Source organism: Pseudomonas fluorescens, assembly GCF_902497895.1.
Taxonomy (GTDB): domain Bacteria; phylum Pseudomonadota; class Gammaproteobacteria; order Pseudomonadales; family Pseudomonadaceae; genus Aquipseudomonas; species Aquipseudomonas fluorescens_BP.
On the sequence record NZ_CABVHQ010000003.1, the window covers coordinates 1 to 115,343 of the forward strand.

Consider the following 115,343-nt stretch of genomic DNA (forward strand, 5'->3'; position numbering starts at 1 on the left):
CTCGCCACAGGCAAGCGCCCTCACCACAAGTCTGGTAAAGAACTTCGGCGACTATCAACTCTGGGATGCTTGTTGGCTGTGACAGGCCCCGCACATTCTGGAGCCAAGACTCAAACCCTGTGGCGAGGGGGCTTGCCCCCGCTGGGGCGCGCAGCGGCCCTAAAACCTGCCAACGCATTGTGTCAGGTTCACCGCGTGAGCCGATTTTACGACTGCTTCGCAGCCGAACGGGGGCAAGCCCCCTCGCCACAGGCAAGCCCCCTCGCCACAGGCAATCCCCCTCACCACAGGCAATCCGCCTCGCCACAGGCAAGCCCCCCTCGCCACAAAATTACCCTCGTTCCTTGAATTCGTGCCAACCTGCAGGCCCTGGTCGAAAGACTACAGGCATCCTTCACAAATTTTTCACCGACACCAACCACGGTCTAAGCTTCAAACAAGTCCGATCAATCTGCGTGAATGGATCAATCGACTATGGGCGCTTTGCGGCAAACCGATTCGAGTAATACTGCAGTGCCAACCGACAATGTGGATGAAGTGCCTTTACCAAAAAAACCTCGACTTCGCCGGTATGGGTGGCGGATGTTCTGGTTGCTGTTGTTGATTACCTTGATCGCCCTGGGTTTCGCTGCCACCAAGGAGATGCGCACCTCGAAATTGCAGGCCCGCGAGTTCAGCAAATTCGCCGCGTCCTTGAGTTACTCGATGCAGCCGGGCCCCAGCGACTCGATTTTCTATCCGGGTGCCGGTCCGTTCGATCAACGCCTGGGCTACAGCTCCCTGGGTGAGTTCCTGCCACGGTTGGTCAAACGTGATTACCTGATTCAGTCACAAACGCGCTTCTCCGAGGACTTGCTCGACTACAGCGAAAAAGGTTTTTTCGTACCCTATGCGGAAAAAATCCAGGCCGGATTGTCGATTACCGACTGCCGCGCCGCGCCGTTGTACCAATATCACTACCCACAACAGCTCTATTCGAGTTTTGCCGATATCCCGCCGCTGGTGGTGCACAGCCTGTTGTTTATCGAAAACCGTGAACTGCTCGATCCGCAACAGCCTCTGGCCAACCCCGCGGTGGACTGGCCGCGTTTTGGCATGGCGGCATGGTCGCAAGTGGCAAAAATGCTTCATCTGCCCGGCCAGACGGCGGGTGGCAGCACTCTGGCCACCCAGCTTGAAAAGTATCGTCACTCACCCGATGGCCTGACGGTTTCCGGCGGCGAGAAGATCCGCCAGATGATTTCCGCCAGCGTGCGCGCCTATCAGGATGGCCCGCAAACCCTGGAAGCGCGGCAGAACATCGTCCGCGATTACCTCAACAGCGTGCCGCTGTCAGCGGTGCCTGGCCATGGTGAAGTGCATGGCATGGCCGAGGGTCTGCGAGTCTGGTATGGCGCGGATTTCAATCAGGTCAACGAACGCCTGGCCAGTACCGCCAGTGATCCGCAAAGCCTGGCCCAACGCGGCCTGGCCTTGCGTGAGGTGTTGTCGCTGATGATCGCTCAGCGTCGGCCTTCGTTTTATCTGACACGGGGCCACAACGAACTGGCGCAACTCACCGACAGCCACATTCGTTTGCTGGCGCAGAACAACGTGATCGATCCAGCATTGTCCGCCGCGGCCCTGGCCAGCAAAGTGACGTACCGCGACTGGCAGCAACAGCCGACCATCCAGCCGATCGAAACCAACAAAGGCATCAGCGTGGCCCGCAGTCGACTGGCCGGGCTGCTCAATCGCCCGCTCTATGATCTGGACCGCCTCGACCTGTCGGCCACCAGTACCCTGCAAGGCGAATTGCAAACCCAGGCCACCCAATACCTCAAGCGTCTGGCCGATCCGGCCTACGCCGCCGAAATCGGTCTGATCGGCGAACGCCTGCTGACGCCCACCAGCACCACGCAAGTGCGTTACAGCTTCACCCTGTTCGAACTGACTCCCGACGGTTCGAGGGTGCGGGTACAGACCGACAGCACCGACCAGCCGTTCGATATCAACGAAGGCAGCAAGCTTGAGCTGGGCTCCACCGCCAAGCTGCGGGTGCTGACCACCTACCTGCAAATCATCGCGGAACTGCACGACCGCTACGCGGCGCAGCCCGCGGCGGTACTGAAGAAAACCGAGGTCGCCGACCAGGACCGAATCACCCGCTGGGCCGTTGATTATCTGATCCAGAACAAAGACCGCAGCCTGCCGAAAATGCTCGGCGAGGCCCTTGATCGCAAATACTCGGCCAGCCCCGGCGAAGCCTTTTTTACCGGTGGCGGACTGCACACGTTCAACAACTTTCGCAAGGAAGACAACGGCCGCATGCCGACCTTGCGCGACGCCATACGCGAGTCGATCAACCTGCCGTTCATTCGGTTGATGCGTGATCTGGTGCGTTACAGCACTTACTCGGGGCCTAATAACAGTGCCCTGTTGCTCAAGGACGACGGCCAGCCGCGGCGTCAGGAATACCTCGCCAGATTCGCCGACCACGAGGGCACCTCGTTCCTCTTGCGGTTCTGGAAGAAGTATCAGAAAAAGGACACCCAGGCCCGCCTCAACACCTTCCTCGACGGCATGCGCCCGACGCCGATTCGTCTCGCCGCCGTGCATCGTTATTTGCTGCCGGATGCCAGTCAGGAGAGCTTCAACAGCTTCGTGCGCTCGCACCTCAAAGGCGTAAAACTCAACGAAAAACTCACCGATGAACGCCTGGAAAGGCTCTATCTGAATTACGGCCCAGGTCGCTATGACCTGCCCGACCAAGGCTTCATCGCCAAGGTCCACCCACTGGATCTGTGGATGCTGGGCTATTTGCTCAACAACCCGGATGCCAAGTTCAGCCAGATCGTCAAGGCCAGTGAATTCGAGCGCCAGGAAGTCTATAGCTGGCTGTTCAAAAGCCGCCACAAGGGCGCCCGCGACAGCCGCATTCGGACCATGCTGGAAATCGAAGCGTTCCTCGACATCCACCAGCGCTGGCAGAAAGTTGGCTATCCGTTCGATCACCTGGTGCCGTCTCTGGCCACCGCCATCGGCAGCTCCGGCGATCGCCCGGCAGCCCTGGCGGAACTGGTCGGGACCATCCTCAATGATGGCGTGCGCCAGCCAACGCTGCGCATCGACAGCCTGCATTTCGCTGCCGGCACACCCTATGAAACCAAACTGATCAACGACCCGGACAAAGGCAAACGCGTGATGCCTTCCGAGGTCGCCACGGCTCTGCGCGAGGCGCTGTCACAAGTGGTGGATGCCGGTACCGCGAAACGGGTTTCCGGCAGTTTCAAACTGGCCGATGGCACCCTGCTGGCCATGGGCGGCAAGACCGGCACCGGCGACAACCGGATCGAGGCCGTCGGTTCCGGCGGGCGGATTCTCAGTTCCAAATCGATCAACCGCACCGCGACCTTCGTGTTCTACATTGGCGATCATCACTTCGGCACCATGACCGCATTCGTGCCCGGGCGCACAGCCGAAGCCTTCAAATTCACCTCGGCATTGCCGGTACAGGTACTCAAGGGCATGGCGCCGATCCTCAACCCTTACTTGCAACCGGGTAGCAACTCTCAGTGCCTGCCCATTCAAGTCGCGCGAGGCGGATAACCGCGGCCGCGCCAAGGGTGGTGGAACGCTTCAACGACAGAGGTGGTAATTAGTTATTTTCTGCATTTCATTATTCAATGTTTTATAAACACAAACCCTTACTCAACAACAGATATTCAGACTTTTATTTTGAACCCTGACGGATAGGCTGGACACTCCAATCGATGCTCAAGGTTTATTACGATGTCTGACTTACAAGGACGTATATCCGCACGTCAAACTCCTGATACAAGCGCCAATAAAGGTCATCACTACGACTTCATCAAGAGCAAGATTCATACGGCATTCCAGACCGCCTCGGTGAAGCGAGTTCAAGAGTTGAGCGCTACTCCACTGGGTCTTCAAGAATGGTACAGCACCGCATCTTCCACCCAGCACAATGCGTTGCAAGCCGCCAACATAGACCTCTGGACTTCTCAAAACCAAATAGATCGACTGCTTGACGACCTGCAGGGAGTCTATGAATTTGCCGAGCCGTTGCTCAGCGCCGCCCTGAAAGAGCAGTACGGGGTCGACGATGACGTAACGACTACTTATCTGCACCTCTACCTTCCCAAGGACCGACCTTGGTACACGTTCAACATTACGGGTGGCGTCGTCACCCGAAGCGTTTCGTTACTGGATGCCGCCTTGCACAATTTTGCAGCGTCTGAAACATACGAAGCCGACTCCGACTTCATCAGCAAACCCGATGAGCGCGGATTGTTCGATATCAAGCCGATCAAAAGCAAAATGACCATCGCGCAGTTCCAGACCCTTTGTCGTGAACTGGATATCGGCGCGCGTTATACAAAACACCTCGAAAGCCTGTTGCTTGCCGGCGATGCGGTAGCGAAGGCTTTTTTAAAATACAAAGTCACTGAAAGCCAGAAAGCCGCCTTTAAAGCCGCAGCACATCTGGCCTTGATGACCAAGGACATAATCCGCGACAGCCAGGAGTTGATTCTGGCCATGCTCGACGGCCAGCGAAACCTCACCCTTAAAGGCAAGGTGGTGCAGTTCGCCGAGCTATCGATACTGGATGCTGCCTTGACCGGCATCGTGCTGATTACCCCAGACCTGGAGCAAAGCCGTAACGTCGAAAGGCTGATCGCGTATGTGCCCAATGACCCTGAGCATCCGCTGAAAGAATACGCCTCGGGAACCGATTTCTTGAATGAGCTGACCCGCCAGTTGCGGGATAACGCCTTCATAGAATCGAGCCAGATGACCTATCGACAATACTTCAGCCAGTTCGTCGATCAGCAACAGCGAGGGCACTTTTTCGCCGGGCTCCAGCAACGCCTGTTCGAGGTGCAATGGCACAAGAAAGAAGCGCTGGACCAACGCCCGACGTGGCGCGAAGAACCCGTGACCAATCCCAGGCTGCAATTCAGCGTCGCACCGATCACGGGGGATTTCTGGACGCATCTCTATCAGCAAAAACTCAACAAGATTCTCAATGACGCGCGAGCTATAGCAGTCTCCACCGCCGATACCGATAGCAATGCCCGTTGGGCCTGGTGGGACAACTTCAAGAAAATAGTCTCGGATATCTTCAACGCCGCGCTGATGGTCGTCACCCCCTTCGTACCGGGTCTGGGCGAATTGATGATGGCCTACACCGCCTATCAAATAACCTACGACCTGATCGAATCCATCGTCGATCTGGCTGAAGGCCTGTGGGTCGAAGCCGCCGAACACTTCGTTGGCGTGGTGACGGATATCGTTCAGCTGGCGACCTTTGCCGCAGGCGGCCAGATTGGCCAGGTGGCTCGGCTGAAACTCTCGTCTTTCGTCGATGGCATGAAACCTGTTGAATTGCCCGATGGCCAGACCCGCCTGTGGAATCCCGATCTCAAGCCCTACGAACAGCCGAACCTCAAATTGCCAGCCGACTCCAGCCCCAATGAGCTGGGTCTGCACTCACACGAAGGCCAGGACATTCTGCCGGTGGATGGCAAACACTACGCTGTGCAAAAAGACCCGAAAACCGGCAACCATCGGATCAAGCATCCAAACCGCCCCGGGGCCTATTCACCCGAACTGAAACACAATGGCCTTGGCGCCTGGACCCATGAAGCCGAAAACCCACGGACATGGGAAGGCCCGACGCTGATGCAGCGTCTGGGCCACAGCGTGAAAGGCTTGAGTGATGCCGAGCTCGAGCAGATTCGCACCGTCAGCGGGACAGAAGACAATGCCCTGCGCAAAATGCACGTTGAAAACTCTCCGCCACCGCCGCTGCTGGCCGACGCCCTGAAGCGCTTCAAGATCGATACAGAGGCCGGACGGGCCAGCACACAAATCCGCCAAGGGACTCCCCTCGATCCGTCCTGGTACTGGTTCGAATCCCTTGCGCCCCACCTGGAGGGATGGCCTTCGGATAAAGCGCTGAAAGTGTATGAAGCCACCAACAAGACCGGAAACTTTCGCCAGTATGGAAAGGTCGGCGCACCAGAGGACCACACGCTCACCACCAGCCTCTCGCACGTCTTGAGCGGTAAATTTCCGGAAAGCATCGTGGATTTTCTTGACGAGAAGGAACTCGAGACGCTGCTCGGCAAAAAGGTCCCAAAGGATGAGCAAGTGCAAGCCCTGCGCGATCGGTTGGCTGACGAGGCGGAAAAGGACAAGGCTGACATCTTCAAGCAGCTGTATCAGTTCAGGGAAAAATCAGATAACCCCCCTATTCAACTGCTTCAGCGCACATTCCCGGAACTGCCGTCCGATGTTGCAGAACAATTGCTGAGCAGCGCCAGCAACTCCGAACGTGGCCGTATGAACCAAGAACAACGCCTACCGTTACGTTTGAAAACCCTGGCCCGCGAAGCTGCGTTCGAAGCACGGACCAGCCATGCGTATGAAGGGTTCCATGACGAGGCATACCTTGTACCTGATGCCGAAAGGCTGGCCCTGAACTCACTCAGAATCCATACCGACACCTTCAATGATTTGCGCATCGAAGTCCGTGAGGGCTCCCCTGAAGGCCCCCTGCGGTGCAGCGTTGGCGGGGAAGATGCCCCGACCGTCCGGCTACTGGTCAGGAATGAATTCGCAAAATACGAGGTTCACGGCGGCGACCATCCATCGCGTGAAGGCGTCGATTTTTTTCAGGCCATCCTTCAGGCGCTGCCTGCCGACAAACGCACGGCCCTGGGCTATCGGGTGAACGAGGGGCAGCCACTCAAGCAATGGGTGATGGCCAAAACCGCTCCCCCCGCCGAGCGTCGGACCATTCTCGCAGAGCCGCCGATCCGCACAAGGGCTGATCGGGAGACCATGACTCTGCTTCAGCGTCCAATGCTCGGGGCTTTTAGCAGGCTCCTAGGCAGGCGCCCTCCTTCGCTCGAAGATCGGGTGAAGTCGCTTTATCCCAGCCTGACGGAAGAAGAAAGCCGGGAGTTTGTGCAGAATGTGGACTCCCCTGAAGGGCTGAAAATCCTCGGCGACCTCGAGGCCGAGAAAAAGGCTCTGGTGGAGGATCTGGACACCTGGGTGAAGTCGCCGACCCTGGGACTGCCAGGTAGTCGCCTGCAAGCCGAGGAGCGACTCACAAGAACCCGCATTTCCAACATACTGAGGGAATGTTGGGAAAAACCTGCGAAAGGCTATGAAGACGAGTTCGGAGACCGACGCTTCGGCAGTAAGCTCGATCTGCGAGGGCAGCCCTTATATCGACACCTCAGAGGCCTGCCCCAATTGCGGGCTGACTTTAGCCACGTCACCAGTCTGGACCTGATGGACACGGGCCTCTCTGACGAAGAGGCGGGTTTTCTGAAAAACTTCCCCAACCTTCGTTCGCTGGATCTGACAGGCAATCCATTGGCCAGCTTCCCGCAAGCTGTGAACGACATGCCCCGCCTCACTTTCCTGGGGCTTGCAGAAAACCCGATTGAGTGGTCCGAGCAGAGCCTCGCACAGCTCAAAGAATTGAAATATATGAAAGTATTGATCCTGGCGGGCAACAATCGATTGAAGATAGCGCCGGATATCAGCCACATGCCTGATCTGCAGGCATTGGTCTTGTCGAAAACCGGTATCAAAGACTGGCCAGTCGGACTCTTCGAACACCCCCGCCCCCCTGACTTTTTACTGGATCTGCAAAACACTTCCATCAAACACGTGCCTGAAGTCACGCCAGGTTCCCCTGAAGCGGAAACTGTCGCGCGCACTCGCCTGGATCGCAACAAGCTCAGCCTCGACGATGAAGAGCGAATGGTCAATTACAGGCAAGCGGCCGGCCTGGACCCGTACCGCACCTATGACCCCAGGGGAGAAAATGGCAGCACGTTCTGGATGCAAGGCTTGAATGCCGAGCAGCGAACAGCCAGGCAAGAAATATGGGATGACCTTGAGCATGAACATGGCTCCCAGGGCTTTTTCGAGGTCATCAAAAGCCTGGAGGAGCCTGACGCTTTCGAGACTGAGCAGGATGGAATGCTGTATCGGCAAAACCGCGCAGAGCTCACTCAGAAAGTCTGGCGCATGCTGATTGCGATTGACCAGGATGAAGCCCTGCGTAACAAGTTGTTTACTCAGGCGAACTCTCCCCACAATTGCGCCGATGCAGGTGCCCAGATCTTCAACTCCATGGGCGTCGATACGCTGGTCTTTGAAGCTTACAGGGACTCGACTCCCGAAGGCCTTGAAGTCCTGCTGGTAACCCTCGCCAAGCAAAAGTCGCGCTTGAACCAGGTGAATAACATCGCCAAGGCCGAGGTCAAACGTCGAATCTCACCTGAAGCAGAGGGCGGGGATGGCTTGCGACTCAGCACCGATATGCTCAATGGAAACCCCGGAACCGTCGATGAAGTAGAGGTTTTCACCGCCTTTCAAACCGCTTTGAAGGCCCGACTCGACCTGCCGTGGCTGTCTGAACACATGACCTATAGGGTTACAGGCGATGTCAATAGCGCCATGATCGACGAGGCTTACAACACCGTTATGGCGCTGGAGTTCGGCGACGGGTTGGTCGATCAAATGATCGAACAGTCATTCTGGGAAGCGTATTTGCATGAAACTTACCCAAACGAATTCAAGGAAAATGAGCGGTTATACGAAAGCAAGGCGCAACTACTCGATGAGTTGCGGATAGCACAAAAAGACTGGGCACATTCCGACGGCTTGCCTGACGCGCAAAAAAACCTGCGCAAGGAGACACTGAAGGACCTCGCCAACAAACTCCCGGTCCCTGAGAGCGTGGTCTTTACCGGAGAGGAAATGACCGATGTAGTTTATACAAGACTGTACCGCGACCTCGGGCACGATGAGCAGGAGCTGAGTCGGCGATTGACTCGCGCGGCGTTGAGAAAAGCAGGCCATTAACCGACCCATCCTGCTGCTGCAGGCTGCTGCGAAAAGATCGCAGGCTACGCCAGCTCCTACCCCGACCGGGTACACTCGTGAATGTTCGAATGTACGCAGAACGGGTAGGAGCTGCCGCAGGCTGCGATCTTTTGATCTTCGACTGCCCGACAGAGCATCAGCCTTCCCCTCACCCCACTTCCGAATCCCAGATAACAGTCACGTTGCCGGAGTATTGTCGGGGCCGTCCTGGCTTGATCATCTCTGCCACTTCACTCGTGGGAATCTCGAAGTGCAAAGTCCCGGGCTTGCGATCCACGTAAAAACCTGGCTGGAACAACTCGGTGCCATTGCCATCGAGCAGCAGCGGTCGGCGATTGACTGGCTGACTGGCTGCATCCGTCAGACCATTGGGCAGGCTTACGCTGACATTGAGCGGAACGAAATGTCCCGCTGTCGGCTCCAACAACGTGCAGGTATTGCCACTGGGGTATTGGCACTCCAGGTTCATCTTGAAACGACTCGATGCCGACATATTAAATGTCTGATCACGGAACAGCCGCGTTGGTTTACGCCCCTGATTCAGCCAGGCCTGCCAGCCGCCCTGAGGGACCAGTTCAACGCGATTGCCACCGGGCGGGATATCGACTTTTAGCGTGTGTTCGACGTTCAGGGTAAAGTTAAGGCTAATCAAATCGTCATCAGGCAACATGATATCGCCCATATCGAAGTCTTGGTGAGGGCCCACGGTATAGTTCAATACTCCCCTGTAAGTTCCCGTCGACATCTTCAGCGGATTGGGTGTCACAAGCTCATATGAAAAAGCCATATCTTGATAAGCAAACTCAAGGGATTCAGGTATCAGGTGCTGTGCTTGTTTCAAACAAACACCCGCATCAGCCGGAACTCTCCAAAAAAAAGCGTAGTACAACGAAGTACCATAACCCACGCCCCCATAGAGGCAGGGTGGCGGGGCATATACCCAATTACTTTGCCAGATTCCACCAGGAAGAGGATCCTTGTTCGTGTAGGCTGCCCCTATTCCATTGATGCGCATTTTAACCACTTCGGGCTCACCGGTTACCTCATGGATAACGGTAACGTCCCTCCAGGACGAAGGAACCTGGAACATAGGTCCCTGACGTTCGTCATGCAGAGGCTGGATGGAGGCGATAGACCTGAAACGAATCGGTAATGCAAGACTGAAGACCCCATTCTCGCAATACTCCGGGTGTACTCCGCAATAACCGCCTTGCGGTGTTTTATTTTCAAAAACATTCTGCATCGGTTTTGCCGGATCCGGCCGGAATACCGCCGTCATTTCCACGGTTACCGCTCCGACCGATGCTGTAAATACCCCCAAGAGCAAACCCGCCACTATCGATGCACGCGGGAAGTTCAAGGTTCTTGTTGACGTCATGATTTATAAACTCAGAGATGTAAACAAAGATCGTCAATATGCTTTTATACAAAGCACCTCACAATCAAGGACCCGGCACCGCCGCATTGAAGATCATATTGACGTTGCCAAAGTAATCGCCTGATTTATAAACACCGTCAGCGGGTGGTATCGGTACTATTTCCAACAACACACGTTTACCCAGCGCCGCATCATTCAGGGAAACAACCTCACTGGACTCCAGCTCACTCAATAACGTGCCATTAAACATGACCCGTAGCGCGATATCATGAGCATCGGTGCCGTTGGACAGATAAGGTCGCCCTTCAAGTCGTGCTTCGATCGAACCGGCTTCATTCTTGACATCAAAATACTTGCGCACGTTGCCCAGTGTGGAGGTCAGCAGATTCCAGGGCAGTCTCTGCTCGCGATGAATCCAGCCCGGATCTGCCGCAAGCACATAAAACGCCGAGGTTGGAATGCTCACCGACACCTCGAACGTGTGTTTCTCTATCGCGGCAAAAGCCGCAGCGCTTCCCAACACTGCACCGGCCAGTGAAAGCACGATGGTCAGTTTCTTGAACATTTTCATCACCTGTTACTTCAAAGCCAATCGCCAGGATGCGGTTGCGTAGTTATCCCTTCACTTCCAGTTTTTTGCTGATCTCACCTTCGACCAGAGTGAAACGGTATTCACGACCCGCCTGCTTTTCGAACTGGAAGGTGCGACCGGCCAGAATGTGATGTTTGGTGGTCGGCTGGCACTCTTGTTCGTTTTTCACTGAACAGTCCTTGAATTCATCGATCACCACCACGGTGTTACCGTTGTTGCGGATCTGATAGTGACTCGCCGCGTTATCAATCACGCTTTCGTAGCGCATTTCTTTAGGCCGCACAAAAAACACCGTGCCATAACCGGCCAACACGTTAACCCCGGCCGACAGGCCCTTTTTGTAGTCTTCGCGCTCTTCGGCCGAGACGGCGAATTCATCTTCTTTTTCTGGCACTACGGGTACAAAGCGCACCCGGAAGTAGCGCTCTTTTTCACGCTCACCCATGTATAGAAGTCGCGTGCCCTGCATGCCATTGGCCGGCACAATCAATCTGGCCGGACTGGCCATCAGGCCATCACGGGCGCTGGCGTCGGCCTGAGAGATGAGTGGAATTTCCCGCGAAGTGCCATCGGCGTCATAAACAATCTCAAGGATATTGACCTTGACGAATGCGGTGCTGTCGCCGCCGTTGAACACGCGTTTCAAAAAAGTACTTTTGCCCCCATCCAGATAGTCATACACCGTCCCGACATTGATGCTCGGTCCCGCATGAGCGGACTGGGTAAATAGACAAAAACCAAATAATGCCAACAGGCGTTTCATATTCCTGTACCTCGTTGATTGAATGCAGCAGTGCCGCGAAGACCTGTTTCAAGAACTGACTAAATGTCCGAATCCCAGATAACCGTCACATTGCCGGAGTATTGCCGGGGCTGGCCTGGACGGATCATTTCTGCCACTTCGCCTGGGGGAATTTCGAAGTGCAGTGTTCCCGGTTTGCGGTCCACATAAAAACCCGGCTGGAACAACTCGGTACCACTGCCATCACGCAGTAACTGCCGACGATTAACGGATTGCCCGCCAGCGTCGGTCAAACCATGAGGAAGACTTACGTTGACATTCAGCGGTACCACATGACCGGAAACCGGCTCTCGCAAAGAGCAGGTATTGCCATCCTGGGAGTACTGACACTCCATGCTCATCTTGAACGGTGTAGAGGTCCAGATATTGAAGGTTTGATCGCGAAATAATCGCACCGGTCTTCGGCCTTGATTCAGCCAGGCCTGCCAACCGCCTTCAGGTAACAAAGCTACTTTATTTCCGCCCGGTGGAATTTCTACATTGAATACGTGATCGACCGTCAGGGTGAAGTCGAGTTGAATCGTGCTATCTGTGGGCTGCATAGTGTCGCCCATATCGAAATCCAGACCGGGGCCAATGGTATAAATTGCACGACCGGTGTAAATACCTGGTACCATTTTTAATGGATTTGGCGTTTTAAGTTCATAGGCAAAATCCAGGTCTATATAAGAAAACCCCGGAATATCATACTGTGCTTGCGTAGCGCATACACCCACCCTCGGTGTAAACCAAAAGAAACCATACTGTTTATCCAAATCGCTAACCGTACCCCCTCCAGGACTATTTAAACAGGGACGTGGACTAATCCCCCAATCTCCACCACTCCATAATTTTTTGTGTGCGCTGTAAGAATCCAGTTCTTCTCCTATCAGCACCTGAGCTCTATCACTGAGTTGGTAAATTGCACCAACGCCGGAAATTCTTATTTGTACGTTGGGACCATCCCTTCCTGTTGAATCTTGAATAGCTACATCCTTCCAGGCCGCAGGGGCACTAAACATCGGCCCCTGACGTTCAGTATGAAGAGCACGAATGGGTGTGATCGAATTGAAATTAATGCGAGTGCCGATACTAAACATATTCCACATCTTGCACGAGTTTGGATTAGCTGCACAAAATCCACTTGATATTGTCGTATTTTCGAACTCGTTGACGTAAGGCCTCGATGGATCGGGTGCAAACTTTGCAGTTATCTGCACGACTTCAGCCAAGGCCGATGTTGTCAACAGCATCCCCATCAACGCTATTGCGTTGAGGTTAATCATCAGTTTTCCAATCATCTTTAACCTGCCGCCTCGGATTTATTCGTTGCAGCCGCCAACGTATCCGGCGTACAACGCAAATCTCCTATCATCAACACATCATTCTCACTGCGCGCGCTGCCCGGATCGAGGCGGAACTGACACAGCAACTGATTGCCATAACGCACTTCCAGGGTCGGCGAACCGGCATTCATCTCCATGGAGAAGAACCCGTCCACTTCACTGACCCCACGGCTGGCGTGGTTGATGATGTGATGGCCCTTGAGCGGCTTCCCTTGAGGATCGATCAAGCGACCGAGCACGGTCAGGGTTTTACTGATGGTAATCTTGCGGTAGTCCACGCCGCCCTTGTTCAGGTGATAGCTGGTGCGTGCTGGCTGGATACTCGCAGCCGGCGGATGGTTGCCTTCAAAGTCAAAGCTCACCGAACTGCTCTTGTAGGCGGTGATCGGGATAAAATTACGCCCCGGTCGCAGGCTGGCGCTGCCACCGCTCAGGTCGTCAGCGCGAAGAACGATGTCATCGAGGTCGGATTCGACGTCGACAATCATTCCTGCCCCCCTGCCCTGATGCTGGCTGGTCATGACGACGTGCCGGCCACCCACGGCAACGGTGCTGTCCAGGTTCAAGCCGCCGGTGTAGTTGCCGTTGAACGATGAACGCTGGACGAAGGCATCGCCGTTAATAGCTTCGGTGCGAAAGTTCGCCATGCCGGACAGCCCGACTCCGTAGGTGTCGGTAATCGCGGTGGCCGAGACGCTTTGCAATACATGGCCCTGCAGGTCTTTGCGGTAGCTGACCGACGCGTTGTTGTCGCGGCCGCCGTCACGGGAGGTACGGGAACCAATGCTGCCGGACCACTGCTCACCCGGCCCACCCAAGGCCAGGCTGACGGTCAGATCGAAGCCACGATTGCGTTGGTCGCCACTGCTGAAGGTCCCGGGCCGGTCAAACACCGAGAAACGCCAGTTGGCATCGCTGCCGAACAGGTTGGTGCGCTGAGTCCAGCCCAGATCCAGGCCTGCGCCTTCGCTGTTGCCGTCGCTGTAAGAGACCCGGCCGTTGACCGAGCTTTTGCTGCTGACCCGGTGATTCACCGACAACGACGAGTTGCTGGTCTGGCCGATAAACACATTGCGCTGCCGTACCCGAGTGCCGTCGGGCAGGGTTTCATAGGTATTGGTGGTGTCCAGCCAACTGCGGTTATGGGTGGCGAACAGGCTTCCGGAGCCGTAGTTGTACATCGCTTGCAGGTCCAGACCGGTGCCATGGTCCTCGGTCTGATAGACGTTGGCGAAGAGGCTGGTGTTGTTGGCCAGGGACCAGTCGACTGACGAGCCAACTTGCAACGTGTCGCGAACCTGGCGACCCGAGACGCCAAGAATGACCCGTGGATGCAGCAAGTAGTTGAAGGCGGCGCCGGCAGTCATGTCGCCGTAAGCCTGCTCATCCCAGTTACTCAACAACTTGCTTTCCTGCCCGGCAAACAGGTTGTAGCGCCAGCGCTCGTCGTGGTTACGCCAGTTGCTCGGTTTGTACACCAGCTCCTGGGTGGTGGAAGTGATTTGACCATCCTCAATCAGACGCACTTCCACTTCGTAGATACCGCCGGGCAAGGGTCGGGTATCCAGAGTTTGCAACCCGGCATCGACCGGCTGGGTATTGATCATCAAGCCATTGCGAAAAATCTCCACGGAGGCCTGACGGTTGGCGGTGACATAGATCGGGTAGACGCTGGGCTTGGGGCTGTTGATCGCCAGGCTGTCGGAACTGCCGTACATGAGGCCCACTGCCGTGTCGGGACTGGCACCGAACGAACGCGGCTGACGGCTCAGGCCTTCGGAATTGGGAGTGAAATAGCCCAGGCGCAGAAAACTGCCTTCCAGCTCCCGCTGGCTGTAGAGCTCATGGACTGCGTGATAGAGCTTGTCATCCGGGCCGCCCAGGCGGGCCAGTTGCATATTCAGGCTCTGGGTCCAGTTGCCCAGGCTGCTGCTGGCTTCCAGGCCATAACGCCCGCCCAGGTCCTGATCCTGGCCACCATTGAGGTTCAGCTGGTTGCGCACGATCAAGCCGCTGCTGCCGCCTTCGGGTTGCTCGTAATAACGCTTGGTTTCAGTGTCGCGCTCGGCATTTTCAGTGAGGATCGACACCAATGAATTCTGCAGGTTGTAATGCACGGCCAGCATCTGCTCCGGGCAATTGCCTTCGCAGGCGCCCAGTGCCGCACCTTGTTGTAGATAAGTTGCCCAGGTTTCCCGCTCACTGGCGTTGAAGTTACTGTCGCCGGTGTCGGTAAATTCGATCAGGGTGATGCGGTCATCACGGGACAATACAATCATCGCCTCGCCGAGAAGCTGCTGATCAAGTTCCACCCGAACCGCCAATGGCACATCGAAGAAGTGCTCTTCGAACTCGGACGGCAAACCTTTGGCCTGAGCGAGCAAACTGCGAGGTGTTGTGCCGGCAGCAGGCGCGGCAAGTGCACTGGCGCATAAAAAAAAGGCAAGTGCGGCCGCGATGGGAGTCATCGGGAACATGAAGGAAATACTCTGATGGCGAACGATCAACCCGGTAAAAGTCCGGTCGACAGGGAGATCGCCTGTCGACCGGTTATGAATGCCTTGTGAGATTTGCGCTCACAGGCATCCAGGGACACCCGGCTTAGAGAACTGGCGGCACAGCGTCGAAGACCATGGTGACGGCAGCGGTGTATTCACCCGGCTTAAAGCCACCAGCCGGTTTCGAAGGAGCAATGACCAGCTCGACACGTTTGCCAGGAGTGGACTCAGTCTCGCCCACTACCATCTCGGCCCTGGTGTGGCTCAGCACTTTGCCATTGAACGTGACGGTCAAGGGAACCTTCTCGGCCTCTACACCGTTGGACAATATAGCTTCGCTTTCAAGGCTGGCATGAATCGAACCATCGGTATTTTTGGTATCGAAAAATGCACGCAAAGTGCTCAGCTCATCGGCAATCGGGTTGTAGTTCAACACCTGATCTTTAACGATCAGATCTGGATCAACCGGCAGCACGTGGAACACCTTGGTTGGAATCGAGGCAACCAGGTTAATGGAGTGACGCGCTTCACCTGCTGCAAAAGCCATGGAAGAACTCAGTGCCAGAACAGCCAGAGGAGTAGCGATTGCAATTTTCTTGAACATTGTTAAATCCCTGTTATCTCAAATGAGTCGACAATTAAAAGCTCGAATAAGCCGAGGCTTCCCCTTCTTTTAACGAAAGGCGCTGACAAGCCAATACTGCCTAGAGCCAAAACGGCTATTTACTTGAACTTTCAACGCCGGAACATCATCGAGAAAATCCCTGGCAAAGTAAGCAGGCAAGTTCCGACAAACGCGTAGTTAGTTCGACATAGAGGGAGAGTGAAAAAACCAGAAAAAACAATAGATCAGATGTTTAACCGTAAGAGACTGGCTACAGACAGATTAACAGTATTTCCATTACAGGCCCTCAGCGTTTTGTAACTTCCGTAAGACTAGTACCACACCCCGAATAAATAAAGGCCGAATTCGATGCATTAGAGAGTTAACACTAAACCATTCTCTTTTGAACAGGAACCAAATACTAAACTTTAGCTATCAAGGATTGTTCGACAATCCAACAATAACTCAACCTGATGAATCTGCCGGCACCCGGAACCGGGGTTGCACTCGCCGTGCACCGTTGATCCTGCCCTCTTGCTTTTCTGACAAGATATATCTTAAGTTGTATCTAAACCCGGCGAGAGACTTAAAAAATGAGAGATCATCATCTCCATCGAGAACAGGGTGACGGCCGCGACGGCTTCGAGAAACGCCCCGGTCGCGAGCGCGGCGGCCGTGGACCGCGGGTCTTCGCTCCCGGTGATTTGAAATTACTGCTGCTGGCGCTGATCGCCGAACAGCCATGCCACGGCTACGACCTGATCCGCCAGATCGAAAACATGTTCGACGGCGCCTACAGCCCGAGCCCTGGCGTGATCTACCCGACCCTGACGTTTCTTGAAGAGAGCGAATTGATACTGGGTGACGCCGAAGGCGGAAAAAAACGTTACACCGTGACCGACGCCGGTGGTCTTTCGTTAAGCGAGCAAGCGATTGCCCTCGATGGTGTGCGCATGCGCATCGAGGTCAGCAAGCGCTCCTTACGCGGGCACGACCGGCCAGCGGAGATCCATGAAGCCGTGCACAACCTGCGTCATGCCCTGCAACTGCATCACGGACGCTGGAGCCCGGAAGAGGTCCTGCGGGTTCGCGACCTGCTGAACAACACCGCCAAAGCCATAGTCGACGGCCCTGCGGTTCAACCTGCACCGGAGCAAGCCGAATGACCACCGTTACCGTACAAACTATTCATCGCGTCAACCATGAGATCAAACGTCGTCGCCTGGAAGTGCTGCGGGTCGTGGACCTGACCCCGCGCATGCGCCGGATTACCCTCGGTGGGCCGGAGCTGGCCGGGTTCGTCAGCCTGGGCAGCGATGACCATGTGAAATTGCTGTTCCCGCAGACGGCTGAAGAACGGGCCGCGCTGGAAACCCTGGTGCTCGGTGCCGGCAAAGAGGGCGGCCCGGCGCCTGCCATGCGCAACTACACGCCACGGCGCTATGACCTGCAAACCCTGGAGCTGGACATCGACTTCGTGCTGCACGGCGACGGCCCGGCGTCGACCTGGGCCGAACAGGCCAAACCCGGTCAGTACCTGCATATCGCCGGACCGCGCGGTTCGATGGTGGTACCGGACATCTTCGACAGCTACCTGCTGATCGGCGATGAAACCGCCCTGCCCGCCATCGCCCGCCGCCTGGAAGGCCTGCCCGCTCATTGCCGCGCGCTGGTGGTGGTCGAGGTGGAGAACGCCGCCGAACGGCAAATACTGGAAAGTGCCGCACAGATCGAGGTGATCTGGGTGCAGCGCGAAGGCGGCACTGAGGATTTGCTGAGCACCGTGCGGCAGCTGCAAATACCCGCCGGTGAGTTGTATGCCTGGGTGGCGACCGAGATCATCGTGTCCCGGCAGATTCGTCGGGTGCTGCTGGATGAGCACCGGTTGAATCAGGCGTTCGTGAAATCTGTGGGGTATTGGCGGTTGGAGGATGGTGAGGAAGAGTGATTCGCCTTGAGTGGAAAGCCAACCTTTGTGGCGAGGGGGCTTGCCCCCGCTGGGTCGCGTAGCGGCCCCAAAGCCAGCCACTGGGATTTTCAGATAGATCGCGTTAGCAGGCTCTACGACTGCTTCGCAGCCGAGCGGGGGCAAGCCCCCTCGCCACAAAAATAGCGTTCACTGCAGATCTGCGCTGGAACGCCGTCCCCGCCACCGATCCACCCCAACCACCAGCAACGAAATCAGCACAAACCCAACCAGTATCCCGGCAGCATTGATAAACACCTGTGGATAACCCAGCCGGGCCACGTCGATAAAAGGGTACTGGTACTGCCCCAGCGAATGACCACGCATCAGGGCGTAGCCGAAATACACCAGCGGGTAGATGACCCACAAGCCAATGTGCCTCAGACCCAGTGTCCCTTTTGGCACACGCAGCCACCAATAGCCAAGAAACAACAGCGGCATCACATCATGCAGCAGCTCATCGGCGAGAAACTGCCAGCCTTGCGGTTGCCACAAATGCCGCAACAACAGGCTGTAGGCCAGGCCGACCAGGATGATGCTCGCCGCAATCCCACTGCTGACCCACGGCTGCAGAAAGAAATCCCGCGCCTTCGACTCACGCGGGTTCAGCTCATAGGTCAGGACTACCGCCACCAATGTATTGCTGAGCACAGTAAAGAAGCTGAAAAAACTCACCAGGCCACCCAGCAGACTGGCTTCGATACTCCAGCGACCGTAGAGAATCAGATACAGTTGAATGCTCAATCCCGCCCAACCGAGGACCGCGGCCGGCGCAATAAAACCCCGCAGCGTGCGTGAGCAAGTAGCCGGCTCGGCGTGCATTCCGGTGGCCTAGATCGGGCGTTTGGTGCGTTGCAACTTCAGGTACAGACCTTCGACTTTCTCGCGTGCCCAAGGGGTTTTACGCAGGAAGGTCAGGCTCGACTTGATGCTCGGATCACTCTTGAAGCAGCGAATATCGATGCGCTCGGCCAGCCCCGACCATTCATAGTGTTCAACCAGCGCGGTGAGGATCTGTTCCAGGGTCACGCCGTGCAGCGGGTCGTTGTTCGGTGCGGTCATGCCAGGCCTTTGAGCGAAGAAGGAAAAGGAAGCCGCGCACCTTAGCCGAGGGCGTCGTCGCGTGGAAGCGCCGGATGCGAGGGTATTGATTAACTGTAGGAGAGTTGCGCACAAACCAGAGGCATATAGTCACCCTGTGGCGAGGGGGCTTGCCCCCGCTGGGTCGCGTAGCGGCCCCAAAACCCGCCAGCCGCGGTGTTCCTGGCAAAACACAGTTGCAGGTTTTGGGAGTGCTTCGCACTCCAGCGGGGGCAAGCCCCCTCGCCACAGGGTAGGTGCACGTTTCAAAATAATCGTGCCCCACCCGACTATTACCAAATTCAAAATGATCCATGTCAATAAAAGCGCTTTCTCTCGCGCCGGCAGAGCTTTATCCTTGCACTCCTTAAAGCTGAACCGCTTCACCCTCCTTTTTTAAATCAGCAGCATGCCGTTCTCGAATCGAGGGCGAACAGCTTCTATTTCTACCCATTCCCAGAAAAAGATCTCAACCCGCCTCCCATGCCCGACCTCCAGAAACCCAAAGACAGCGCTGTCCTAAAGACTTTTGCCGGCCAAAAAACCCTGATCCTGCTCGGCGGCCTCGCCGCTTTCGGTCTCGCCACCCGCACCCAGGCGGCCCCGGCATTCGACAGCGACTCCCCCTGGATGCTTGGTGACTGGAACGGGACTCGCACGGAACTCGCGGAAAAAGGCTACGACTTTAAACTCGACTACACCGGCGAGATGGGCTCCAACCTGCATGGCGGTTACGACCATGACCGTACTGCTCGTTACAGCGACCAGTTCGGCCTCGGCACCCATCTGGACCTGCAGAAGATCCTCGGCTGGGACGACGCCGAGTTCCAGCTGACCATCACCGAGCGCAACGGCAACAACATCAGCAATGACCGGATCAACGACCCTCGGGTCGGCGGCTTCACCTCGGCTCAGGAAGTCTGGGGTCGCGGCCAGACCTGGCGGCTGACGCAGATGTGGTATCAGCAGAAATTCCTCGACCGGAAACTCGACATTAAGGTCGGCCGTTTCGGTGAAGGCGAGGACTTCAACAGCTTCCCCTGCGACTTCCAGAACCTGGCGTTCTGCGGTTCGCAAGTCGGCAACTGGGTCGGCGACATCTGGTACAACTGGCCGGTCAGCCAATGGGCGCTGCGGGTCAAATACCACCTGACGCCGGAGCTCTACGCGCAGGTCGGCGTTTATGAGCAAAACCCGTCGAACCTTGATCGCGACAACGGCTTCAAGCTCAGCGGCAGCGGCACCCAGGGCGCGATCCTGCCGGTAGAGCTGGTCTGGACTCCGAAGCTCAATAGCCTGCCCGGCGAATACCGCGCCGGTTACTACTACAGCACTGCCAATGCCACTGACGTTTATAAAGACCGCAACGGCCAGCCCGCCGCCTTGAGCGGCGAGGCCTATCGCAGCAGTTCGAGCAAGCACGGCATCTGGCTGGGGCTGCAGCAGCAACTCACCAGCCGTGCCAGCGACCACTCCCGGGGCTTGAGTGTGTTCGCCAATGCCACGCTGCACGACAAGAAAACCAACGCGATCGACAACTACGTCCAGGGCGGCGTCGTCTACAAGGGCCTGTTCGATGCACGGGCCAAAGACGATATCGGCTTCGCCATGGCCCGGGTCCATGTCAATCCGGCCTATCGCAAGAACGCCGAGGCCAGCAATCAGGCCCGCGTCGTCAACGATTTCGACGACCCGGCCTTCCTGCCGCCGCAAGACACCGAGTACAGCGCCGAGCTCTATTACGGCGTGCACCTGACCGATTGGCTGACCGTGCGCCCGAACCTGCAGTACATCCGCCACCCCGGTGGGGTCGACCGGGTCGATGACGCGCTGATCGGCGGAATCAAGGTGCAAAGCTCGTTCTGACAGCCTTATCTGAACCAACCCGTTTTAGCTGAACCAAGCCCGTGCCTGATCGTCATCTACAGTGAACTTGCGCGGGAATACTCTTAACGTCACGGAGAATCACACTATGAGCACTGATGGTGCTTTGAGTCGAAGCCGTCTGTTGCCGAGCCTGCTCGGTATCCTGCTTCTGCTAATGGGCCTGGCCTTGCTGGCCGGCGGGATCAAGCTGAGCATGCTCGGCGGCTCGCTGTATTACCTGTTGGCCGGTATCGGTCTGGTGCTCACCGGGCTGTTGCTGCTCGCGGCGCGCCGAGCGGCACTGAGCCTGTACGCCCTGGTGCTGTTCGCCAGTACGGTATGGGCACTGTGGGAAGTCGGCCTGGACTGGTGGCAGCTGGTGCCGCGTCTGGCAATGTTGTTTGCCTTGGGCATCGTCCTGCTGTTGCCGTGGTTCCGCCGTCCGTTGTTGCGCGGTCAGGTCTCAACCCTGGGCAGCCAGGCGCTGAGCGCGGCCGTGGTCATTGCCGGTGTTACCGCGCTGGCCAGCCTGTTCACCAACCCCGGTGAAATCAAGGGCCGGCTGGATCGCGACGCGGTTCCCGGCATGACCAACACCGCCCCGGCCATGCCCGACGGTGACTGGAATTCCTACGGCCGTTCGGCCCATGGCGACCGTTACTCGCCACTGGCGCAGATCACTCCAGAGAACGTCAGCAAACTGGTACCGGCCTGGACTTATCGCACCGGTGACCTGCCAGGGCCGAACGACCCGGGTGAGACCACAGCGGAAAACACCCCGCTCAAAGCCAACGGCATGCTCTATGTCTGCACGCCTCACAGCCAGGTGATTGCCCTGGACCCGGATACCGGCAAGGAAATCTGGCGTTTCGATCCGAAGCTCAGCACGCAAAATGCGGCGAACTTCAAGGGTTGGGCACACATGACGTGTCGTGGCGTGTCGTACCACGATGACGCGGCCTACGCGGCCACCGAGCAAAGCCCGGCCACCCCGGACGCCACAGCCACTGCAGCGCCGGCGAGCAACGTCTGCCCGCGGCGGATCTTCCTGCCGACCGCCGACACCCGTCTGATCGCCCTCGACGCCGACACCGGCAAAATGTGCGAAGACTTCGGCGACAAGGGTCAGGTCGACCTGCGCAGCAACATCGGCAGCTTCACCGCCGGTGGTTACTACTCCACCTCGCCAGCTGCGGTAACGCGCAATCTGGTGATTATCGGCGGTCACGTCACCGACAACGTCTCCATCGACGAACCCAGCGGCGTGATCCGCGCCTTCGACGTGCACACCGGTCGCCTGGTGTGGAACTGGGACAGCGGCAATCCGGATGAGACCACGCCGATTGCCGAAGGCCAGGTCTACACCCGCAACTCGCCGAACATGTGGTCGATCTTCAGCGTCGACGAAAAACTCGGCATGCTTTACCTGCCGATGGGCAACCAGACGCCGGACCAGTGGGGCGGCGATCGCACCCCCGAGTCGGAAGAGTACAGTGCCGGTGTCACCGCGCTGGACATCGACACCGGCCGCGTGCGCTGGACCTTCCAGTTTACCCATCACGACCTGTGGGACATGGACGTCGGCGGTCAACCGACCCTGATGGACCTGAAAACCGCTGACGGGGTGAAACCGGCGCTGCTGGCCTCGACCAAGCAAGGCAGCATCTACGTGCTCGACCGCAGCACCGGCCAGCCAATCGTGCCGATCCACGAAGTGCCGGTTCCTCAGGGCGCGGTTGAAGGCGACCACACTTCGCCGACCCAACCCATGTCGGAACTGCACATGATGCCGCCGGTGCTCGAAGAGCACGACATGTGGGGCGTCACCCCGTTCGATCAGATGCTCTGCCGGATCGACTTCAAATCACTGCGCTACGACGGCATCTACACCCCGCCCTCGCTGCAGGGTTCGATCGTCTATCCCGGCAACTTCGGGGTGTTCGACTGGGGCGGTATCTCGATCGATCCGGTGCGCCAGATCGCCTTCCTCAACCCGAGCTACATGGCCTTCAAATCGAAACTGGTGCCTGCCGCTGAAGTGGCTGGCAGCCCGGGCCGCAAAAGCGAAACCGAAGGCGTGCAGCCGAACAAGGGCGCGCCCTACGGCGTGATCCTCGAACCCATGCTCTCGCCCATGGGCCTGCCATGCCAGGCACCGGCCTGGGGTTACGTGTCGGCGATCGACCTGACCACCAATAAACTGATCTGGAAACACAAGAACGGCACCGTGCGTGACAGCGCACCGGCTCCGATCCCTCTGAGCATGGGCGTACCAAGCCTGGGCGGGACCTTCACCACCGCCAGTGGCATAGCCTTCCTCAGCGGCACCCTCGACCAGTACCTGCGCGCCTACGACGTGAAAAACGGCAAGCAGCTGTGGGAAGCTCGTCTGCCAGCAGGCGGTCAAACCACACCGATGACCTACACCGGTAAAGACGGCAAGCAGTACGTGCTGGTCGTCGCCGGCGGCCACGGCGGGCTGGGCACCAAACAGGGCGACTACGTCCTGGCGTTCAAACTGCCGGATTAAGGGTCAGCGCAGTAAGGAGAAAGGCGACTTCCGAGAGGGGGTCGCCTTTTTTGTGGGTGTCGTCAGGGTCAGGCTCTTGCTGTAAGTCAGACCCGATATTCAAGGCCAACATCGCACCTGTGGCGAGGAGGCTTGCCCCCGCTGAAGTGCGAAGCACTCCCAAAACCTGCAACTGTGTTTTATCAGGAACACCGCGGCTGGCTGGCTTTGGGGCCGCTACGCGACCCAGCGGGGGCAAGCCCCCTCGCCACAGGGTTCTGCGTTCACCGGAAGGTTGATCGGTGGCCTTGCAAGCGCCTATATCGCGGGCAAGCCACGCTCCCACATTTGGATCGCATTCCCCCTGTGGGAGCCGGGCTTGCCCGCGATGGCGTACTGCCAGGCTATGGAGATTCCCGACCAACCGGCAAACCTGTCTGCACCCTGAATGCCTGCCATGAAATACCCATTAACAACCTCCCACCATTGAAACCACCACCCACCTGCCCCATCTAACCACCATACCCAATGCGCAGGTGCCCCATGAGCGACCAGCAAGAATTCCCGGAAGACCCCAGCGAATACGCCGACCCGGAAAACGCCGAACACCACACCACGGGCACTGGCCTGGCCTTGCCCGGGCAGAATCTTCCGGACAAGGTTTACATCATCCCGATCCACAATCGGCCGTTCTTCCCGGCGCAAGTGCTGCCGGTGATCGTCAATGAAGAGCCGTGGGCCGAAACCCTGGAACTGGTCAGCAAGTCCGATCATCACACTCTGGCGCTGTTCTACATGGACACGCCCCAGGAAGATCCACGGCATTTCGACACCTCGAGCCTGCCGCTTTACGGCACGCTGGTGAAGGTCCATCACGCCAGCCGCGAAAACGGCAAACTGCAATTCGTCGCCCAGGGCCTGACCCGCGTACGTATTCGCACCTGGCTCAAGCACCATCGTCCACCGTATCTGGTGGAAGTCGAATACCCGCACCAGCCGAGCGAGCCGACCGACGAGGTCAAGGCCTACGGCATGGCGCTGATCAATGCGATCAAGGAGCTGCTGCCGCTCAACCCGCTGTACAGCGAAGAGCTGAAGAATTACCTCAACCGCTTCAGCCCCAACGACCCGTCACCGCTGACCGACTTCGCCGCAGCCCTCACTTCGGCCACCGGAAATGAGCTGCAGGAAGTGCTCGACTGCGTGCCGATGCTCAAGCGCATGGAAAAAGTCCTGCCGATGCTACGCAAGGAAGTCGAAGTCGCGCGTTTGCAGAAAGAAATCTCCGCCGAAGTGAACCGCAAGATCGGCGAGCATCAGCGCGAGTTCTTCCTCAAGGAACAGCTCAAGGTCATCCAGCAAGAGCTGGGTCTGACCAAGGACGACCGCAGCGCCGACATCGAGCAGTTCCAACAGCGGCTGGAGGGCAAAGTCCTGCCACCGCAGGCGCAAAAACGCGTCGAAGAGGAAATGAACAAACTGTCGATCCTCGAAACCGGCTCGCCGGAATACGCGGTGACCCGCAATTATCTGGAATGGGCGACGGCAGTGCCGTGGGGCGTGTATGGCGAGGACAAACTCGACCTCAAACACGCGCGTAAAGTGCTCGACCAACACCACGCCGGGCTCGGCGACATCAAGACCCGGATTCTCGAATTCCTCGCGGTGGGCGCCTATAAAGGCGAAATCAGCGGTTCCATTGTGCTGCTGGTAGGCCCGCCAGGCGTGGGCAAGACCAGTGTCGGTAAATCCATCGCCGAATCCCTCGGGCGGCCGTTCTATCGCTTCAGCGTCGGCGGCATGCGCGATGAAGCAGAGATCAAGGGCCACCGCCGGACCTACATCGGCGCCCAACCGGGCAAGCTGGTGCAGGCCCTTAAAGAAGTCGAAGTGATGAACCCGGTGATCATGCTCGACGAGATCGACAAGATGGGCCAGAGCTATCAGGGCGACCCGGCCTCGGCGCTGCTGGAAACCCTCGATCCGGAACAGAACGTCGAATTTCTCGATCATTACCTGGACCTGCGCCTGGACCTGTCGAAGGTGCTGTTCGTCTGCACCGCCAACACCTTGGACTCGATCCCCGGCCCGCTGCTGGACCGGATGGAAGTGATTCGCCTGTCGGGCTATATTACTGAAGAAAAAATGGCCATCGCCAAGCGTCACTTGTGGCCCAAACAGCTGGCAAAGGCCGGCGTGTCCAAAGGCAGCCTGTCCATCACCGACGGTGCCCTGCGCGCGGTGATCGATGGCTATGCCCGCGAGGCCGGGGTGCGCCAGCTGGAAAAACAGTTGGGCAAACTGGTGCGCAAATCAGTGATGAAGCTGATCGACGAACCGAACGCGGTGATCAAGATCGGCAACAAAGAGCTGGAAGCCTCCCTCGGCATGCCGGTGTTCCGCAATGAACAAGTGCTGTCGGGCACCGGGGTGATCACCGGGCTGGCCTGGACCAGCATGGGCGGCGCCACCCTGCCGATCGAAGCAACGCGGATTCACACGCTCAATCGCGGCTTTAAACTCACCGGGCAATTGGGTGACGTGATGAAGGAATCCGCCGAGATCGCCTACAGCTACGTCAGCTCCAATCTGAAGTCGTTTGGCGGTGATCCGAAGTTCTTCGACGAAGCCTTCGTCCACCTCCACGTTCCGGAAGGCGCCACACCGAAAGACGGCCCGAGCGCCGGCGTGACCATGGCCAGTGCCTTGCTGTCCCTGGCCCGGAACCAGCCACCGAAGAAAGGCGTGGCCATGACCGGTGAATTGACGCTGACCGGGCATGTGCTGCCCATTGGCGGCGTGCGCGAGAAGGTGATTGCGGCGCGGCGGCAGAAGATTCACGAGTTGATTCTGCCAGAGCCGAACCGGGGCAACTTCGAAGAGCTGCCGGAATATCTGAAGGAGGGGATTACCGTGCACTTCGCCAAGCGTTTTGCGGATGTGGCGAAGGTGTTGTTCTGATAGATCTGTAGCGCCTGAAAGATCGCTATCGCGGCCGCACATCCCCCGTAGCAGCTGGCGAAGCCTGCGTTCGACTGCGCAGCAGTCGTAAATCCTGCTTCCACGGTATGTCTGGAATACCGCGGCGCTTGATTTTACGACTGCTGCGCAGCCGAACGCAGGCTTCGCCAGCTGCTACGGTTCGCGTACCGCCTTGACTGACTGGTTCGATGCCGCCGCCCCCTGTCACACTTTGTCTCATCTTCAGTTATGCTCGCCGTTCGTCGTGAATGACCGGAGCTTCCTGACCCATGTCCCCCACTCGCCTGCTTCTCCCTCTCAGCCTCGCCCTGCTTGCCGCCTGCGCCAGCCAATCCAGGCAGAACGTCACGGTGGAAAAACAAAGCGAATGCCCGGTGCAGTTGAAGACCGGGCAGAACCTGATCCTGACCCTGCCGAGCAATCCGACCACGGGTTACCGCTGGGCGATTCAGGATTCGGCCGGGGGGGTGCTCCACCGCCTCAGCCCCGAGGTCTACAGCAACCCCAAAGACGCCGGGCTGGTGGGCAGCGCCGGGCAGTCGACCTGGCGTTTTCAGGCCTCGGCAGCGGGCAGCGGGCGGTTGCGCCTGACTTATCAACAGCCATGGGCGCCGGAAGTCGCACCGGTGGAAACCTTTGATTGCGCGATTGCGGTTAACTGATTGTGGGCTGGCTGATCCTGGCGCTGATGGGCGCGGTGACGTTCATCTATGGGCTGAGTGTTCATGCCAGCTTGCTGTGCCTGGTGGTCAAACCGATGCCGGTGCTGGCGTTGCTTGGCTGGTTGCACGATGCGCCGCCCAGTGAATATCGGCGCTGGATCAGCCTCGGCCTGATTTTTTCGCTGGTGGGCGATGTGTTGCTGGCCTGGCCGAGCGATTTGTTCGTGTTCGGCCTCGGCGCGTTTCTAATCGCCCACCTGGCCTATCTGAAGGCCTATTTGAGCGACTGTCGGCGACTGGCGCTATTGCCGCTGGTGTTGGCGCTGGGAGTCGGCGCGCTGTTGCTGGGCGTATTGATTGCCCATGACCTTGGCCCGTTGCTGATTCCGGTGATTGTCTACGGCCTGGCCATCAGTGCCATGCTCTGGCGCGCGCTGGCACGCCTGGGCGGCGACGTCCCCAGGCGCTCGGCGCTGCTCGCGGCGGGCGGTGCCGTGGCGTTTGTATTCTCCGACAGCGTGATTGGCATCAGCCGCTTTGTAAGGCCCTTTGAGGCCGCACCGTACCTGATCATCCTCAGTTACTGGCTGGGACAATGGGGGATTACCGCGTCGGCGTTCAGCCAACAGAACGGCGAACGGCGCAATCCGTAGCAGCTGGCGAAGCCTGCGTTCGGCTGCGCAGCAGTCGTAATTCGGACACCACGATTCATCTGACGAACCGCGTGCATAGGTTTTACGACTGCTGCGCAGCCGAACGCAGCCTTCGGCAGCTGCTACAAAGGATCATGTTCCCCGCAGCGCTTTATCAGACAATCCGCGCATCCCCCCGCCAAGTTGGCTAAAATGCCGGCCTTTTCCACCTACGCCGCTGGAACCGCCGTGAGCAAAGACCCCGATCGCCTTTTCGCCCAACCCCTGCCTCAGGTGCCGGACTTCGCCTTCAATGAGGACGTGGTGCGGGTGTTCCCGGACATGATCAAGCGTTCGGTCCCGGGTTATCCGACCATTGTCGAGAACCTCGGGGTGCTGGCGGCGCAGTTCGCCCAGCCCAACAGCGTGCTCTACGACCTGGGTTCGTCCCTCGGTGCCGTGACCCAGGCCTTGCGCCGTCATGTACGCACCGACGGCTGCCGGGTGATCGCGGTGGATAACTCGGCGGCAATGGTCGAACGTTGCCGCGAATACCTCAACGGCCAGGACTCGATGTTCCAGGAGTTGCTGCCAGTGGAAGTGATCGAGGGCGATATCCTCGCGCTGCAGTTCCAGCCGGCCTCGGTGGTGGCGCTGAATTTCACCCTGCAATTCATCGCCCCGGACCAGCGCCTGGCGCTGCTCGGCCGCATTCGCCAGTCCTTGTTGCCAGGCGGCGCACTGATTCTCTCGGAGAAATTGCGCTTCAATGACCTTGAAGAGCAAGCGCTGCTCACCGACCTGCATATCGCCTTCAAACGCGCCAACGGCTACAGCGAACTGGAAATTGCCCAGAAGCGCAGCGCCATCGAAAACGTGATGAAACCCGACAGCCTGGAAGAACACCGCGAACGCCTGCTGGCGGCCGGGTTCTCGAAAGTCGTGCCGTGGTTCCAGTGTCTTAACTTTGCCTCGTTGATTGCCTTGCCATGATTGATCTGTCCCCTCTCGCCCGCCGTCTGGCGGGCACCCCGCTGGCCGAATGGGCCAACACCCTGCAAGCGCAACTCGATTTAAAGATGGAAAAAGGTCACGGCGATCTGGAGCGCTGGCAAAGCGCGCTGGATGCCTTGCCCAGGATCCAGCCGAGCGAGATCGATCTGCTCAACGGCCTCAAGCTCGACACCGACTGCGACCAGGAAACCCGCGCACAGATGCGCAGCGCCCTGATGGGACTGTCCCCGTGGCGCAAGGGACCCTTCGATCTGTTCGGCGTGCATGTCGACACCGAATGGCGCTCGGACTGGAAATGGGAACGGGTCGCCCCGCACCTGGACCTCAAAGGCAAACGCATCCTCGATGTCGGCTGCGGCAACGGCTACTACATGTGGCGCATGCTCGGCGCCGGTGCCGACAGTGTGATCGGGGTCGACCCGAACTGGCTGTTCTTCTGTCAGTTCCAGGCGGTGCAACGTTATCTGTCAGAGCCGTCGGCCTGGCATCTGCCGTTTCCCTTCGAGGACTTGCCAGCGAACCTGGAAGGCTTCGACACGGTGTTTTCCATGGGTGTGTTCTACCACCGGCGCTCGCCGATCGAGCATTTGCTGGCGCTCAAGGACTGCCTGGTCAAGGGCGGCGAACTGGTACTGGAAACCCTGGTAGTGGAAGGTGACAAGCATCAGGTGCTGGTCCCCGAAGACCGCTACGCGCAGATGCGCAACGTCTGGTTCCTGCCGTCGGTACCGGCCCTGGAGTTGTGGCTACGGCGTGCCGGGTTCAGCGATGTGCGCTGCGTGGATATCAGCGTGACCAGTGTCGAGGAACAACGTGCCACTGAGTGGATGAAGTTTCAGTCGCTGAGTGATTACCTTGATCCGGATGACCACAGCAAGACCATTGAAGGTCTGCCGGCGCCGATGCGCGCCGTCATCGTGGCTCGCAAGTAAACGCAGTCCCCCTGTGGCGAGGGGGCTTGCCCCCGCTGGAGTGCGAAGCACTCCCAAAACCTGCAACGGTGTTTTGTCAGGGACGCCGCGCTGGATGGTTTTACGACTGCTGCGCAGCCGATCGCGGGCAAGCCACGCTCCCACAGTAGATCGCATTCCACATTGGTTTTGCATTCACTCTGCAGGCCTGGCCCGCCGCGCCTTGAAAAACTCGCTCAACACCGCACCACACTCTTCAGCCAGAACCCCACCCTCGAACAGCACCCGATGGTTCAGGAAACCCTGGCTGAAAAATTGCCCCTGGCTTTGCACGATCCCGGCCTTGGGCTCCAGTGCCCCATACACCACCCGCGCAATCCGCGAATGCACGATCAACCCGGCGCACATGCTGCACGGCTCCAGGGTGACGTAGAGCGTGCTGCCCGGCAGGCGATAGTTGCTCGCTGCTTGCGCCGCGGCGCGAATCGCCACCATCTCGGCATGGGCGCTGGGGTCGCTGCCGCTGATCGGGCAGTTGAAGCCGCGACCGATGATTTCACCGTCCTGGACCAATACCGCGCCTACCGGCACTTCGCCCAGCGTGGCGCCTTGGGCGGCGAGGACCAGGGCTTCGCGCATGAAGTCCTGGTCGCGACTGCGATCGATGATTTGCGCTGGCCGCATCTGCCGCATCAGGAGACCTCGATCGCGGCCATCAGGCCGGTTTCCATATGGTCGATCACATGGCAGTGGAACATCCATACCCCAGGATTATCCGCCACCAGCGCCACCCGGGCGCGCTCGTTCTTGCCCAGCAGGTAGGTGTCGGTGAAGTATGGAGTGATCTTCTTGCGGTTCGAAGCGATGACCTTGAAGCTCATGCCATGCAAGTGGATCGGGTGTTGATACTGAGTCATGTTCTTCAATTCGAAAATGTAGCTGTTGCCCTTCTTGAGCGTGGCGATCGGCCGGTCGGCGCAAGCCTTGTCGGTGATGTCCCAGGCCTTGCCGTTGATCTGCCACAGGCTCGGTGGTCTATTTTCCACGTTCACCGAGACCGAGCCAACCCACTCGAAGTTGAAGTTGAGCTTCTCGGCATTGGCGATGTCCGGTTCGGAGACTGGATTGGCCGGTAGCGCGGGTGGCCACTCGGTCGGGGCATCGTTGTGGGCCACCGAACGGAAAGTGCCCAGGCGCACCGGGCCATTGCGCAGCGACAGCTCCTCACCGACCGGCGGCGCCTTGATCGCCAGGCAGATCCGCATGCCAGGGCCCAGCCAGTATTCCTTGCCCAACGGCCGCGGTTCGATGGGATTGCCATCCAGCGCGTAGATCTGCGCGTCGACGCCGGGGATGTTCAGGCGGTAGGTCAGCGTGTTGTCCAGGTTAAGCAAACGTACCCGGGTGATCTGCCCGGCCGGCAGGTCGATCACCGCCTGCGCTACGCCGTTGATGGTCGCCAGGCGTCCGGCCGTACCACCGCGAGCGGCTTCACGGGGAATACTGAAGGGCAAGTAAGCGCCTTGTTCATCGACGTGCCAGCTCTTGAGGCTCAGGGTGCGCTCGTATTTGAAGCCGGTGGGCTCGCGCTCTTCGATGATCAGCGGTCCGACCAGCCCGCGACCCAGTTCTTCGCTGCTGTTCACGTGAGGGTGATACCAGTAGCTGCCGGCGTCCGGCACGCGGAACTTGTAGTCGAAATACTCGCCGGGCAACACCGGCAGCTGCGAGACGTAGGGAACGCCGTCCATCTCCAGCGGCAGGCGGATGCCGTGCCAGTGAATGGTGGTCGCCACCGGCAGATGATTAATGAAACGCACCCGCAGCCACTCGCCCTGACGCACTCGCAGCTCGGTGCCGGGCGCCGAAGTTCCGAAGGCCCAGGCCTCGGTCTTGTGCCCGGGGACCAGTTCAACGTCCAGCGGCGCGGCGATCAGTTGGTAATCATGGCCCGCGTCGGCGTCGGCCATCTTCCCCAGCCAGTAGCGCGACGCACCGCCAGCCCCGACGCCAACCACCACAAGACCGGCCAGACCACCGAGTATTTGTCGACGGGTAAAGGACATGGACTCAACTACCTCACGTATCGCAGCAGGCCTGAGCCCGCAAAAGGCGAATACGATACACCCGCAGTTGAGAAACAGTAAGGGCGGCGCGGCGACCGGACGCAGGGGCAGCGGTCACAATTTCATCGCTCCCATCATCACCTCAGGCTACGCCCGGCGGAACATCCCCGCTATACTTGCCGGCTTTTCCTGAATAAATGCCAATAGGGTCCCGCCGCGCATGGATAAGACCTACCAGCCGCACGCCATTGAAACTTCCTGGTACAACACCTGGGAGTCCGAGAACTATTTCGCTCCGCAAGGCGCGGGCGATTCCTACACCATCATGATTCCGCCGCCGAACGTCACTGGCAGCCTGCACATGGGCCATGGCTTCAACAACGCGATCATGGACGCACTGATCCGTTTCCGCCGCATGCAGGGTCGCAACACCCTGTGGCAGCCGGGCACCGATCACGCCGGTATCGCCACGCAAATGCTGGTAGAGCGTCAGCTCGAAGCCCAGGGCCAGAGCCGTCATGACCTGGGCCGCGAGAAATTCCTCGAAAAAGTCTGGGAATGGAAGGATCAGTCCGGTGGCAACATCAGCCGGCAGATCCGCCGCCTCGGCTCGTCCGTGGACTGGAGCCGCGAGCGCTTCACTATGGACGACGGTCTTTCCGAAGCCGTTAAAGAAGCCTTTGTGCGCCTGCACGAAGACGGCCTGATCTACCGCGGCAAGCGTCTGGTCAACTGGGACACCAAGCTGCACACGGCAATCTCCGACCTCGAAGTGGAAAACCACGACGAAAAAGGTTTCCTGTGGAACCTGCGCTACCCGCTGGCCGATGGCGCCCAAACTGCTGACGGCCTGGATTACCTGATCGTCGCCACCACTCGCCCGGAAACCATGCTCGGCGACGCCGCCGTCGCGGTAAACCCGGAAGATGAACGCTATAAAGCGCTGATCGGCAAGTTTGTCGAGCTGCCCCTGGTTGGCCGCCGCATCCCGATCATCGCCGACGATTACTGCGACCCTGAATTCGGCACCGGCTGCGTGAAAATCACCCCGGCCCACGATTTCAACGACTATGAAGTCGGTAAGCGCCACAACCTGCCGCTGCTGAACATTTTCGACAAGAACGCCGCTGTACTGTCGGTCGCGCAGGTGTTCAACCTCGACGGCAAGCTTAACGAGCAAGTCGATGGCAGCCTGCCGGCCAAATACGCTGGCCTCGACCGCTTCGAAGCGCGCAAGCAGATCGTGGCCGACCTCCAGGCTCTGGATTTGCTGGTGAGCGTTGATGATCATGGCCTGAAAGTGCCGAAAGGCGACCGTTCCGGGACCATCATCGAGCCGTGGCTGACCGACCAGTGGTACGTCTCCACCAAACCTCTGGCAGAGCCGGCGATTGCCGCCGTTGAAGACGGCCGGATTGCCTTCGTACCCAAGCAGTACGAAAACATGTACTTCTCCTGGATGCGCGACATCCAGGATTGGTGCATCAGCCGTCAGCTGTGGTGGGGTCACCGGATTCCGGCCTGGTACGACGAGTCGGGCAAAGTCTATGTCGGTCGCGACGAAGCCGAAGTGCGCGCCAAGAACAACCTTGGTCCGGACGTCGCCCTGCAACAAGACAACGACGTACTCGACACCTGGTTCAGTTCAGGTCTGTGGACTTTCTCCACCCTGGGCTGGCCGGAGCAGACCGAGTTCCTGAAGAAATTCCACTCCACCGACGTGCTGGTGACGGGCTTCGACATCATTTTCTTCTGGGTCGCCCGGATGATCATGCTCACCATGCATTTGGTGAAGAACGAAGACGGCACACCGCAGGTACCGTTCAAGACCGTCTACGTGCATGGCCTGGTCCGCGATGGTCAGGGTCAGAAGATGTCCAAGTCCAAGGGCAACGTCCTGGACCCGCTGGATATCATCGACGGTATCGAGCTGGAAGACCTGGTGCAGAAACGCACCCAGGGCTTGATGCAGCCTAAACTGGCGAAGAAGATCGAGAAGCAGACCCGCGACGAGTTCGCCGAGGGCATCGCCAGCTACGGCACCGACGCCCTGCGTTTCACCTTCTGCTCGCTGGCCTCCACCGGCCGCGACATCAAGTTCGACATGGGCCGCGTCGAAGGCTATCGCAACTTCTGCAACAAGATCTGGAACGCCGCGCGCTACGTGCTGGACAAGGGCGAAGACTGCGGCCAGAACGGCGAAGCCTTCGAGCTGTCCCTGGCCGATCGCTGGATCATCTCGCAGCTGCAACGCACCGAAGCCGAAGTGACCCGCCAACTCGACCAGTTCCGTTTCGACCTGGCCGCGCAAGCCTTGTACGAGTTCATCTGGAACCAGTATTGCGACTGGTACCTGGAACTCTCCAAGCCTGTGCTGTGGGACGACAACGCGCCGGTGGAACGTCAGCGCGGCACCCGTCGCACGCTGGTTCGGGTGCTGGAAGTTGCCCTGCGCCTGGCGCACCCGTTCATGCCATTCATCACCGAAGAAATCTGGCAGCGCCTGGCGCCGCTGGCCGGTGTCGAAGGCAAGACCATCATGCTGCAACCCTGGCCAGTGGCCAACGAAGAACGCATCGATCCGGCAGCCGAAGACGACATCGAATGGCTCAAGAGCCTGATGCTCGGCACCCGCAACATCCGTGGCGAAATGAACATCGGCCCGGGCAAACCCCTGACCCTGTTCCTGAAGAACGTCAGTGCCGAAGATCAGCGTCGTCTCACCGAGAACGATGCGCTGCTGAAGAAACTGGCCAAGCTCGAGTCGATCACCATTCTCGCCCCAGGCGCCGAAGCACCGCTGTCCGCTACCGCTCTGGTCGGCGAGATGGAAGTGCTGGTGCCAATGGCCGGCCTGATCGACAAGGCCGCGGAACTGGCGCGCCTGGACAAGGAAATCCAGCGTCTGCAAGGCGAAGTGCAGCGGGTCGGCGGCAAGCTGTCCAACGCCGCGTTCGTTGACAAGGCGCCGGCCGAAGTCATCGACAAGGAACGCGCCAAACTGGCCGAAGCCGAACAGGCTCTGGGCAAGCTGGCCGAGCAGCATGCGCGGATTGCCAGTTTGTAACGGCAAATCGAGCTGCTGAAAAAAGGGAGGCCCATAATGCCTCCTTTTTTTCCGCAAAATTGGCACGACCCGCCTTTTGTAGGAGCTGCCGCAGGCTGCGATCTTTTCCCCGGAGCACCAATGCTCTGTTGATTTATTCAAGAACCAAAGATCAAAAGATCGCAGCCTGCGGCAGCTCCTACAGGGGTGCGTACACCCGATCCATCACATTTGTACCCGATGGCGAAGCCTGCGATCTTGGCGATCTCGCACCCGACGATAGATGTGGGACAATACCCGTCACTTTGAGCCACCCCCGAATCGACTTCGCCCATGACCACCCCCAGAACACCCAGAGCTCCACACACAAAGCCCCAGCCAGCGACTCCCGCCAAGGCCATCGAACCCCGCGAGAAGGCCACCCTTCACCCGCGCAATCGCCACCAGGGTCGTTACGACTTCGCCCAGCTGATCAAAACCACGCCTGAACTGGCGCAGTTCGTGATCATCAATCCGTACGGCAAGGAAAGTATCGACTTTGCCAGCCCGGACGCGGTTCGGGTGTTCAACCGGGCGCTGCTCAAGTCGTTCTATGGTATCGCCCATTGGGATATCCCGGCCGACTACCTGTGCCCGCCGGTTCCGGGTCGGGCCGACTATGTTCACTTCCTGGCCGACCTGCTGGCCAGCGGCAATGAAGGCGTGATCCCTCGTGGGGCTGCGGTGAAGGTGCTGGACATCGGCATGGGCGCCAACTGCGTGTATCCGCTGATCGGGCATAGCGACTATCGCTGGCAGTTCCTCGGTTCGGAAGTCGATCCCAAGGCCATCGCCGCGGCCAAAGCCATTATCCAGTCCAATGGTCTGAACAAAGCCATCAACTTGCGCCTGCAAACCAACCCCAAGCAGATCCTGCTGGGCTTGCTCGAACCCGGCGAGCGGTTTGACCTGACCATGTGCAACCCGCCCTTCCACGCGTCCATGGACGAAGCCACCCGTGGCAGCGAGCGCAAATGGCGCGCCCTGGGCCGTGCCGACCCGAAACGCAAACTGCCGGTGCTGAATTTCGGCGGTCAATCGGCGGAGCTGTGGTGTGAAGGCGGCGAAGCACGGTTTGTGACGCAACTGATCGCCGAGAGTGCGCATTTTCAGCAAAAAGTACTGTGGTTCAGCACTCTGGTGTCGAAAGCTTCGAACCTGCCAGCGATCCAGACCGCGCTGAAAAAGGCCGGTGTGTTGGAGAGCCAGGTGGTGGAGATGTCCCAGGGCCAGAAGCAGAGCCGCTTCGTCGCCTGGACCTTCCAGACCAAAACCGAGCAACAGAACTGGCGCCAACGCTGGGTTCGCAAGGACTGAACAGGTAACACCCGGGTTTTCCTTGAGTAAAACCCGGGCAACAAAAAACCGTGCCCGGATCGCTCCGGAGCACGGTTTTTTTTAACAAGTCTTACTTGTTAACAGCGTCGGTCAGGCCTTTAGCCACGACCAGCTTGATAACTTTCTTGGCAGCGATTTCGATGGCAGCGCCAGTCGATGGGTTACGGCCAGTACGGGCAGGACGCTCGGTCACTTTCAGCTTGCCGATACCTGGCAGAGTGATTTCGCCGCCATTTTCCAATTGATCAGCAACGATTTGGCCCAGTTGGTCCAGAGCGTTACGCGCGGTGGTTTTCGGCGCGTCGATGGCTTCAGCGATATCAGCGATCAGTTGGTCTTTAGTCATAGCCATGGTGGTGTTCCTTCCCTATCAAATTCATTTGGATTGCAGAGTGCAGAGTCAGCCATCGAGCCAGGTCGCCGGGACCTGGCACCCGATTACAAACCGCGACGAATCGGGGATGTAGATAACAAATTCAGGGTTTGGTTCGACCTGACAAATGCTGAATGCACGCTTAACGCCATTACTGAGCGCAAGACCGGGCAAAACTAGCACAGAGACGGGGAAATATCCGCCTCTACCTACCCATTTGGTCAGCTTTATCACACTAAAACCGTAAAATTTTGCATAACCGCGCTCAGACCAGCGCAAAACACCCCTCGGAGAGCGCCAAAACCAGCAGGTGCGGTACACTGGGCGCTTTTTCGGGGAGCTCAACCCTCCCCATTCAACCAGCCGAGAAGCCCATGCCGATCCGTCATTGCATCGTCCACCTGATCGACAAAAAACCCGACGGTACCCCTGCAGTTCTCCACGCTCGCGACTCCGAACTGGCAGAGTCCCAGGCCATCGAGCACATGCTTGCCGACCTCAACGAGAACTACAACGCCAAGCAAGGCAAGGCCTGGGGCTTGTTCCATGGGGAATCCGGGGCACACCCTTTCAGCGGCTGGCTGAAGGAATACCTCGACGGTGGCAAGGACTTCACTGGATTCAGCCGTATCGCGGTCGAACACCTGCAAAAGCTGATGGAAGAGTCCAACCTCTCGGTGGGTGGCCACGTGTTGTTTGCCCACTACCAGCAAGGCATGACCGACTACCTGGCCATCGCCCTGCTGCACCACAGCGAAGGCGTGGCGGTGAACGCCGAACTGGACGTGACCCCATCGCGTCACCTCGATCTGGGCCAGTTGCACCTGGCGGCGCGCATCAACCTCTCCGAGTGGCAGAACAACAAGCAATCCAAGCAGTACATCTCGTTTATCAAAGGCAAGAACGGCAAGAAGGTCTCGGAGTACTTCCGCGACTTTATCGGCTGCCAGGAAGGCGTCGACGGCCCGGGCGAGACCCGCACGCTGCTCAAGGCCTTCAGCGACTTCGTCGAAAGCGAAGACCTGCCGGAAGAGTCCGCCCGGGAAAAGACCAAGACCCTGGTGGATTACGCCAGCAGCCAGGCGAAAATGGGCGAGCCAATGGGGCTGGAGGAGCTGTCCGAACTGATTGACGAAGAGCGTCCGAAAGCCTTCTACGATCACATCCGCAACAAGGACTACGGGCTGTCGCCGGAAATCCCGGCGGATAAACGCACCCTCAACCAGTTCCGCCGCTTCACCGGTCGCGCCGAGGGTTTGTCCATCAGCTTCGAAGCGCACCTGTTGGGCTCGAAGATCGAGTATGACGAAGAAGCCGGCACGCTGATCATCAAGGGCCTGCCGACCCAACTGACCGACCAGCTCAAGCGTCGCAACTGATGTTGAACGGGATGCTGAAGAAATTCCTGCTGATCCTGCTGGTGGTCGTGGTTTACCAGAACTGGGGCAAGATCGAGCGCCTGTTCAACCCGCAGGCGATGGTGTCCGAGCAGACCCAAGCCACCGCCAGAGTCGTGCTCTACGCCACCGACTGGTGTGGCTACTGCAAGCTGACCCGGCGCTTCCTCGATCAGAAAGGTATCCCGTACAACGAGTTCGACATCGAGAAGGATACCGAAGCACGCAAGGCCTACGAGGCCCTGGGTGGACGGGGGATTCCCCTGCTGGATGTCAACGGCACGTTGATTCGCGGTTATAGCCCTGAGGCTATCTTGGCGGCGTTGAAATAGGAGCCAACGCGCCAGACCGGCCGTACGAAAACCCCTGTAGGAGCTGCCGCAGGCTGCGATCTTTTCAACGGTTCAGCGGTTTTCCAAACGGACGCGAAGATCAAAAGATCGCAGCCTGCGGCAGCTCCTACGAGAGCGTTTCGATGCGAAAGCCAAACCGCGGAAAGTGCACATGCACCACCCCGCCACGCTCGTCCTCACGGCGCAGGATCAACTCTTCGCTGCCGGCAAACAGCAACTCGCCGGCGACCGGATCGACGCCATAGTCCGTCGCGGCAATTACTACCTGCTGACCGGCCTGGAAACCATTCGGATCCTGGAAGACTTCCTCGGGCAAGGCTGCCGGCTCGGCCTGACGGGCAATCTCCAGGGCTTCGCTCGAGCTCATTTCGTTCGAGGCGCCATGACCGAAGCTCAAGACCCGAGCCAGCCAGGAGGAGACCGCCGGATAGGTATCGACAAAGGGCGCAGTCACCGGTGTCGCCTTGAGGAACCACAGGCTGTGGGCCAGGGCGAAGTCGGCAATCGACGGTTCACCGAACAGGTAGTCCCCCTCTTCTCTCTGCAGCTGCTGCTCAAGCCGGCCCATGATCGTTGGCCACTGATGCTTGGCCTGCGCTGCCGATAACCGCGTGGCACTGCCGCCCGCGAACAAACCTGCACGGTCAGCGACAAAGTACTCAACGGCTTCGGGGGCCATTTTGGCGAAGCGTACGGCTATGGATTCCGGCTGGAACACCAGGCTTACTGCATGCTGGAATACCACCGAATCAGCCCAGGCTGCGAAAGCCGCAACCACCAGCTCCTTGCCTTCCGGAAACAGTGCCGGCGAGGATTTTTCCTGTTCGAGGCGACGGGCGATCAGCGCGGTATCGCAGTAGATATCGGCGCCGACCTGCAGCACGGGAGTCTTGCGATAGCCGCCGGTCAACGCCGTCAGATCCGGCTTGGGCATCACCGCCGGGATGTTTACCGAGCGCCAGGACAGCCCCTTGAAGCCCAGCAAAAGACGGACCTTCTCAGCAAAAAGCGACGTGGAGTAATGGTGAAGAATCAACTCTGACATGCTGCAGTCCGCCGGGTGAATAGAGACAACCAGCTTAACGCGCAAAAGGTAAGCAGCCTACCCATCTGCCTGATGGCTGCTTATCAGGCAGACTGATAAAAGGTAAAGACATGCCAGTGGCAGGCCCACCATCACAGACTAGACAATACCGTGCATGAAAAACCACTATACATATAGTAAAAATCATCCCTGACCCGCCTGCATGACTTCACTCTTCCACCACTTGTCATATCCCGAGTGCGGCAGAACATCCCTTATATAAATACGCTTTCAAATCAAAGCTGATTGATCTCGAACACCACCGAGATTTCCTGACTGCCCGAATCCCACACATACCGCAAATGCTTGCCCTGCAATGGGATAGACATGGCGGGCGGGCGCAAGGCTGCCACGCACTCATGGCCGGGTAGTCGAACGCTGTTATAGAGCAGGCCCCAGGATTGCGCTTCACGCAAGGTTCTGGCGAACGCCTGCGCGGGGCCGTAGTTCGCCGGATCTGCATCATGCAAATGCGGGTAGCCACTGCGCAGATCATGCAATGGTTTTACCACTTGGTTGACGTAGGTACGCAGGGTCAACTCGATGTCAGGCTCGTTGGTCGCGGTGAGGAATTGCGCCTGATGAAAACGGGTTTCGGCAATTGCAGCCGCCTGGCTGCTGGCGGCGTAATACACACCGTAGGATCCATCGGTGAATCGGCTGGGCTTGCCAATATGGGTGAATGCTGCCATTACCGGTGTTGAGCCCGGCCCTGAAATCCGGTCCTCGGACCGGACTCGGGAGAGTTCGCCTGCCTCTTCCCTGAGTCGATCATTGGTCAAGGCTTCCAGCAAATAAGCGGTTTGCAGATCTGCCGGATCGAGGACGTCTTCGAACAGGCTGATGGGTGGAAAGGCGCTGCTGATGATTCGATAAGCGCGGTCCCACTCCGGCGTTTGCAACGGTGGCTGCATTAACCGCGGACTCCATCGAGATAGCGGCGAACATCGGCAATATCCACCACCCGCCCGCCCAGCATGTACTCGAGCGCCGTCCGGCCGTTGAAGGGCGCGGCCGTATTGGGGCTGGTTACCCACTTGTAGACGCGTTCGCGGTTGTTGCTGAAGATGATACTCAGCGCCTTGTGAATCCCCATCAGATAGGAAATTCGCTCGAGTGTGTCATGGGGCAAACGCACGTCCGGAAGGCGCTTGTACTTGTAGAACGTGGTGTTTCCGACCTTTCCCAGCAACGCTCGCTGTTGCTCCGTCGTGCAGCCCCAAAGCTCCACGAGATTGAAAAAAAAGGTCAGGGCTACCCTGCCGGCATGCGGCGAATCGAGATTCTGGTCGACCTGGTGAGCGGTTGAAGTTTTCATACTTTATCTCCCGACTCATTGAATACTGATTTCAGCTTAATACGGATGCGAATAAATTCAAGATGTTTATTCACATCCGTATTAATCAGAAACAAGATGGGTGCCGACCGAGGCACTGGCCACCAGACATTCCTTGGCGCTTTTCTTGAGTTTTTTGATCAAGCGTTCCTGCCGCAAGGCTTCACCCTTGTCGCGGCAGATTTCTGTGTAGACCAAGGCTACAGCCGGGCTGGACAGGAAGAAGCGCGCGCCCTTGCCGCTCTGATGGGTGGCGAAACGACGCAGCGGATCATCGCTGATCCCGCAATAGAGTGAACCATTGGCCGCGCGCACCAGATAGACGAACCAGGGTTTGCTGACCGGGCTCTGGGCTTCGACGCTATTGAGTGGGGTTGGGGCGCTGCTGCTCACGTGACGATCTTGGTATGCGGAAAACCAGCGGCAATCTTAGCAGAGGCCAACCTTTAACGACTGGTCTGGAATGCCCTCAACCCTTTCAACGCCTGGGCTCGGACGGCGTTTCTCACTAATGGCGTCCAGCCCAGCAACAGACCTTTGGCACCCAGTGCCTGCCGCGACCAGCGCCACAAATCGAAGCGGTCATGGTGCTCGCAGATCTTGCCGTCGCGGAAAACGAAGCGCGCCTGGATATCGTTGACCACGATGTTCCCGGTCTGGCTGAACAGGTAAGTCGCCACCCAATGGGCGCTGCCGGTGCGCTCGTCACTGCGCACGGTGTCGAAGGTCAGGGTGAAGTCTTTGGCCCGAGTGGTCAGCATGCGCCACATGTCACCGACATCGCGGCCGCGCAACTCGCCAAACGCCGGATCACTGAACACCACATCCTCGGTGTAACAGGCGCTCATGGCCTCGGCGTCCAGCCGTTGGAAAGCCTTATAGAACTCAGTGATCAATGCGTTGTGGGCATCACTCATGGACAGGCTCCGATTATCGAAAGGATACCTGCACGATAGTTGGCAAATGCGCTGCAGACTATCGGCATTCGTGACAGGAATACCAATAGTTCGCTGCGTCAGACCTTTTCGCTTTCGACCTGGACGTACAGCGAACGTCCGGCGCCGAGACCGGCGAGGATCGCGGCGCTACCGACCACCCCGAAGATCCAGCCCAGCGCCGTCCAGCCGCCAGTCAGGTCGTGGACCAGGCCGACCGCGAACGGGCCCATGGATGCCAAGGTGTAACCGATGCCCTGGGCCATGCCCGAGAGATTCGCCGCGACATGGGCGTCGCGTGAGCGCAACACGATCAGGGTCAGCGCCAGGCTGAACGACCCGCCCTGCCCCAGGCCGAGCAGAATCGCCCAACCCCAGAGACCTTCGAGCGGTGCGTATAAACAGCCGAACAGACCCGCCATCACCAATGCCATTACGATCACTATCGCCAGGCGCTGATCCTTGCCCCGGGTTGCCAGCCATGGCGCAGCCAGCGAACTGGCCAGCTGGACAATCACCGAACCGGACAACACCAGACCCGCCTGCGTCGGGGTCAGTCCGCGGCCGATCAGAATCGACGGCAACCAGCCGAAAACGATGTAGGCCAAAGAAGATTGCAGGCCCATGTACAGCGTCACTTGCCAGGCCAACGGATCACGCAGCAGTCCGCGCACCCGATAGGCCACGTGGTGGGCACCCTGTTTGTGCCCGACTTGTGGCAACCAGAACACCGCCGCGACCAGTGCTGGCACTATCCAGAACCCCAGGCCCATGGTCCAGCTGCCCGCGAAATGCTGACTGAGCGGTACCGTCGCCCCCGCCGCCATGGCCGCGCCCAGGCACAGCGCCATGGTATAGACCCCAGTCATGGTCCCGGCGTGTCTGGCGAAATCGCGCTTGACGATACCCGGCAGCAACACACCGATCACCCCGATACTGGCTCCGGCCAGGACGCTGCCGGCAAACAGGCCGGTTTCCCCAAACGAACTGCGCAACAGGATCCCGCCAGCCAGGGTCAGCAGGATGCCCAACACCACCCGCTCGGCACCGAAACGTCGCGCCAGAATCGGCGCCAGCGGAGCGAACAACCCCAGACAGAGCACCGGCAACGTGGTCAGCAGCCCGGCTTGCGCCGCCGACAGCCCGAGGCTTTTCGACACTTCGCTGAGCAATGGCGCCATGCTCGACAGCGCCGGACGCAGGTTCAGCGCCACCAGAATCAACCCCAGCAGCAACAGCCAAGGGCGGTGCAGCAGCGGATGACTTTGCTGGACTGCTTCGTCATCGGCTTCGGCGTCGATCAGGAGTTCTTCGAGCTCCGCCGTACGCTTGGCGTGGGTCAGGCGGTTACTACTCGCCTGTGGGGCGTTATCGGACATGGCGTTCCCAGTTTCAAGGTTCATTGATCAGCGATCGCCATGGTAATGATTCAAATTTTTATCCGATCACGGGATGAATTTCCTGACATGTTAGTCAGCTTTGTCGGCGAGCACAACCGTAGGAGCTGCCGCAGGCTGCGATCTTTTGATCTTGGCGTTCGCCTGGAGACCTATTAACCGCTGAAAAGATCGCAGCCTGCGGCAGCTCCTACGGGGGGTCGGTGCAGGCCCGACCGGGTGGGGTTGGCGCCATGCAATTCAGGCAAAAATAAACCCGGGACAAGTCCGGGTTTATTTCATTGCCAAGCGTCGATCAATGCAGGATCTGGCTCAGGAACAGCTTGGTCCGTTCGTTCTGCGGGTTGTCGAAGAAGTCGTTCGGCGCGGCCTGTTCGACGATTTCGCCCTTGTCCATGAAGATCACCCGGTTGGCCACAGTGCGGGCAAAGCCCATTTCGTGGGTCACGCAGAGCATGGTCATGCCGTCTTCGGCGAGGCCGATCATGGTGTCCAGAACCTCTTTCACCATCTCTGGATCGAGGGCTGAAGTCGGTTCATCGAACAGCATGATTTTCGGCTTCATGCACAGTGCACGGGCAATCGCCACGCGCTGTTGCTGACCACCGGACAGCTGCCCCGGATACTTGTGCGCCTGCTCTGGAATGCGCACGCGCTCCAGGTAGTGCATGGCAATTTCTTCGGCCTTGCGCTTGGGCATCTTGCGCACCCACATCGGCGCCAGCGTGCAGTTCTGCAGGATGGTCAGGTGCGGAAACAGGTTGAAGTGCTGGAACACCATGCCGACTTCACGGCGGATCGCTTCGATCTGCTTGAGGTCGTTGGTCAGTTCCACGCCATCGACGACGATGCGGCCCTGCTGGTGTTCTTCCAGACGATTGAGGCAACGAATGGTGGTGGATTTTCCGGAACCGGACGGCCCGCACAAGACAATACGCTCGCCCTGCATGACATTCAGGTTGATATCTTTCAATACGTGGAACTGGCCGTACCACTTGTTCACGCCCTGCATTTGAATAATGCCTTCAGGGCTCGTCGGCTTTTTGATTGCTTCGCTCATCAGAGAACTTCCTAAATTAGGTACGGCATTAACGCTTGTGGCCAGTGTCGAGCTTGCGTTCCAGATGCATGGAATAGCGCGACATACCAAAACAGAAAATCCAGAACACCAGGGCTGCGAACACATAGCCTTCGGTGGCCATGCCCAGCCATTTCGGGTCGGCGGCGGCTTGCTTGACGCTATTGAGCAGGTCGAACAGGCCGATGATGATCACAAGGCTGGTGTCCTTGAACAGCGCAATGAAGGTGTTGACGATGCCCGGAATTACCAGCTTCAAGGCTTGCGGCAGAATCACCAGGCCCATGCTGCGCCAGTATCCAAGGCCCATCGCCGCAGCCGCTTCGTACTGACCTTTGGGAATTGCCTGCAGACCGCCGCGCACCACCTCGGCCACGTAGGCCGACTGGAACAGGATCACCCCGATCAGTGCCCGCAGCAGCTTGTCGAAGTTCATGCCTTCAGGCAGGAACAGCGGCAGCATCACCGAGGACATGAACAGCACGGTGATCAACGGCACGCCACGCCAGAACTCGATGAAGGTCACGCAGACCACTCGAATCGCCGGCATGTTCGAACGCCGCCCCAGCGCCAGCATGATCCCCAGCGGCAACGCACCGGCAATGCCGACCGTGGCGATCACCAGGGTCAGCATCAGGCCGCCCCATTGGCTGGTCGGTACTTCGCTCAGACCGAACCAGCCACCGTGCAGCAAGGTGTAGGCAATGATCGGATAGAGCACCAGGAAGCCCAGGCCGTAGATCGCCTTGCGCGGGAAGCGCGAGATGAACAACGGGGCCACGCCAATCACCGCCAGCCACACGGTCAAGTCGACCCGCCAGCGCAAGTCGGTCGGATAGTAGCCGTACATGAACTGGCCAAAGCGCTGCTGGATGAATACCCAGCAGGCGCCTTCCTTGGTGCAGTCGGCACGGGTGGTGCCGACCCAGTTGGCGTCGATTATCGCCCAGCTCAGGATCGGCGGTACTATCAGCCAGATCAGGTAAAAGGCGAACAGCGTCAGCAGGGTGTTGATCCAGCTGGAGAACATGTGCGCCCGCATCCACGCCACGATACCGATACTACTGCTCGGCGCTGGCAGGTCAGGTTTGAAAATATGAGTCGTCATATGCGCTTCCTCACCGCTCGATCAGCGCAATGCGCTTGTTGTACCAGTTCATCAGCAGGGAAATGCTGATGCTGATCGCCAGGTACACGCTCATGGTGATGGCAATAACCTCGATTGCCTGCCCGGTCTGGTTGAGCACCGTACCGGCAAACAACGAGACCATTTCCGGATAACCAATACCGGCAGCCAGCGAGGAGTTCTTCGCCAGGTTGAGGTATTGGCTGGTCAGCGGCGGAATGATCACCCGCAGCGCTTGCGGGATGATCACTTTGCGCAGGGTCGGACCGTTGCGCAGACCGAGGGAACGGGCGGCTTCGGTCTGGCCATGGCTGACCGACATGATCCCCGAACGCACGATCTCGGCAATAAATGCCGCGGTGTACACCGTCAGGGCCAGGGTCAAGGCCAGCAGTTCCGGGATCAACACCCAGCCACCGACGAAGTTGAAACCTTGCAGCTTCGGCATTTCCCAGTGCAACGGAGCGCCAAAGATCAGTGCGCACAGTGCAGGAATCACCAGGAATAGCGCCAGGCCAACCCAGAACTTGTGGAACGGAACACCGGTCGCTTCGAAACGCTTGTTGGCCCAGCGGCACATCACCACGACGGCAACGATCGCCACCAAGACACTGACCATGAACGGCCAGAACCCGTCGGCGGTCAGGGCTGCCGGCATGTTCAGTCCCCGGCTGCTGACAAAGAACGTATCACCGAAGTTATGACTGTTGCGCGGCCCCGGCATGGTCAGGAACACCGCGAAATACCAGAACAGAATCTGCAGCAACGGTGGAATGTTGCGGAAGACCTCGACGTACACGGTCGCCAGCTTGCTGATGATCCAGTTCTGCGACAGCCGGGAAACACCGACAATGAAACCGAGGATCGTCGCCAGGATGACGCCGATGAAGGTCACCAGCAGGGTATTGAGCAGGCCGATGACAAACACCCGGGCATAGCTGTCCGATTCGGTGTAGTCGATCAGGTGCTGAGCGATGCCGAATCCGGCGCTGCGCTCGAGAAAGTCGAATCCGGAAGTAATGCCCCGGTGTTGAAGGTTGGTTTGGGTGTTATCGAACAGATACCAGCCCATTGAGACCACCGCGACAATCGTGATGATCTGAAACGCCCACGCACGCACTCGTGGATCGCTGAGGCTGAGCCTCTGCTTTGGTGCGCCGATTGAATTTTGCATGAAGTGCCCCAGAAATAATGGAACAGAACATCACCCGGTGGTTGGCCCACCGGGTGATAGAACCATCAGCGCACTGGTGGTGCGTATTGAATGCCGCCGTTGTTCCACAGAGCGTTCAGCCCGCGGTCGATGGCTAGTGGAGTGCTCTTGCCGAGGTTTTTCTCGAACACTTCACCGTAGTTGCCCACTTGCTTGACGATCTGGACGACCCAGTCCTTCTTCACTTTCAGGTCTTTGCCGTATTCGCCATCAGTGCCCAGCAGACGTGCAACGTCCGGGTTCTTGGTGGCTTTGGCTTCGGCTTCGACGTTTTTCTGGGTGATGCCCATTTCTTCGGCATTGAGCATGGCGAACAGGGTCCACTTGACGATGCTGAACCACTCTTCGTCGCCTTTACGCACGACCGGGCCCAGCGGCTCCTTGGAGATGGTTTCCGGCAGAACCACGTAGTCGCCCGGGGTCGCCAGCTTGCTGCGCTGTGCATAGAGCTGGGATTTGTCGGAGGTCAGCACGTCGCAACGACCGGATTCCAGCGACTTGGCGCTTTCATCGGAGGTGTCGAAAGTGATCGGGGTGTATTTCAGACCATTGCCGCGGAAGAAGTCGGAAACGTTCAGCTCGGTAGTGGTACCGGCCTGGATGCAGATGGTGGCGCCGTCGAGTTCTTTGGCGCTCTTGACGCCCAGCTTGTTGTTTACCAGAAAGCCGATGCCGTCATAGTAAGTCACGCCGGCAAACACCAGACCCATGCCCGAATCGCGGGAGCTGGTCCAGGTGGTGTTACGCGACAGCACGTCGATTTCGCCGGATTGCAGCGCGGTAAAGCGCTCCTTGGCGTTCAACTGGCTGAATTTGACCTTGGTCGCGTCGCCGAATACGGCAGCGGCCACGGCGCGGCAGACGTCAGCGTCGATGCCGATGATTTTGCCAGTGGAGTCCGGAACCGAGAAGCCCGGCAGACCATCACTTACACCGCACTGTACGAAACCTTTTTTCTGCACTGCATCCAGGGTTGCACCCGCCTGAGCGAACCCGCTGACACCGAGTACTGCGGCCGCAGTCACGATGGCCAGGGTGGATTTCAACATCTTCATTCAAACCTCCAGGTTTTGCTCTTGTTGTGTCGGAGCTTGAGCCTTGCCGCACCCTTATGAGGCGCTGTTGACCCGTGTTGGCTTTTATCAGGGTCAAGCGGCTAAGGCCTTCGCCATGAGTCTAGTAGGAGAAAATCCATATAATGGAAAACTCACTTCTCACCAATCGGCCGAACGGGCTGTAGCCCTTTCATATTCGCGAAGCCCGTAACGGCCTTTGGCGAACGTCCATCAGCGGATTTTTTTGCTCTCCCACAACCGAAGGTAGACTGATAGTGTTACCGCTCGGCGCAGGATTACTTGCACAACTTTCCCCATAGCAAAGGCCGTACCATACCGGCCGCTAAAGCGTTTCAGTGACAGGTCAATAGCAAAACTTGCAGCCTTGCGACATCTTCTTAACTGATCAACCAGGCGCGCACGCAGACCGAGCACACAATGAGAGCGCACGCACACAATTGGAGCAGACATGACCCAGACCTTGATTCTTCAGCCCATCAAGCCCGTCGACGCCTGCGTGATCTGGCTGCACGGCCTGGGTGCCGACCGCTACGATTTCCTGCCGGTGGCCGAAGCGCTGCAAGAAAGTCTGCTGACCACCCGCTTCGTTTTGCCTCAGGCACCGACCCGCGCCGTGACCATCAATGGCGGTTACGAGATGCCGAGCTGGTACGACATTCTCGCGATGAGCCCGGCCCGGGCCATCAGCCGTGAGCAGCTGGATGAGTCCGCGCAAACCCTCGTCGATTTGATTGAAGAACAGCGCGCCAGCGGAATAGACGCCTCGCGGATTTTTCTTGCGGGCTTTTCCCAAGGCGGCGCAGTGGTTTTACACACTGCTTTTCTGAAGTGGCAGGGCCCTTTGGGTGGCGTAGTTGCCCTCTCCACTTACGCACCGACCTTCAGTGACGAACTGCAATTGTCCGCCAGCCAACAGCGGATTCCCGTGTATTGCCTGCACGGTCATTACGATGAGGTTGTCCAAAACGCCATGGGGAGAACCGCTTACGAGCACTTGAAACGCCTTGATGTCACCGTGACATGGCAGGAATACCCAATGGGCCACGAAGTGTTACCCGAAGAAATCCGCGACATAGGCGTCTGGCTCGCCGACCGGTTGCGTTGAAAACCGAAACTTCCTGTAGCCGTATGACCAATGAACTACGCCGCGCCCGATTCTTGCATTACACTGCCCGGCACTTAACCAATTTGAATGAGATGACCGTGCTCAAAGCACTCAAGAAAATGTTCGGTAAACGCGAGGCTGAGCAGCTCGCGCCTGGCTCCATTGCACCTTCCCACAGCTCCGGAACCCGCACCGACGCTAATCAGCCGGGTCGCGCAGTGCCTGGGGCCGTACCCAAAAAAGAGCCGGTGAGCACAGCCGTCGCCCAACCTGCAGCGGCTCCTGTCGATGAACAACCGCGCAGCGAAGAAGCCAAACCTGCTCAACCTCGCCGCCAACGCGCGCCGAAACCGCCAGTCACACCCTGGAAACTCGAAGATTTCGTCGTCGAACCCCAGGAAGGCAAAACCCGCTTCCACGATTTCAAACTTGCACCAGAACTGATGCACGCGATCCAGGACTTGGGTTTCCCGTACTGCACGCCGATCCAGGCCGAAGTGCTGGGCTTCACCCTCAAGGGGATGGACGCCATCGGGCGGGCCCAGACCGGCACCGGTAAAACCGCCGCCTTCCTGATCTCGATCATCACCCAACTGCTGCAGACCCCGCCGCCCAAAGAGCGTTACATGGGCGAACCGCGAGCGCTGATCATCGCTCCGACCCGCGAACTGGTGGTCCAGATCGCCAAGGACGCGGCCGATCTGACCAAATACACCGGTCTGAACGTAATGACCTTCGTCGGTGGCATGGACTTCGACAAGCAGCTCAAGCACCTCGAAGCCCGCCACTGCGACATTCTCGTGGCCACCCCTGGCCGCCTGCTGGACTTTAATCAGCGCGGTGATGTTCACCTCGACATGGTCGAAGTGATGGTTCTGGACGAAGCCGATCGCATGCTCGACATGGGCTTTATCCCGCAAGTGCGTCAGATCATTCGCCAGACCCCGCCGAAAAACGAGCGTCAGACCCTGCTGTTCTCCGCGACCTTCACCGAAGACGTGATGAACCTGGCCAAGCAATGGACCACCGATCCGGCCATTGTCGAAATCGAAGCGATCAACGTCGCCAGCGATATGGTCGAGCAGCACATCTATGCCGTCGCCGGCAGTGATAAATACAAACTGCTTTACAACCTGGTGAACGACAACGGCTGGGAACGGGTGATGGTTTTCGCCAACCGCAAGGATGAAGTGCGGCGCATTGAAGAACGCCTGGTGCGTGACGGCGTCAACGCAGCGCAGTTGTCCGGCGACGTGCCGCAGCACAAGCGCATCAAGACCCTGGAAGGCTTTCGCGAAGGCAAGATCCGCGTACTGGTCGCCACCGATGTCGCCGGCCGCGGGATTCACATCGACGGCATCAGCCATGTGATCAACTTCACTCTGCCGGAAATGCCGGACGATTATGTGCACCGCATCGGCCGTACCGGCCGGGCTGGCGCCAGCGGTGTGTCGATCAGCTTTGCCGGTGAAGATGACTCCTACCAGTTACCGTCCATCGAGGCACTGCTGGGTCGCAAGATCAGTTGCGAAACCCCACCGACGCATCTGTTGCGCGCAGTAGAGCGCAAGCGCCCGTAAAAACCGGCGCAACCCAAGAGACGCAGTCCGGAAACGGCCTGCGTTTTTTTTCGTCTGGACATTGTCAGCCAGAACTAATAGTCCATAATGGACTAATTAGTTTACTTTCATTTCCACGGGAGCATCTGCATGTCCAGCACGCCTTATGTGATCGCCCAGGCCCAGGCCCGCCAGCTACTCGAGCAAGTCGACGTGCCGCAGATCCTGCGCAAGCTGTTCCGTGACCTGGCGGCCGGGCAAGCGGTGCAACCTGCCCAGCAGCTGGTGGAATTCCCTCAGGGTGCTGGCGATTTCATCAACTACCTCGGGGTATTGGCCGAAGACCGCGTCTATGGGGTGAAAACCTCGCCCTATATCGTGCGTAGCGAAGGCCCGCTGGTGACGGCCTGGACGCTGTTGATGTCAATGGAAACCGGCCAGCCGTTGCTGCTCTGCGACGCTGGCGAACTGACCACCGCCCGCACCGCCGCGACCACTGCGGTGGCGGTTGATGCACTCGCCGCGCCTCACGCCCAGCGTCTGGCCATCATTGGCAGCGGCCCTGTAGCCCAGGCGCACCTGCGCTATGTGAAAAACCTGCGCGACTGGCAAAGCATCAGCCTCTATTCGCCGAGCCTGACCGGCAAAAGCCCCGCGGAGCTCGCGTCGCTGCGCGCACTTGAGCCGCGCCTGCAGATCGTTGCCAGCCGTGAGGAAGCGCTCAGCGACGCCGATGTGATCATGCTCTGCACCTCCTCGGCCGCTCCGGTGATCGACCCGCTTGCATTGAGCAAACCGGCACTGATTACCTCGATCAGCACCAACGCGCCGCGAGCTCATGAAGTGCCGCCGCACGCCTTGAATGAAATGCAGGTCTATTGCGACTATCGTCAGACCACCCCCGGCTCGGCTGGAGAAATGCTGATCGCCAGCGAGCAGCATGGCTGGGACAAAAGCGCCATTCGCGGCGATCTGCCAGAGCTGCTAAGCAACCAGACACCGCGTCCAGCCTACGACCGTCACGTATTCTTCCGCTCCATCGGCCTGGGCCTGGAAGACATCGCACTGGCCAATGCGCTCTACCATTTGCAGCGCAAAAGCTGACACAGCCGATTGACCAGACAGGGTGCAGTCCCTGTGGCGAGGGGGCTTGCCCCCGCTCGGCTGCGAAGCAGTCGTAAAACCGGTGGATGCGTTCTACCTGACAGAATGCGGTTGCCGATTTTAGGACCGCTTCGCGCTCCAGCGGGGGCAAGCCCCCTCGCCACAGCAAGCTCCCTCGCCACAAAATTCCCCGCCAGACTCAGGCTCACAATTCCAAGGAGAACCTCATGACCCAGGCAGATTTCATCATCATCGGCGGCGGTATTGCCGGTGCATCCACCGGTTACTTCCTGTCGCGTCACGCCAGGGTGATTGTGCTGGAGCGCGAATCGCATCCGGCCTATCACTCCACCGGGCGTTCCGCTGCCTTATACACCGCCGCCTACGGTACGCCCCAGGTCCGGGCGTTGACCCTGGCCAGTCGAGACTTCTTCGATGCGCCGCCGGCCGGTTTCTGTGAGCACCCGTTGCTGACTCCACGCGGGGAAATGACCGTGGATTTCACCGACGATCCCGAAGAACTGAACAATCAATACCTGAGCGCCAAAGCCAGCGTGCCTGAAATGCAACTGCTCAGCGCCGACGAAGCCTGCGCGCGGTTGCCGATCCTGCGCCGGGAAAAGGTCCACGGTGCGATCTACGATCCAAGTGCCAGCGATATCGATACCGACGCCCTGCATCAGGGTTATCTGCGGGGTATCCGGCGCAATCAGGGTGACGTGCATACCGACTGTGAAGTGCAGAGCCTGAGCCGTGACGACCAGGGTAACTGGCAGGTTGTAACAGCCAACCAGACCTTCAGCGCTCCAGTGGTGATCAATGCGGCTGGCGCCTGGGCCGACAAAATCGGCGAGATGGCCGGGGCCAAGGCGATCGGCCTGCAACCCAAGCGCCGGGCGGCGTTTATCTTCGCAGGTCCCGAAGGGATGGATAGCCATGACTGGCCAATGCTGGTCAGCCTTGATGAGTCGTTCTACATGAAACCGGATGCCGGGATGTTCCTCGGCTCTCCGGCCAACGCCGATCCGGTCGAGCCCCACGACGTGCAGCCCGAAGAGCTGGACATCGCCATGGGCATTTATCAGATTGAAGAAGCCACCACCCTGACCATTCGCCGACCGACCCGAACCTGGGCCGGATTGCGCAGTTTCGTCAGCGACGGCGATCTGCTCTGCGGCTTCGATCAGCAGGTGCCTGGCCTGTTCTGGGTCGCGGCCCAGGGCGGCTACGGGATCCAGACTTCGCCGGCCATGGGCCAGGCCGCTGCCGCACTGTTGCGTGGCGAAGCCTTGCCGGAACAGCTGACACGCTTTGGCTTGAGCAGCGCCATGCTCTCCCTCGCTCGCCTGGGCTGAAGTGCCCTCAGGTGACGGCCCGCCTCGATTGCGGCAAACTCCCAGCGCCCTTTTCGATAGGGCGCTGAACGCTGCCTGGAGCAACACCCTATGACACCACCTCGACAAGACCCCGCCCTGGACAACTTCCGGGCGATTGCCGATGCCATCGCCACGCTGTTTTACCCCCATGCCGAGGTGGTGCTGCACGACCTGCGCACGCAAAAGATCGACTACATCGCCAACAACCTGTCCAAGCGCGAAGTGGGTGACGATGCTGCACTGGAGGACATGCTCAGTGAAGAGGTCAGTGAAGAGGTCAGTGAACGAAACATTGGCCCGTACGAAAAACTCAACTGGGACGGTCAGAAAATCCGCAGCCTGAGCAGCGTACTGCGCGACAGCAACGGTCAGCCGCTGGCGGTGCTGTGCATCAACCTGAATATCTCACTGTTCGAAAACGCCAAGGCTGCACTGGACCTGTTCCTGTCGCCGAGCAAGCTGATTGCGCAACCGGACTCACTGTTTCGGGATGACTGGCAGGAGCGCATCAACACCTTCCTGCACGCGTGGCTGCGCGAACGTCAGTTGAGCCTCAACCTGCTGACCCGCGAGCACAAACGCGAACTGGTGCTGGCCCTGCACGCCGAAGGCGCCTTCAAAGGCAAAAGCGCCTCCAATTACGTGGCTAATGTGCTGAACATGGGACGGGCGACGGTGTACAAGCATTTGAAGGAATTGAAGGAATTGAAGGAGCTGAAGGACTGAAGATCAAAAGATCAAAAGATCGCAGCCTGCGGCAGCTCCTACGCCGGCCGAGTACACCTGTGAAATTGCAGGCGCATGCAATCCTGTAGGAGCTGCCGCAGGCTGCGATCTTTTGATCAATCGCCGTAGATATCCGACTTGAAGTACTTGGCCTGGATCTTCTGGTATTCGCCGTTGGCGCGAATGTCGTCGATGGCTTTGTTCAGCTGGCTCACCAGCTCGGTGTTGCCCTTGCGCACGGCGATTCCGGCACCCTCACCCACGTATTTCGGATCCTTGAGTTCCGGGCCGACAAAGGCGTAATCGGCGCCACGTGGCATCGACAGGAAATCATCCAGAGGAATGGTATCAGCGAAAATGGCGTCCAGGCGACCGGACGCGAGGTCCATGTAGATCTCTTCGTTGTTGCCATAACGCTTGACCGTGATCCCCTTGGGCTCGAAGACTTCGGTAGCGTAACGGTCAGTGGTGGTGGCCCGTTGCACGCCAACCGTTTTGCCTTTGAGGCTGGCGTACTGATCGTCAACCACAGCGCCTTTCTTCATCACCAGCCGCGACGAGGTGAAGTAGTACTTGTGGGTGAAGTCGACCGAGTTCTTGCGCTCTGCGGTGATGGTCATCGACGACAGCGCGGCATCGATTTTCTTCACCTTCAGCGATGGAATCAAGCCATCGAACTCGCTCTCGATCCACTCGCACTTGACCTGCATTTGCGCGCACAGCGCATTGCCGATGTCGTAATCGAAGCCGCTGATTTTTCCTTCGGACGTCTTGAACGCAAAGGGCGGGTATGCCGCTTCAATACCAATGCGCAGGTTTTTTTCAGCGGCGAACAAGCTGCTGCATGCCAACAGACTGAAGGCCAGGCCACTGATGAGGGTGAGTTTCTTCATGTTCGTTTTCTCGCGGGTTGTTGTTTGTTTGGCAAGATGAAGAAGGGCAGCTGCAAGCTGCAAGTTAAAAGCTTGAAGCTGCTTCTATTGTACTTATAATTCCATACTGGACTTTTATGTATTGATCGTCAATCGAGTGGCCGCACTTCATTCTTCCTTTGGTCGCGAGGATGGATTGGGGTGAATCAGGAAGATAGAGGGTGTGGCTGATGGCCCTATCGCGAGCAAGCTCGCTCCCACAGTGAATTTGTGGTGAACACAAAAAAGGTGATCGACACAGATGCCATGTGGGAGCGAGCTTGCTCGCGATGACTGACTTACAGTCAACGGAGAATAGCCAGCCTGTTTACTTGTTCCAGCGCTCCACCGCCGCATGATCGCTGTCCTTGCCTTCCACCCAGCGAGACCCGTCGCTGGTGTTTTCTTTCTTCCAGAACGGTGCACGGGTTTTCAGGTAGTCCATGACAAAGGCGCAGGCATCGAACGCAGCCTGGCGGTGGGCGCTGGCGGCACCGACGAAAACAATCGGCTCGCCCGGTTCCAGGGCGCCGATCCGGTGCAGCACTTCAAGCTTGAGCAGCGGCCAGCGCTGCTCGGCTTCCACGGCGATCTTGCCGAGGGCTTTTTCGGTCATGCCCGGGTAGTGTTCTAGAAACATTCCGGCAACCTCAAGCCCATCGTTGAAGTCACGCACGTAGCCGACAAAACTCACCACCGCACCGACGCCGACGTTCGCCGCGTGCATCGCGTTGACTTCAGCGCCCGGGTCGAACGCCGTGGATTGCACGCGAATCGCCATGGTCAGCCTCCGGTCACGGTGGGGAAAAACGCCACTTCATCGCCGTCGGCCAGTGGCTCGTCGAGCTGGCACAGGTCTTCATTGCGCGCGCACATCAGGTTCTGTTCGCTCAGCACCTGGGCACCATCACGCTGCGCCAGCAGCACCCGCACATCATCGACCGAGGCGAAATCGCCTTCGACTTTCAGCGAATCCACACCCAGTGCCTCACGGTAGCGGGCAAAAAACTTCACCGTCACTTTCATTATTCGGATACCTGATAGTGGCCGCTCTTGCCGCCCAGTTTCTCCAGCAAGCGCACGTTCTCGATGATCATGCCGCGATCCACGGCCTTGCACATGTCGTAGATGGTCAGCGCGGCGACGCTGGCGGCGGTCAGGGCTTCCATTTCGACACCGGTCTGCCCGGCAAGCCTGCAGCGGGCGACGATGCGCACCGCGTCTTCACCTTCGGCACTGAGTTCGACCTTGACGCTGGTCAGCAGCAGCGGATGGCACAACGGGATCAAGTCCGAGGTTTTCTTCGCCGCCTGAATCCCGGCGATCCGCGCCACGGCGAACACATCACCCTTGGGGTGACCGCCGCTGACAATCATCTGCAGGGTTTCGGGGAGCATGCGCACAAGCGCTTCGGCCGTGGCTTCACGTGACGTCACGGCTTTTTCGGTGACGTCGACCATATTGGCGCGACCTTGGGAATCGAGATGAGTCAGCACAGGTTTACTCCTGATCAGGAGCGTCGATTGTAAACCTGCGGGTTAATTATTCGCACGTTTGATTGCAAGATCGCCACCGGTCCCCCGTAGGAGCTGCCGCAGGCTGCGATCTTTTGATCTTCATCGAGCTTGCCGACGCCAAAAGATCGCAGGCTTCGCCAGCTCCAAGATCAAAAGATCGCAGCCTGCGGCAGCTCCTACAGGGGGGTTGTCGTTTGTCAGACAGAAACCGGGCGGCTTTGGGCCGCCCGGTTTTGGTGAGGGGGTTACAAATGCGATTCGGCGTATTCGGCCAGAATCGAACGAGGCACCCCTTGCAGGGTGATGTGCACCCCGTTGGGGAAGTCTTTGAAACGTTCGGTCAGATAGGTCAGCCCGGAGCTGGTCGCGGACAGGTAAGGGGTGTCGATCTGCGCCAGGTTGCCCAGGCACACCACTTTGGAACCGGCACCGGCACGGGTGATGATGGTTTTCATCTGGTGCGGGGTGAGGTTCTGGCATTCATCGATCAGGATCAGGCTCTGCTGGAAGCTGCGGCCTCGGATGTAGTTGAGGGATTTGAACTGCAACGGCACTTTGCTGAGGATGTAGTCGACGCTGCCATGGGTGCTCTCGTCATCCATGTGCAAGGCTTCGAGGTTGTCGGTGATGGCGCCCAGCCAAGGCTCCATTTTTTCCGCTTCAGTGCCGGGCAGGAAGCCGATCTCCTGGTCCAGTCCCTGCACGCTGCGGGTAGCGATGATCCGCCGGTAACGCTTGCTGACCATGGTCTGTTCGATGGCGGCAGCTAGGGCCAGGATGGTTTTCCCGGAACCGGCAGCACCCGACAGGTTGACCAGGTGGATGTCCGGATCGAGCAAAGCGAACAGCGCCAGGCTCTGATAAATGTCACGCGGTTTCAGACCCCAGGCTTCCTGGTGCATCAGCGGTTCCTGATGCAGGTCGAGAATCAGCAGTTTGTCTACCTCGATCTCCTTGATCCAGCCGACAAAACCCTGTTCGTCAATGATGAACTCGTTGATGTGCACCGCCGGCAGATTGTCGATCAGTTGCACCTGGTGCCAGGTGCGACCGTGATCCTGACGGGTTTCGACCTTGCTCACACGGTCCCAGAACGACCCCGTCATGTTGTGGTAACCGTTGGGTAGCAGCGACACGTCGTCGACCAGTTGGTCGGTGCTGTAGTCCTCGGCTGCGATCCCGCAGGCCCGGGCCTTGAGGCGCATGTTGATGTCTTTGGTGACCAGCACCAAGGGCAGCTCAGGGTCGCGTGCATGCAGGTCGATCAACTGGTTGATGATGATGTTGTCGTTCAGATGCTCGGGCAGAATGATGTTCGGTTCGGCACGCTTGCTCATCAGAATTGACAGCAAACCCTTGGGCCCGCTTTTGCCACGCTGGATCGGCACACCGAGCTCGACGTCTTCAGGGCTGGCGTCGCCCAGGGTCTTGTCGATCAGGCGAATGGCCTGACGGCATTCCGCGGCCACGCTGTGATGCCCGCTCTTGAGCTTGTCCAGCTCTTCAAGCACGGTCATCGGGATCGCAACGTGGTGTTCTTCGAAGTTCAGGAGAGCGTTTGGATCGTGAATCAATACGTTGGTATCGAGTACATAAAGGATTGGCTGGTTGGAAGGGCTACGTCCGTGATCATCCATACTCGGTCACCTTTGTGGGAGCCAGTCGACGCAATACCGTGACAGTGCTGCGCCTCGAAGTGGCCACCGAATTCACCTGCCGCACTCAAATGAAAAGCACGATACAAGTGAACTGCACACAAGGGGTCTTGGAAGACGCCACCTGTGTTGCAGGTTTCGGCGGTCTGTATTCGTAATACTCCAAAACCTGTGACAGAAAAAAGTACTTTGACGTTTTTTTGAAGTTTATTTTTCAGAGTGACCAATAGCACTTGGCGGACTGCCATCACCCCGTATAAAGTCGGAAGTCCGCCTGCAATGAAATCTTCGTAAAAATTTCTCTTTTCAGCTTTTCCCCCAGCATTTGCTGGCCTTTGGTCCTTTCAGCGAAAAGCGTCCTGGCAATCCTCCCAGCCGATCCCGCTCTGTGCGGTTTGCCTGATCAACCAGGGCAGCGCGTTTTTTAGCGCATCCTGTTTAACATTGAAATTGATCACCCCGCGCCGCCACAGCAGCATCAGGGTCAACACCCGCTCGCCACTCTGTTGAGCCTTGAGCCTGCCGCCTGCGTCCTGTGGATCGATGTCCCACAAGACCACCTGCAATCCCTGAGCCTTGAAAAAAACTTCGCCATCGGCGCGACGCTGGCCATAGGGCGGGCGGAACAGCGGCACATAGCTCTCCGGCAGCTTGCCTTTGAGCAGTTCGATGCTGCGCTGGATCGAGTAGTGCCAGTCCTGCCAATGACTATGGGAGCGGTATTCCCAGCCCTGCACGCCCACGCACTGCTGTGAATACAGGGCCTGCAGATCAGCCACCGAGTGCTGGGCCAGGCGCGCCTGAATATCGCTGCCCAGCACAAAGAAGGTCCCGCTCATGTTCGACTGGCGCAGGTAGTCGGCGAGCCAGGCGCTGTTATCCGGCGAAGCAGCGGCAGCACTGTCGAAGGTCAGCAGAAACAACCGGTCGTAGAGTTCGTCACCGTTGCGCTCGTAGTCACCGAAACGATCGATTTCGCTGCTGGTTTGCGGAAACAACGCCGCCTTGTGCAGCTGCTCGTCCAGATAGCGCTCATGGAACATCCGGCTCGGTTCGGCCCAGCGTGTGTAGAAGGAATCGGTCGCAACCTGAAACTTGCCGGCCTGTTCGCGCAGGCTGTCCAGGTCTTCGACTCGATAACAGAAGGAGGCGTCCTGATCGCAGCTTTGCTGGGCGAAGTTGTAGTTGGCGAGCAAGCGCTGCCACATCCGCTGACGAACGCGATCGATCGACTCCAGATTGATCATCCGCAAGCCCAGGCGCTGCTTCAACGCCGCCTCGTCCAGAGCTTCACTGGCCAGCAACGCGCGCGAGAAGGTGAGGATTTCCGCCCGCGACGCCACGTCGAACAAGGTCGGACTGCCGAGCTGCTCCGGCCAGGTGCTGCGATCCAGCGTGGCGACGTCAGTGGGCGCGGCCATGGCACCGAGACTGAGCAGCCAGGCCGAGAAAACGAGGGCGATACGCAAAGGGATGTCTCCATAACAAAACCCGCGGCGCACTATAGCTGATCTGGTGCACTACCCCCGGCCCTGTTGGCGCGCCCGAAAAGATCGCAGCCTTCGGCAGCTCCTACGTGGACCGTGTGCATCCGGCCAATCTGGTGAACAACGCAGACGTCCACGGTTCAAGGTGAACACGACCGTGTCCATCCGACCATTTTGGTAAACAACGCATACGTCCACGGTTAAAGGTGAACACGACCGTGTCCATCCGACCATTTTGGTAAACAACGCAGACGTCCACGGTTAAAGGTGAACACGACCGTGTCCATCCGACCATTTTGGTAAACAACGCATACGTCCACGGTTAAAGGTGAACACCGTCCCCGTAGGAGCTGCCGCAGGCTGCGATCTTTTCAAATGACGCCGTCGATCCCTCTATAACCTCCATTACTGGAGTCAACTCGGTCAACCCCCTAGAATCCCCCGACGATTTCAGGAGACGACTTCATGCTGATGGTGATTTCCCCAGCCAAGACCCTCGATTACCAGACCCCGCCGGTGACCCAGCACTTTACCCAGCCGCAGTACCTCGATCACTCCCAGGAGCTGATCCTGCAGTTACGCGAGCTGAGCCCGGCGCAGATCAGTGAGTTGATGCACGTTTCCGACAAGATCGGCGGCCTCAACGCCGCCCGTTTCGGCAGCTGGACCCCGGCCTTCAGCCAGGCCAACGCCAAGCAGGCGCTGCTGGCGTTCAAAGGCGATGTGTATACCGGTATGAATGCCGAAACCTTCAGCGAGGCAGATTTCGAGTACGCCCAGCAGCACCTGCGCCTGTTGTCGGGCCTGTACGGCCTGCTGCGCCCGCTCGACCTGATGCAACCGTACAGACTGGAGATGGGCACCAAACTGGTCAATGCCCGTGGCAAGGACCTTTACGCTTTCTGGGGCACCCGGATCAGCGAGTGGCTGAACCAGGCCCTGGTCGAGCAAGGCGATGACCTGCTGCTCAACCTGGCTTCCAACGAATACTTCTCGGCGGTCAAACGCTCGGCCCTGAACGCGCGGATCATCAATACCGAGTTCAAGGACCTGAAAAACGGCCAGTACAAAATCATCAGCTTCTACGCGAAAAAGGCCCGAGGCATGATGAGCCGCTTTGTTATTCAAGAGCGGATCAACGACCCTGCCGCGCTCAAGCAATTCGATGCCCAGGGCTACCGTTTCAGTGCCGAACAGTCGAAACCCGACACTCTGGTTTTTCTGCGCGACCACGCCCCCGAATAAAGCACTGTTTCGGCGCACGTCATTTGTAAGGCACGTGCGCCGACCGCTATTCCCCTCCGATTTCCCCCGCCGAATACGCCATTTTTATGGCGTCAAAAATACCTCTTATGTTTTTTGAACTTTTCATTCGTTCGAAATTTGTCGATTTTTTTTGTAGTGGCACTTATTTTTTTTGCCAGTAGTGGCATATACCCATCCAAATCGATCAATCCCCCGTCAATAAAGGGCCATATGGCCAGTGATAGCAATATGCAGTCGGTGCCATCTTTGGCAATATTTCAAGAAATTTCAGATTTCAGGATGGGCGGGCAGGAACTATGTCCAGATGAGTCGTTCATACCACCGGTAACGATTATCTTTGGGAACGTACGAGATAACTTACGTAGCAAGGCGATCACCGTAGCGAAGTTGTCACATGAACTTCGACACTCTGATCCCTGAGGTGGAACAAACGTGAAGGACGGGAGATAAGACAACATCACTATCCCCTATAAGGCCATGGCCGCGCCCCTACAATTGCGCTCACCTGAGTGCATAACCACTTGATTTAAATGGCTTTAAGTCAACTATCGAGTGCGAGAAATTCTTTGCACGAATGTCTTCCCGAGGAAGACCGGCTGCATATCAGGGCAGGTCATAACAACAAGGCCAAGTTTCGCACACCTTGAGTGCTTTATTTAGACACTCGGAACTTAGTATGCCTGCACACGGCCTGTGGCGCCTTACGGTCACACTTTCGAGTGCACTATGACCGCTGAACATCATTAATTCCGGCCATCTAATGGCGTAATAAATTACAGAGGTAAATGCGATGCGCATCAGCATATTTGGTTTGGGTTACGTCGGTGCAGTATGTGCCGGCTGCTTGTCTGCACGGGGCCATGAGGTCGTTGGCGTAGACATCTCCAAAGACAAGATTGACCTGATCAACGCCGGCAAATCGCCGATCGTCGAACCGGGTCTGGGCGAGCTGCTGACCCAGGGCATTCAGACCGGTCGTCTGCGTGGCACCACCAACTTCGCCGAAGCGATTCGTGACACCGACCTGTCGATGATTTGCGTTGGTACGCCGAGCAAGAAGAACGGCGACCTGGAACTCAACTACATCGAAGCAGTATGCCGCGAGATCGGTTTTGTCCTGCGTGACAAGACCACCCGCCACACCATCGTGGTCCGCAGCACCGTATTGCCGGGCACCGTGAAGAATGTGGTGATCCCGATCCTCGAAGACTGCTCCGGGAAGAAAGCCGGCGTCGACTTCGGTGTCGCGGTCAACCCTGAGTTCCTGCGTGAAAGCACCGCGATCGCAGACTACGACCTGCCACCGATGACCGTGATCGGCGAGTTCGACACTGCTTCCGGTGATGTTCTGCAATCGCTGTACGAAGAGCTCGACGCTCCGATCATCCGCAAGGACATCGAAGTCGCCGAGATGATCAAGTACACCTGCAACGTCTGGCATGCGACCAAAGTGACCTTCGCCAACGAGATCGGCAACATCGCCAAAGCGGTCGGCGTCGACGGTCGCGAAGTGATGGAAGTGGTCTGCCAGGACAAGACGCTCAACCTGTCCCAGTACTACATGCGTCCGGGCTTTGCCTTCGGCGGCTCTTGCCTGCCAAAGGACGTCCGCGCCCTGACCTACCGCGCCAGTACCCTGGACGTCGAAGCGCCGCTGCTCAACTCGCTGATGCGCAGCAACGTGTCCCAGGTGCAGAACGCCTTCGACATCGTCTCCAGCCACGACAAACGCAAAGTCGCCCTGCTGGGCTTGAGCTTCAAGGCCGGCACCGATGACCTGCGCGAAAGCCCGCTGGTAGAGCTGGCGGAAATGCTGATCGGCAAAGGCTACGACCTGAGCATCTACGACAGCAACGTCGAATACGCCCGCGTCCACGGTGCGAACAAGGAATACATCGAGTCGAAGATCCCTCACGTCTCGTCCTTGCTCAACTCGGACTTCGATGCAGTGATCGGCAATTCCGACGTGATCATCCTCGGCAACCGTGACGAGAAGTTCCGCGCCCTGGCTGAGAACGCACCTGCCGGCAAGCAAGTGGTCGACCTGGTCGGCTTCATGTCCCAGGCCACCAGCGTGAGCGATCGCACCGAAGGCATCTGCTGGTAAACACGTCTGTAGGAGCTGTGTAGGAGCTGTGTAGGAGCTGTGTAGGAGCTGTCGAGTGAAACGAGGCTGCGATCTTTCCAGATCCACTTGAATCCCAAGCGAAAGATCAAAAGATCGCAGGCTTCGCCAGCTCCTACGGGGATTCTGGCGTTATCCAAACCGGGTGGCGCCAGTTTTCACAAGCCTGCCTTAACCCCATCGGGCCACCCCACTGGCTCGCCCGAGATCGAGACGGATGCAGATTATGCACAGGCTAAAGCACGGCCTACTCCAGGCCGCCGGTTGGCTGTTTTACCTAAGTTTATTGTTGGGCATCGCTGCTGCGTTGCCTACGTCCACATTCGACTCCGAGTCGAAGGACTTCATCTTCCTGATTGGCGTCGTGGGCATCTGGCGCTACTCCATGGGGGCCACGCACTTTCTGCGCGGCATGCTGTTTCTGTACGTGGTCTACCCGCACCTGCGGCGTAAAGTGCGCAAGCTCGGCAAGGCGTCAGACCCGTCCCACGTGTTCCTGATGGTCACCAGCTTTCGTATCGATGCGCTGACCACCGCTCAGGTCTACAGCTCGGTGATCCGCGAAGCCATCGAATGTGGCTTCCCGACCACCGTGGTCTGTTCGCTGGTGGAAATGTCCGATGAGCTGCTGGTCAAGAGCCTCTGGACCAAAATGAACCCGCCGCCCCACGTCAAGCTCGACTTCGTGCGCATCGCCGGGACCGGCAAACGTGACGGCCTGGCCTTCGGCTTCCGCGCCATCTCCCGCCACCTGCCGGATGACCGTGCAGTGGTTGCAGTGATCGATGGCGACACCGTGCTGGCCCCGGGCGTGGTGCGTAAAACCGTGCCCTGGTTCCAGCTGTTCGGCAACGTCGGCGGCCTGACCACCAACGAGTTCTGCGAAGTGCGCGGCGGCTACATCATGGCCGAGTGGCACAAACTGCGCTTCGCCCAGCGTCACATCAACATGTGCTCGATGGCGTTGTCCAAGCGCGTGCTGACCATGACCGGACGCATGTCGGTGTTTCGCGCCACCGTGGTCACCGACCCGGACTTCATCGCCGACGTCGAAAGCGACTCGCTGCAACACTGGCGCCTGGGCCGCTTCAAGTTCCTCACCGGCGATGACAAGTCCAGCTGGTTCAGCTTGATGCGCCTGGGTTACGACACCTTTTACGTGCCGGACGCAGCGATCAATACCGTTGAGCACCCGCCGGAAAAAAGTTTCATCAAGGCCAGTCGCAAGCTGATGTTCCGCTGGTACGGCAACAACCTGCGGCAGAACTCCCGGGCACTGGGCCTGGGCATGAAGCGTCTTGGTTTGTTCACCTCGGTCGTGCTGTTCGACCAGCGGGTGTCGATGTGGACTTCCCTGCTCGGGCTGACGGTCGCGATCATCGCCAGCTTCAAATACGGCATGGCCTTCATCCTGGTGTACCTGCTGTGGATCGGCATCACCCGGTTGATTCTGACCCTGCTGCTGTCCTGCTCGGGGCACAAGATCGGACCGGCCTATCCAATCATTCTCTATTACAACCAGATCGTCGGCGCGCTGGTGAAAATCTACGTGTTCTTCCGCCTCGATCAACAGTCCTGGACTCGCCAGGACACCAAACTGACCCGTGATCTCGCCAGCTTTCAACGTTGGTTCAACACTTGGTCGTCTCGGACCATGACCTTCTCCGCCGGCAGCATATTCGTTGCCGTGTTGATGATGATGGTCTGACCCTGCCTCGCCTGAATTAACTAGGAATTACATCGATGAACAGCCCAATGAATACCGCCTCAAACTCCAACGTGGTGCATGAATCCGAAGCTCAGCGCCAGCACGCCCGGGTCAAAATCCCGGCCAAGCTGCGCTTCGTCGACAGCGCCGGTGCTGCCATGATCGCGCGGGTCGAAGACCTGTCCGCCGGCGGCCTGAGCTTTAACGCCGGGCCACAAAAGGACCTGAAGATCGGCGCGGTCCACAAGGCTCGCCTGCAATTCGTCATCGACAACCTGGGCCTGGCCATGGACGTCGAGCTGCAGGTCCGCTCTTACGATCGTCAGTCCGGCCGCACCGGTTGCCAGTTCCAGAGACTGGACCAACAAGACATCTCGACCCTGCGCCACTTGATCACCTCGCACCTGAGCGGTGACATCGTCACCATGGGCGAAGTGCTCGCCACCCTGCAGCGCGACAACTTCACCAAGGCGCGCAAGGTCAAGGACGGCGGCCACGGCATGTCCGCCCTGGGCCGCATGCGTGCGGTGACCTTCAGCCTGGCGATTTTCCTCGTCGGCCTGACCGCCTTCGGCTTCATCTTCAAGTCGGTCTACGGCATGTACTTCGTCAGCCACGCCCAGGCCGGGGTGGTCAGCGTGCCGGCGATGAACGTCACCATGCCCCGTGACGGCACCGTGCAAAGCCTGATCCAGGCTGACGGCGTCGCCGCCAAAGGCGCTCCGCTGGCGACCTTCAGCACCAGCATGCTCGACGTGCTCAAGGGCCACCTGACCGAAGACCAGTTGCAACCGTCCAAGGTTGAAGAACTGTTCGGCAAGCAAATGACCGGCACCCTGACCTCGCCCTGTGATTGCACCGTGGCGCGGCAGACCGTTTCCGACGGCCAGTATGCCAGCAAAGGCGACGTGATCTTCGAACTGGTGCCGCGTAACACCGAGGCCAACGTTGAAGCACGCTTCTCCTATCGCCAGTTCGGCGACGTACGTCCAGGTACCGCGGTGAACTTCCAGGTGGCCGGTGAAGACCAGGTACGCCGCGGCACGATCGTCAGCAGCTCCAGCCTGAACAGCAACGACCTGTCGTCCGACATCCGCGTGAAAATCAAGCCCGATGCACCACTGGACAGCACCTTGGCCGGTAGCCCGGTTGAAGTGACCAGCGATCGCGGACCATCCCTGAACTGGCTGATCGATAAAGCCACGGCCGCCAGTCTTTAAGCGGAGGACATGCCTATGACTAGCCTACCCATTGACGAGTGCTGCGCACTCGATCGCGAGCAAGCTCGCTCCTGCAAGAGCGACGCAATGACCTGTGGGAGCGAGCTTGCTCGCGATCGGTCGCGTAGCGGCCGCACCTACCTGTGTGCGCTAGCATTGGCAGTCAGCCTGGCCGGTTGCGCCGGCTTGCCCGACCAGCGTCTGGCCAATGAAGCCATGAAGCGCGGCGACACTGCGCTGGCGTCGCAAAACTACCAGCAGCTGGCAGAGCTGGGCTACAGCGATGCACAGGTCGGCCTGGCTGATATCCAGGTGGACAGCCGCGACCCGGCGCAGATGAAACAGGCCGAAGCGACTTACCGCTCCGCCGTCGACAGCTCGCCACGGGCTCAGGCCCGTCTCGGGCGTCTGCTGATGGCCAAGCCCGGTGCCAGCGAGGCCGAACGCCACGAAGCCGAAGGCCTGCTGAAAAAAGCCTTCGCCAATGGTGAAGGCAATACCCTGATTCCGCTGGCGATGCTGTACCTGCAATACCCGCACAGCTTCCCGAACGTCAACGCCCAGCAACAGATCAGCCAGTGGCGCACTGCCGGTTACCCTGAAGCGGGTCTGGCCCAGGTGCTGCTCTATCGCACCCAGGGCACCTACGACCAGAACCTGGGCGAGGTCGAAACCATCTGCAAGGCGGCGTTGCACACCACCGACATCTGCTACGTCGAGCTGGCCACCGTCTACCAGAAACGCGCCCAGCCCGAGCAACAGGCCGAACTGCTCAAACAGCTGCAAGCCGGTTACAGCGCTGGCACGGTTTCGGCACAGCGGATGGACAGCGTCGCTCGGGTCCTCGGTGATGCCACTCTCGGCGCCACCGACGAAAAAACCGCGCAGACCCTGCTCGAACAAATCGCCCCGGTCTACCCCGCTTCCTGGGTCAGCCTGGCGCAACTGCTCTACGACTTCCCCGAACTGGGCGACGTCGACAAGATGATGCAGTATCTGGACAGCGGCCGCGCCGCCGACCAGCCGCGCGCCGAACTGCTGCTGGGCAAACTCTATTACGAAGGTAAGTGGGTCCCGGCCGACGCCAAACAGGCTCAGGCGCATTTCCAGAAAGCTGTCGGCCGTGAAGTCGCCGCCGATTACTACCTGGGCCAGATCTATCGCCGTGGCTACCTCGGCAAGGTCTACCCGGACAAAGCCCTGTCGCACTTGCTGACTGCCGCCCGCAATGGCCAGAACAGCGCCGACTTTGCCATCGCCCAGTTGTTCTCCCAAGGCAAGGGCACTCGACCTAACCCGGTCAATGCCTATGTCTTCAGCCAACTGGCCAAGGCCACGAACACCCCGCAAGCCACCGAGCTTGCACAAACACTCGAAGCCCAGCTGCCGCCTGCCCAACGTGCCGAGGCTCAACGCCTGTTGCAACAAGAGCAGGCCATGCGTAGCGGTTTGAGCAAGGACACGTTGGACCTGCACGCCCTGCAAGAAGAAGACGGCGAGGAATCCCTATGAAGTTGAATCCATTTGTGCAAGCTGGCATTGGCCTGGGCTTCGCCCTGCTGTGGTCCTGCCCGACTCTGGCCGCCCTGACCGACGAGAAGAACTACGGTCTTGACGTGAAAGCCACCGGCCAATCGGAAGATGACCGCGACCTCGGCACCCAAAAGGGCGGCGACGTCAACGGCGTCGGCCTCGACCTGCGTCCCTGGATCTACGGCGAAAGCGGTAGCTGGAGCGCCTATGCCATGGGCCAGGCCGTGACCTCGACTGACATCATCGAGACCGACACCCTGCAACAGTCCGACAGCGACGGCCCCCAGGCCACCGACAACGGTGATCGCAAGAGCAAAAAGAACTACCTGGCGATGCGCGAATTCTGGGTCGGCTACAGCGGCCTGACGCCTTACCCCGGCGAGATCCTGAAGCTCGGTCGCCAACGCCTGCACAACGATGACGGCCAATGGCGTGACACCAACATCGAAGCCCTGGCCTGGACCTTCGACACCACCTTGTTGAAAGCCAACGTCGGTGTCGCCGAGCGCTTCAGCGAATACCGCACCGACCTGACCGAGCTGTCGCCCCAAGACAAGGATCGCCTGCACGTCTTCGGCGATATCTCGACTCAATGGACACCCGGCAATTGGGTCGGCGTGCGCGGCCACCACACCCATGATGACGGCAAGCTGGACTACCCGACTCCTGGCGTAGCCGCCGACTCGCTGGACAAGACAAAGAACGGCGACCTGACCTGGCTTGGTCTGGAAGCCAACAGCGACGCCTACAACTATCGCAACACCAACACCCTCAACTACTGGGGCAGCGTCACCGGTATGTCCGGCGACCGCGACACCGTCAACCCGCTGGATCCCGATAACACCGCCCCGGCACAAGCCAAAAACAGTGGCAGCGTCAACGGCTGGGCCACTGATATGGGTCTGCGTCTGCGCCTCGATCCGAACTGGCAAGTCGGTGGGGCCTACGCCCGCGCCAGTGCCGAATACGAACAGAACGGTCTGGAAAGCAACCGTTCGAACTACACCGGCACCCGCTCGCGAGTGCATCGTTTCGGTGAGGCCTTCCGTGGCGAAATGAGCAACATGCAATCCGCCACCCTGTTCGGCTCCTGGATGCACAACGACGAATACGACGCCAGCCTGGTCTACCACAAGTTCTGGCGCGTCGATGGCAACAAGGAAGTCGGCAGCAACGGCATCAACGCTGTCGAGAATATCCAGAATAATGAGGACCTTGCCCTCGGCGAGATGACCACCATGGCGCTGCCGAAAAACGGCAAGAAAGACCTCGGTCAGGAAGTGGACCTGGTGCTCACCAAGTACTTCAAGCAAGGCCTGCTGCCGGCTGGCCTGAGCCAGTCGATCGATGAACCTGCGGCGCTGGTGCGTTTGCGCGGCGGCGTGTTCAAGCCCGGCGATGCCTATGGCAAAGACGTCGACTCGTACATGCACCGTGCCTTTGTCGATGTCGTCTGGAAGTTCTGATGCGAAGTGCCAAAGGAGTGCGTGAGATGAATAGTCAAGCCATCAAGGGCTCGATCAGCCTGTTGGCCGGCGCACTGCTGCTGGCCAGTGCGGCAGCCTTTGCCAGTGTCGAACCGGCGAGCAAGCCGGCGACCGTGGCCAAGGGCCTGCAACAAGCGAATACCTACACCGTCACCAGCGCGCCGACCGCGCCGCTGGACCTGGCCAAACCGAAACTGCCCGACCTCTCCGGCTACACCGCCGAGGCCGTGGCGGCGAAGATTGTGCGCAGCAAAGCGGGCAAGGTCAGCGTTCGACGGATGATGCAAGAGAATGCGCTGAAGGACTTTATCGGCGGCGACAACAAGATGGCCGAGTGGGTGGTGCGTCAGCACGGTATCCCTCAGGCGATCTTTATCGACGACGGTTACATCAACCTCAAGGACCTGAGCAAGAAGCTGCCCAAGCAGTACTTCAGCGAGACCTCGCCGGGTGTGTTCCTGGCGAAACTGCCGATAGTGGTGGGCAACAAAGGCATCCTCGAAATCGACAAACAGACGCAAGAGTTGCGCCTGTCCCAGGAAGCCGGTTCGTTCCTGGTCAACGATGGCCAGCTGTTCGTGCGTGATACCAAAATCACCGGCTGGCGCGAAAAGGAAAACGCTCCGGCGACCTTCCGCTCGCCGAAGGAATTTCGTCCGTTCCTGCTGTCCTGGGGCGGCACCGAGACCTACATCGTCAACAGCAAAATGGCCAGCTTCGGCTATGCCAACAGTAAGTCCTACGGTGTGAGTATTTCCCAGTACACGCCGAACATGGCCAAGGTGCTCAAGCGCGCTGAACCCACCGGCTGGATCGTCGGTTCGGAGTTCTCGGACATGTGGTACGGCTTCTACTGCTACGAAACCACGGGTTTCGTGGTCAAGGGCAATACCTATCGCGACAACATCGTCTACGGCATTGACCCCCATGACCGTTCCCACGGCCTGATCATCGCCGATAACACGGTGTACGGGACCAAGAAGAAGCACGGGATCATTATTTCCCGTGAGGTCAACGACAGCTTCATCTTCAACAACCGCAGCTACGAGAACAAGTTGTCAGGCCTGGTGATCGACCGTAACAGCGTCAACAACCTGATCGCCGACAATGAGATCTACCGCAACGAGACCGACGGCATCACGCTCTACGAGAGTGGCAACAACCTCCTGTGGGGCAACAAGGTGATCAGCAACAAGCGCCACGGCATTCGTGTGCGTAACAGCGTGAACATTCGCCTGTACGAAAACATCTCCATGAGCAACGGCCTGACCGGGGTGTTCGGGCACATCAAAGACTTGACCGATACCGACCGCGACATCGATCTCGATCCGTTCGACGCCCAGGTCTCGCTGATTCTGGTGGGCGGTGAACTCGCCGCCAACGGCAGTGGCCCGCTGTCCATCGACTCGCCGCTGAGCGTCGAGTTGTACCGGGTATCGATGCTTGCTCCGACCAAATCCAGCGGGATCAGCTTCTCGGGGATTCTCGGCGAGCGCCAGAATGAAATTCTCGACCTGCTGGTACGCCAGCAGAAAGCTGTGCTGATCGACCCTGTCGAACGCCAGACCGATATGCGGGACTGAGGATAATCTTATGCACCCACACTTGATCAAACTACTCAGCCTTTCGGGCCTGACCGCGGCGATTCTCGCCGCCAGCGCAGGCGCACGTGCCGATGAGGCCCAGGCGCCGAATTTCACCGCCGAGCCGTGCTGCAACCTGTGCCCGGAAGCGCACGACGCGAAGAACTACACCACTCGCTATCAGCAGAACTTCACCACGCTGGTGCAGGCACAGGGCGACTGGTTGTTCCGGACCCAGGAAGACCTGCGTACCGAGTTCGACACCACGCCCGCCGGCTACAAGCGCATGAAGCAACTGCACGATGCGTTCAAGAGCAAAGGCGTGGAACTGGTAGTGGTTTACCAGCCGACCCGTGGCCTGGTGAACCGCAACAAGCTGAACCCGGAAGACAAAGCCAGGTTCGATTTCGACAAGGCGCTGCGCAACTACAAAACCATGCTCGGGCGTTTCGCCGCGATGGGTTATGTGGTGCCGGACCTGTCGCCGCTGACCAATGAGCAATTGCCCGACGAAACGACCGCCCACGATTTCTACTTCCGTGGCGATCAGCACTGGACCCCTTACGGCGCCCAGCGTACAGCGAAAATCGTCGGTGAAAAGGTCAAGCAAATTCCGGCCTTCGCGGACATTCCCAAGCGCGAATTCGAGTCCCATAAGTCAGGTCGCATGGGCAAGACTGGAACGTTACACAATATGGCTGGTCAACTCTGTGGCACTAGCTACGCGATCCAGTACATGGATCAATTCACCACCGAGCCAAAAGGCGAAGCGGCCGATGGCGATCTGTTCGGCGAATCCGGAAATCCGGAAATCACCCTGGTCGGTACCAGCCACAGTGGCAAGAACTACAACTTCGCCGGTTTCCTGGAAGAAGCCATCGGCGCCGACATTCTCAACGTGGCATTCCCCGGCGGTGGCCTGGAAGGTTCGATGCTGCAGTACCTGGGCAGCGAAGAGTTCCAGAAAAAACCACCGAAGATTCTCATCTGGGAATTCTCGCCACTTTATCGCCTGGACCAGGAAACCACATATCGACAGATGATGGCGCTGCTCGACAACGGCTGCGAAGGCAAAGAAGCGCAGATGAGCGGCAGCACCACCCTCAAGCCCGGCAAGAACGAGCTGATGGTCAACAGCAAGAACCTGGACCTGCGTAACAGCAATCATCAGGTCGACATCCGCTTCGCCGACCCGTCGGTGAAAACCATGCAAGCCACCCTCTGGTACATGAACGGGCGCCACGAGGACATCAAGATCGAAAAACCGGAAACATCCGACACCGACGGGCGTTTCGCCTTTGAACTGCGCACTGACGAAGATTGGGCCTCGCAGACCCTGCTGGCCGTAGAGGTCCAGGGTCCGGAAGCGGGTGCCACTGCGCAGAAGGTCGAAGCGAAAGTATGCAAACGCAACGTGTTCCCAAGCGCTGAGCAACGTACCGCTCAGGCAGGGCAATGAGGTTACCAATGCACACTGGAACTCGAACACTGACGATGAAAAAGCTGCTGGCGCCGACTCTGCTGGGGCTGGCGATTTTCGCCGGCACCGCACAGGCCGCCGCACCACTGCGCCCGCCTCAGGGCTACTACGCGCCGGTGGAAAAATTCAAGACCGGTGACAAGGCCCAAAGCTGCGAAAGCATGCCGACGCCCTACACCCAGAAACTGCAATTTCGCAGTAAATACGAAGGCTCCGACAAGGCCCGCTCGACGCTCAATACAGAATCGGAAAAAGCCTTCCGTGGCGCCACCGCCGACATCACCAAACTGGAGCGTGGCATCAGCAAACAGGTGATGCAGTTCATGCGCGATGGCCGTCCGGAACAACTCGAGTGCACCTTGGGCTGGTTGACGGGTTGGGCCAAGGCCGATGCGCTGATGTCCAAGGACTTCAACCATACCGGCATGTCGATGCGCAAATGGGCGCTGGGCAGCATGGCCTCGTCCTATGTTCGCTTGAAGTTTTCTGACAGCCATCCGTTGGCGAACCACCCGCAAGAGTCGCAACAGATCGAAGCATGGTTCAGCAAAATGGCCGATCAGGTAGTCAGTGACTGGGACAACCTGCCGTTGGAAAAAACCAACAACCATTCGTACTGGGCAGCCTGGTCAGTCATGGCCACTGCGGTCGCGACCGATCGCCGCGATCTGTTCGACTGGGCAGTGAAGGAATACAAAGTCGCCGCGAACCAGGTCGACGCCGACGGTTTCCTGCCTAACGAGCTCAAGCGTCAGAAGCGCGCCCTCGCCTATCACAACTATGCCCTGCCGCCGCTGGCGATGATCGCCAGCTTTGCTCAGGCCAACGGTCTGGATGTGCGTCCGGAAAACAACGGTGCGCTGAAACGCCTGGGTGACCGAGTGCTGGCCGGCGTCGAGGATCCTGACGAGTTCGAAGAAAAGAACGGTGAAGAACAGGACATGACCGACCTCAAGGTCGACTCGAAATTCGCCTGGCTCGAACCCTTCTGCAGCCTCTACACCTGCCCGGCCGATGTGCTTGAACGCAAACGCGAGATGCAACCGTTCAAGACCTTCCGCCTCGGTGGTGACCTGACCAAGGTCTATGACCCGAGTCATGAGAAAGGCAACAAGGGTTCGTAAGGCTGAACGCTTTCCCCTGTGGCGAGGGGGCTTGCCCCGCTGGGGTGCGCAGCGCCCCCAAAACCTGCCAACGCGGTGCTTCAGTCAGAACGCGCAAGCAGGTTCTACGACTGCTTCGCCCGAGCGCGGACCGGCCGACGGGGGCAAGCCCCCTCGCCACAGGTAAGCGCCTGGCATTAGAGCCAGGTCAGTTTCAAATGCAATACAACCTCCCCGATTTTCGTGGGGGGGTTTGGGGGGGCTTCGGCCCTTAACTGTTGGATAAACACGGAGAGTCGGGATGGTTTTTTCATCCAATGTGTTCCTGTTTCTGTTCTTGCCGATCTTTCTCGGCTTGTACTATTTGAGCGGGCAACGCTATCGCAATCTGCTGCTGCTGATTGCCAGCTACATGTTCTACGCCTGGTGGCGAATAGACTTCCTGGCGCTGTTCATGGCCGTCACCCTGTGGAACTACTGGATCGGCCTGAAAGTCGGAGCTGCCGGAGTTCGCACCAAACCTGCGCAACGCTGGCTGTTGCTCGGCGTGGTGGTGGATTTGTGCATCCTCGGCTACTTCAAGTACGCCAACTTCGGCGTGGACAGCATCAACGCGATGATGACGTCGGTCGGTCTTTCGCCGTTCATCCTGACTCACGTGCTGCTGCCGATCGGGATCTCGTTCTACATCTTCGAGTCCATCAGCTACATCATCGACGTCTACCGCGGCGACACCCCGGCCACCCGCAACCTGATCGACTTTGCGGCGTTCGTGGCGATCTTCCCGCACTTGATTGCCGGCCCGGTGTTGCGTTTCCGCGACCTGGCCGATCAGTTCAACAATCGCACCCACACCCTCGACAAGTTCTCCGAAGGTGCCACGCGGTTCATGCAGGGCTTCATCAAGAAGGTCTTCATCGCCGACACCCTGGCGGTCGTGGCCGACCATTGCTTCGCCTTGCAGAACCCGACTACCGGGGATGCCTGGCTCGGCGCGCTGGCCTACACCGCACAGCTGTACTTTGACTTCTCCGGCTACAGCGACATGGCCATCGGCCTGGGCTTGATGATGGGTTTCCGCTTCATGGAAAACTTCAAACAGCCGTACATCAGCCAGTCGATCACCGAGTTCTGGCGGCGCTGGCACATCAGCCTGTCCACCTGGCTGCGTGACTACCTGTACATCACCCTGGGCGGCAACCGTAAAGGCACGCTGACCACCTACCGCAACCTGTTCCTGACCATGTTGCTCGGCGGTCTGTGGCACGGTGCGAACATCACCTACATCATCTGGGGTGCCTGGCACGGCATGTGGCTGGCGATTGAAAAGGCCCTGGGTCTGAACACCTCGCCGTACAGCTTCAACCCGATCCGCTGGGCGCTGACCTTCCTGCTGGTGGTCATGGGCTGGGTAATCTTCCGTTCGGAAAACCTGCACGTCGCCGGTCGTATGTACGGCGCCATGTTCAGCTTCAACGAATGGTCGCTGTCGGAACTCAACGCCGCGAGCCTCACCGGTCTGCAAATCGCGACCCTGGTGTTGGCTTACGCAACCCTGGCGTTCTTTGGCCTGCGGGACTTCTACAGCAACCGGCCAAAAGCCAAGCCTGCCGTGGATACCGAAGCCAATGGCCCGGCCACCGCGCAACCTGGCCTGATCAAAGCCGTACCGGGTGATGCCGCAGACAGCATTCACCAGCCGGGCTACACCGTCGGCACCGATGCAATGGTGCAACCTGCCTATTGGGCTGCCGATTGGCCGCGCTACGCAATGCGCGCCCTGGTACTGCTGCTGTTCGTCGCATCGATTCTCAAACTCTCGGCGCAAAGCTTCTCGCCGTTCCTTTACTTCCAGTTCTGAGGGAGCCGACCATGACCCGCTCATTACGCATCCTCTATGTCGTCCTGTTTATGGCCGTGCTGCTCGCCTTGGGCGTCTGGTCGACGCGCAGTTTCTTCGGCTTCAGCACCACTGCCGAGACCACGGTGCTCAACGGTCGCTGGACCAAGGCCGTGGAGACTCACTACGACGAAGAGTTCCCGATCAAACGCCTGGGTACCAACCTCTGGGCGGCGCTGGATTTCAAGTTGTTCAATGAAGGTCGTCCGGGCGTAGTGCTCGGTCGCGATCAATGGTTGTACAGCGATGAGGAATTCAACCCGATCGTCAACGAAGACCAGAACCTGCAAGGCAACTACGCGCTGGTCGAAGGCGTGCGTCAGGTGCTCAAAGAGCGCGGCGTGAAACTGGTGATGGCGATTGTTCCGGCCAAGGTGCGCCTGTACCCGGAACACCTGAGCGATGTGCGCCCTGCCAGCATCCACGCCGATCTGTACCAGGACTTCCACGCCCATGTCGCGGCGAACAAGATCCTCGCTCCCGACCTGCTCGGCCCGATGCAACAGGCCAAGCAAAGCGGTGAGCAAGTGTTCCTGCGCACCGACACTCACTGGACTCCGACCGGCGCCGAGATCGCAGCCAAGCAATTGGCGGCAGCGATTGCCGAGAAAACCCCACTCAATGGCGAGCCGCAACGCTTCGTGACCGAAGCCGAGAAAACCGAACAGCACAAAGGCGACCTGACTCTGTTCCTGCCGCTGGATCCGCTGTTCAGCAATCTTATGCCGCCACAAGAGCCGCTGGAAAAACGCACCACTCGAGTCGCTGAAGACCAGCCGGTTGCTGATGACGCCCTGTTCGCCGAAAGCGAAGTCCCGGTGGCATTGATCGGCACCAGCTACAGCGCCAACCCTAACTGGAATTTCGTCGGAGCCTTGAAAGAGGCCCTGAAAAGTGACGTGGTGAATTACTCGGAAGACGGCCACGGCCCGATTCTGCCCATGCTCAGCTACCTGAAAAGCGCTGCCTTCAAAGACAGTCCGCCACAGGTGCTGATCTGGGAATTCCCGGAACGCTATCTGCCCGTGAACAACGAAATCGGCGATGCCGACCCACAGTGGGTCGCAGCACTCAAAGAAGCCGGTACGCGCCAACAAAACCTTGCTACAAACACCAAATCCGAGACGCCCGATCGGGCGCAAAACTGAAAGAGAGGTACTACACATGACTTTCACGACTACTCCTCGTCGTCTCGCCAAGACCTTCGCCCTCGTTGCCGGCGTCAGCCTGTTGTCGATGCAAGCCTTCGCCGGTGACGCCGCGCTCTACGGCCCGACCGCACCGAAAGGCTCCAGCTTCGTGCGTATCTACAACGCCAGCAATCAGGAAGTCAGCGCCACGGTTGGTACTACCAACCTCAGCGAAGTCGCTCCGCTGGGCAGCAGTGACTTCAGCTTCATGCCTGGCGGCGACTACAGCGCCAAGGTCGGCAGCCAGACCCTGCCCGTGAAACTGGCCGGCGACCACTATTACACCCTGGTCAACAACGCCGGCGGCAAGCCACAATTGATCGAAGAACCACCGTTCAAAAACAAGCAGAAATCCCTGGTGCGCGTGCAGAACCTCAGCGACAAACCGCTGACCCTGAAAACCGCCGACGGCAAAACCGAAGTAATCCCGACCGTGGCCGCCAAAGGCCGTGGCGAGCGTGAAATCAACCCGGTGAAAGTCAGCTTCGCCCTGTATGAAGGCGAGAAGAAAGTCGGCGAAGTCAAACCAGTTGCCCTGGAACGTGGTGAAGCCGCCGTGCTCTACGTCACTGGCAGCGGCACCAGCCTGTCGCCAGTCTGGGTAAAACGCCCGGTTTCGACGCGCTAATCAATTTTCCGGAGGGTTAACGCCGCCCCCTCGGGACCGCTCAACCGAATGGTTGATACACGGTCCCTGTAGGAGCTGCCGCAGGCTGCGATCTTTTGATCTTCGGCGTTATTGAAAACGCCAAAAGACCGCAGCCTGCGCAACCATTCGATACGGAACAAGTACAAGAGTGAAACGACAGAACGCAGTAGCTCTGACCCATACGATTTTCAAGGAGTAACAACATGATTCCGGTGATCTTGTCAGGTGGTAGCGGCTCACGTCTTTGGCCGCTTTCGCGTAAACAATTCCCCAAGCAGTTTCTCGCCCTGACCGGCGAACAAACGCTGTTCCAGCAGACCCTCGAGCGCCTGGTGTTCGACGGTATGGACACACCGATTGTGGTCTGCAACAAGGAACACCGCTTCATCGTCAACGAGCAACTGCACAACCGCAAGCTCGACACCCAGCGCATCCTGATGGAACCGTTCGGCCGCAACACTGCGCCGGCCGTGGCCCTGACCGCGATGATGCTGGTCAACGAAGGCCGCGACGAATTGATGCTGGTACTGCCGGCTGACCACGTCATCGAAGACCAGAAAGCCCTGCAACGCGCCCTGGCCCTGGCCACCGTGGCTGCGGAAAACGGCGAGATGGTGCTGTTCGGTGTGCCGGCGACCAAACCGGAAACCGGCTACGGCTACATCAAGTCGACCAATGATTCATTGCTGCCCGAAGGCGTCAGCCGCGTGTCGCACTTTGTCGAAAAACCAGACGTAAAACGCGCCACCGAATTCGTTAACGCTGGCGGCTACTTCTGGAACAGCGGCATGTTCCTGTTCCGCGCCAGCCGCTTCCTGGAAGAGCTGAAAAAGCACGATCCGGACATCTACGACACCTGCCTGCTGACGCTTGAGCGCAGCGAGCAGGATGCCGACACCGTCGACATCGACTCCGCCACCTTCGCCTGCTGCCCGGACAACTCCATCGACTACGCCGTGATGGAAAAAACCCAGCGCGCCTGCGTCGTACCCCTGACTGCCGGCTGGAGCGATGTCGGTTGCTGGTCGTCGCTGTGGGAAGTCAACGAAAAAGACGCCAATGGCAACGTCACCAAGGGCGACGTGGTCATCCAGGACAGCAAAAACTGCATGATCCATGGCAACGGCAAACTGGTGTCGGTGATCGGCCTGGAAAACATTGTGGTCGTCGAAACCAAGGACGCCATGATGATCGCCCACAAGGACAAGGTCCAGGGCGTGAAACAGATGGTCAACACCCTCAACGAGCAAGGTCGCAGCGAAACCCAGACCCACTGCGAAGTCTATCGTCCGTGGGGCTCCTACGACTCGGTGGACATGGGCGGCCGTTTCCAGGTCAAGCGCATCTCGGTCAAGCCGGGCGCGTGCCTGTCCTTGCAGATGCACCACCACCGCGCCGAACACTGGATCGTGGTCAGCGGCACCGCCGAAGTGACCTGCGACGAGAACGTGTTCCTGCTGACTGAAAACCAGTCGACCTACATCCCGATCGCCTCGGTACACCGCTTGCGCAACCCGGGCAAGATCTCGCTGGAAATCATCGAAGTGCAATCGGGCAGCTACCTGGGCGAAGACGATATCGAGCGGTTTGAAGATATCTACGGTCGCACCCCGGTCGAACGCGGCGTTTCGGTGAAAACCATCGCGCAGTGATTGATCGGTAGTACCACAAAACAAAAAGCCCTCGTCCAGCCGACTGCGTACCCTATCCGCAGTCGGTGGGGCGGGGGCTTTTTTTGTGGGGTTGCGACAAGCAAGATCAAGATCAAGATCAAAAGATCGCAGCCTGCGGCAGCTCCTACGGGGGGAGGCGTACACCCGTGATGTGATGGATGGAATGGACCTGTGTAGGAGCTGCCGCAGGCTGCGATCTTTTGATCTTGCCTTTCCCATCGCCAATCACACCCTGGCTTATGTAGGATGACTTTTTCTATCCCGAGATTAACCTCATGTTCATCGGCGTCCTGCTGGTCATTACCTGGCTGGTCCTGTTGCTGCGTTATCCGGCCAAAGCCTTGCCGGTGTCGCTGGCGGCGGCGATCGGTCTGGGCCTGGTGGCGGTGTGGGTGATCTGGCTGGACAATCGCGAGGTCAAGCAGCTGGCACGGCTGGAGTTGCGCATCAGCTATGCGCCCGAGCACTGCCCGGCAGATCGTCCGCTGCTGCTGAAAATGAACAATGGCAACGACGTGCCGCTGACCGAGCTGCGCTGGCGGATCGCCGCCTATGCGCCCGGCGACACGGTGAACCTCGCGGATAATCTCTACGCCGCCCCACGCTACCGTGGCCCCGGCGAACTGCAGGCCGGCGCCTCGTGGGAAGACTGTTTGCCGCTGCCACCGCTGCGTCCCGGTTATATCCCGCAATCTCTGGAGTTTCGCGCCGAGCGTTTGCAAGGTAGTTTCTCCGACTGAGCCACTCCTTCTCCCCTCTTGCACAAGGACCGCGTCATGCCCCTCGCGTTAATCACCGGTTGTTCCAGCGGCATCGGCCGCGCTTTGGCCGATGTGTTCAAAGCTGCCGGTTATGAAGTCTGGGCCACCGCGCGCAAGGCCGAGGATGTGGTGCTACTGGCGGCCGCCGGGTTCACCGCGGTGCCACTGGACGTCAACGACGGGCCGGCATTGCAAGCCTTGAGCGAACGCATCAACCAGCAACACGGCGGCCTGGATCTGCTGATCAACAATGCCGGCTACGGCGCCATGGGGCCATTGCTCGATGGGGGTGTGGAGGCACTGCAGCGCCAGTTCGAAACCAATGTATTCGCGGTGGTCGGGGTGACCCGGGCACTGTTCCCGGTATTGCGTCGCGCCAGGGGTCTGGTGGTGAATATCGGCAGTGTCTCCGGGGTGTTGGTGACGCCGTTCGCCGGTGCTTATTGCGCCTCGAAAGCCGCCGTGCATGCCTTGAGCGATGCCTTGCGCATGGAGCTGGCGCCGTTCGGTATCGGGGTGATGGAAGTCCAGCCCGGCGCCATCGCCTCCAGCTTCGCCAGGAACGCGGGGCATGAGGCCGAACAATTGATCACCGAACAATCGCCCTGGTGGCCGCTACGCGAAGGCATCCGCGCCCGGGCCAAGGCCTCCCAGGACAACCCGACACCGGCCAGTGAATTTGCGGCCGGGTTGCTCAAGGCCGTGCAACAGAAAAAGCCACCGCGTTTGCTGCGTCTGGGCAATGGCAGCCGGGCGTTGCCGTTGTTGGCGGCGTTGCTGCCCAAGGGCTTGTTGGAGTCGGGGTTGATGAAGCGGTTTGGATTGGCTGGGCGGTTGTAAGAGAGTTGTGTTTTCCCTGAAAAACTTCGCGCTCTTGTGGCGAGGGGACTTGCCCTAATGCCTGTCAGTTAAGGAGTTTCAGGTTCAGCACCGCCCCCCGTAGCAGCTGCCGAAGGCTGCGTTCGGCCGCGAAGCGGTCGTGAAATCAGGCGCTGCGGTATTCCAGACAAACCGTGCAAGCAGGATTTGCGTCTGCTTCGCAGCCGAACGCAGCCTTCGGCAGCTGCTACGGACCGCGTAAAAGCTTGCCCCCTCGCCATAACGATTACATTGCTCTGACGACTACTGCCCCCCTTCCTGCTTCACCACCACCGTACAAGTAATCCCCGCCGCCAGCAGCACACCCTCCGGCACTTCATCTATGTGAATCCGCACCGGCACTCGCTGGGCCAGGCGCACCCAGTTGAAGGTTGGATTGACGTCGGCGATCAATTCGCGGCTTTGCGGGTTGTCGCGGTCGTAGATGCCGCGGGAAATACTTTCCACGTGCCCCTTGAGCACTTCACCGCTCATCAGCTGCATATCGGCTTTGTCGCCGACCCGCACGTGGGGCAGTTTGGTTTCTTCGAAAAAGCCGTAGACCCAGAACGAGTTCATGTCGACCACGGCCATTTTCGCTTCGCCAATGCGCGCGTAGTCACCACGATGGACATTGAGGTTGGTGACATAACCGTCCACCGCCGCCAGCACCTGGGTGCGTTTAAGGTTCAGCTGCGCGGCTTCCAGTTGCGCTTGCGCGTGTTGGTAATCGGCCAGGGCCGAGTCGGCGATATTGCTGGCGTCGTCGCGGTTTTCTTTGGAAATGACCAGGCTGTCCATGTCGGCGCGGCGATGAGCGTTGACCTTGCGCATCTCCCAGGTGGCCTTGCGTGAAGCCACCAGCGACTGCGCCTGCTTCACCGCAATCTGATAGTGCTCGGGATCGATCTGCATCAGCAGGTCGCCCTTTTTCACCAGCTGGTTGTCACGCACGGGGACGTTGACCACTTCACCGCTGACGTCGGCGGCGACGTTGATGATATCGGCGCGCACTCGGCCGTCGCGGGTCCAGGGAGTGTTCATGTATTGCACCCAGAGGGTCCGGCCGATCCACAGGGCGAGGGCCAGCACCAGCAAGGTGGCGAGCAGGCTGAATAGCTTTTTCATCAGGTCGTTCTCAACGGTAAACAGTAAGCGCCAAAGCGCCGAAGATGCAGGTGAACAGGCTCAGGCGCAGCAGCGCCGGGTGCCAGAAAAAGCGGTATAGATCAAAACCTGCCAACAACCGATCGAGGGCCCAGGCCAGCGCGGCTGCGATGAAAAACATCAGGGTCATGGTCGGCATATACACACCGTGGAAGGCGATTTCACGAGGCATGTTTTAGTCCTTGGGGCTCGGTGGGCGCAGCGAACGCCGCCAGCGGCGATTGCGGATCGAGCAATGAGGTGCGGATGAAATGCAGGTAACTTTTCACCCGACGCAGGGCCGAGGTATCGAAGTGCGGCGCGAAGGGTTCGTCGGTGGCCTGCACCCGGCTGATGGCGTGGTCGACCGCGATCAAGCCGCGTTCGAGGTTGCTTTGGCTGGGCTGGATAAACAGCCTGACCAGCGAGCGGCCCATGACCCGGATCGCCTGGCGCCACGGCTGGGATTCGGCGTAGGCCGGGTGCACCGGTAGAATCGCCTGTTCCTTGCGCAACTCGATGATCGCGTGGCCGACCTCCAGCACCACGAACATCCAGCGCAACAAGTCACGCTGCACCTGGGGTTGTCCGGCGGCCAGACCATAGGCCTGGTGCAGCAAATCCCGGGTGCGGCTTTCGAAACTTGACCCCAGCCCCTTGAGCTTGCCGCTGATGGCGTACACCACCTGCTCGCGCAAGTCCTGTTCCATTCGACGCCACAACCAGCGGCTGTTGGGCGGCAGAATGATCGCCCCGGCCGCTGCGCACACCAGCATGCCCATGACCATGGCGATGTAGTCGTTGATAAAGGCGTAGGGGTTGTAGACGGTCAGGTTGTCCGGCACGGAACCGGTGCTGAAAAAGATCAGCAGGCCCAGGCCGACCCCGGCATATTGCGCACGGGAGGAGAGGAACGAGCCCAGCACGATCACCGGCGCCAGCATCACGCAGAGCAAGGGAAAACCATCGATCCAGGGAAACACGAAAAACATCTCGACGAAGCCCACCAGTGCACCGATCAAGGTGCCACAGGCCATCTGAAAGGCCATGCGCTTGGGGTTTGGGGTGGCCGCCGACAGACCGACTGTAGCGGCGGCGATCAGGGTCATGGTCGCGCCGCTGGGCCAGGCAGTGGCCACCCAGTAACTGCCGAGCACCACCAGGATGAAGGCCGCACGAAACCCCGAGGCCGCCGCAGCCAGCCAGTTGGTCTGCGGGGTAAAGGGTTCGTCCCATTGCTCGCGTTGGTGGCTGTGTTCGGCCAGCGAGGCGTGGGTCTGTGCATAACTGTGCAGGTCATCGACGAAACGGTAGAGCAACTCATAGGCCGTGTGAAAATCCAGCTGCTCGGCGTCACTCGGCTCACTTTCCTGGAAGCTCGCCCGCAGGCTGCGCACCCGAGCGGGTAAACCTTCTTTATAAGCCGCCAGTTGCATGACCAGGCGTGCCGCATCGGCACTGGTCAGCGCCCGGCCGGAAAAGCCGTCGAGCACTTCAGCCAGGTCCTGCAAACCGGGCTTGATCGCCGCCACCGCCTGTTCGGTGCCACTGCTGCGCAAACGCTCGAGCAACTGGTGCAAGGCGTTGAAGCGCGTGGTGATGCCCATGAATTCGCTGTTCAAGCGACTGAGCCGACCGTTGCGTCGCCGCATGTGCGGGTCCTCGAACACGGTGACACTGCGCAGCCCTTCAAGGCCGACCGCCTCGGCGATAAAGCGCACGTTGCTGTTTTCGAAGGCATCGCGCTGACTGCGCCCGCGCAGGCCATCGGTGACAAACAGCGCGAATACCCCGAAGCGCTGGTACAACGCGTTGCGCATCGCCGCACTGGCGGTTTGGGGCAGGATCGCGGCGCTGACCAGAGTAGCGCAGAGAATTCCCAGGGAGATTTCCAGCACCCGCCATACCGCAGCCATAAAGGCGCTTTCGGGGTGGGCCAGCGCCGGCAAGCCGATCATCGCCGCGGTGTAACCGGCCAGCACGAAACCATAGGCGCGAAAGTTGCGATAACGCGCGGCACCAGTCGAGCAGATGCCGACCCAGATCGCCAACGCGCCGAGGAACAGTTCGGTGTTCTGGGCGAACAGGGCAATCAGCGCAACCATGACCACCGACCCGGCCAGGGTGCCGAGGAAACGGTAGAAGCTCTTGGCGAAGACCTGGCCGCTCTGCGGTTGCATCACGATAAACACCGTGATCATCGCCGTGCGCGGTTGCGGCAGTTCCAGACGCATGGCCAGCCACAGGGTCAGAAATGCGGCGATCAACACCTTGAAGATATAAACCCAGGTCACGCCATCGCTGCGCGCCCAGTCGAAAAAACCACGGCGCCACTCAAGGGAGCACAGCCAGCGCAGGGGTGCGGGCAAGGGAGTCATTGCGTCCTTCTCAATGGTCAAAGGCGGCGAGAATCGCCGGGGTCTTGCTGGGCACGGTTTTGCTGTCATCCGGTACGTCGTTGCCGGCGCCGAGCCCACCGCCCAGTGCGGTGACCAGTTCGGCGTGGGCGCTCAGGCGCGCGGCCTGGACCTGCTGCTGGATCTGCTGCTGCTGGAACAACAGGCTCTGGGCATTAAGCACGTTGAGGTAGTCGGTGAGCCCGCGCTGGAAAGCGATCATGGCGATGTCGTAGGTCTTCTGTGCCGAGGCCACCGACTCGGCGGCGAAGTCTTGCTGCTTGTCCATCGACTCGCGACGAATCAACTGGTCGGAGATGCTTTTCAGCGCGTTGACCAGCGTCTGGTTGTATTGGGCGACGGCAATGTCATAACCGGCCGAGGCTTCACCCAGTTGCGAGCGCAGGCGGCCGCCATCGAAGATCGGCAGGGAGATCGCCGGGCCGACGCTGTAGTTGAGTTTCTTGCCGGCCAGAAACTCCAGGGCGCCACCGCCGGTGGCCATGAAACCGAGGCTGCCGACCAGATCGACGTTGGGGTAGAAACCGGCGTGAGCGACATCGATACCCCGCGCCTGAGCCGCGACTTGCCAGCGACTGGCGACCACGTCGGGACGTTGACCGAGCAGTTCGGCGGGCAAGGCCGAGGGCAGCTTCAATGCAGCACCCAGCGACAACGTTGGCCGTTGCAACTGCGCGCCCTCCCCCGGGCCTTTGCCGACAAGGGCCGCGAGTTGGTTGCGACTCAGGGCGATTGCTTCGTCCTGCGCGTCCAGTTGCCGATGGGTTTCCGGCAGCGGAGTCTGTGCCTGACTGACTTCGAAGTGGGTACCGATGCCACCGTCCAGACGCTTTTGCGCCAGGTCGAGGATCTGCTGTTGCTGCTTCAAGGTGGCCTCGACGATATCGCGCTGGGCGTAATGCAACGACAGCTGGATATAGGCGCGCACCACGTTGTTCTGCAATTCCAGCCGGGCCATGCGCGCTTCAGCGGCACTCATGTGCGCCATGTCCACGGCACGTTCGGTGGCGTTGCTTTCGCGGCCCCAGAGGTCGAGGGCATAACTGAAGCCCAGCGCGGCATTGTTGTCCCAGGTGGTGGTATTGGCCAGATCACCGGGGCCGTAGAATGGGTCGGTGGGCCAGTTGTGGCGCTTGAGTGTCGAGTCGCCATGGATCTGCAACGACTCGGCCGATTCGACAATCCCGGCCATGGCCCGGGCCTGACGCACCCGGGCAGCGGCCATGGCCATACTCGGGCTGCCTTGCACGGCGAGGTCGATCCAGCGATTCAGTTGCGGGTCGCCATAGGCCTGCCACCACTGGGCGGTCGGCCAGTGGGCATCCTGCGCGGCGCTCTGGATTGCCTCGTCGGTGGCCAGGGTATGGGCGGCGAGTGTCTTGCCTTGCGGGGCAATTCCTCCGGTTCCGATGCAGCCGCTGATTGCTAACGATAAAGCCCAAACACTGAGAGTCTTCAGCTCTCTGTTGATGCGACGCGGCACTGCTGCAATTTCCTGGAGTGGGGAGGTTTTCCTGCGATGGAACAATTCTAGGGGGCGTCCGGGACGGCGATAAGCCGGGATTCCTGTGAATCTTTGTTACCGTTATCGCGATAATCCGTTGGTCGGGTCACAGCAGCCAGTTACTTCGTGTCACAATTTGCCATCTCCCTTGAGAGTTCACCATGGACACTTTGCAAAATATGCGCGCCTTCAGTTGCGTGGCCGAAGCCGGCAGTTTCACCGCCGCCGCCGTGCAGCTGGACACCACCACCGCCAACGTCTCGCGCGCGGTCTCCACCCTTGAGGCCCACCTGCAAACCCGCTTGCTCAACCGCACCACTCGGCGCATCGCCCTCACCGAGGCCGGCAAACGCTATTTGCTGCGCTGTGAGCAAATCCTTGCCTATGTCGAGGAAGCCGAAGCCGAGGCCAGTGACGCTCATGCGCGACCGGCCGGGCAGTTGAAGGTGCATACCATGACCGGCATCGGTCAGCACTTTGTGATCGACGCCATTGCCCGCTATCGCAAGACCCACCCGGACGTGACCTTCGACCTGACCATGGCCAATCGCGTGCCGGACTTGCTGGACGAGGGGTACGACGTCTCCCTCGTGCTCGCCAGCGAACTGCCGGATTCCGGCTTCGTTTCCCAGCGCCTGGGCATCACTTACAGCATCGTTTGCGCCTCCCCGGCCTACGTCAAAGCCAACGGCTGCCCACTCAAGCCCAGCGACCTGCTGAACCACGCCTGCCTGCGCCTGGTGAGCCCGGTAATTCCGCTGGAAAAATGGACGTTCGACGGCCCCGAAGGCCAGGAAATGGTCACCATCAACAGCTCGCCGTTCCTGGTGAACTCCGCCGATGCGATGAAAACCGCGATCATCAGCGGCATGGGCGTGGGTGTGCTGCCGGTCTACGCGGCCATCGAAGGCCTGCGCAACGGCACGTTGGTGCGGGTGATGCCCAACTACCGCTCGCAAGAGCTGAACCTGTACGCCATCTACCCGTCGCGGCAGTATCTGGATGCGAAGATCAAGACCTGGGTCGAATACCTGCGCGGTTCGCTGCCGGAAATTCTTGCGGCGCATCAGGCGGAGCTGACGGCGTATGAATTGAGCGGGAGCATGAGCGGCGGGCGATTGGCGATTTGATAGCGATCAGTTAAGACATTACGCGAACCGTAGCAGCTGGCGAAGCCTGCGTCCGGCGGGTAGACACTGCCGAGCCTGCGAGGCTGCGTCCGTCTGGTAGCAGCTGCCGAGCCTGCGAGGCTGCGTTCGGCTGCGCAGCAGTCGGAAAATCAGGCGCTGCGGTATTACAGGTTAACCGTGGTGGCAGGATTTACGACTGCTGCGCAGCCGAACGCAGCCTCGCAGGCTCGGCAGCTGCTACGCAGGCAAGCCCCCTCGCCACAACCCCGCCAAGAATGATAGCTTGCTTGGCATTCTCCTCCGCCCGACGAGCCCTTCCCCATGAAAAAAACCGTACTTGCCTTCAGCCGTGTCACCCCCGAAATGGTCGAACGTCTGCAGCAGGACTTCAACGTGATAGTGCCAAACCCAAAACTGGGGGATATCAACGCGCAGTTCAACGAAGCTCTGCCTGATGCCCACGGTCTGATCGGGGTCGGCCGTAAACTCGGTCGGGCTCAGCTTGAGAATGCCGCCAAACTGGAAGTGGTCTCCAGCGTTTCGGTCGGTTACGACAACTACGATCTGGCGTACTTCAACAAACGCGGGATCATGCTCACCAACACCCCGGATGTGCTGACCGAAAGCACCGCCGACCTGGCCTTCGCCCTGTTGATGAGCTGCGCCCGGCGCGTCGCCGAACTGGACGCCTGGACCAAGGCCGGACAATGGAAAGCCACCGTCGGTGCGCCGCTGTTTGGCTGCGATGTGCATGGCAAGACCCTGGGCATCGTCGGCATGGGCAACATCGGCGCGGCCATCGCCCGCCGGGGCCGTCTGGGTTTCAACATGCCGGTGATCTACAGCGGCAACAGCCGCAAGACTGACCTGGAACAGGAACTCGGCGCTCAGTTGCGCAGCCTCGATCAGTTGTTGGCCGAGGCGGACTTCGTCTGTCTGGTGGTGCCCCTCAGCGAAAAAACCCGACACCTGATCAGCCATCGCGAACTGGCGCTGATGAAACCGGGCGCGATCCTGGTGAATATCTCCCGGGGTCCGGTGGTCGACGAGCCGGCACTGATCGAAGCCCTGCAAACCAACCGGATTCGCGGTGCCGGGCTGGACGTCTACGAGAAAGAACCGCTGGCCGAGTCGCCGCTGTTCCAGCTGAAAAGCGCCGTAACCTTGCCGCATATCGGCTCGGCCACCCATGAAACCCGCGAAGCCATGGCCAACCGCGCCCTGGCCAACCTGCGCAGCGCATTGCTCGGTGAACGGCCGCAGGATCTGGTCAATCCGCAGGTGTGGAAGAGCTGAGTACGGCCCCCACCTCTTTTGGCATCAAAGGAGGTGGGGCTCCAGGCTGGGGAAACAACCTGCAACCCATGAACTCCCGAGTCACTCCTTGCACGTTCTAAGCTGTTCTTTTGGAACATGAGAAGGAACTCATCATGAAAAATATCACCACTGGCGGCCTGGTCAGGCGCAGCAAATTGTTGATCGTATTGTTTGTAAGTTTTTTTGGCATGTTCGTCGTGTTCAACAACCTGACCGATTACTCCACCAACTACCAAAACGTCCAGCACATCCTGAGCATGGACACTACCGACAGGAACAGTTCACTGATGTATCGCTCCATCACCCTCCCGATCCTGCATCACCGGATCTACTGGTTGATGATTACGCTGGAAACCACCTTCACGGTGTGCTGCCTGATCGGCGCCCATCAGCTTTACAAGGCCCTGAATGCCTCCAGTACGGAGTTTCATGAGGCAAAGAAATTTGTCGTGGCCGGCTTTATGGTCGGTATTTTCATCTGGTACTTCTGCTTTCAGGTGGTCGGTGGCGAGTGGTTCGTCATGTGGAAGTCAACGGAGTGGAACGACCTGAATACCGCCGCGCGACTGACGGATTTCCTGATGATGGCCTTGGTCTTCATTGCCTTGAAGATCGACGACTGACGCCATCAATCCCAGGGTTCTGTTCGCCAGCCTTTCTCAAACCAGCTTGCCGCTACTCTGCATGATCAACGGCCTGGCCTTGCGAAATACCAACACGTTACCCAGCATCACCAGCACCAACCCGGCCAGCGCCGGTGCCGTCCATTGGTAGCCCTCAACGAACGCCGAAACGTTCAGCGCCACCACCGGGAACAGCACGGTGCAATACGCCGCGCGCTCCGGGCCCATGCGTCCGACCAGGGTCAGGTAGGCGGTGAAGCCGATCACCGAGCCCGGGATGACCAGATACAGCAGTGAGCCGACGTAGCGAGTGTTCCATTCCATGTCGAAGGGAATGCCTTTGACCAGGCAGTACACCGACAGCATCGCCGCCCCGTAGGCCATGCCCCAGGCATTGGTGGTCAGGGGTTTGAGGCCGGCTTTCTGTTGCAGGCTCGACAGCATGTTGCCGGCCGAGAAGCACAGGGTCCCCAGCAGCGCCAACCCCAGACCGAGCAAGGTTTGTGGACTGGCGGCATGACCGACCACTTCCGGCCAGAACAGCAAGCCCAGACCGAACAAGCCCAGAGCGCCGCCCATCAGCACGTTGCGGGCGATTTTCTGCTTGAAGAATACCCGGGCATTCAGGGCATTCCACAGCGTCGCGGTAGAAAACACCACGGCGACCAGGCCACTGGGAATCCATTGGCTGGCGTAGAGAAAACACATGAAGTTCACACAGAACAGGCACACACCCTGGGCGAGGCAAATCAGGTGCCCGCGCCGATTCATGACTTGCAGGCGGCGGCTGAGCAGCAGCATGACAAACAGCACGAGCGCCGCCAGGCCGAAGCGATAGACGATCGAAACGGGAATCGCCACCGCGCCCAGTTGCAGCTTCAGGGCAATCCAGGTGGTGCCCCAGATCAGCACGGTGAGCAGGTATAACGAGATGTTCATGACGAGGGCTCCTGAATAGGGCTTCAGTCTCAGCCCATGACGCCCCGGCGCGCTTGCATAAACTTGCGCTTTTGTCGGCTCGCCGGCTCACAGCGCCAGGGCGACGGAGTAGGATGCAAGGCGTTGGAGAAAACGATCATGTCCACACTGGAAAACCTGCAAGTCTTTCAAGCCCTGAACCGCTCGCCCCATGCTCGTCTGGAGCACAGCGCCGAGCTCGGTGACGGCCTGGCTGCAGCCCTGTGGAGCAACCATCACGATGCCCAGGACTACCAGGCGCCAAGCCATCACACCTTGTCCTGTTACATTGCTGGCGGCACCGGGACCTTTCGCCGGGAGCATCCCGGTATCAAGGGCGGCCCGGACAAACTGTGCATTCTGCCGGCTGAACATCAGTCCGCCTGGGTGATCAACGGCGAAATCCGCCTGGCTCACCTGTATTTCAGCCCGGAACAATTCGCCCTCGGCTGCGTCACCCTGCTTGACCGCGAACCCCGTGAACTGCAACTGCAGGAAAGCACTTTCCTCGAAGACCCGCCCCAGGCCCGACGGTTTCGGCAGCTGATTCAGCTCAATTGGGCCGAACCCGGCGAGCGCCTGCTGACCAGCAGCCTGGCCCACGAACTGCTCAGCCATACCTTGCTCAGTCAGGTGGGTCTGCGCCAGGGTCTGCGTCTCAAGGGTGGTCTGGCCGCGCATCAACGGCGGCAACTGGTGGAGCATATCGACAACCAATTGGCCGAGCCGATCAGCCTCGGGCAGCTGGCGGGGTTGTGTGCGCTGTCGGAATACCACTTCGCTCGAATGTTCCGTGAAAGCTTTGGTTTACCGCCCCATCAGTACCTGCTCGCGCGGCGCCTGGCCCATGCGCGGCAGTTGCTGCGCAATACTTCACAGCCGCTGGGCGAGATTGCCCTGGCCTGTGGTTTTGCCAGCGCCAGCCATTTCACCAATCGCTTCAGGCAGGCGGTGGGTGGTACGCCCGGTGAGTATCGGCAGGCGTTTTTGCGCTAAGTCAAAAGATCGCAGCCTGCGGCAGCTCCTACGCTCAATTCGCCCACTGCGCCAGGGCAACCGCCACTTTGTCTTCCAGTATTTTGATCCGGTCGCCGTCCACCAGGTAATTGTTCGAGACCATGGCAAACACCAAGGACCGGCCATTGGCACTGCTGACATAACCGGACAATGATGAGACAGACCCCATCGAACCCGTCTTGGCGTGCAGGTTGTTTTCGGCGGGCGTGTTGCGCAGTCGATTGCGCAAGGTGCCGCCCAGCATCCGCTGCGGATTGCCGGCAATTGGCAGTGCGGCGTACCAACTGCCGAACCAGGGCTGTTTGCGCACGACCAGCAACAAGTCAGTCAGGCTTTGCGTGGAGATCAGGTTGCGACGCGACAGACCCGATCCGTCGACCTGGACCAGCAGCTCGGTATCAATGCCCTGACGGACCAGGAAGCCATTGATGGCCGCCACCCCAGCGCTTGCCGTTCCGGCGTTGACGGTCTTGCGGCCCATGGCTTTGAGCAGCACTTCGGCGATGCTGTTATTCGATAGTTTGAGCAAGGGCAATAGCAATTGAGCAAGCGGCGGTGATTCATGACTGGCCAACGGTATGGCACCCGGCGCGGTAACCCCGCCAATCAAGGTCTGACCGCGAATCTCGATCCCCTGCTCGGTCAGTGCCTGCTTGAAAACATCCGCGACCAGTCGGGTCGGTTCCCAGACGCTGACCCATTTACGACTTTGTTTTCCCGGGGGCAAGGTGCCACTGACGGTCAGCTGATTACTCCCGTGTTCGCGGTTCACACTAATGCTGTTGGTCGGCCCGACCGTCGCACGATTGAGCAGCGTCAGTGTGCGGTTTTGCGGACTGATGCTGACGAGCGTCGGCTCACCATCAATCGCCGACGCACTGACCGTGACAATCACCGTACCCGCGTCGAAATCATCATTGGGCGAAAGGCTGAGCGCTGAAATTTGCGCACCGTAGTACTTCTCCTCATCGTCATGGGCCCAGTCGACGCCGAGTCTGCTGGCATCGAATGCAGTGTCGTCGATCACCAGATCGCCACTGACGCTTTTGATGCCCTGGCGCGCCAACGCCATTGCCAGCTGGCGGTAGTCCTGTGCCTGAATGCTCGGGTCACCAGAACCTCGAAGATAGAGGTTGCCGTTCAGACGACTGCCCAGCTGCTGGCCATTGCTCAGCAGCTGCGTGGTAAACCGGTAATCGGCGCCCAGTACATCCATTGCCGCCGCCGCGGTGAGCAGCTTGAGGCTCGACGCCGGCAGTAGACGCCTATCGCCATTGTGCTGAAAAAGCGTTGCACCGCTGTTCGCATCGCGAACGGTCAATGAGCTGATCGCGCCATCCAGGGTCGGATCGGCCAACACACTTTCGAGGGCCAGTGTCGACTCGGCCTTCGGGACATTGGCGCAAGCACTGAGCAATAAACTTGCCGCAATCAGCAGCCCCGTGGCGTTAGTACGTTGTCCTGTTTTCATAAAAATCCTTTTTCGTTTTACATCCTGATAACCGGGAAATACCCATTGAAGATCGCCCGGCCAACGACCGCAACGACTGGCGTGGTTCTTCATGACCAGCGCCAGGCCCTCAGATAACAATCAACGCATTCTCGCTGTCAACGAAGGACTTTCCTTGAAATCATTTCCACGCAAACAGCTCAACCCAGCAGGCTAAAAAAGTGATCTCTGTAACAACGGGTTGCCCTCAAAATTCCAACGTACTCGACAACATCACCTGCCGCGAATCGCCCATGGAGACAAAGAACCGACTGGCCGCCGAGGTGTAGTAGGTACGGTCGAACAGGTTCTTCACGTTGAGCTGGAACTTGACCCTTTGCCCGTCGACCTGGGTGTCGTAGGTGGCGAAGGCATCGGCCACGGTATAGCTCGGCAGGTCGAAGTCGTTCACCGCGTTACCGGCCCGCTCGCCGACATACCGCGCACCGGCCCCGACCCGTAGCTGGTCGCCGCCGAGGAGGCTGCCGAAGTCGTAGACCGCCGACAGCGAGCCACTGTTCTTTGCCACATTTTGCAGGCGCTTGCCTTTGTAGGTCGGGTCTTCGGTGACTTCGGCATCGGTGTAGGCGTAGCTGCCGATCATGCTCCAGCGATCACTCAACTGGCCGCTCAGATCCACTTCCAGTCCCCGGGAACGCACCTCGCCGGCGGCGCTGTAGATCGTCGTCGGACCTTCGGAATTGGCCACCAGCACGTTGCGTTTCTTGATGTCGAACAGCGCGACGTTGCCCGTCACGCGGCCCGGCATGTCGAGTTTGGCCCCCAGTTCCCAGGACTTGGCTTCTTCCGGTGCGACGGCTCCGTCGAGGACCACGGTGCTGCCGCTGAGCGGCGCGATGGTGGAGTTGGGTTTGAACGATTCGGTATAGCTGCCGTAGAACGACAGCTCATCGGTGTAGCGATACACCAGCCCGGCCCGCGGCACCCATTTCTGCCCGTTGCTGTCGGTGTTGGCCTTGAACGGGCGGCCCTTGCCGGCGTACTGGTCATACTCCTGAAAGCGCGCACCGCCCACCAGGATCCACTGATCGGTGAGGTGGATCGAGTCCTGCAGGAATACCGAATCGCTGCGCAGCAAATCGGTCTGGGCACTGTCGGCAGGGCTGACGGTGCTGCCTGCCACTTCACGGCCGTAAACCGGATCGGCGTAGCTGAAGGTCGTCAGGCTTTTCTGGCGGATCAGGTCGGCGCGGTAGATCTTGCGGTATTCGTCATCGAGACCGAACACCAGATCATGTTGCATACCGACCACATCGACCTTGCCCTCAAGGCTGGCCGTGGTGAAACGGTCGGTACTGATGGCGTCCTGGGTGCCGTCCATGTTGCGGGTCAGCGTACCCTTTTCGGTGTCGATGGCCGTGACCCGGACCTGGCTGGCATCGTAGGTTTCGCGGTTCCAGCTGTAGCCGAAGTGGGCGTTCCAGTTATCGTTGAGTTGGTGATCGGCTTCGAAGTGATACAGGTCCGACCGCCCTTCCATGTTGTTGAATGGCTCATCCAGACGCCGCTCCCGGGGGATATTCAGCGGATGATTGGTGTCGGGGTCGATGGCCGTGCCACGGTCGAACGGCGAGAGAAACTCCCGGTGTTCGTAGGCGAATAACAGCTGGGTGCTTTCGCCGAACCAGGCCAGGGATGGGGCGATCAGGCTTTCGCGGTGAGTGCCGAAGTTGCGCCAGTAATCTTCGTCTTCATGGTCCAGGACCATTCGGTAAGCCAACCCCGAATCCGTCAATGCGCCCGTGCTGTCGAGGCTGCCGCCGCTGCCATTCTTGCCATCGCCGTAAGTCGAACCGCGCACCGTCAAGGCGTTGTATTGCGCCAGCTCTGGCTTCTTGCTGACCATGTTCACCACCCCGCCCGGGTCTTGGATGCCATAAAGCAAAGAGGCCGGCCCCTTGAGCACTTCGACCCGATCCACCGAGGCGTTCAGGCCACGGCCCTGCACCACCGGCATGCCATCGCGCATGATCGAACCATTGCGATTGTCGCCAAACCCGCGGGTCATTACCGAATCCTGAGTGCTGCCCAGGGTGTTGCCTTGGGTGATGCCGCTGACATTCGCCAGCGCGTCATCCAGATTGCGCGGCGCCTGGTCGCGGATCACCTGGGCCGGGATCACGTTGACGGTCTGCGGAATTTCCAGCAGCAACGCCTGGGAGCGCATCACCGAACTGGTGGGTGGCGGCTGATAGCTCAGCGGTGGCTGGACGATCGAAGTGATGGTGGTCGCCCCAAGGTTCAGCGCGCCTTCGGTGGGCTGCGGTTCAAGGGCTAGGGTATGGGCGTCGGTCTGGCGGAAGGTGAAACCGGAGTTGCTCAGCATGCGCTGCATGGCCTGCCCGGCACTCATCTGGCCGCTGACCGTAGGTGCCGTGAGGCCGTACGGCGCTTCATCGGTGTAAACCACGCTGATGCCGGTGACCCGGCTGAAGTCACTCAATGCCTGGGGCAGGGGCTTGGCCGCTATGGCGAAGTTGAACTGCGCGCGCTGTTGAGTGCTGCCAGCATCCGCGGCCAAGGCCACACCCAGGGGTAACAAGGCTAAAGCCGAAACGGCCAGTGCCCCGGCACCGAACCATTGTTTAACCGAACCGCTTGCCGTCGACTTTGCCCTGGACTTCATGCTCATGACCTGTGTGTAGAAACGTTACGGATGCGAATGAATCGCACTTTCAAGCACTACACGGATGTCACTTGGGTTTACCTCACAATAAATTTGAAATATTTCTTTGGAGCAGATCAGTAAGTGCGCGTCGCCAGCTAGAAGATCGCAGCCTGCGGCAGCTCCTACAGGGGAACGCGGTCGGCCGCTCAATCAGCGCAAAATAATCAGATGTCCCAAAACGCTGTGTTGTTGAAACCCCAACACTCCCTGCAACGAATTCAACACCGCCTGCGGATCCTTGCTCGGAAAACTGCCACTGACCCGACGGACAGCCAGTTCATCATTGAGCAGCACAATCCGCCCCGGGTAATAACGTCCCAGATCTTTGACCAGGTCGGCCAGGGGTGCCTTGTAGTAATTCAGCCAGCCCTGACGCCAGGCCAGCTGCGCTTCGCTGTCGACCGCATGCAGTGGTTGCGCCGAACCTGCGGCATAGGCCACTTGCTGACCGGCCGTGAGGATTTGTTGCGCTACGCCCTTGTCAGCGCTCACCCCGACTCTTCCTGACAGCACAGTCACCTGGGCACCCGCCGGTTGCAGCCGTACCTCGAACCGAGTGCCAAGCACTCGCGCCTCGCCCCCTTCGGCTTCGACAACGAACGGTTCGCCGGTGTGGCTCACGCTGAAAAATCCGGCACCGCGACGCAGCTGGATATGCCGTTGTCCGTGGCTGAAATCCACGGCAATCGCACTGTCGGCATCCAGGGTGACCCGGGATTGATCGGCCAGGATGACGGTCCGTATTTCGCCCGGCGCCGAGACATAGTCCGCGCCCAAATCATCGATCCAGCGCGATGGTTGCCAACCGGCGCCCAGGGAAATCATCAGCAGCAAACAGGCAGCCATGGCCAAGGCACTGGACCTGCGTCGCAGCGAAGTGCGCCGGGAACGGTTCATGGCGTTGAGATAACCCTGCAGGGCGAAGGCCTCTTCCTGCGCCAGTCTGCTCGCCGGGACTTCACTCAATTCCCAGAGCACCTGAGCCAGGGCATAAGCCTCGACGTGGGCCGGATCGGCCTGCAACCAGCGGCTGAACGTGGCCTGATCGCCGCTGCTCGGCTGGTCATGCAACAGGCTCAACCAAGTCAGTGCGGCTTGTTCCTGGGCAGGCGTCGGGGTGACGCGAGAGGTATTGATCACGGTGCTTTCCCTGGCGTGCGTGGTTTCGAAGGTTCCCGCAGGCTCGCCTTGCAGGCTTCGAGGGCGCGCATCATATGTTTTTCCACGGCGCTTTGGGACAGCCCCATGGCCTTGGCGATCGCGGCGTACTTGCGGCCGTGAATGCGGTTGAGCAAGAAGATCTGCCGAGTGCGCTCGGGCAAGCTGCGCAACGCGGCTTCGACGTGGCGCAGGTCATTGCCGGCCTCGAGCACCGCTTGCGGTTCAGTGCCCTGGTTGTCCTGCTCCGGCAACCAGCCTTCGTTGACCCGCACCCGCGCGCCTTCGCTGCGCAAATGGTCAATGGCGATGTTGCCGGCACAGCGCAGCAGATAGGTACTGAGTTCTTCGACCTGCACCAGGGGCCGGCGCCAGAAACGCAGGAACAAATCCTGCACCAAGTCCGCCGCCGTCGCCCGACAGCCCACCCGGCGACTGACCAGCGCTTCCATCTGCGGGCGCTGGGACAAAAACACCTGCAGAAAATGCGCACGCCCGCCCGAGGCTTCAGTGCTGTCAGCGTCCCGGGATCCGGGGGGCGTAGTGATCATTAAAAGGGGACTCGAATAAAGAGAGGCATCCAGCGGCGGACTATTGCCAGACCTGGATCAACAAGCCGCCAATACTAATGATAAATATTCTCATATACAAAATATTTCTGGCGCCGCACATCCCTCCGTAGCAGCTGCCGAAGGCTGCGAGGCTGCGTTCGCCTCACGTAGCAGCTGCCGAGCCTGCGAAGCAGTCGTTGAAATCAGGCACCGCGGTATTCCAGAAAACCGTGGACGCAGAATTTACGGTTGCTTCGCAGCCGAACGCAGCCTCGCAGGCTCGGCAGCTGCTACATGCGGTATGTCTGGCAGAGCCGGCTTGCAGGTCTTAGGGCCGCTGCGGGGGCAAGCCCCCTCGCCACAGAAAACAAAACGGGCCTGCAATGGCAGGCCCGTTTTCATTGGGGTGGTATAGGTGTGTCAGGCCTCAGCTATTGAGTGCGGCCTGTTCGTTTTCCAGGAATTCTTCTTCAAGCAGCGCGTCTGCCTGGCCTCCATCTTCATTTGCCGCCGTTGCGGCGCGTTTGTTGCGCAGTTTGCCGAACATGTGTTCCAGCGCATGGTCGAGCTTGGTGGCTGCACCTTCGATCGCCAGTTCCAGCGTATCGGCTTTATGGGTGACCGAAACCGGTTGATGGCCTTTTGGCCGCGCCTCAAGTTGGCAGCGCATATCGTGGGGACCGGGTTTGTCGCCGTTCTCATCCCGCAGGTGAACTTCGATACGGGTCAGGTCTTCTTCGTATCGTTCGAGCGTGCTCTCAATGGTAGTACGTACCCACTCCTCCAGTCGGATGCTGCTTTGAATATGGTTATCACTGTTGACTTGGATTTGCATAGTTCATCCCTTATTTCAGCTAGCTCGCGAGAGGCTCCCCGGTTGCCCGTTGGGCGTGATCACCGTGACCTCTTACTTACACAATCGGTCTGCTCGCAGAACAATTCAACCCCTAAAAAAAGATAAATCTCGATTCGCAAAAAAAGCCGGACAAAGGGCAAATGCGCTGTTAATGTCGGGAGTTGGGTCGCACCGGCCCCCCTCCCCATTTCTTACAACTGCCCCTCGCCCAAAGGGTGCAGGCTGCGAAAAATCCCCGCCTCCTCCACCAGCCAGTCATGCACCGCGCGCACGCCCGGATGGCTCAGCGCACCCGGCGCATAGAGCACTACATAGCGCTTGTGATTGGGCACCGCGACACCAAACGGCACGATCAAGGTACCGCGCTCCAGTTCGTCATTGAGCAGAGTACGACGGGCAATGGCCACGCCCATGCCGGCAGTCGCCGCTTCAATGGTCAGGTGGTTGCGATTGAAGGTGTGCCCGCGCCGCACATCCGCGCCTTCGAAGCCGATGGCGTTGAGATAGAACTCCCACTCCGCGTATTCATAACTGCCGCGCCAGGCGGTGATGTCGTGCAGCAACGGAAAATGCACCAGGGCCGCCGGTCCGTGGAGTGGCGGTCGGCCGCGCAACAGGCTGGGGGCACAGACCGGGAAAATCTGCTCGTCGAGCAAGGCTGTGGATAACAAGCCGGGGTAACTGCCGTCGTTAAGATCGATGGCCAGATCGAAATCGCCTTCATGCAACGGCACGCTGCTGTCCTCGGCCACCAGACGCAACTGAATGTCCGGGAAACGCTGCTGCAATCGCGGCAGACGCGGGGTCAGCCACTTGCTCAGGAACGACGGAATCGAGCGCACCCGCAGAATCCCGCTGATCATTCCGGCGTCCAGTCGTCGCAATTCTGCATCGATGCTGCCATAGGCCTCGCTGACGGTAATGGCCAGTCGCTGGCCTTCGGCGCTCAACTCCACCCCCCGGGCGCGCCGGTGAAACAGGCGAAAACCCAGCCGTTCTTCCAGTTGCCGAATCTGCTGACTGACCGCACCCGGTGTGATGTGCAGTTCTTCGGCGCAACGGGTGAACGACAGGTGCCGCGCGGCACAGGAAAACACGTGCAGCCAGACGTAGGTCTGGGCGTGCAATTGACGACTCATCGTTTAGTCCTGCTAAAGGCTGTCTTAGGAAGTTTCGTTGGTCAGTGCTGACCGAGGAAGGCAGTATCGCCGACATTGCGCTCGTCCTACAAAACATGGCAGCGATTCCTACTCCATTGCTTGTAAGGGTTTAGCATGGCTATCAGTGTTTTCGATCTATTCAAAGTCGGTATCGGACCGTCCAGCTCCCATACTGTCGGCCCTATGCGGGCCGCCGCGACCTTCGCCCAATCCCTGTTTGACCAAGGTCTGCTGGATGAGGTTCGGCGGGTGGAAATCCGCCTGTACGGTTCACTGTCCGCCACCGGCGTCGGGCATGCCACCGACCGTGCCTGCGTGATGGGACTGATGGGCGAGTGGCCCGACAGCATTGATCCGACCAGCATCGGTCCGCGCATTCAGCAGCTACATGAGTCCGGTGAACTGTCGTTGGCCGGTCGCTCGACCATTGCCTTCGACTGGCAGCGCGACTTGCTGCTGCTCGACGAAAGCCTGCCCTACCACCCGAACGCCATGTCCCTGACGGCTTTTGGCGAAACCGGCGAACTCTGGGAACAGACCTACTACTCGGTCGGTGGCGGTTTCATCGTCGAAGCGGCCGAGGCCGAATCCGGTGTTTCCCCTGCCGGCGATGTCGAGTTGCCCTACGATTTTTCCAGCGCCGCCGAACTGCTCGCACTCTGCAACCAGCATGGCCTGCGCGTATCCGAATTGATGATGGCCAATGAACGGGCCTGGCGCAGCGACGCCGAGATCCGCAGCGGCCTGTTGCATATCTGGTCGGTGATGCGCGAGTGCGTCGAACAAGGCCTGCGCCACGAGGGCATCCTGCCAGGTGGCCTGAATGTGCCGCGTCGGGCAGCGAAATTGCACCGCAGCCTGCTGGAAATCGGCAAGCCGAATGTCATCAGCTCGACCTTGTCGGCCATGGAGTGGGTCAACCTGTTTGCCTTGGCCGTGAACGAAGAAAACGCCGCCGGTGGGCGCATGGTCACCGCGCCAACCAACGGCGCCGCCGGGATCATCCCGGCCGTGTTGCATTACTACATGAAGTTCAATCCCGAAGCCTGCGACGACGATGTCGTGGCGTTCTTTCTCGGCGCGGCGGCGGTGGGCATCCTGTGCAAGAAAAACGCCTCGATCTCCGGTGCCGAAGTCGGCTGCCAGGGTGAAGTCGGCTCGGCCTGCGCCATGGCCGCCGCCGGGCTCGCCGATATCCTCGGCGCCACCCCGGAACAACTGGAAAACGCCGCCGAGATCGGCCTGGAACACAACCTCGGGCTGACCTGCGACCCGGTCGGCGGGTTGGTGCAAGTGCCGTGCATCGAACGCAATGCGATTGCTGCCGTGAAGGCGATCAACGCCACGCAAATGGCCCTGCGCGGCGACGGCAAGCATTTTATTTCCCTGGACCGGGTGATCCGCACCATGCGCGATACCGGCGCCGATATGCATGACAAATACAAAGAGACTTCACGGGGCGGCCTGGCGGTGAGCTGGGTGGAATGCTGAGACGCATTCCCTGAGCGCCATACCCGCGTGAGCCCGAGCAAGAACAATAACGAGGCGATACCGATGACTGATGTACGTACACCTGCTGCCGATAATCCCGCTGTAGAGATTTCACGCGACACTGCTGCGTCCAGCAAAGGTTGGAGTAAACATGACACCACCTGGATGCTCGGTCTCTATGGCACCGCGATTGGTGCCGGTACCTTGTTCCTGCCGATCAACGCTGGCGTGGGCGGTTTCTGGCCGCTGTTGGTACTGGCAGTGCTGGCCTTCCCAATGACCTTCTTCGCCCACCGGGGCCTGACCCGCTTTGTGTTGTCCGGGCGTTCCGGGAACATCACCGAAGTGGTCGAAGAGCACTTCGGCGTTGGCGCCGGCAAGCTGATCACCCTGCTGTATTTCTTTGCGATCTTCCCGATCCTGCTGGTGTACAGCGTGGCGCTGACCAACACCCTGAGCAGTTTCATGGAACACCAACTGCATATCACCCCGCCACCACGGGCGATCCTCTCGCTGGTACTGATCCTCGGTTTGATGGCCATCGTGCGCTGCGGCCAGAGTGTGATCGTCAAGGCCATGAGCGTGCTGGTCTACCCGTTCGTCGCCGCCCTGCTGCTGCTTGGCTTGAGCCTGATCCCCAACTGGAACGGTTCGTTCTTCGCCTCCGCCAGCGAAGGCATGCCGCTGCCGATGTTCTTCAAAACCTTGTGGCTGGCGATTCCAGTGATGGTGTTCTCGTTCAACCATTCACCGATCATTTCCGCGTTTGCGCTCGACCAGAAGCAGCGTTACGGCGACCAGGCCGAACGCAAGAGCAGCGGCATCCTGGCGATCGCCCACAGCATGATGGTGCTGACGGTGATGTTCTTCTGCTTCAGCTGCGTGCTGGCGTTGTCTCCCGCTGATCTGGCGACCGCCAAGGCGCAGAACATCTCGATCCTGTCCTACCTGGCCAACCACTTCCAGACCCCGGTCATCGCCTATGCCGCGCCGTTGATTGCACTGGTAGCGATCACCAAATCCTTCCTCGGCCACTACATCGGCGCCAGCGAAGGCTTCCAGGGGCTGATCGTGAAAACCCTGCGCAGCCGCGGCCAGGTCATCTCGGCGAGCTGGCTGAATCGTGCGACTGCGCTGTTCATGGTGCTGACCTGCTGGGCCGTGGCGACCTTCAACCCGAGCATCCTCGGGATGATCGAAACCCTCGGCGGGCCGATCATCGCCTGTCTGCTATTCCTGATGCCAATGTATGCGATTCGTCGGGTACCGGCACTGCGCCAGTACTCCGGGCAACTGTCGAATGTGTTTGTGGTCGTGATCGGTTTGGTGGCGCTGTCGGCGATTATCTTCTCGTTTATGCCCTGAAACGGGCACACCTCAGGTGCAGCACTGTCTCCCGTAGCAGCTGCCGAAAGCTGCGTCCGGCTCGTGTAGCAGCTGCCGAAGGCTGCGTTCAGCTCGTGTAGCAGCTGCCGAGCCTGCGAGGCTGCGTTCGGCTGCGAAGCCTGCGAGGCTGCGTTCGGCTGCGAAGCAGTCGTAAAATCAAGCACCGCGGTATTCCAGACAAACCGTGCAAGCAGGATTTACGACTGCTGCGCAGCCGAACGCAGCCTTCGGCAGCTGCTACGGCTCGCATAACGTCTTAACCAGCATTAGGCCAGTGAACCCGCCTTTTTATTGCTGGTTTATTGCCTGACAATTTTCCCGGCATGCCCTTTGCTTTCACCAGTCATGAAGAAAAATGGAATTGCAAAACCTCAGCGAACAACCTGCCGGCGGTCCGGAATTGCGAACTAATCCTGATAACCGCCGGTCAATGACTGCATGTTCTAATCAGGCGGTAACGCAATATGGACAATCCATTCCAGATTATTACCGAAGCGTTTGCCCCGGAGTATCAGGTCAACCTGAGCATTCAGGGCCTCGACGGTCGCATTATGCTGACCCTTTCCAACGCCGGCCACGTTGTGGCCAAGCGCATGATCAGCGCCGAGCAGCGCAATGATCCGCAGCGTCTGAAACGGCTGGTGCAAAGTATTCAGTTCGGCATCGCCATCGAGCATGGCCACAGCGCCATGGAGATTCTCGAGGCCATGACCGACAGCGACAACCTCACCCTGCCGGCGCCACCGCGCAAGGGTCGGCCCGCCGGCCAACCGGTGCGTGGGGTGGCGATTTAAAGCTCGCCCTTCTCCACTTCCTGATACTCACCCGAACCCGCGGCGCCCTTGCGTTGCGGGCGTTCGACCTTCACCGAAGGGAACTGCGATGAGGCGTAACGCACCACCAGAATCGCAAACGCCAGCAGCAAAATCCCGCCGCACAGATAAATAATCCCCAGGTCTGGCGGACTGTGGTGTGAAACGTTGGAAATCAGCAGACGGGTCAGCGCGGTGATCGCCACATAGATCAGAAAGCGCACCGGCATGTGGTTGGTCTTGAAGTAAATCCCGACCATCGCACCCAATTCGAGATAGATGAACAGCAGCAGAATGTCATCGATCTTGATATGACCCTCTTCGATCATCTGCAGAAATTCCATCACCGCAGCCCAGGCCGTCACCGCCCCAATGGCGAACAGCGCCAGGTAGTGGAAGGTCTCGACAAACAGATTGCCCAGGGACTCGGCCACTTCGTGGACGTTTTGCCGCAGGTTCTCGGCCCAGTTGATTTTCACGATAGTACTTCCTTAGGTCGGTTCGACCGGATCATGCGGGTTTGATGTGACGGTTGATCTGCATGCAGAAAAAAGGCCAGAGAGTGATAAGTGAGATGGTGGCGGGTTGGCATGAGGCACTTTCTGTGGTGTCTGTCTGACGCTACGCGGGCAAGCTCCAATGCCGGCCAGTTAACGGAAATCTATCAACTGGTGATTAATTGTGGCGAGGGGGCTTGCTGTGGCGAGGGGGCTTGTCGGAACGCCGCACCGCCCCGCTGGAGTGCGAAGCACTCCCAAAACCTGCAACGGTGTTTTGTCAGGAACACCGCGGTTGGCTGGCTTTGGGGCCGCTGCGCGCCCCAGCGGGGGCAAGCCCCCTCGCCACAGGGTTTGTGCCTATTTCGAGATCTGCGCCTGCAACCGTCGACCGATCACGTCCAGCAGATCACACCCATCGCGCAGTGGAATAGCACACAGCCGGGCGAAGTCGTGGAGGATCACCGCATCGGTATGAATCTCCTGGCGCATGGCCAGATTCTCCATCAGCTGAGTGACGGTGCGGATGCGGTAATCGGCAGCGTCTTGGAGCACATCGAGTGGTGCCTGGGTGTCGACGAACAGAGTCGGGATATCGCAATCGTTGCTGGTGAGGGGCATGTAGCGATTGGTGGGGTCGGTGGAAAAGGGTAGATCGGGGGTAAGTGTTTTCATTTGAGAGCTCCGGTTATGCATGGGAGCTGCCAACGGCCTTCCTACGGGCTTGGGTGGCAGCTATACGCGGGGTAGGAATACCGAGTACCAGAGAGACTCGGCCACGTCGAAACGTGCCCGCGTACAGCCGCCGAAACGGATCTTACGGACGCATGTTAAGCGCCGCAATCAGGTATCGACGCGAACGAGTCTCCGGTACTTGAAAGGTTCCTACACCCTGCCACTGAATTTGCAGTGACCGCCAAAGATTATCGATGCAGCCAATCTCCCGCCAGTTCACCCAAACCGCTACAACTTGCGGGAAATGTCCGATGGCTTCGCCCGGAAATGTGACCCCCTTGTAGGAGCGAGCTTGCTCGCGATGGACGTATGGATGGCGCGTTTATTCAAGAAATACGCGTTATCGTTAACGTCCATCGCGAGCAAGCTCGCTCCCACAGGGTTGCAGGCAAACCCCTAAAACACAGCTACATTCAAAAGCCACTACCCAAAACGTCGGGATTCGCTTATCCTTTTAGCTGTATAAAAATACAGTAGTCGCAAAAGACAACTTATCGTGAAGGCATGTGAGGTGGTAAATGGCCGTCGAAGTGGTATACCGCAGCAGCCGAGATCTGGAGCGCTTGTTCATGGATAAAGCCGAAGCTGACCGTCATGACAAAATGCTCGAACTGGCCGAGTTGCTGGCTGAAGTGTTGCAAAAAGCCGTTCCGTCGCTGACCGAGCAGCAAGTGGAAGAAGCCGGGATCTACATGGCGAAAAACCGCGATGTGTTCGCCAAGGCATTCAAGAGCCAACCGGACGCCCTGTCCGAGTTGCTCAACGTGCCGGCTGAAGTGGCTAAAGTCGCTGAACCGGTTGAAGCACCTGAAGTGACTGAAGCAGTTGAACCGGTCGAAGCAACCGAAACAGCTGAGCCCGTCAAGCCCGCGAAAGCCGCGAAAGCCGCCAAGCCCGCGAAGTAAGCAACGCCCGAATTGAATAGGCCCTGAGTCACTGGCTCAGGGCCTTTTTAATGCCAGCAGAAAAAGTCTAATCCTCGGGTTTCTCCAGCGCTTCGACCAACGCCTTGAAGAACCGCGCCGCCTCACCGCCCGTCACCGCCCGGTGATCGAAGGTCAGGGACAGCGGCAGGATCGGATGCACCACGACCTTGCCGTTCATGGCGACCGGTTCGTCGCGAATGGCGCCGGCGGCGAGAATTGCCACCTGGGGTGGCACCACCACCGGATTGGCGTAGCGTCCGAACAGGGTGCCGAAATTGGACAGGGTCAAAGTCGCGCCCATCATTTCCTGGGGTGGTATCGAGCGCGCCTGTACGTCGGCGCGCAATCGATTCATGCCCTCTTTAAGGTCGGCCGAGGCACGCTTGCCGACATCGCGCAGCACCGGCACAAACAAACCGTCCGGCGTGTCGACCGCGATGCCCAGATCGAGAGTCTGATGCTGCTTGATCGACAGCGACTTGCCATCGAACGCGCTGTTCAACACGGGTTCCACCGCACAGGCGGCGGCCATGGCCTTGGCCAGGCGAATCAACGGATCCCGGGCCTGGCCCCAGCGATGCAAGTCGGCATCGCCGAAGATCGTCACCGGCACCACTTCGGCGTGGGACCTGGCCATGTTCAGCGCCATGCTGCGACGCACACCGCGCAGCTGCTCGCCGCCGAATTTTTCGCGCTCGGTCCGGGACGCGCTCTCGACGTCGCTGCGGGTAATCAGGCCATCGGCACCGGAACCGCTCAGCCCGCTCAAGTCGACGCCCAGTTGCCGGGCCAGTTGCCGCACTGCCGGGGTGGCGCGAGTCGCCATATGCTCGCGGGTCGACGGCGCGGCACCGACGAAAAACTGATCGTCCTGGCTGCTACCACCCCCTTCCAGGCGCCCGACCACCGTGCCCGCATCCGCCTCGCCTTCATAACCGAGCAACGGCTCGCCGACGTGCAGGATGTCGCCTTCACCACCGTAGGTTTTCGCCACCACCCCGTCATAGGGCGCGGGAATATCTACCAGCGCCTTGGCGGTTTCCACCGAGACCAGCAATTGATCGGCCTTGACCGTATCGCCGATCTTGACGTGCCATTTGACGATTTCCGCTTCCTGCAGACCTTCGCCCAGGTCGGGCAGTTTGAAAAATTTCATCACTCCCTCCTCGGGCTCAGGCGAAATTCAGCACGCTGTCGCAGGCGTGAAGAATGTCTTCAACGCTGGGGATATACAGCTGCTCCAGTCGATACAGCGGCGGCGGAATATCCGGCGCGGTGACCCGCTGGATCGGCGCCTGCAATTCCAGCCACGCCCGTTCGTAGAGGCTGGCTGCGATTTCCGCGCCGACCCCACAGGAGCGCGGCGCTTCATGGACGATCACGCATCGGCCAGTCTTGCGCACCGAAGCCTCCAGGGTGTCGAGGTCCAAGGGTTTGATGCAGGCGACGTCGATCACCTCCGCCGACACGCCCTGCTCGGCCAGAGCAGTGGCGGCCTGCAAGGTTTCCATGACACTGGCACCCCAGCTGATCAAGGTGATGTCGCTGCCTTCGCGCAAGGTGAAACAGCTATCGAGCGGCAGACGTTTGCCATCGTCGATAAGCGGTTGCGGGTTCATCCGGTAGAGCCGGGTGGGCTCCAGGAACACCACAGGGTCCGGATCATCGATGGCCGCCAGCAGCAGGCCATAAGCTCGGGCCGGCGACGATGGGATCAGCACACGCAACCCCGGAATATGCGCGAACAGCGCCTCGGTACTTTCGCTGTGGTGCTCCGGGGCACGAATCCCGGCACCCATCGGGCTGCGCATGACTATCGGGCAGGTGATCCGCCCCCGGGTGCGGTTGCGCATGCGGCTGGCGTGAGACACCAAGTGTTCCATGGTGGCGTAGATGAAGCCCATGAACTGGATTTCCACCACCGGTTTCAAGCCTTGGGCGGCCATGCCGATCACCAGCCCGCCGAGCATGGTTTCGGCCAGCGGCGAGTCGATTACCCGCTTGAAACCGAAGCTGTCTCGTAGCCCCAGGGTGGCGCGAAACACTCCGCCGTTGACGCCAACGTCTTCACCCAGGACGATGACATTTTCGTCTTCGCCCATGGCTCGATGCAGGGCCAGGTTCACCGCTTCCAGCAGGCTGACTTTGGCGTCACTCATGAGCCGCACCTCCCGCGCGCCGGGCTGCCCGCTCGAGAAACCATTCGCGCTGATCGGCCAGGGCTACCGGCCATTGTGCGTAGACGTAATCCATCAGCGTTTCAGGCGGCTGGCTGCCGGCCGCGTCGAAGTTATCCACAGCACGTTGCACCAGCTCCTGGCATTCGGCGATCAGCGCCTGTTCGCGACCTTCGTCCCAGACACCCTGCCCGGCCATGAAGGTTTGCAGGCGTTTGATCGGCTCTTCGAGCCAGGCGTGCTTGACCTCCTCGGCGGGGCGATAGCGCGTGGCATCGTCCGCGGTGGTGTGATCGCCGAGGCGATAACTCAGGCACTCCAGCAACACCGGGCCCTTGCCATGACGCGCCCGCTCCAGGGCGATTTGCACTCGGTCATACACCGCGAGAAGGTCATTGCCGTCGACCTGTTCGCCGTGGAACCCGGCGCCAATCGCTTTCTGCGCCAGGGTCGGCGCGCCGCACTGAATCCGCCGCGGCACCGAGATCGCCCACTGGTTGTTGTTGATCACAAACACCACCGGCAACTGCCAGGCGCCCGCCACGTTAAGGGCCTCGAGAAAGTCGCCTTTGCTGGTACCGCCATCACCGCAGGTAGTCACCACCACCCGGTGTTCGCCACGGATCTTGAATGCGCTGGCGACACCGCAGGCATGCAGCGCCTGGGTCGCGATGGGTACGCAGATCGGAAAGTCCTGAGCCACCGCCGGCTCGGCAAAGTGGCTGCCGCGTTCGTCTCCGCCCCAGTACAGCAGGATCTCTTCCATCCGCACCCCGCGCATCAACTGCACGGCGGTGTCGCGGTAATACGGCACCAGCACATCTTCGGCGTGCATCAGGCTGCCGATCGCCACGCCGATTGCTTCCTGGCCGAGGGTTGGGGCGTAGGTGCCGATACGCCCGGTGCGTTGCAGAGCGACGGCTTTGTGATCGAACAGGCGAGTCAACACCATCTGCCGGTAGAGGCGCGTCAGCAGGTTGAAGTCATCCGCCCAGGCAGGCAGTTCACCGAGCAATTGGCCATCGGGGGATAAATAACGGGTGTAGGGAAGATCGACCTTGTTATGGACCATGGCACAGCTCCTTGCACGCCGGATAAGCGTGATGCTGGGCTGTGGAGCAAGTTGGCCGGGGTCGGGCTTTGCTCCTAAGGGTACAGCAGGCGCTCCGCCAACTCGTCCGCCACCCGCGCCGGGGAGCGCTTTTCGGCCTGGGCGTGGGCGAAGACTTCGGTCAGCCGCGCGCCGATTTTCGACAGATGCGCGGTAATCACCGGCAACTCCTCGCCGCGATGTTTCAGCGAGACGTAAATCAGCCCGCCGGAATTGATCACGTAATCCGGCGCATACAGAATCCCGCGATTCTCCAGTTGGTCGGCGACTTGCAGGTTGGTCAGTTGATTGTTCGCCGAACCGGCTACCGCCGCGCAGCGCAATTGGGCGACGCTGTGGCTGTTGAGCACACCGCCCAGACCACAAGGCGCGAGGATGTCGCAGGGGGTGCTGAGCAGTGATTCGTTGGCAATCGGATGGGCTCCGAGTTGCTCCATGGCCAACTGCACTTTGCCCGGATCGATGTCGCTGACCAGCAACTCGGCACCGGCGGCATGCAATTGTTCGGCGAGCGCGAAACCGACATTGCCCAGACCCTGAATGGCAATCCGCAAGCCCTCGAGGTTATTGATGCCCAGGCGAGCGATGGCGGTGGCGCGGATTCCGGCAAATACACCCATCGCGGCATGGGGCGATGGGTCGCCCGCTGCAGTGGTGCTGGTGACATGTTGGGTTTGTTGGGCGATGCAATCCATGTCGGCCACTGAGGTGCCGCTGTCGATGGCGGTGATATAGCGACCGTCGAGTTCTTCGACGCACCGACCGAAGGCTTCAAACAATGCGGAACGGCTTTCGACATGGGCCGGGCGAATGATCACCGCTACGCCACCGCCTTGAGGCAGTCCGGCCAAGGCAGCCTTGTAACTCATCCCTTGGGCCAGGCGCACGGCATCCGCCACGGCGCTTTCGTCGTCGGGGTAGGCAAGGTAGCGACAACCGCCAAGGGCAGGTCCCAGGCGACTGCAATGGATAGCAATCACCGCCTTCAAACCGGTCACTGGGTCGACACTCAGGTGCAGCGATTCAAGGCGGGTGCTTTGCATGAGAGCGAACATCGGCGGGCTCCCGAATCAAGCTTCTACTCGCCAGTATAGGCTTGTGGCGAAAGATTGCAGAAACGCACAGGAATAAGCCGAGGCGGCTTCCACGCTTTAAGAAATAACCTCTAACCTCATGTGCATAGCACTGGACGAAAGTCGACGACGGGGCTAAAACGAGGCAATGACCGGAGATTTTAATGACCCCGCGCCAAGCGTTTTTTGCCTGTCTGCAACGCTCCCCGCCAGCGCTCTTTGAAGCGGCGGTATGGATCGCTGTCGAGCATGATCCGGCGGTAGAGCCAGAGGTGCTGCTGCGCAACTTCAAGGAGCTGGTACAACGGGTCAGCTGCGGTTTACCCCTGCTGCCAGTGAGCGAACTCGGGCAACCGTTGCTGCGCCGGATGAATGACCTGAGGTTTGCCCAGGATGACGCCACCCCGCTACGGCCCCAGGCCGCACTGGTCAATAAAGTCCTGGAACGCAAACGCGGACAGCCGCTGGCGCTGGGGTTGATCGCCCTCGAGTTGGCCAGGCGCCTGGAAATCCCGCTGGTCGGGGTCAACTTCCCAGGGCATTTTCTACTGCGAGTGCCGGGCGCCGATCATCTGCTCGACCCTTGTGGTGGGCGGCGCCTGTACCCCAATGACTGCCGCGATCTGCTGCAACGCCAGTACGGCCAGAACATGAAACTCAGTGCCGAGCATTTGCTCACCGCCGAGCCGGTGCAGATGCTGCAGCGCCTATCGCGCAACCTGCGCCAGCTGCACCTGGCCAACGACGACAACCTCGGAGCCTTGATCGACGCCGAGCGCGTGCTGGAACTGGGCAACGCCAGCGCCTCCGACTACCTGGCCCGCGCCAGCCTCTACCAGCGCCTCGACTGCCCGAATGCCGAACGCTTCGACCTGGAGCATGCGTTGTTGCTCAGTGAAGACCCGATCCAGCGGTTGCGGCTGACCGAACGGCTGGGGCATTTGCCGCCGAATTCGATTGTGCATTGAGTCTATGTGGGAGCGAGCTTGCCCCAATGCCGGTACGCGAACCGTAGCAGCTGGCGAAGCCTGCGTTCGGCTGCGCAGCAGTCGTAAATCCTGCTTCCACGGTGTCTGAAATACCGCGGCGCTGGATTTTACGACTGCTGCGCAGCCGAACGCAGCCTACGGCAGCTGCTACGGGGAATGTGCGAAGCCAGAAATTCCTTAACTAACTGGCATTGGGGCTTGCCCGCAAAGCTTTCAGGGGGTATCGGGCTGCTGTGCCGGATGGGCCTTGAGAAACGCCGGATGCTGGGCCGCCAACGCGGCCACCCGGCGAATCCGTGGGTAGGCCTCAAGGGAGATGTTGAACCGTTCGGCCGCATACAGCTGCGGGATCAGGTAGACATCCGCCAATCCCGGCTCATCGCCGAAGCAGTAACCCTGGTTACCGATCAAGTGCTCGACCGCCGCCAGTCCCTGGGTGATCCAGTGGCTGATCCACTGCACCACCTGGACTTCATCATGGCCCCATTGACGCAGCAGGTTGAGCACGCTGACGTTGTGCAGCGGATGAATATCGCAACCGATCAACGCTGCCACTCCTCGCTCGTGGGCGCGGGTGGCCAAGTCATTGGACAGCAGCGGCCGCAGTGGATAACGTTCCTCGAGGTACTCAATGATCGCCGGTGACTGGATCAGCAACTCGCCATGTTCAGTGCGCAAGGCCGGGACGCGACCCTGGGGATTGATGGCCAGGTACGTCGGCTGCCGATGCTCGCCGCCCTGGGCGGCGATCAGGTTGATCGGCAGTGCCTGGTAATCCAGCCCTTTGAGCGCCAGCGCGATTCGCACCCGATAGGACGAAGTCGAACGGTAGTAGGTATAGAGTTCCATGACCCGAACCTCCTTAACGTGCCGGGAGGATTTTGCCGCGGCATTCGCCGAAGCCGATGGAGGCAACACCCTCAGCGCTGCAACGAGCACGCAGGATGATCTCATCACCATCTTCGAGGAATTTGCGTACCTCGCCCGACGCCAGTTCGATAGGCTTTTTGCCACCCTCAGTGATTTCCAGCAGGCTGCCGAACTGGCCATTCTCAGGCCCTGACAGGGTGCCCGAACCGAACAGATCACCGGCCTGCAATTGGCAGCCGTTGATGCTGTGGTGCGCGACCAACTGCGCCACGGTCCAGTACATGTGTTGGGTGTTGCTCAAGGTCAGGCGATGAGCCGGCAGGTTCTGCTCTCGCATCGCTTCGGTCAGCAGCAGTACTTCCAGTTCGATATCGAAGGCCCCGGCAGCCTGATCGCGTTTGTCGAACAGGTATGGCAACGGCTGTGGATCACCTTCCGGGCGAACCGGCTGGGCACGGCGGAATGGCTCCAGCGCTTCGGCGGTCACTACCCAAGGCGAGATGCTGGTGATGAAACTTTTTGACAGGAACGGACCCAGCGGCTGGTATTCCCAGGCCTGGATATCCCGCGCCGACCAGTCGTTGAGCAAGCAAAAACCGGCGATGTGTTCGGCCGCATCACCAATGGCAATCGACTCGCCCAGGTCATTGCCCTGACCGATCCAGATACCCAGTTCCAGCTCATAGTCCAGACGCGCGCAGGGGCCGAAAGTCGGTTCGGTCTGGCCGGCCGGCAAGGTCTGGCCTTTTGGCCGACGCACGTCGGTGCCCGACGGGCGAATGGTCGAAGCGCGGCCGTGGTAGCCGATCGGCACGTATTTGTAGTTTGGCAGCAGCGGGTTGTCGGGACGAAACAGTTTGCCGACGTTTTGCGCGTGCTCGATGCCAACGTAGAAGTCGGTGTAGTCGTTGATTCTCGCTGGCAGGTGCATTTGGCAGTTCGCCGCCAGTGGCAGCAATTTCGCGCCCTGGGCTTCGATTTTGCCGTGCAGGGTGCTGCCCTCGGCCAACAGCTCCAGCAGACGTTCGCGCAATGCGACCCGGGCACTGCGGCCCAGATCGAAAAAAGCATTCAGCTGACCGCCGCGGGTGGCTTCGGCCGCCGTGCGCGCGGCACCGTCAAACAGGCCGGCATCCAGCGCCGCCTCCAGGTCGAAGATGTGCTCACCGATGGCCACGCCGCTGCGCGGTGCGCCGCCCTTGATACTGAATACGCCCAGCGGCAGGTTCTGCAATGGGAAATCGGCGTGGCCGTTGGCGGAGGCAACCCAGCTGCGAGTAATAGTTGGCTGATTCATCGGTTATCTCCGGTTCGGATTGAAAGTAGCGGGCAACGAGGCCCAGCAAGCATCATAGTTGTTCTGCAACTGCGGGCAGTCGAGAGCGAAACGGCTCGGGCGCAGCACCTGGCTGGTCTCGAACATGAAGGCCATGGTGTTGTCGATCTTGCTCGGCGAAAGCTCGGCGACGATCGCTTTGGTGCAGGTTTCGCCATCCGGTCCATGGGCGCTCATGCAGCTGTGCAAGGATGCGCCGCCCGGCAGGAAGCCTTCAGCCTTGGCGTCGTAACTGCCCTGGATCAGACCCATGAACTCGTTCATCAAATTGCGATGGAACCAGGGTGGACGGAAGGTGTTCTCGGCCACCATCCAGCGTGGCGGAAAAATCACGAAGTCGAGGTTGGCCAGGCCGTGGACGCTGGTGGGCGACGTAAGTACCGTGAAAATCGACGGATCGGGATGATCGAAACTGACCGTACCGATGGTGTTGAAACGCCGTAGGTCATACTTGTAGGGCACGTTGTTGCCGTGCCAGGCGACCACGTTCAGCGGCGAATGATCGAGTTCGCAGCCCCAGAGTTCGCCGAGGAACTTCTGCACCAGGGTGGTCGGCTGTTTCAGGTCTTCATATTGGGCGACCGGAGTCAGGAAATCCCGCGGGTTGGCCAGGCCGTTGCTGCCGATCGGCCCCAGGTCCGGCAGGCGCAGCGGCGCGCCATGGTTCTCGGCGATGTATCCGCGAGCCTGGGCATCGAGCAACTCGACTCGAAACTTCAGACCGCGAGGTAGTACGGCGATTTCCAGTGGTTCCAGTTCCAGCACGCCCAGTTCGGTGACGATGCGCAGGCGGCCCTGCTCTGGCACCAACAGCAACTCGCCATCGGCGTTGAAGAACACCCGCTCCATGGAGCGGTTGGCGCAGTAGTTATAGATGCTGATTCCGGCCGGTTTTTGCGCCGCCGAGTTGGCGGCCATGCTCACCAGCCCGTCGATGAAGTCGGTCGGCTCGGAAGGAATCTCCAGTGGATTCCAGCGCAGGCGATTGGGTGTCACTTCACCCAACGGACCGCCATCCAGCTGCCGATCAAGCTTCACAAAGGCCGGATGATTGGCCGATGGCTGTATGCGGTACATCCAGGTGCGCCGCGCTTCGCTACGGACCATGGTAAAGGCGGTGCCAGAGAACAGTTCGGTATAGAGACCGTAGGGCGCTTGTTGCGGGGAATTCTGGCCGACGGGCAATGCACCGGGTAGCGCTTCACTGCTGAATTCGTTGCCAAAGCCTGACTGATAAGCCAGCGCTGGCGTCGAGGAATCGAGGGTCATGGAGCCTCCTGAAAAGGGAGTGGGCAGTGGGCCGCATCTCCAACAAGATGCCTCGGCACGCTGCATTATTTTTATCGTAATCCAATTACGCATAACGTAATTTGATTGGTGTTGACCGTCAAGCTATAAAGACGCCCATTCATCTCCAAATATGACGACCCCATGGAAAAGCCGCGCGACACCAGCGCCACCAACGGTAAACAGAAAGTTCGCTCGGCTGAGGTCGGCACCGACATCCTCAAGGCCCTGGCGCAACTGTCACCCTCGACTTCTTTGTCACGCCTGGCCGAACACGTGCAGATGCCGGCGAGCAAGGTTCACCGCTATTTGCAGGCGCTGATTGCCAGTGGCTTTGCCGAGCAGAACAGCGCCACCAACCATTACGGCCTGGGTCGAGAAGCCTTGCGTGTGGGGTTGGCCGCTTTAGCCAGTATGGACGTGCTGAAAGTCGCAGCCCTGCCGCTGGCCGAACTGCGCGACGAGCTGAACGAAACCTGCTTCCTCGCCGTATGGGGTAACCAGGGCGCGACCGTGGTGCATATCGAGCCAGCCGTGCGGGCGGTGACGGTGGTCACTCAACTGGGGTCAGTGTTGCCATTGCTCAGCTCATCGACCGGGTTGGTGTTCAGCGCTTTCCTGCCGAACCGCGAAACTGTCGAGTTGCGTGAACTGGAGTTGAAGGCGAGCGATAACCATCTACTGGCCGATGACCGGGTTTACGCACAGGTGTGCGAACAGATTCGCGCGCGCGGGTTGCATCATGTCCATGGCTTGCTGATGCCGGGAGTAGACGCCTTGTCGGCACCTGTGTTCAACGCGGTAGGAAACGTGGCGGCCGTACTCACGGTGGTGGGCCCGACTTCGTTGTTTCATGCCGATGAACATGGCCCGGCCGCGCAACGCTTGTTGGCAGCGACCCGGGCAGTGAGTTGGCGGATGGGGTTTGAGCCGACTATTTGACGCAAATAGCAAACGGTTTTGTAAAATTGAACGTGTACAAAACCGTTCCATACCTCAAGCACGCTCTATGCGAATTACCGGATCAAGGTTTTACTTTTGGCCGAATTGGAGTCATCGAGAACTTCCTGGATGACCTCCAGCACTCGCTGATGCAACCGTTGCTGCCCGGAAATCTGGGCGATGAGGTTTTCCGCCGTATTCACATCGCCAAGCAGTTGAATCAAGGTTTTTTGAACGCCGCTGACTGGCTTACCCTTGATCCCCGCATGGCCCAGCAATGCAAGATCAATCAATGCGTCGATGAAATGGCTCAAGGCTTTGGCCCGGTCACCATCGTTATACGCCTCGGCGCCCTCCAGCAGACTCTTGGTAATCAATACCGCACTGAGTGCCAGTCCTATTGGTGCATATACCAGGCTGATAACGCTCGCCGCAGCAGTGACTGCATTGAAGACCAGGCCCGAAATGATGTCATTGAGGCTCTCAGTCTTGGCATCGACATCGGCAATGATTCGATCGATCAAACCTTCATAAGTGGCAGCCAGGTTCCTCACGCGGCTGTTGCGCCCCAGAACCGGTGCATCTGTAAAATTGCTGTTTAATTCCAGCTCAGTGATGTATGTGCCGACCACCCGTTGATCTGTGTACCTGACCCGTCTGTAGAAATAATCCCCGAGGCCGCGCTCCTTGACTGCCAGGACGAACTCCGACATCGGTCGCAAGCATCGACCGTCGGGGGCATCGGGGGTATACAGGAATTCCTCGACCAACATGTCCTTGAGCAGTCTGAAGACGAATACTCCCTCAACCAAGCGACCCTCGATATGGAATTGGAACAGGGCATTGTGCAGTACTTCATTCGGGTACTCGCCCATAGGGTTCATGGGTATCGTATCGATTGAACTCAACGTATGGACGAGCTCTCGTAACCGATCGTACTTGTCCTTGAGCAGCCGGCCTTGAAACAACTCCGACATTATTGCGACTTGCATCTGTCGCTGCTGGATCTCGAAATGAATACTTCGTTTGAACGCCGTCTCGGAATTATTCATATCCAGATAAATCGAGCGAAGCATGTCAATGTACTTCTCTCCCGGACGTAGCGTTCGAGACCAGTTTGCTATTCCCTGAATAGTCAGCGCCTTGAGCGGCGGGTGGTCATTGGTCAAAATCAACCGTGGATAAAGGGGGTTTCGAGGGTTGTCGACGACTTCGAATTTGTATTCCTTGATGATCAGCTGCGTTAGCGTCATCTTTTCATTCGGACTCATCTCCACGACGATATGGTCAGGATTCAGCGGCGTGTATTCGCCATGTTCGGCCAATAATTGTCCCAGGCGTTCTTTTATCAGGTTGTAGCTGAATTTCTCATAGGAGATGAATCCCCCCTCGCGCACGGCGACAGTATGAAGAGCCCTGAGTTCGGTATTAAGCCGCGCGAAATACTGACGCTCAATAGTGGTCGCAGTGCGATATCCGTAGGGAGTCATGGCCTCTTCATTTGACACCAGCCAGGCACGGACATTGGAAACACTGCTATTCAGGACTGCATTGTCGATATACGGATTGGGGGCTGGAATCACGCCGATCCAAAGGGTGGGCTTGGCTTCGACTTGTTTCAGGTAACCGGTGATTGCCTCGCGATCCAGGGCATGGGATTGCCAGGTCAGATAGTCACGACCTTTTTGCTGCTGTGTCCACTCGCCTATCGCAATGCCCACCCCTCTCAAGTTGACGCACTGGTACCAATCCCTGCCCCCCGGCGAACCCGGCGCGTAGAGAAGCCACTCGCCCTGCCCATTGCGATTACGGACAACCATCACATCCTTCAGCGGACGGTTTTTTTCGTGAAGTTGCAGGCACTCCAGCGTCAGATCGGCATCGCCGGCAATGGCGCCCATGATCCGCTCGAAGTTCTCGCCAAGGTGCCCTTGGATCTTCGCCGTAAACGCGGTCAGTGCCAGCCGCTGTTTCAACACTTCACCCATGGCCCGGATAACCGCCGGGCGCAGGTAATGCGATCTGATTTCTGCGCCATAGGCCGCGCGGACATCCTCCTCCAGCGCATCTTCGAGCCATTGTCGGGTCAGGCCGGTCGGCAAGTCCTCGCCCTTGAAGGTGATTTCG

Annotated in this window: 92 protein-coding genes and 1 pseudogene (1 of these 93 running past the window's edge); 45 read left to right on the plus strand and 48 right to left on the minus strand. The window is 59.2% G+C overall.

What is annotated here, in order from left to right:
• Window positions 1-474 precede the first annotated feature (474 nt).
• Together F8N21_RS01920 and F8N21_RS01925 are read left to right on the plus strand one after the other, a co-directional pair.
• Window positions 475-3,588 carry a transglycosylase domain-containing protein gene (locus tag F8N21_RS01920; protein ID WP_150640500.1) on the plus strand — a complete coding sequence of 1,038 codons (3,114 nt, stop codon included), beginning with the start codon at window positions 475-477 and terminating at the stop codon, window positions 3,586-3,588.
• Between the two features lie 183 nt (window positions 3,589-3,771).
• Window positions 3,772-8,895, plus strand: a complete 5,124-nt coding sequence (locus F8N21_RS01925) for an NEL-type E3 ubiquitin ligase domain-containing protein (protein WP_150640501.1) — start codon at window positions 3,772-3,774, stop codon at window positions 8,893-8,895.
• Window positions 8,896-9,064: 169 nt separating this feature from the next.
• Here the strand turns inward: F8N21_RS01925 and F8N21_RS01930 are convergent, their stop codons facing one another.
• The 6 genes from F8N21_RS01930 to F8N21_RS01955 all read right to left on the minus strand — a co-directional run bounded on the left by F8N21_RS01930 (window position 9,065) and on the right by F8N21_RS01955 (window position 16,115).
• Window positions 9,065-10,294, minus strand: a complete 1,230-nt coding sequence (locus F8N21_RS01930) for a hypothetical protein (RefSeq protein ID WP_150640502.1) — start codon at window positions 10,292-10,294, stop codon at window positions 9,065-9,067.
• A 64-nt stretch (window positions 10,295-10,358) separates the two neighbouring features.
• Window positions 10,359-10,859, minus strand: a complete 501-nt coding sequence (locus F8N21_RS01935) for a CS1 type fimbrial major subunit (protein ID WP_150640503.1) — start codon at window positions 10,857-10,859, stop codon at window positions 10,359-10,361.
• A 49-nt stretch (window positions 10,860-10,908) separates the two neighbouring features.
• The gene (locus tag F8N21_RS01940; protein WP_150640504.1) at window positions 10,909-11,649 is read right to left on the minus strand and encodes a molecular chaperone; all 741 of its coding nucleotides are present in this window, start codon (window positions 11,647-11,649) and stop codon (window positions 10,909-10,911) included.
• Window positions 11,650-11,708: 59 nt separating this feature from the next.
• Window positions 11,709-12,953, minus strand: coding sequence for a hypothetical protein (locus F8N21_RS01945; RefSeq protein ID WP_224788149.1), 1,245 nt, complete (start codon window positions 12,951-12,953; stop codon window positions 11,709-11,711).
• Window positions 12,954-12,970: 17 nt separating this feature from the next.
• Window positions 12,971-15,490 (minus strand): TcfC E-set like domain-containing protein, encoded by a 2,520-nt coding sequence (locus F8N21_RS01950; RefSeq protein WP_150640506.1) that lies wholly within the window; start codon window positions 15,488-15,490, stop codon window positions 12,971-12,973.
• 124 nt (window positions 15,491-15,614) lie between these two features.
• On the minus strand, window positions 15,615-16,115 hold the full coding sequence (locus tag F8N21_RS01955; RefSeq protein WP_150640507.1) for a CS1 type fimbrial major subunit: 501 nt from the start codon (window positions 16,113-16,115) through the stop codon (window positions 15,615-15,617).
• 593 nt (window positions 16,116-16,708) lie between these two features.
• Between F8N21_RS01955 and F8N21_RS01960 the strand changes: the two genes are divergently transcribed.
• Window positions 16,709-17,281 (plus strand): PadR family transcriptional regulator, encoded by a 573-nt coding sequence (locus tag F8N21_RS01960; RefSeq protein ID WP_150640508.1) that lies wholly within the window; start codon window positions 16,709-16,711, stop codon window positions 17,279-17,281.
• On the plus strand, window positions 17,278-18,063 hold the full coding sequence (locus F8N21_RS01965; protein ID WP_150640509.1) for a siderophore-interacting protein: 786 nt from the start codon (window positions 17,278-17,280) through the stop codon (window positions 18,061-18,063). Before F8N21_RS01960 ends, F8N21_RS01965 begins: the two co-directional genes overlap by 4 nt.
• A gap of 168 nt (window positions 18,064-18,231) precedes the next feature.
• On the opposite strand, the gene F8N21_RS01970 is transcribed toward F8N21_RS01965, so the two are convergent.
• Together F8N21_RS01970 and F8N21_RS01975 are read right to left on the minus strand one after the other, a co-directional pair.
• Complete coding sequence (locus tag F8N21_RS01970; protein WP_150640510.1) at window positions 18,232-18,903, minus strand: Pr6Pr family membrane protein; 672 nt, start codon at window positions 18,901-18,903, stop codon at window positions 18,232-18,234.
• A 9-nt stretch (window positions 18,904-18,912) separates the two neighbouring features.
• The gene (locus F8N21_RS01975; protein WP_150640511.1) at window positions 18,913-19,143 is read right to left on the minus strand and encodes a VF530 family DNA-binding protein; all 231 of its coding nucleotides are present in this window, start codon (window positions 19,141-19,143) and stop codon (window positions 18,913-18,915) included.
• 501 nt (window positions 19,144-19,644) lie between these two features.
• Here F8N21_RS01975 and F8N21_RS01985 point away from each other — a divergent pair.
• From F8N21_RS01985 to cmoB, 7 genes are all read left to right on the plus strand, one after another.
• Window positions 19,645-21,027, plus strand: coding sequence for a carbohydrate porin (locus F8N21_RS01985; protein WP_150640513.1), 1,383 nt, complete (start codon window positions 19,645-19,647; stop codon window positions 21,025-21,027).
• A gap of 106 nt (window positions 21,028-21,133) precedes the next feature.
• The gene (locus F8N21_RS01990; RefSeq protein WP_150640514.1) at window positions 21,134-23,557 is read left to right on the plus strand and encodes a glucose/quinate/shikimate family membrane-bound PQQ-dependent dehydrogenase; all 2,424 of its coding nucleotides are present in this window, start codon (window positions 21,134-21,136) and stop codon (window positions 23,555-23,557) included.
• 522 nt (window positions 23,558-24,079) lie between these two features.
• A complete protein-coding gene (lon, locus tag F8N21_RS01995) occupies window positions 24,080-26,497 on the plus strand; it encodes an endopeptidase La (protein ID WP_150640515.1) in 2,418 nt (805 codons plus the stop codon).
• Window positions 26,498-26,787: 290 nt separating this feature from the next.
• Window positions 26,788-27,180: a protease inhibitor I42 family protein gene (locus F8N21_RS02000; RefSeq protein WP_150640516.1), complete on the plus strand. Its 393-nt coding sequence runs from the start codon at window positions 26,788-26,790 to the stop codon at window positions 27,178-27,180.
• Window positions 27,181-27,182: 2 nt separating this feature from the next.
• Window positions 27,183-27,833, plus strand: coding sequence for a lysoplasmalogenase (locus F8N21_RS02005; RefSeq protein ID WP_150640517.1), 651 nt, complete (start codon window positions 27,183-27,185; stop codon window positions 27,831-27,833).
• A gap of 228 nt (window positions 27,834-28,061) precedes the next feature.
• On the plus strand, window positions 28,062-28,805 hold the full coding sequence (gene cmoA / locus F8N21_RS02010) for a carboxy-S-adenosyl-L-methionine synthase CmoA (RefSeq protein WP_150640518.1): 744 nt from the start codon (window positions 28,062-28,064) through the stop codon (window positions 28,803-28,805).
• A complete protein-coding gene (cmoB, locus tag F8N21_RS02015; RefSeq protein ID WP_150640519.1) occupies window positions 28,802-29,758 on the plus strand; it encodes a tRNA 5-methoxyuridine(34)/uridine 5-oxyacetic acid(34) synthase CmoB in 957 nt (318 codons plus the stop codon). The genes cmoA and cmoB overlap by 4 nt, the downstream gene beginning before the upstream one ends.
• A 174-nt stretch (window positions 29,759-29,932) precedes the next feature.
• Here the strand turns inward: cmoB and tadA are convergent, their stop codons facing one another.
• Together tadA and F8N21_RS02025 are read right to left on the minus strand one after the other, a co-directional pair.
• The gene (gene tadA, locus F8N21_RS02020; protein WP_150640520.1) at window positions 29,933-30,430 is read right to left on the minus strand and encodes a tRNA adenosine(34) deaminase TadA; all 498 of its coding nucleotides are present in this window, start codon (window positions 30,428-30,430) and stop codon (window positions 29,933-29,935) included.
• Complete coding sequence (locus F8N21_RS02025) at window positions 30,430-31,803, minus strand: multicopper oxidase family protein (protein WP_150640521.1); 1,374 nt, start codon at window positions 31,801-31,803, stop codon at window positions 30,430-30,432. Before F8N21_RS02025 ends, tadA begins: the two co-directional genes overlap by 1 nt.
• A 220-nt stretch (window positions 31,804-32,023) precedes the next feature.
• Between F8N21_RS02025 and F8N21_RS02030 the strand changes: the two genes are divergently transcribed.
• A complete protein-coding gene (locus F8N21_RS02030) occupies window positions 32,024-34,870 on the plus strand; it encodes a valine--tRNA ligase (protein WP_150640522.1) in 2,847 nt (948 codons plus the stop codon).
• Between the two features lie 312 nt (window positions 34,871-35,182).
• On the plus strand, window positions 35,183-36,205 hold the full coding sequence (rlmF, locus tag F8N21_RS02035; protein ID WP_150640523.1) for a 23S rRNA (adenine(1618)-N(6))-methyltransferase RlmF: 1,023 nt from the start codon (window positions 35,183-35,185) through the stop codon (window positions 36,203-36,205).
• Window positions 36,206-36,296: 91 nt separating this feature from the next.
• Here the strand turns inward: rlmF and F8N21_RS02040 are convergent, their stop codons facing one another.
• The gene (locus tag F8N21_RS02040; protein ID WP_150640524.1) at window positions 36,297-36,578 is read right to left on the minus strand and encodes an HU family DNA-binding protein; all 282 of its coding nucleotides are present in this window, start codon (window positions 36,576-36,578) and stop codon (window positions 36,297-36,299) included.
• 395 nt (window positions 36,579-36,973) lie between these two features.
• Here F8N21_RS02040 and yejK point away from each other — a divergent pair, with 395 nt between their 5' ends.
• Together yejK and F8N21_RS02050 are read left to right on the plus strand one after the other, a co-directional pair.
• Window positions 36,974-37,978 (plus strand): nucleoid-associated protein YejK, encoded by a 1,005-nt coding sequence (gene yejK, locus F8N21_RS02045; protein ID WP_150640525.1) that lies wholly within the window; start codon window positions 36,974-36,976, stop codon window positions 37,976-37,978.
• A complete protein-coding gene (locus F8N21_RS02050) occupies window positions 37,978-38,328 on the plus strand; it encodes a glutaredoxin family protein (protein ID WP_150640526.1) in 351 nt (116 codons plus the stop codon). Before yejK ends, F8N21_RS02050 begins: the two co-directional genes overlap by 1 nt.
• A 127-nt stretch (window positions 38,329-38,455) precedes the next feature.
• Here F8N21_RS02050 and F8N21_RS02055 read toward each other — a convergent pair whose 3' ends face one another.
• The 10 genes from F8N21_RS02055 to F8N21_RS02100 all read right to left on the minus strand — a co-directional run bounded on the left by F8N21_RS02055 (window position 38,456) and on the right by F8N21_RS02100 (window position 47,573).
• Entirely contained in the window at window positions 38,456-39,394 is a 939-nt protein-coding gene (locus F8N21_RS02055; RefSeq protein ID WP_150640527.1) for a glutathione S-transferase family protein, read from the minus strand.
• Between the two features lie 275 nt (window positions 39,395-39,669).
• Complete coding sequence (locus tag F8N21_RS02060) at window positions 39,670-40,347, minus strand: RES family NAD+ phosphorylase (protein ID WP_150640528.1); 678 nt, start codon at window positions 40,345-40,347, stop codon at window positions 39,670-39,672.
• A complete protein-coding gene (locus F8N21_RS02065; RefSeq protein WP_150640529.1) occupies window positions 40,347-40,751 on the minus strand; it encodes an MbcA/ParS/Xre antitoxin family protein in 405 nt (134 codons plus the stop codon). Before F8N21_RS02065 ends, F8N21_RS02060 begins: the two co-directional genes overlap by 1 nt.
• Before the next feature lie 81 nt (window positions 40,752-40,832).
• A complete protein-coding gene (locus F8N21_RS02070; RefSeq protein WP_150640530.1) occupies window positions 40,833-41,162 on the minus strand; it encodes a GIY-YIG nuclease family protein in 330 nt (109 codons plus the stop codon).
• 53 nt (window positions 41,163-41,215) lie between these two features.
• Window positions 41,216-41,686: a nuclear transport factor 2 family protein gene (locus tag F8N21_RS02075; protein WP_150640531.1), complete on the minus strand. Its 471-nt coding sequence runs from the start codon at window positions 41,684-41,686 to the stop codon at window positions 41,216-41,218.
• A gap of 98 nt (window positions 41,687-41,784) precedes the next feature.
• Window positions 41,785-43,107 carry a CynX/NimT family MFS transporter gene (locus tag F8N21_RS02080; RefSeq protein ID WP_150640532.1) on the minus strand — a complete coding sequence of 441 codons (1,323 nt, stop codon included), beginning with the start codon at window positions 43,105-43,107 and terminating at the stop codon, window positions 41,785-41,787.
• Window positions 43,108-43,396: 289 nt separating this feature from the next.
• A complete protein-coding gene (locus tag F8N21_RS02085) occupies window positions 43,397-44,161 on the minus strand; it encodes an amino acid ABC transporter ATP-binding protein (protein WP_150640533.1) in 765 nt (254 codons plus the stop codon).
• Window positions 44,162-44,189: 28 nt separating this feature from the next.
• The gene (locus tag F8N21_RS02090) at window positions 44,190-45,287 is read right to left on the minus strand and encodes an amino acid ABC transporter permease (protein WP_150640534.1); all 1,098 of its coding nucleotides are present in this window, start codon (window positions 45,285-45,287) and stop codon (window positions 44,190-44,192) included.
• Window positions 45,288-45,297: 10 nt separating this feature from the next.
• The gene (locus F8N21_RS02095) at window positions 45,298-46,479 is read right to left on the minus strand and encodes an amino acid ABC transporter permease (protein WP_150640535.1); all 1,182 of its coding nucleotides are present in this window, start codon (window positions 46,477-46,479) and stop codon (window positions 45,298-45,300) included.
• Between the two features lie 65 nt (window positions 46,480-46,544).
• On the minus strand, window positions 46,545-47,573 hold the full coding sequence (locus tag F8N21_RS02100) for an amino acid ABC transporter substrate-binding protein (protein ID WP_150640536.1): 1,029 nt from the start codon (window positions 47,571-47,573) through the stop codon (window positions 46,545-46,547).
• Window positions 47,574-48,042: 469 nt separating this feature from the next.
• Here F8N21_RS02100 and F8N21_RS02105 point away from each other — a divergent pair, with 469 nt between their 5' ends.
• The 5 genes from F8N21_RS02105 to F8N21_RS02125 all read left to right on the plus strand — a co-directional run bounded on the left by F8N21_RS02105 (window position 48,043) and on the right by F8N21_RS02125 (window position 53,464).
• Complete coding sequence (locus tag F8N21_RS02105; RefSeq protein WP_150640537.1) at window positions 48,043-48,699, plus strand: alpha/beta hydrolase; 657 nt, start codon at window positions 48,043-48,045, stop codon at window positions 48,697-48,699.
• 92 nt (window positions 48,700-48,791) lie between these two features.
• Window positions 48,792-50,279, plus strand: coding sequence for an ATP-dependent RNA helicase RhlB (gene rhlB / locus F8N21_RS02110; RefSeq protein WP_150640538.1), 1,488 nt, complete (start codon window positions 48,792-48,794; stop codon window positions 50,277-50,279).
• A 129-nt stretch (window positions 50,280-50,408) separates the two neighbouring features.
• Window positions 50,409-51,362 carry an ornithine cyclodeaminase family protein gene (locus F8N21_RS02115; RefSeq protein WP_150640539.1) on the plus strand — a complete coding sequence of 318 codons (954 nt, stop codon included), beginning with the start codon at window positions 50,409-50,411 and terminating at the stop codon, window positions 51,360-51,362.
• Between the two features lie 227 nt (window positions 51,363-51,589).
• Complete coding sequence (locus F8N21_RS02120) at window positions 51,590-52,717, plus strand: NAD(P)/FAD-dependent oxidoreductase (RefSeq protein ID WP_150640540.1); 1,128 nt, start codon at window positions 51,590-51,592, stop codon at window positions 52,715-52,717.
• Between the two features lie 90 nt (window positions 52,718-52,807).
• Window positions 52,808-53,464 carry a transcriptional regulator gene (locus F8N21_RS02125; RefSeq protein ID WP_150640541.1) on the plus strand — a complete coding sequence of 219 codons (657 nt, stop codon included), beginning with the start codon at window positions 52,808-52,810 and terminating at the stop codon, window positions 53,462-53,464.
• 116 nt (window positions 53,465-53,580) lie between these two features.
• On the opposite strand, the gene F8N21_RS02130 is transcribed toward F8N21_RS02125, so the two are convergent.
• From F8N21_RS02130 to F8N21_RS02155, 6 genes are all read right to left on the minus strand, one after another.
• Window positions 53,581-54,357 carry an ABC transporter substrate-binding protein gene (locus F8N21_RS02130; RefSeq protein ID WP_150640542.1) on the minus strand — a complete coding sequence of 259 codons (777 nt, stop codon included), beginning with the start codon at window positions 54,355-54,357 and terminating at the stop codon, window positions 53,581-53,583.
• Between the two features lie 346 nt (window positions 54,358-54,703).
• Window positions 54,704-55,156 (minus strand): molybdopterin synthase catalytic subunit MoaE, encoded by a 453-nt coding sequence (gene moaE / locus F8N21_RS02135; RefSeq protein ID WP_150640543.1) that lies wholly within the window; start codon window positions 55,154-55,156, stop codon window positions 54,704-54,706.
• Between the two features lie 2 nt (window positions 55,157-55,158).
• On the minus strand, window positions 55,159-55,401 hold the full coding sequence (locus tag F8N21_RS02140) for a MoaD/ThiS family protein (RefSeq protein ID WP_150640544.1): 243 nt from the start codon (window positions 55,399-55,401) through the stop codon (window positions 55,159-55,161).
• The gene (gene moaC / locus F8N21_RS02145; protein WP_150640545.1) at window positions 55,401-55,871 is read right to left on the minus strand and encodes a cyclic pyranopterin monophosphate synthase MoaC; all 471 of its coding nucleotides are present in this window, start codon (window positions 55,869-55,871) and stop codon (window positions 55,401-55,403) included. The genes F8N21_RS02140 and moaC overlap by 1 nt, the downstream gene beginning before the upstream one ends.
• Window positions 55,872-56,137: 266 nt before the next feature.
• A complete protein-coding gene (locus F8N21_RS02150; RefSeq protein WP_150640546.1) occupies window positions 56,138-57,529 on the minus strand; it encodes a PhoH family protein in 1,392 nt (463 codons plus the stop codon).
• A 362-nt stretch (window positions 57,530-57,891) separates the two neighbouring features.
• Window positions 57,892-59,016, minus strand: coding sequence for a polysaccharide deacetylase family protein (locus F8N21_RS02155; protein ID WP_150640547.1), 1,125 nt, complete (start codon window positions 59,014-59,016; stop codon window positions 57,892-57,894).
• A gap of 483 nt (window positions 59,017-59,499) precedes the next feature.
• Between F8N21_RS02155 and yaaA the strand changes: the two genes are divergently transcribed.
• From yaaA to F8N21_RS02230, 15 genes are all read left to right on the plus strand, one after another.
• Complete coding sequence (gene yaaA, locus F8N21_RS02160; RefSeq protein ID WP_150640548.1) at window positions 59,500-60,279, plus strand: peroxide stress protein YaaA; 780 nt, start codon at window positions 59,500-59,502, stop codon at window positions 60,277-60,279.
• A gap of 811 nt (window positions 60,280-61,090) precedes the next feature.
• A complete protein-coding gene (locus tag F8N21_RS02165) occupies window positions 61,091-62,407 on the plus strand; it encodes a nucleotide sugar dehydrogenase (RefSeq protein ID WP_150640549.1) in 1,317 nt (438 codons plus the stop codon).
• 244 nt (window positions 62,408-62,651) lie between these two features.
• A complete protein-coding gene (gene alg8 / locus F8N21_RS02170) occupies window positions 62,652-64,133 on the plus strand; it encodes a mannuronan synthase (protein ID WP_412071617.1) in 1,482 nt (493 codons plus the stop codon).
• 47 nt (window positions 64,134-64,180) lie between these two features.
• Complete coding sequence (locus F8N21_RS02175; RefSeq protein ID WP_150640657.1) at window positions 64,181-65,353, plus strand: alginate biosynthesis protein Alg44; 1,173 nt, start codon at window positions 64,181-64,183, stop codon at window positions 65,351-65,353.
• 87 nt (window positions 65,354-65,440) lie between these two features.
• A complete protein-coding gene (algK, locus tag F8N21_RS02180; RefSeq protein WP_224788152.1) occupies window positions 65,441-66,865 on the plus strand; it encodes an alginate biosynthesis TPR repeat lipoprotein AlgK in 1,425 nt (474 codons plus the stop codon).
• On the plus strand, window positions 66,862-68,352 hold the full coding sequence (locus F8N21_RS02185; RefSeq protein ID WP_150640552.1) for an alginate export family protein: 1,491 nt from the start codon (window positions 66,862-66,864) through the stop codon (window positions 68,350-68,352). Before algK ends, F8N21_RS02185 begins: the two co-directional genes overlap by 4 nt.
• Window positions 68,353-68,378: 26 nt before the next feature.
• Window positions 68,379-69,956, plus strand: a complete 1,578-nt coding sequence (gene algG, locus F8N21_RS02190) for a mannuronan 5-epimerase AlgG (RefSeq protein ID WP_150640553.1) — start codon at window positions 68,379-68,381, stop codon at window positions 69,954-69,956.
• Between the two features lie 10 nt (window positions 69,957-69,966).
• Window positions 69,967-71,415: an alginate O-acetyltransferase gene (locus F8N21_RS02195; protein ID WP_150640554.1), complete on the plus strand. Its 1,449-nt coding sequence runs from the start codon at window positions 69,967-69,969 to the stop codon at window positions 71,413-71,415.
• 8 nt (window positions 71,416-71,423) lie between these two features.
• Complete coding sequence (locus F8N21_RS02200) at window positions 71,424-72,560, plus strand: mannuronate-specific alginate lyase (RefSeq protein ID WP_150640555.1); 1,137 nt, start codon at window positions 71,424-71,426, stop codon at window positions 72,558-72,560.
• A 280-nt stretch (window positions 72,561-72,840) separates the two neighbouring features.
• Complete coding sequence (locus F8N21_RS02205) at window positions 72,841-74,400, plus strand: MBOAT family O-acyltransferase (protein ID WP_150640556.1); 1,560 nt, start codon at window positions 72,841-72,843, stop codon at window positions 74,398-74,400.
• 11 nt (window positions 74,401-74,411) lie between these two features.
• Window positions 74,412-75,587 (plus strand): alginate O-acetyltransferase, encoded by a 1,176-nt coding sequence (locus F8N21_RS02210; protein ID WP_150640557.1) that lies wholly within the window; start codon window positions 74,412-74,414, stop codon window positions 75,585-75,587.
• 16 nt (window positions 75,588-75,603) lie between these two features.
• Window positions 75,604-76,257: an alginate O-acetyltransferase AlgF gene (locus F8N21_RS02215; RefSeq protein WP_150640558.1), complete on the plus strand. Its 654-nt coding sequence runs from the start codon at window positions 75,604-75,606 to the stop codon at window positions 76,255-76,257.
• 224 nt (window positions 76,258-76,481) lie between these two features.
• Entirely contained in the window at window positions 76,482-77,930 is a 1,449-nt protein-coding gene (locus F8N21_RS02220) for a mannose-1-phosphate guanylyltransferase/mannose-6-phosphate isomerase (RefSeq protein ID WP_150640559.1), read from the plus strand.
• Between the two features lie 296 nt (window positions 77,931-78,226).
• Window positions 78,227-78,691 (plus strand): multidrug transporter, encoded by a 465-nt coding sequence (locus F8N21_RS02225; RefSeq protein ID WP_150640560.1) that lies wholly within the window; start codon window positions 78,227-78,229, stop codon window positions 78,689-78,691.
• A gap of 36 nt (window positions 78,692-78,727) precedes the next feature.
• Window positions 78,728-79,552, plus strand: a complete 825-nt coding sequence (locus F8N21_RS02230) for an SDR family oxidoreductase (RefSeq protein ID WP_150640561.1) — start codon at window positions 78,728-78,730, stop codon at window positions 79,550-79,552.
• A 282-nt stretch (window positions 79,553-79,834) separates the two neighbouring features.
• On the opposite strand, the gene F8N21_RS02235 is transcribed toward F8N21_RS02230, so the two are convergent.
• From F8N21_RS02235 to F8N21_RS02250, 4 genes are read right to left on the minus strand one after another with little or no spacing between them, the layout of a single operon-like run.
• A complete protein-coding gene (locus tag F8N21_RS02235) occupies window positions 79,835-80,698 on the minus strand; it encodes an HlyD family secretion protein (RefSeq protein ID WP_150640562.1) in 864 nt (287 codons plus the stop codon).
• A 10-nt stretch (window positions 80,699-80,708) separates the two neighbouring features.
• Complete coding sequence (locus F8N21_RS02240; protein ID WP_150640563.1) at window positions 80,709-80,909, minus strand: DUF1656 domain-containing protein; 201 nt, start codon at window positions 80,907-80,909, stop codon at window positions 80,709-80,711.
• Complete coding sequence (locus F8N21_RS02245) at window positions 80,899-83,094, minus strand: FUSC family protein (protein ID WP_150640564.1); 2,196 nt, start codon at window positions 83,092-83,094, stop codon at window positions 80,899-80,901. The genes F8N21_RS02240 and F8N21_RS02245 overlap by 11 nt, the downstream gene beginning before the upstream one ends.
• Window positions 83,095-83,104: 10 nt before the next feature.
• Window positions 83,105-84,616, minus strand: a complete 1,512-nt coding sequence (locus tag F8N21_RS02250) for an efflux transporter outer membrane subunit (RefSeq protein WP_150640565.1) — start codon at window positions 84,614-84,616, stop codon at window positions 83,105-83,107.
• 182 nt (window positions 84,617-84,798) lie between these two features.
• Here F8N21_RS02250 and F8N21_RS02255 point away from each other — a divergent pair, with 182 nt between their 5' ends.
• The 3 genes from F8N21_RS02255 (at window position 84,799) to F8N21_RS02265 (ending at window position 87,707) form a co-directional block, all read left to right on the plus strand.
• Window positions 84,799-85,767, plus strand: coding sequence for a LysR family transcriptional regulator (locus F8N21_RS02255; protein WP_150640566.1), 969 nt, complete (start codon window positions 84,799-84,801; stop codon window positions 85,765-85,767).
• A gap of 321 nt (window positions 85,768-86,088) precedes the next feature.
• Entirely contained in the window at window positions 86,089-87,063 is a 975-nt protein-coding gene (locus tag F8N21_RS02260) for a 2-hydroxyacid dehydrogenase (protein ID WP_150640567.1), read from the plus strand.
• A 134-nt stretch (window positions 87,064-87,197) separates the two neighbouring features.
• Complete coding sequence (locus F8N21_RS02265) at window positions 87,198-87,707, plus strand: DUF2165 family protein (protein ID WP_150640568.1); 510 nt, start codon at window positions 87,198-87,200, stop codon at window positions 87,705-87,707.
• A gap of 36 nt (window positions 87,708-87,743) precedes the next feature.
• Here F8N21_RS02265 and F8N21_RS02270 read toward each other — a convergent pair whose 3' ends face one another.
• Window positions 87,744-88,646, minus strand: coding sequence for a DMT family transporter (locus F8N21_RS02270; protein ID WP_150640569.1), 903 nt, complete (start codon window positions 88,644-88,646; stop codon window positions 87,744-87,746).
• Window positions 88,647-88,784: 138 nt separating this feature from the next.
• Between F8N21_RS02270 and F8N21_RS02275 the strand changes: the two genes are divergently transcribed.
• The gene (locus F8N21_RS02275; RefSeq protein WP_150640570.1) at window positions 88,785-89,660 is read left to right on the plus strand and encodes a helix-turn-helix domain-containing protein; all 876 of its coding nucleotides are present in this window, start codon (window positions 88,785-88,787) and stop codon (window positions 89,658-89,660) included.
• A gap of 34 nt (window positions 89,661-89,694) precedes the next feature.
• Here F8N21_RS02275 and dacB read toward each other — a convergent pair whose 3' ends face one another.
• The 6 genes from dacB to F8N21_RS02305 form a co-directional block, all read right to left on the minus strand.
• Complete coding sequence (dacB, locus tag F8N21_RS02280) at window positions 89,695-91,152, minus strand: D-alanyl-D-alanine carboxypeptidase/D-alanyl-D-alanine-endopeptidase (RefSeq protein ID WP_150640571.1); 1,458 nt, start codon at window positions 91,150-91,152, stop codon at window positions 89,695-89,697.
• A 226-nt stretch (window positions 91,153-91,378) separates the two neighbouring features.
• The gene (locus F8N21_RS02285) at window positions 91,379-93,817 is read right to left on the minus strand and encodes a TonB-dependent siderophore receptor (RefSeq protein WP_150640572.1); all 2,439 of its coding nucleotides are present in this window, start codon (window positions 93,815-93,817) and stop codon (window positions 91,379-91,381) included.
• A gap of 192 nt (window positions 93,818-94,009) precedes the next feature.
• A complete protein-coding gene (locus tag F8N21_RS02290) occupies window positions 94,010-94,999 on the minus strand; it encodes a FecR family protein (RefSeq protein ID WP_150640573.1) in 990 nt (329 codons plus the stop codon).
• The gene (locus F8N21_RS02295) at window positions 94,996-95,568 is read right to left on the minus strand and encodes an RNA polymerase sigma factor (RefSeq protein WP_150640574.1); all 573 of its coding nucleotides are present in this window, start codon (window positions 95,566-95,568) and stop codon (window positions 94,996-94,998) included. The genes F8N21_RS02290 and F8N21_RS02295 overlap by 4 nt, the downstream gene beginning before the upstream one ends.
• A 427-nt stretch (window positions 95,569-95,995) precedes the next feature.
• Window positions 95,996-96,403, minus strand: a complete 408-nt coding sequence (locus tag F8N21_RS02300) for an HPF/RaiA family ribosome-associated protein (protein ID WP_150640575.1) — start codon at window positions 96,401-96,403, stop codon at window positions 95,996-95,998.
• Window positions 96,404-96,615: 212 nt separating this feature from the next.
• The gene (locus F8N21_RS02305) at window positions 96,616-97,563 is read right to left on the minus strand and encodes a LysR substrate-binding domain-containing protein (RefSeq protein WP_150640576.1); all 948 of its coding nucleotides are present in this window, start codon (window positions 97,561-97,563) and stop codon (window positions 96,616-96,618) included.
• Window positions 97,564-97,698: 135 nt separating this feature from the next.
• Here F8N21_RS02305 and F8N21_RS02310 point away from each other — a divergent pair, with 135 nt between their 5' ends.
• From F8N21_RS02310 to F8N21_RS02325, 3 genes are all read left to right on the plus strand, one after another.
• The gene (locus F8N21_RS02310) at window positions 97,699-99,075 is read left to right on the plus strand and encodes an L-serine ammonia-lyase (protein ID WP_150640577.1); all 1,377 of its coding nucleotides are present in this window, start codon (window positions 97,699-97,701) and stop codon (window positions 99,073-99,075) included.
• A gap of 63 nt (window positions 99,076-99,138) precedes the next feature.
• Complete coding sequence (locus tag F8N21_RS02315; protein WP_150640578.1) at window positions 99,139-100,440, plus strand: serine/threonine transporter; 1,302 nt, start codon at window positions 99,139-99,141, stop codon at window positions 100,438-100,440.
• Between the two features lie 485 nt (window positions 100,441-100,925).
• The gene (locus tag F8N21_RS02325) at window positions 100,926-101,255 is read left to right on the plus strand and encodes a DUF3509 domain-containing protein (protein ID WP_150640579.1); all 330 of its coding nucleotides are present in this window, start codon (window positions 100,926-100,928) and stop codon (window positions 101,253-101,255) included.
• Here the strand turns inward: F8N21_RS02325 and F8N21_RS02330 are convergent.
• The gene (locus tag F8N21_RS02330) at window positions 101,252-101,752 is read right to left on the minus strand and encodes a phosphate-starvation-inducible protein PsiE (RefSeq protein ID WP_150640580.1); all 501 of its coding nucleotides are present in this window, start codon (window positions 101,750-101,752) and stop codon (window positions 101,252-101,254) included. The two genes, F8N21_RS02325 and F8N21_RS02330, sit on opposite strands and share 4 nt — an antisense overlap.
• A 378-nt stretch (window positions 101,753-102,130) precedes the next feature.
• Window positions 102,131-102,445, minus strand: a complete 315-nt coding sequence (locus F8N21_RS02335) for a hypothetical protein (protein WP_150640581.1) — start codon at window positions 102,443-102,445, stop codon at window positions 102,131-102,133.
• A 578-nt stretch (window positions 102,446-103,023) separates the two neighbouring features.
• Here F8N21_RS02335 and F8N21_RS30710 point away from each other — a divergent pair.
• Window positions 103,024-103,263 (plus strand): annotated as a pseudogene (locus F8N21_RS30710) (YebG family protein); the annotation flags it as partial.
• Between the two features lie 214 nt (window positions 103,264-103,477).
• Here F8N21_RS30710 and F8N21_RS02345 read toward each other — a convergent pair.
• The 4 genes from F8N21_RS02345 to F8N21_RS02360 form a co-directional block, all read right to left on the minus strand.
• Window positions 103,478-104,587, minus strand: a complete 1,110-nt coding sequence (locus F8N21_RS02345) for a dihydrolipoamide acetyltransferase family protein (protein WP_150640583.1) — start codon at window positions 104,585-104,587, stop codon at window positions 103,478-103,480.
• A 16-nt stretch (window positions 104,588-104,603) separates the two neighbouring features.
• A complete protein-coding gene (locus tag F8N21_RS02350) occupies window positions 104,604-105,590 on the minus strand; it encodes an alpha-ketoacid dehydrogenase subunit beta (RefSeq protein WP_150640584.1) in 987 nt (328 codons plus the stop codon).
• Window positions 105,583-106,680 carry a pyruvate dehydrogenase (acetyl-transferring) E1 component subunit alpha gene (gene pdhA, locus F8N21_RS02355; RefSeq protein WP_150640585.1) on the minus strand — a complete coding sequence of 366 codons (1,098 nt, stop codon included), beginning with the start codon at window positions 106,678-106,680 and terminating at the stop codon, window positions 105,583-105,585. The genes F8N21_RS02350 and pdhA overlap by 8 nt, the downstream gene beginning before the upstream one ends.
• A 74-nt stretch (window positions 106,681-106,754) precedes the next feature.
• On the minus strand, window positions 106,755-107,774 hold the full coding sequence (locus F8N21_RS02360) for a Leu/Phe/Val dehydrogenase (protein ID WP_150640586.1): 1,020 nt from the start codon (window positions 107,772-107,774) through the stop codon (window positions 106,755-106,757).
• Window positions 107,775-107,956: 182 nt separating this feature from the next.
• On the opposite strand from F8N21_RS02360, the gene F8N21_RS02365 reads away from it, so the two are divergent.
• The gene (locus F8N21_RS02365; RefSeq protein ID WP_150640587.1) at window positions 107,957-108,760 is read left to right on the plus strand and encodes a SirB1 family protein; all 804 of its coding nucleotides are present in this window, start codon (window positions 107,957-107,959) and stop codon (window positions 108,758-108,760) included.
• 234 nt (window positions 108,761-108,994) lie between these two features.
• On the opposite strand, the gene maiA is transcribed toward F8N21_RS02365, so the two are convergent.
• From maiA to hmgA, 3 genes are read right to left on the minus strand one after another with little or no spacing between them, the layout of a single operon-like run.
• Window positions 108,995-109,630 (minus strand): maleylacetoacetate isomerase, encoded by a 636-nt coding sequence (maiA, locus tag F8N21_RS02370; RefSeq protein WP_150640588.1) that lies wholly within the window; start codon window positions 109,628-109,630, stop codon window positions 108,995-108,997.
• 13 nt (window positions 109,631-109,643) lie between these two features.
• Window positions 109,644-110,948 carry a fumarylacetoacetase gene (gene fahA / locus F8N21_RS02375; RefSeq protein ID WP_150640589.1) on the minus strand — a complete coding sequence of 435 codons (1,305 nt, stop codon included), beginning with the start codon at window positions 110,946-110,948 and terminating at the stop codon, window positions 109,644-109,646.
• A 3-nt stretch (window positions 110,949-110,951) separates the two neighbouring features.
• The gene (gene hmgA / locus F8N21_RS02380; protein WP_150640590.1) at window positions 110,952-112,256 is read right to left on the minus strand and encodes a homogentisate 1,2-dioxygenase; all 1,305 of its coding nucleotides are present in this window, start codon (window positions 112,254-112,256) and stop codon (window positions 110,952-110,954) included.
• Window positions 112,257-112,418: 162 nt separating this feature from the next.
• Here hmgA and F8N21_RS02385 point away from each other — a divergent pair, with 162 nt between their 5' ends.
• On the plus strand, window positions 112,419-113,216 hold the full coding sequence (locus tag F8N21_RS02385; protein ID WP_150640591.1) for an IclR family transcriptional regulator: 798 nt from the start codon (window positions 112,419-112,421) through the stop codon (window positions 113,214-113,216).
• Window positions 113,217-113,290: 74 nt separating this feature from the next.
• Here F8N21_RS02385 and F8N21_RS02390 read toward each other — a convergent pair whose 3' ends face one another.
• A protein-coding gene (locus F8N21_RS02390) for a dermonecrotic toxin domain-containing protein (protein ID WP_150640592.1) crosses the window boundary here: on the minus strand, window positions 113,291-115,343 show its 3' portion. It continues 350 nt past the right edge of the window; only the last 2,053 of its 2,403 coding nucleotides appear in the window; the start codon falls outside the window, past its right edge; the stop codon is at window positions 113,291-113,293.

Excerpts from the sequence above, each read along its gene's own strand:
- F8N21_RS01920 (WP_150640500.1), top strand. The coding sequence starts at position 475 with ATGGGCGCTTTGCGGCAAACCGATTCGAGTAATACTGCAGTGCCAACC.
- F8N21_RS01925 (WP_150640501.1), top strand. The coding sequence starts at position 3,772 with ATGTCTGACTTACAAGGACGTATATCCGCACGTCAAACTCCTGATACA.
- F8N21_RS01930 (WP_150640502.1), bottom strand. The coding sequence starts at position 10,294 with ATGACGTCAACAAGAACCTTGAACTTCCCGCGTGCATCGATAGTGGCG.
- F8N21_RS01935 (WP_150640503.1), bottom strand. The coding sequence starts at position 10,859 with ATGTTCAAGAAACTGACCATCGTGCTTTCACTGGCCGGTGCAGTGTTG.
- F8N21_RS01940 (WP_150640504.1), bottom strand. The coding sequence starts at position 11,649 with ATGAAACGCCTGTTGGCATTATTTGGTTTTTGTCTATTTACCCAGTCC.
- F8N21_RS01945 (WP_224788149.1), bottom strand. The coding sequence starts at position 12,953 with ATGATTAACCTCAACGCAATAGCGTTGATGGGGATGCTGTTGACAACA.
- F8N21_RS01950 (WP_150640506.1), bottom strand. The coding sequence starts at position 15,490 with ATGTTCCCGATGACTCCCATCGCGGCCGCACTTGCCTTTTTTTTATGC.
- F8N21_RS01955 (WP_150640507.1), bottom strand. The coding sequence starts at position 16,115 with ATGTTCAAGAAAATTGCAATCGCTACTCCTCTGGCTGTTCTGGCACTG.
- F8N21_RS01960 (WP_150640508.1), top strand. The coding sequence starts at position 16,709 with ATGAGAGATCATCATCTCCATCGAGAACAGGGTGACGGCCGCGACGGC.
- F8N21_RS01965 (WP_150640509.1), top strand. The coding sequence starts at position 17,278 with ATGACCACCGTTACCGTACAAACTATTCATCGCGTCAACCATGAGATC.
- F8N21_RS01970 (WP_150640510.1), bottom strand. The coding sequence starts at position 18,903 with ATGCACGCCGAGCCGGCTACTTGCTCACGCACGCTGCGGGGTTTTATT.
- F8N21_RS01975 (WP_150640511.1), bottom strand. The coding sequence starts at position 19,143 with ATGACCGCACCGAACAACGACCCGCTGCACGGCGTGACCCTGGAACAG.
- F8N21_RS01985 (WP_150640513.1), top strand. The coding sequence starts at position 19,645 with ATGCCCGACCTCCAGAAACCCAAAGACAGCGCTGTCCTAAAGACTTTT.
- F8N21_RS01990 (WP_150640514.1), top strand. The coding sequence starts at position 21,134 with ATGAGCACTGATGGTGCTTTGAGTCGAAGCCGTCTGTTGCCGAGCCTG.
- lon (WP_150640515.1), top strand. The coding sequence starts at position 24,080 with ATGAGCGACCAGCAAGAATTCCCGGAAGACCCCAGCGAATACGCCGAC.
- F8N21_RS02000 (WP_150640516.1), top strand. The coding sequence starts at position 26,788 with ATGTCCCCCACTCGCCTGCTTCTCCCTCTCAGCCTCGCCCTGCTTGCC.
- cmoB (WP_150640519.1), top strand. The coding sequence starts at position 28,802 with ATGATTGATCTGTCCCCTCTCGCCCGCCGTCTGGCGGGCACCCCGCTG.
- tadA (WP_150640520.1), bottom strand. The coding sequence starts at position 30,430 with ATGCGGCAGATGCGGCCAGCGCAAATCATCGATCGCAGTCGCGACCAG.
- F8N21_RS02025 (WP_150640521.1), bottom strand. The coding sequence starts at position 31,803 with ATGTCCTTTACCCGTCGACAAATACTCGGTGGTCTGGCCGGTCTTGTG.
- F8N21_RS02030 (WP_150640522.1), top strand. The coding sequence starts at position 32,024 with ATGGATAAGACCTACCAGCCGCACGCCATTGAAACTTCCTGGTACAAC.
- rlmF (WP_150640523.1), top strand. The coding sequence starts at position 35,183 with ATGACCACCCCCAGAACACCCAGAGCTCCACACACAAAGCCCCAGCCA.
- F8N21_RS02040 (WP_150640524.1), bottom strand. The coding sequence starts at position 36,578 with ATGGCTATGACTAAAGACCAACTGATCGCTGATATCGCTGAAGCCATC.
- yejK (WP_150640525.1), top strand. The coding sequence starts at position 36,974 with ATGCCGATCCGTCATTGCATCGTCCACCTGATCGACAAAAAACCCGAC.
- F8N21_RS02050 (WP_150640526.1), top strand. The coding sequence starts at position 37,978 with ATGTTGAACGGGATGCTGAAGAAATTCCTGCTGATCCTGCTGGTGGTC.
- F8N21_RS02055 (WP_150640527.1), bottom strand. The coding sequence starts at position 39,394 with ATGTCAGAGTTGATTCTTCACCATTACTCCACGTCGCTTTTTGCTGAG.
- F8N21_RS02060 (WP_150640528.1), bottom strand. The coding sequence starts at position 40,347 with ATGCAGCCACCGTTGCAAACGCCGGAGTGGGACCGCGCTTATCGAATC.
- F8N21_RS02065 (WP_150640529.1), bottom strand. The coding sequence starts at position 40,751 with ATGAAAACTTCAACCGCTCACCAGGTCGACCAGAATCTCGATTCGCCG.
- F8N21_RS02075 (WP_150640531.1), bottom strand. The coding sequence starts at position 41,686 with ATGAGTGATGCCCACAACGCATTGATCACTGAGTTCTATAAGGCTTTC.
- F8N21_RS02080 (WP_150640532.1), bottom strand. The coding sequence starts at position 43,107 with ATGAACCTTGAAACTGGGAACGCCATGTCCGATAACGCCCCACAGGCG.
- F8N21_RS02085 (WP_150640533.1), bottom strand. The coding sequence starts at position 44,161 with ATGAGCGAAGCAATCAAAAAGCCGACGAGCCCTGAAGGCATTATTCAA.
- F8N21_RS02090 (WP_150640534.1), bottom strand. The coding sequence starts at position 45,287 with ATGACGACTCATATTTTCAAACCTGACCTGCCAGCGCCGAGCAGTAGT.
- F8N21_RS02095 (WP_150640535.1), bottom strand. The coding sequence starts at position 46,479 with ATGCAAAATTCAATCGGCGCACCAAAGCAGAGGCTCAGCCTCAGCGAT.
- F8N21_RS02100 (WP_150640536.1), bottom strand. The coding sequence starts at position 47,573 with ATGAAGATGTTGAAATCCACCCTGGCCATCGTGACTGCGGCCGCAGTA.
- F8N21_RS02105 (WP_150640537.1), top strand. The coding sequence starts at position 48,043 with ATGACCCAGACCTTGATTCTTCAGCCCATCAAGCCCGTCGACGCCTGC.
- rhlB (WP_150640538.1), top strand. The coding sequence starts at position 48,792 with ATGACCGTGCTCAAAGCACTCAAGAAAATGTTCGGTAAACGCGAGGCT.
- F8N21_RS02115 (WP_150640539.1), top strand. The coding sequence starts at position 50,409 with ATGTCCAGCACGCCTTATGTGATCGCCCAGGCCCAGGCCCGCCAGCTA.
- F8N21_RS02120 (WP_150640540.1), top strand. The coding sequence starts at position 51,590 with ATGACCCAGGCAGATTTCATCATCATCGGCGGCGGTATTGCCGGTGCA.
- F8N21_RS02125 (WP_150640541.1), top strand. The coding sequence starts at position 52,808 with ATGACACCACCTCGACAAGACCCCGCCCTGGACAACTTCCGGGCGATT.
- F8N21_RS02130 (WP_150640542.1), bottom strand. The coding sequence starts at position 54,357 with ATGAAGAAACTCACCCTCATCAGTGGCCTGGCCTTCAGTCTGTTGGCA.
- moaE (WP_150640543.1), bottom strand. The coding sequence starts at position 55,156 with ATGGCGATTCGCGTGCAATCCACGGCGTTCGACCCGGGCGCTGAAGTC.
- F8N21_RS02140 (WP_150640544.1), bottom strand. The coding sequence starts at position 55,401 with ATGAAAGTGACGGTGAAGTTTTTTGCCCGCTACCGTGAGGCACTGGGT.
- F8N21_RS02150 (WP_150640546.1), bottom strand. The coding sequence starts at position 57,529 with ATGGATGATCACGGACGTAGCCCTTCCAACCAGCCAATCCTTTATGTA.
- yaaA (WP_150640548.1), top strand. The coding sequence starts at position 59,500 with ATGCTGATGGTGATTTCCCCAGCCAAGACCCTCGATTACCAGACCCCG.
- F8N21_RS02165 (WP_150640549.1), top strand. The coding sequence starts at position 61,091 with ATGCGCATCAGCATATTTGGTTTGGGTTACGTCGGTGCAGTATGTGCC.
- alg8 (WP_412071617.1), top strand. The coding sequence starts at position 62,652 with ATGCACAGGCTAAAGCACGGCCTACTCCAGGCCGCCGGTTGGCTGTTT.
- F8N21_RS02175 (WP_150640657.1), top strand. The coding sequence starts at position 64,181 with ATGAATACCGCCTCAAACTCCAACGTGGTGCATGAATCCGAAGCTCAG.
- algK (WP_224788152.1), top strand. The coding sequence starts at position 65,441 with ATGACCTGTGGGAGCGAGCTTGCTCGCGATCGGTCGCGTAGCGGCCGC.
- F8N21_RS02185 (WP_150640552.1), top strand. The coding sequence starts at position 66,862 with ATGAAGTTGAATCCATTTGTGCAAGCTGGCATTGGCCTGGGCTTCGCC.
- algG (WP_150640553.1), top strand. The coding sequence starts at position 68,379 with ATGAATAGTCAAGCCATCAAGGGCTCGATCAGCCTGTTGGCCGGCGCA.
- F8N21_RS02195 (WP_150640554.1), top strand. The coding sequence starts at position 69,967 with ATGCACCCACACTTGATCAAACTACTCAGCCTTTCGGGCCTGACCGCG.
- F8N21_RS02200 (WP_150640555.1), top strand. The coding sequence starts at position 71,424 with ATGCACACTGGAACTCGAACACTGACGATGAAAAAGCTGCTGGCGCCG.
- F8N21_RS02205 (WP_150640556.1), top strand. The coding sequence starts at position 72,841 with ATGGTTTTTTCATCCAATGTGTTCCTGTTTCTGTTCTTGCCGATCTTT.
- F8N21_RS02210 (WP_150640557.1), top strand. The coding sequence starts at position 74,412 with ATGACCCGCTCATTACGCATCCTCTATGTCGTCCTGTTTATGGCCGTG.
- F8N21_RS02215 (WP_150640558.1), top strand. The coding sequence starts at position 75,604 with ATGACTTTCACGACTACTCCTCGTCGTCTCGCCAAGACCTTCGCCCTC.
- F8N21_RS02220 (WP_150640559.1), top strand. The coding sequence starts at position 76,482 with ATGATTCCGGTGATCTTGTCAGGTGGTAGCGGCTCACGTCTTTGGCCG.
- F8N21_RS02225 (WP_150640560.1), top strand. The coding sequence starts at position 78,227 with ATGTTCATCGGCGTCCTGCTGGTCATTACCTGGCTGGTCCTGTTGCTG.
- F8N21_RS02230 (WP_150640561.1), top strand. The coding sequence starts at position 78,728 with ATGCCCCTCGCGTTAATCACCGGTTGTTCCAGCGGCATCGGCCGCGCT.
- F8N21_RS02235 (WP_150640562.1), bottom strand. The coding sequence starts at position 80,698 with ATGAAAAAGCTATTCAGCCTGCTCGCCACCTTGCTGGTGCTGGCCCTC.
- F8N21_RS02240 (WP_150640563.1), bottom strand. The coding sequence starts at position 80,909 with ATGCCTCGTGAAATCGCCTTCCACGGTGTGTATATGCCGACCATGACC.
- F8N21_RS02245 (WP_150640564.1), bottom strand. The coding sequence starts at position 83,094 with ATGACTCCCTTGCCCGCACCCCTGCGCTGGCTGTGCTCCCTTGAGTGG.
- F8N21_RS02255 (WP_150640566.1), top strand. The coding sequence starts at position 84,799 with ATGGACACTTTGCAAAATATGCGCGCCTTCAGTTGCGTGGCCGAAGCC.
- F8N21_RS02260 (WP_150640567.1), top strand. The coding sequence starts at position 86,089 with ATGAAAAAAACCGTACTTGCCTTCAGCCGTGTCACCCCCGAAATGGTC.
- F8N21_RS02265 (WP_150640568.1), top strand. The coding sequence starts at position 87,198 with ATGAAAAATATCACCACTGGCGGCCTGGTCAGGCGCAGCAAATTGTTG.
- F8N21_RS02270 (WP_150640569.1), bottom strand. The coding sequence starts at position 88,646 with ATGAACATCTCGTTATACCTGCTCACCGTGCTGATCTGGGGCACCACC.
- F8N21_RS02275 (WP_150640570.1), top strand. The coding sequence starts at position 88,785 with ATGTCCACACTGGAAAACCTGCAAGTCTTTCAAGCCCTGAACCGCTCG.
- dacB (WP_150640571.1), bottom strand. The coding sequence starts at position 91,152 with ATGAAAACAGGACAACGTACTAACGCCACGGGGCTGCTGATTGCGGCA.
- F8N21_RS02285 (WP_150640572.1), bottom strand. The coding sequence starts at position 93,817 with ATGAAGTCCAGGGCAAAGTCGACGGCAAGCGGTTCGGTTAAACAATGG.
- F8N21_RS02295 (WP_150640574.1), bottom strand. The coding sequence starts at position 95,568 with ATGATCACTACGCCCCCCGGATCCCGGGACGCTGACAGCACTGAAGCC.
- F8N21_RS02300 (WP_150640575.1), bottom strand. The coding sequence starts at position 96,403 with ATGCAAATCCAAGTCAACAGTGATAACCATATTCAAAGCAGCATCCGA.
- F8N21_RS02305 (WP_150640576.1), bottom strand. The coding sequence starts at position 97,563 with ATGAGTCGTCAATTGCACGCCCAGACCTACGTCTGGCTGCACGTGTTT.
- F8N21_RS02310 (WP_150640577.1), top strand. The coding sequence starts at position 97,699 with ATGGCTATCAGTGTTTTCGATCTATTCAAAGTCGGTATCGGACCGTCC.
- F8N21_RS02315 (WP_150640578.1), top strand. The coding sequence starts at position 99,139 with ATGACTGATGTACGTACACCTGCTGCCGATAATCCCGCTGTAGAGATT.
- F8N21_RS02325 (WP_150640579.1), top strand. The coding sequence starts at position 100,926 with ATGGACAATCCATTCCAGATTATTACCGAAGCGTTTGCCCCGGAGTAT.
- F8N21_RS02335 (WP_150640581.1), bottom strand. The coding sequence starts at position 102,445 with ATGAAAACACTTACCCCCGATCTACCCTTTTCCACCGACCCCACCAAT.
- F8N21_RS02345 (WP_150640583.1), bottom strand. The coding sequence starts at position 104,587 with ATGAAATTTTTCAAACTGCCCGACCTGGGCGAAGGTCTGCAGGAAGCG.
- F8N21_RS02350 (WP_150640584.1), bottom strand. The coding sequence starts at position 105,590 with ATGAGTGACGCCAAAGTCAGCCTGCTGGAAGCGGTGAACCTGGCCCTG.
- pdhA (WP_150640585.1), bottom strand. The coding sequence starts at position 106,680 with ATGGTCCATAACAAGGTCGATCTTCCCTACACCCGTTATTTATCCCCC.
- F8N21_RS02360 (WP_150640586.1), bottom strand. The coding sequence starts at position 107,774 with ATGTTCGCTCTCATGCAAAGCACCCGCCTTGAATCGCTGCACCTGAGT.
- F8N21_RS02365 (WP_150640587.1), top strand. The coding sequence starts at position 107,957 with ATGACCCCGCGCCAAGCGTTTTTTGCCTGTCTGCAACGCTCCCCGCCA.
- maiA (WP_150640588.1), bottom strand. The coding sequence starts at position 109,630 with ATGGAACTCTATACCTACTACCGTTCGACTTCGTCCTATCGGGTGCGA.
- fahA (WP_150640589.1), bottom strand. The coding sequence starts at position 110,948 with ATGAATCAGCCAACTATTACTCGCAGCTGGGTTGCCTCCGCCAACGGC.
- hmgA (WP_150640590.1), bottom strand. The coding sequence starts at position 112,256 with ATGACCCTCGATTCCTCGACGCCAGCGCTGGCTTATCAGTCAGGCTTT.
- F8N21_RS02385 (WP_150640591.1), top strand. The coding sequence starts at position 112,419 with ATGGAAAAGCCGCGCGACACCAGCGCCACCAACGGTAAACAGAAAGTT.